Origin of the sequence: Calothrix sp. CCY 0018, from assembly GCF_963920925.1 — a bacterium.
Classification (GTDB): Bacteria; Cyanobacteriota; Cyanobacteriia; order Cyanobacteriales; family Nostocaceae; genus Rivularia.
In genome coordinates this window covers 57,672-160,850 of the sequence record NZ_CAWUDI010000013.1, presented here as the reverse complement: position 1 = coordinate 160,850, position 103,179 = coordinate 57,672, and the positions used below count along the sequence as shown (strand labels likewise).

The 103,179-nt window shown below is 38.5% G+C and carries 87 protein-coding genes and 2 pseudogenes; 43 read left to right on the top strand and 46 right to left on the bottom strand.

The window, feature by feature from the left end:
* A partial coding sequence (locus ACM03V_RS12090) for a group II intron reverse transcriptase (RefSeq protein WP_414621027.1) occupies positions 1-1,262 on the top strand: 1,262 nt, incomplete at its 5' end.
* A gap of 137 nt (positions 1,263-1,399) precedes the next feature.
* Here ACM03V_RS12090 and ACM03V_RS12085 read toward each other — a convergent pair.
* Entirely contained in the window at positions 1,400-1,711 is a 312-nt protein-coding gene (locus ACM03V_RS12085; protein WP_414621026.1) for a hypothetical protein, read from the bottom strand.
* 979 nt (positions 1,712-2,690) lie between these two features.
* Between ACM03V_RS12085 and ACM03V_RS12080 the strand changes: the two genes are divergently transcribed.
* Positions 2,691-3,533, top strand: a complete 843-nt coding sequence (locus ACM03V_RS12080; RefSeq protein ID WP_414621025.1) for a photosystem II manganese-stabilizing polypeptide — start codon at positions 2,691-2,693, stop codon at positions 3,531-3,533.
* A gap of 324 nt (positions 3,534-3,857) precedes the next feature.
* On the opposite strand, the gene ACM03V_RS12075 is transcribed toward ACM03V_RS12080, so the two are convergent.
* The gene (locus ACM03V_RS12075) at positions 3,858-4,088 is read right to left on the bottom strand and encodes a hypothetical protein (protein ID WP_414621024.1); all 231 of its coding nucleotides are present in this window, start codon (positions 4,086-4,088) and stop codon (positions 3,858-3,860) included.
* A gap of 59 nt (positions 4,089-4,147) precedes the next feature.
* On the opposite strand from ACM03V_RS12075, the gene ACM03V_RS12070 reads away from it, so the two are divergent.
* From ACM03V_RS12070 to psaI, 5 genes are all read left to right on the top strand, one after another.
* Complete coding sequence (locus ACM03V_RS12070) at positions 4,148-4,927, top strand: RNA polymerase sigma factor SigF (RefSeq protein ID WP_414621023.1); 780 nt, start codon at positions 4,148-4,150, stop codon at positions 4,925-4,927.
* A 145-nt stretch (positions 4,928-5,072) separates the two neighbouring features.
* Entirely contained in the window at positions 5,073-6,047 is a 975-nt protein-coding gene (locus tag ACM03V_RS12065; protein WP_414621022.1) for a hypothetical protein, read from the top strand.
* 3 nt (positions 6,048-6,050) lie between these two features.
* A complete protein-coding gene (locus tag ACM03V_RS12060; RefSeq protein ID WP_414621021.1) occupies positions 6,051-6,302 on the top strand; it encodes a hypothetical protein in 252 nt (83 codons plus the stop codon).
* 832 nt (positions 6,303-7,134) lie between these two features.
* A complete protein-coding gene (locus ACM03V_RS12055; protein WP_414621020.1) occupies positions 7,135-10,044 on the top strand; it encodes a hypothetical protein in 2,910 nt (969 codons plus the stop codon).
* Positions 10,045-10,239: 195 nt separating this feature from the next.
* Positions 10,240-10,350, top strand: coding sequence for a photosystem I reaction center subunit VIII (gene psaI, locus ACM03V_RS12050; RefSeq protein ID WP_193920388.1), 111 nt, complete (start codon positions 10,240-10,242; stop codon positions 10,348-10,350).
* 261 nt (positions 10,351-10,611) lie between these two features.
* On the opposite strand, the gene ACM03V_RS12045 is transcribed toward psaI, so the two are convergent.
* The 6 genes from ACM03V_RS12045 to ACM03V_RS12020 all read right to left on the bottom strand — a co-directional run bounded on the left by ACM03V_RS12045 (position 10,612) and on the right by ACM03V_RS12020 (position 12,927).
* On the bottom strand, positions 10,612-10,731 hold the full coding sequence (locus ACM03V_RS12045; protein ID WP_414621019.1) for a photosystem II reaction center protein J: 120 nt from the start codon (positions 10,729-10,731) through the stop codon (positions 10,612-10,614).
* 86 nt (positions 10,732-10,817) lie between these two features.
* Positions 10,818-10,937 carry a photosystem II reaction center protein L gene (locus ACM03V_RS12040; RefSeq protein ID WP_323239233.1) on the bottom strand — a complete coding sequence of 40 codons (120 nt, stop codon included), beginning with the start codon at positions 10,935-10,937 and terminating at the stop codon, positions 10,818-10,820.
* 9 nt (positions 10,938-10,946) lie between these two features.
* On the bottom strand, positions 10,947-11,084 hold the full coding sequence (gene psbF, locus ACM03V_RS12035) for a cytochrome b559 subunit beta (RefSeq protein WP_096658387.1): 138 nt from the start codon (positions 11,082-11,084) through the stop codon (positions 10,947-10,949).
* A 9-nt stretch (positions 11,085-11,093) separates the two neighbouring features.
* Positions 11,094-11,342: a cytochrome b559 subunit alpha gene (psbE, locus tag ACM03V_RS12030; protein WP_414621018.1), complete on the bottom strand. Its 249-nt coding sequence runs from the start codon at positions 11,340-11,342 to the stop codon at positions 11,094-11,096.
* Positions 11,343-11,470: 128 nt separating this feature from the next.
* Positions 11,471-12,481 carry a photosynthesis system II assembly factor Ycf48 gene (locus ACM03V_RS12025; protein WP_414621017.1) on the bottom strand — a complete coding sequence of 337 codons (1,011 nt, stop codon included), beginning with the start codon at positions 12,479-12,481 and terminating at the stop codon, positions 11,471-11,473.
* Between the two features lie 110 nt (positions 12,482-12,591).
* Complete coding sequence (locus ACM03V_RS12020; protein ID WP_414621016.1) at positions 12,592-12,927, bottom strand: rubredoxin; 336 nt, start codon at positions 12,925-12,927, stop codon at positions 12,592-12,594.
* Positions 12,928-13,125: 198 nt separating this feature from the next.
* Here ACM03V_RS12020 and ndhC point away from each other — a divergent pair, with 198 nt between their 5' ends.
* The 3 genes from ndhC to ACM03V_RS12005 are packed head-to-tail and all read left to right on the top strand — an operon-like array spanning position 13,126 to position 14,733.
* Positions 13,126-13,488 (top strand): photosynthetic/respiratory NAD(P)H-quinone oxidoreductase subunit C, encoded by a 363-nt coding sequence (ndhC, locus tag ACM03V_RS12015; protein WP_414621015.1) that lies wholly within the window; start codon positions 13,126-13,128, stop codon positions 13,486-13,488.
* Entirely contained in the window at positions 13,479-14,216 is a 738-nt protein-coding gene (locus tag ACM03V_RS12010) for an NADH dehydrogenase subunit K (RefSeq protein ID WP_414621014.1), read from the top strand. Before ndhC ends, ACM03V_RS12010 begins: the two co-directional genes overlap by 10 nt.
* A complete protein-coding gene (locus ACM03V_RS12005; protein ID WP_414621013.1) occupies positions 14,209-14,733 on the top strand; it encodes an NAD(P)H-quinone oxidoreductase subunit J in 525 nt (174 codons plus the stop codon). Before ACM03V_RS12010 ends, ACM03V_RS12005 begins: the two co-directional genes overlap by 8 nt.
* Positions 14,734-14,920: 187 nt before the next feature.
* On the opposite strand, the pseudogene ACM03V_RS12000 reads toward ACM03V_RS12005, so the two are convergent.
* The 3 genes and pseudogenes from ACM03V_RS12000 to ACM03V_RS11990 all read right to left on the bottom strand — a co-directional run.
* A pseudogene (locus tag ACM03V_RS12000) lies at positions 14,921-15,388 on the bottom strand (hypothetical protein); the annotation flags it as partial.
* Between the two features lie 133 nt (positions 15,389-15,521).
* Entirely contained in the window at positions 15,522-16,538 is a 1,017-nt protein-coding gene (locus ACM03V_RS11995) for a hypothetical protein (protein ID WP_414621012.1), read from the bottom strand.
* Positions 16,539-17,359: 821 nt separating this feature from the next.
* A complete protein-coding gene (locus ACM03V_RS11990) occupies positions 17,360-17,518 on the bottom strand; it encodes a hypothetical protein (RefSeq protein WP_414621011.1) in 159 nt (52 codons plus the stop codon).
* 658 nt (positions 17,519-18,176) lie between these two features.
* On the opposite strand from ACM03V_RS11990, the gene ACM03V_RS11985 reads away from it, so the two are divergent.
* The 3 genes from ACM03V_RS11985 (at position 18,177) to ACM03V_RS11975 (ending at position 22,216) form a co-directional block, all read left to right on the top strand.
* Entirely contained in the window at positions 18,177-20,501 is a 2,325-nt protein-coding gene (locus tag ACM03V_RS11985; RefSeq protein ID WP_414621010.1) for a ribonuclease R family protein, read from the top strand.
* 226 nt (positions 20,502-20,727) lie between these two features.
* Positions 20,728-21,345 carry a flavin prenyltransferase UbiX gene (locus ACM03V_RS11980; RefSeq protein WP_414621009.1) on the top strand — a complete coding sequence of 206 codons (618 nt, stop codon included), beginning with the start codon at positions 20,728-20,730 and terminating at the stop codon, positions 21,343-21,345.
* A 100-nt stretch (positions 21,346-21,445) separates the two neighbouring features.
* Positions 21,446-22,216 (top strand): LapA family protein, encoded by a 771-nt coding sequence (locus tag ACM03V_RS11975; protein WP_414621008.1) that lies wholly within the window; start codon positions 21,446-21,448, stop codon positions 22,214-22,216.
* Between the two features lie 43 nt (positions 22,217-22,259).
* Here ACM03V_RS11975 and ACM03V_RS11970 read toward each other — a convergent pair whose 3' ends face one another.
* Positions 22,260-22,454: a hypothetical protein gene (locus ACM03V_RS11970; RefSeq protein ID WP_414621007.1), complete on the bottom strand. Its 195-nt coding sequence runs from the start codon at positions 22,452-22,454 to the stop codon at positions 22,260-22,262.
* A gap of 492 nt (positions 22,455-22,946) precedes the next feature.
* On the opposite strand from ACM03V_RS11970, the gene ACM03V_RS11965 reads away from it, so the two are divergent.
* The 3 genes from ACM03V_RS11965 to argB all read left to right on the top strand — a co-directional run bounded on the left by ACM03V_RS11965 (position 22,947) and on the right by argB (position 26,395).
* Entirely contained in the window at positions 22,947-24,539 is a 1,593-nt protein-coding gene (locus ACM03V_RS11965) for an NB-ARC domain-containing protein (RefSeq protein WP_414621006.1), read from the top strand.
* Between the two features lie 53 nt (positions 24,540-24,592).
* Positions 24,593-25,147: a shikimate kinase gene (locus tag ACM03V_RS11960; RefSeq protein WP_414621005.1), complete on the top strand. Its 555-nt coding sequence runs from the start codon at positions 24,593-24,595 to the stop codon at positions 25,145-25,147.
* A 357-nt stretch (positions 25,148-25,504) separates the two neighbouring features.
* On the top strand, positions 25,505-26,395 hold the full coding sequence (gene argB, locus ACM03V_RS11955) for an acetylglutamate kinase (RefSeq protein WP_414621031.1): 891 nt from the start codon (positions 25,505-25,507) through the stop codon (positions 26,393-26,395).
* A gap of 226 nt (positions 26,396-26,621) precedes the next feature.
* On the opposite strand, the gene ACM03V_RS11950 is transcribed toward argB, so the two are convergent.
* On the bottom strand, positions 26,622-27,017 hold the full coding sequence (locus ACM03V_RS11950) for a hypothetical protein (RefSeq protein WP_414621004.1): 396 nt from the start codon (positions 27,015-27,017) through the stop codon (positions 26,622-26,624).
* Between the two features lie 187 nt (positions 27,018-27,204).
* Here ACM03V_RS11950 and ACM03V_RS11945 point away from each other — a divergent pair, with 187 nt between their 5' ends.
* From ACM03V_RS11945 to ACM03V_RS11930, 4 genes are all read left to right on the top strand, one after another.
* Positions 27,205-27,723, top strand: a complete 519-nt coding sequence (locus tag ACM03V_RS11945; protein ID WP_414621003.1) for a hypothetical protein — start codon at positions 27,205-27,207, stop codon at positions 27,721-27,723.
* Positions 27,724-27,795: 72 nt separating this feature from the next.
* Positions 27,796-28,635: a DUF3153 domain-containing protein gene (locus ACM03V_RS11940; protein WP_414621002.1), complete on the top strand. Its 840-nt coding sequence runs from the start codon at positions 27,796-27,798 to the stop codon at positions 28,633-28,635.
* Between the two features lie 276 nt (positions 28,636-28,911).
* A complete protein-coding gene (locus ACM03V_RS11935; RefSeq protein WP_414621001.1) occupies positions 28,912-30,564 on the top strand; it encodes a hypothetical protein in 1,653 nt (550 codons plus the stop codon).
* Positions 30,565-30,612: 48 nt separating this feature from the next.
* Positions 30,613-31,002, top strand: a complete 390-nt coding sequence (locus tag ACM03V_RS11930) for a hypothetical protein (RefSeq protein ID WP_414621000.1) — start codon at positions 30,613-30,615, stop codon at positions 31,000-31,002.
* A 193-nt stretch (positions 31,003-31,195) separates the two neighbouring features.
* Here ACM03V_RS11930 and pdxH read toward each other — a convergent pair whose 3' ends face one another.
* Positions 31,196-31,840, bottom strand: coding sequence for a pyridoxamine 5'-phosphate oxidase (gene pdxH, locus ACM03V_RS11925; protein WP_414620999.1), 645 nt, complete (start codon positions 31,838-31,840; stop codon positions 31,196-31,198).
* A gap of 57 nt (positions 31,841-31,897) precedes the next feature.
* On the opposite strand from pdxH, the gene ACM03V_RS11920 reads away from it, so the two are divergent.
* From ACM03V_RS11920 to ACM03V_RS11905, 4 genes are all read left to right on the top strand, one after another.
* Positions 31,898-32,953 (top strand): AI-2E family transporter, encoded by a 1,056-nt coding sequence (locus tag ACM03V_RS11920; RefSeq protein WP_414621030.1) that lies wholly within the window; start codon positions 31,898-31,900, stop codon positions 32,951-32,953.
* Positions 32,954-33,545: 592 nt separating this feature from the next.
* Positions 33,546-33,815, top strand: coding sequence for a LapA family protein (locus ACM03V_RS11915; RefSeq protein WP_414620998.1), 270 nt, complete (start codon positions 33,546-33,548; stop codon positions 33,813-33,815).
* Between the two features lie 263 nt (positions 33,816-34,078).
* On the top strand, positions 34,079-34,906 hold the full coding sequence (locus ACM03V_RS11910) for a segregation/condensation protein A (protein WP_414620997.1): 828 nt from the start codon (positions 34,079-34,081) through the stop codon (positions 34,904-34,906).
* 268 nt (positions 34,907-35,174) lie between these two features.
* Complete coding sequence (locus ACM03V_RS11905) at positions 35,175-36,344, top strand: sugar phosphate nucleotidyltransferase (RefSeq protein ID WP_414620996.1); 1,170 nt, start codon at positions 35,175-35,177, stop codon at positions 36,342-36,344.
* Positions 36,345-36,556: 212 nt separating this feature from the next.
* Here the strand turns inward: ACM03V_RS11905 and speA are convergent, their stop codons facing one another.
* Positions 36,557-38,581 (bottom strand): biosynthetic arginine decarboxylase, encoded by a 2,025-nt coding sequence (speA, locus tag ACM03V_RS11900; RefSeq protein ID WP_414620995.1) that lies wholly within the window; start codon positions 38,579-38,581, stop codon positions 36,557-36,559.
* A 384-nt stretch (positions 38,582-38,965) separates the two neighbouring features.
* Here speA and ndk point away from each other — a divergent pair, with 384 nt between their 5' ends.
* Positions 38,966-39,427: a nucleoside-diphosphate kinase gene (ndk, locus tag ACM03V_RS11895; protein WP_414620994.1), complete on the top strand. Its 462-nt coding sequence runs from the start codon at positions 38,966-38,968 to the stop codon at positions 39,425-39,427.
* A 194-nt stretch (positions 39,428-39,621) separates the two neighbouring features.
* On the opposite strand, the gene ACM03V_RS11890 is transcribed toward ndk, so the two are convergent.
* From ACM03V_RS11890 to ACM03V_RS11875, 4 genes are all read right to left on the bottom strand, one after another.
* Positions 39,622-40,317 (bottom strand): TerC family protein, encoded by a 696-nt coding sequence (locus ACM03V_RS11890; protein WP_414620993.1) that lies wholly within the window; start codon positions 40,315-40,317, stop codon positions 39,622-39,624.
* A 389-nt stretch (positions 40,318-40,706) separates the two neighbouring features.
* Entirely contained in the window at positions 40,707-41,060 is a 354-nt protein-coding gene (locus ACM03V_RS11885; protein WP_414620992.1) for a DNA methyltransferase, read from the bottom strand.
* 9 nt (positions 41,061-41,069) lie between these two features.
* Positions 41,070-41,249, bottom strand: coding sequence for a hypothetical protein (locus ACM03V_RS11880; RefSeq protein WP_414620991.1), 180 nt, complete (start codon positions 41,247-41,249; stop codon positions 41,070-41,072).
* Between the two features lie 39 nt (positions 41,250-41,288).
* Complete coding sequence (locus ACM03V_RS11875) at positions 41,289-41,678, bottom strand: 6-pyruvoyl trahydropterin synthase family protein (RefSeq protein ID WP_414620990.1); 390 nt, start codon at positions 41,676-41,678, stop codon at positions 41,289-41,291.
* A gap of 554 nt (positions 41,679-42,232) precedes the next feature.
* Here ACM03V_RS11875 and ACM03V_RS11870 point away from each other — a divergent pair.
* Positions 42,233-42,520 (top strand): Mo-dependent nitrogenase C-terminal domain-containing protein, encoded by a 288-nt coding sequence (locus ACM03V_RS11870; RefSeq protein WP_414620989.1) that lies wholly within the window; start codon positions 42,233-42,235, stop codon positions 42,518-42,520.
* Here ACM03V_RS11870 and ACM03V_RS11865 read toward each other — a convergent pair.
* Complete coding sequence (locus ACM03V_RS11865) at positions 42,517-43,785, bottom strand: ATP-binding protein (RefSeq protein ID WP_414620988.1); 1,269 nt, start codon at positions 43,783-43,785, stop codon at positions 42,517-42,519. The genes ACM03V_RS11870 and ACM03V_RS11865 overlap by 4 nt on opposite strands.
* A 251-nt stretch (positions 43,786-44,036) precedes the next feature.
* Here ACM03V_RS11865 and ACM03V_RS11860 point away from each other — a divergent pair, with 251 nt between their 5' ends.
* Positions 44,037-44,714: a response regulator transcription factor gene (locus ACM03V_RS11860; RefSeq protein ID WP_414620987.1), complete on the top strand. Its 678-nt coding sequence runs from the start codon at positions 44,037-44,039 to the stop codon at positions 44,712-44,714.
* Between the two features lie 194 nt (positions 44,715-44,908).
* Here ACM03V_RS11860 and ACM03V_RS11855 read toward each other — a convergent pair whose 3' ends face one another.
* From ACM03V_RS11855 to ACM03V_RS11825, 7 genes are all read right to left on the bottom strand, one after another.
* Entirely contained in the window at positions 44,909-45,121 is a 213-nt protein-coding gene (locus tag ACM03V_RS11855; protein WP_414620986.1) for a hypothetical protein, read from the bottom strand.
* Positions 45,122-45,343: 222 nt separating this feature from the next.
* Positions 45,344-45,574: a hypothetical protein gene (locus ACM03V_RS11850; protein ID WP_414620985.1), complete on the bottom strand. Its 231-nt coding sequence runs from the start codon at positions 45,572-45,574 to the stop codon at positions 45,344-45,346.
* Positions 45,575-46,003: 429 nt separating this feature from the next.
* Positions 46,004-46,225: a type II toxin-antitoxin system VapC family toxin gene (locus tag ACM03V_RS11845; protein WP_414620984.1), complete on the bottom strand. Its 222-nt coding sequence runs from the start codon at positions 46,223-46,225 to the stop codon at positions 46,004-46,006.
* Positions 46,222-46,449: a type II toxin-antitoxin system Phd/YefM family antitoxin gene (locus tag ACM03V_RS11840; RefSeq protein WP_414620983.1), complete on the bottom strand. Its 228-nt coding sequence runs from the start codon at positions 46,447-46,449 to the stop codon at positions 46,222-46,224. The genes ACM03V_RS11845 and ACM03V_RS11840 overlap by 4 nt, the downstream gene beginning before the upstream one ends.
* Positions 46,450-46,816: 367 nt before the next feature.
* Positions 46,817-49,501, bottom strand: a complete 2,685-nt coding sequence (locus ACM03V_RS11835; protein ID WP_414620982.1) for a type I secretion system permease/ATPase — start codon at positions 49,499-49,501, stop codon at positions 46,817-46,819.
* Entirely contained in the window at positions 49,450-50,208 is a 759-nt protein-coding gene (locus ACM03V_RS11830) for a peptidylprolyl isomerase (protein WP_414620981.1), read from the bottom strand. The genes ACM03V_RS11835 and ACM03V_RS11830 overlap by 52 nt, the downstream gene beginning before the upstream one ends.
* Before the next feature lie 211 nt (positions 50,209-50,419).
* Entirely contained in the window at positions 50,420-51,196 is a 777-nt protein-coding gene (locus ACM03V_RS11825) for a TIGR00297 family protein (RefSeq protein WP_414620980.1), read from the bottom strand.
* A 785-nt stretch (positions 51,197-51,981) separates the two neighbouring features.
* Between ACM03V_RS11825 and ACM03V_RS11820 the strand changes: the two genes are divergently transcribed.
* The 3 genes from ACM03V_RS11820 to ACM03V_RS11810 all read left to right on the top strand — a co-directional run bounded on the left by ACM03V_RS11820 (position 51,982) and on the right by ACM03V_RS11810 (position 60,579).
* On the top strand, positions 51,982-54,165 hold the full coding sequence (locus tag ACM03V_RS11820) for a S8 family serine peptidase (protein WP_414620979.1): 2,184 nt from the start codon (positions 51,982-51,984) through the stop codon (positions 54,163-54,165).
* 1,214 nt (positions 54,166-55,379) lie between these two features.
* Positions 55,380-58,379 carry a C2 family cysteine protease gene (locus ACM03V_RS11815; RefSeq protein WP_414620978.1) on the top strand — a complete coding sequence of 1,000 codons (3,000 nt, stop codon included), beginning with the start codon at positions 55,380-55,382 and terminating at the stop codon, positions 58,377-58,379.
* A gap of 700 nt (positions 58,380-59,079) precedes the next feature.
* Entirely contained in the window at positions 59,080-60,579 is a 1,500-nt protein-coding gene (locus tag ACM03V_RS11810; RefSeq protein WP_414620977.1) for a S8 family peptidase, read from the top strand.
* Positions 60,580-60,683: 104 nt separating this feature from the next.
* Here the strand turns inward: ACM03V_RS11810 and ACM03V_RS11805 are convergent, their stop codons facing one another.
* On the bottom strand, positions 60,684-61,397 hold the full coding sequence (locus ACM03V_RS11805) for a CAP domain-containing protein (protein ID WP_414620976.1): 714 nt from the start codon (positions 61,395-61,397) through the stop codon (positions 60,684-60,686).
* Between the two features lie 768 nt (positions 61,398-62,165).
* On the opposite strand from ACM03V_RS11805, the gene ACM03V_RS11800 reads away from it, so the two are divergent.
* Positions 62,166-63,158: a TIGR00341 family protein gene (locus ACM03V_RS11800; protein ID WP_414620975.1), complete on the top strand. Its 993-nt coding sequence runs from the start codon at positions 62,166-62,168 to the stop codon at positions 63,156-63,158.
* A gap of 115 nt (positions 63,159-63,273) precedes the next feature.
* Here the strand turns inward: ACM03V_RS11800 and ACM03V_RS11795 are convergent, their stop codons facing one another.
* The 3 genes from ACM03V_RS11795 to ACM03V_RS11785 form a co-directional block, all read right to left on the bottom strand.
* Positions 63,274-64,770 carry an HlyD family efflux transporter periplasmic adaptor subunit gene (locus ACM03V_RS11795; protein WP_414620974.1) on the bottom strand — a complete coding sequence of 499 codons (1,497 nt, stop codon included), beginning with the start codon at positions 64,768-64,770 and terminating at the stop codon, positions 63,274-63,276.
* Between the two features lie 455 nt (positions 64,771-65,225).
* The gene (xth, locus tag ACM03V_RS11790) at positions 65,226-66,011 is read right to left on the bottom strand and encodes an exodeoxyribonuclease III (RefSeq protein ID WP_414620973.1); all 786 of its coding nucleotides are present in this window, start codon (positions 66,009-66,011) and stop codon (positions 65,226-65,228) included.
* 82 nt (positions 66,012-66,093) lie between these two features.
* The gene (locus tag ACM03V_RS11785) at positions 66,094-68,283 is read right to left on the bottom strand and encodes a pentapeptide repeat-containing protein (protein ID WP_414620972.1); all 2,190 of its coding nucleotides are present in this window, start codon (positions 68,281-68,283) and stop codon (positions 66,094-66,096) included.
* A gap of 187 nt (positions 68,284-68,470) precedes the next feature.
* On the opposite strand from ACM03V_RS11785, the gene ACM03V_RS11780 reads away from it, so the two are divergent.
* Together ACM03V_RS11780 and ACM03V_RS11775 are read left to right on the top strand one after the other, a co-directional pair.
* Positions 68,471-68,737 carry a type II toxin-antitoxin system Phd/YefM family antitoxin gene (locus ACM03V_RS11780; protein ID WP_414620971.1) on the top strand — a complete coding sequence of 89 codons (267 nt, stop codon included), beginning with the start codon at positions 68,471-68,473 and terminating at the stop codon, positions 68,735-68,737.
* A gap of 107 nt (positions 68,738-68,844) precedes the next feature.
* Positions 68,845-69,180 carry a type II toxin-antitoxin system RelE family toxin gene (locus tag ACM03V_RS11775; RefSeq protein ID WP_414620970.1) on the top strand — a complete coding sequence of 112 codons (336 nt, stop codon included), beginning with the start codon at positions 68,845-68,847 and terminating at the stop codon, positions 69,178-69,180.
* Positions 69,181-69,200: 20 nt separating this feature from the next.
* Here the strand turns inward: ACM03V_RS11775 and ACM03V_RS11770 are convergent, their stop codons facing one another.
* A complete protein-coding gene (locus ACM03V_RS11770) occupies positions 69,201-69,584 on the bottom strand; it encodes a macro domain-containing protein (RefSeq protein ID WP_414620969.1) in 384 nt (127 codons plus the stop codon).
* Positions 69,585-70,282: 698 nt separating this feature from the next.
* Between ACM03V_RS11770 and ACM03V_RS11765 the strand changes: the two genes are divergently transcribed.
* Complete coding sequence (locus tag ACM03V_RS11765; RefSeq protein WP_414620968.1) at positions 70,283-71,014, top strand: PEP-CTERM sorting domain-containing protein; 732 nt, start codon at positions 70,283-70,285, stop codon at positions 71,012-71,014.
* Positions 71,015-71,620: 606 nt separating this feature from the next.
* Here the strand turns inward: ACM03V_RS11765 and ACM03V_RS11760 are convergent.
* Positions 71,621-72,619 (bottom strand): zinc-dependent alcohol dehydrogenase family protein, encoded by a 999-nt coding sequence (locus tag ACM03V_RS11760; RefSeq protein ID WP_414621029.1) that lies wholly within the window; start codon positions 72,617-72,619, stop codon positions 71,621-71,623.
* 734 nt (positions 72,620-73,353) lie between these two features.
* Here ACM03V_RS11760 and ACM03V_RS11755 point away from each other — a divergent pair.
* From ACM03V_RS11755 to ACM03V_RS11745, 3 genes are all read left to right on the top strand, one after another.
* Positions 73,354-74,805 carry a right-handed parallel beta-helix repeat-containing protein gene (locus tag ACM03V_RS11755; protein ID WP_414620967.1) on the top strand — a complete coding sequence of 484 codons (1,452 nt, stop codon included), beginning with the start codon at positions 73,354-73,356 and terminating at the stop codon, positions 74,803-74,805.
* 238 nt (positions 74,806-75,043) lie between these two features.
* Positions 75,044-75,703 carry a glycoside hydrolase family protein gene (locus ACM03V_RS11750; protein WP_414620966.1) on the top strand — a complete coding sequence of 220 codons (660 nt, stop codon included), beginning with the start codon at positions 75,044-75,046 and terminating at the stop codon, positions 75,701-75,703.
* An 80-nt stretch (positions 75,704-75,783) separates the two neighbouring features.
* Positions 75,784-76,248, top strand: a complete 465-nt coding sequence (locus ACM03V_RS11745; protein ID WP_414620965.1) for a lipocalin-like domain-containing protein — start codon at positions 75,784-75,786, stop codon at positions 76,246-76,248.
* 448 nt (positions 76,249-76,696) lie between these two features.
* Here the strand turns inward: ACM03V_RS11745 and arsS are convergent, their stop codons facing one another.
* The 3 genes from arsS to nagZ all read right to left on the bottom strand — a co-directional run bounded on the left by arsS (position 76,697) and on the right by nagZ (position 80,329).
* Positions 76,697-77,683 carry an arsenosugar biosynthesis radical SAM (seleno)protein ArsS gene (arsS, locus tag ACM03V_RS11740; protein WP_414620964.1) on the bottom strand — a complete coding sequence of 329 codons (987 nt, stop codon included), beginning with the start codon at positions 77,681-77,683 and terminating at the stop codon, positions 76,697-76,699.
* A 203-nt stretch (positions 77,684-77,886) separates the two neighbouring features.
* Positions 77,887-78,855: an arsenosugar biosynthesis arsenite methyltransferase ArsM gene (arsM, locus tag ACM03V_RS11735; protein WP_414620963.1), complete on the bottom strand. Its 969-nt coding sequence runs from the start codon at positions 78,853-78,855 to the stop codon at positions 77,887-77,889.
* A 406-nt stretch (positions 78,856-79,261) separates the two neighbouring features.
* Positions 79,262-80,329: a beta-N-acetylhexosaminidase gene (gene nagZ, locus ACM03V_RS11730; protein ID WP_414620962.1), complete on the bottom strand. Its 1,068-nt coding sequence runs from the start codon at positions 80,327-80,329 to the stop codon at positions 79,262-79,264.
* A 188-nt stretch (positions 80,330-80,517) separates the two neighbouring features.
* Between nagZ and ACM03V_RS11725 the strand changes: the two genes are divergently transcribed.
* Entirely contained in the window at positions 80,518-80,949 is a 432-nt protein-coding gene (locus tag ACM03V_RS11725) for a VOC family protein (RefSeq protein WP_414620961.1), read from the top strand.
* Here ACM03V_RS11725 and ACM03V_RS11720 read toward each other — a convergent pair.
* The gene (locus tag ACM03V_RS11720; protein WP_414620960.1) at positions 80,924-81,538 is read right to left on the bottom strand and encodes an esterase/lipase family protein; all 615 of its coding nucleotides are present in this window, start codon (positions 81,536-81,538) and stop codon (positions 80,924-80,926) included. The genes ACM03V_RS11725 and ACM03V_RS11720 overlap by 26 nt on opposite strands.
* Before the next feature lie 470 nt (positions 81,539-82,008).
* Here ACM03V_RS11720 and ACM03V_RS11715 point away from each other — a divergent pair, with 470 nt between their 5' ends.
* A complete protein-coding gene (locus ACM03V_RS11715; protein WP_414620959.1) occupies positions 82,009-82,593 on the top strand; it encodes a hypothetical protein in 585 nt (194 codons plus the stop codon).
* A 229-nt stretch (positions 82,594-82,822) separates the two neighbouring features.
* On the opposite strand, the gene ACM03V_RS11710 is transcribed toward ACM03V_RS11715, so the two are convergent.
* Positions 82,823-84,706 carry an ABC transporter ATP-binding protein gene (locus ACM03V_RS11710; RefSeq protein WP_414620958.1) on the bottom strand — a complete coding sequence of 628 codons (1,884 nt, stop codon included), beginning with the start codon at positions 84,704-84,706 and terminating at the stop codon, positions 82,823-82,825.
* A gap of 480 nt (positions 84,707-85,186) precedes the next feature.
* Here ACM03V_RS11710 and ACM03V_RS11705 point away from each other — a divergent pair, with 480 nt between their 5' ends.
* The 3 genes from ACM03V_RS11705 to ACM03V_RS11695 all read left to right on the top strand — a co-directional run bounded on the left by ACM03V_RS11705 (position 85,187) and on the right by ACM03V_RS11695 (position 89,308).
* On the top strand, positions 85,187-87,508 hold the full coding sequence (locus ACM03V_RS11705) for a peroxidase family protein (protein WP_414620957.1): 2,322 nt from the start codon (positions 85,187-85,189) through the stop codon (positions 87,506-87,508).
* Positions 87,509-87,606: 98 nt separating this feature from the next.
* Positions 87,607-88,443 (top strand): 2OG-Fe(II) oxygenase, encoded by an 837-nt coding sequence (locus ACM03V_RS11700; RefSeq protein ID WP_414620956.1) that lies wholly within the window; start codon positions 87,607-87,609, stop codon positions 88,441-88,443.
* Between the two features lie 331 nt (positions 88,444-88,774).
* Positions 88,775-89,308: a GNAT family N-acetyltransferase gene (locus ACM03V_RS11695; protein ID WP_414620955.1), complete on the top strand. Its 534-nt coding sequence runs from the start codon at positions 88,775-88,777 to the stop codon at positions 89,306-89,308.
* Positions 89,309-89,626: 318 nt separating this feature from the next.
* Here the strand turns inward: ACM03V_RS11695 and ACM03V_RS11690 are convergent, their stop codons facing one another.
* The 7 genes from ACM03V_RS11690 to ACM03V_RS11660 form a co-directional block, all read right to left on the bottom strand.
* Positions 89,627-91,150 (bottom strand): phytoene desaturase family protein, encoded by a 1,524-nt coding sequence (locus ACM03V_RS11690; protein ID WP_414620954.1) that lies wholly within the window; start codon positions 91,148-91,150, stop codon positions 89,627-89,629.
* Between the two features lie 217 nt (positions 91,151-91,367).
* A complete protein-coding gene (locus ACM03V_RS11685; RefSeq protein WP_414620953.1) occupies positions 91,368-92,444 on the bottom strand; it encodes a tetratricopeptide repeat protein in 1,077 nt (358 codons plus the stop codon).
* A gap of 227 nt (positions 92,445-92,671) precedes the next feature.
* Positions 92,672-93,373 carry a 16S rRNA (uracil(1498)-N(3))-methyltransferase gene (locus tag ACM03V_RS11680; protein WP_414620952.1) on the bottom strand — a complete coding sequence of 234 codons (702 nt, stop codon included), beginning with the start codon at positions 93,371-93,373 and terminating at the stop codon, positions 92,672-92,674.
* A gap of 3 nt (positions 93,374-93,376) precedes the next feature.
* Entirely contained in the window at positions 93,377-94,414 is a 1,038-nt protein-coding gene (locus tag ACM03V_RS11675) for a DUF389 domain-containing protein (protein ID WP_414620951.1), read from the bottom strand.
* 246 nt (positions 94,415-94,660) lie between these two features.
* The gene (locus ACM03V_RS11670; RefSeq protein ID WP_414620950.1) at positions 94,661-96,028 is read right to left on the bottom strand and encodes a hypothetical protein; all 1,368 of its coding nucleotides are present in this window, start codon (positions 96,026-96,028) and stop codon (positions 94,661-94,663) included.
* 386 nt (positions 96,029-96,414) lie between these two features.
* The gene (locus tag ACM03V_RS11665) at positions 96,415-96,768 is read right to left on the bottom strand and encodes a hypothetical protein (RefSeq protein ID WP_414620949.1); all 354 of its coding nucleotides are present in this window, start codon (positions 96,766-96,768) and stop codon (positions 96,415-96,417) included.
* A 10-nt stretch (positions 96,769-96,778) separates the two neighbouring features.
* Entirely contained in the window at positions 96,779-99,655 is a 2,877-nt protein-coding gene (locus ACM03V_RS11660; RefSeq protein WP_414620948.1) for a CHAT domain-containing protein, read from the bottom strand.
* Between the two features lie 231 nt (positions 99,656-99,886).
* On the opposite strand from ACM03V_RS11660, the pseudogene ACM03V_RS11655 reads away from it, so the two are divergent.
* Positions 99,887-100,718: pseudogene (locus ACM03V_RS11655) on the top strand (Rpn family recombination-promoting nuclease/putative transposase).
* A gap of 225 nt (positions 100,719-100,943) precedes the next feature.
* On the opposite strand, the gene sir reads toward ACM03V_RS11655, so the two are convergent.
* Positions 100,944-102,971: a sulfite reductase, ferredoxin dependent gene (gene sir / locus ACM03V_RS11650; protein ID WP_414620947.1), complete on the bottom strand. Its 2,028-nt coding sequence runs from the start codon at positions 102,969-102,971 to the stop codon at positions 100,944-100,946.
* Between the last annotated feature and the right edge of the window lie 208 nt (positions 102,972-103,179).

Below are 103,179 nucleotides of genomic sequence, written 5' to 3'. Positions count from 1 at the left end.
TACGTAGTATCCCCATTCCTAAAAAGGACGGAACTACCAGAATGCTGAAAATTCCCACTATGGCAGATAGAGCTTGGCAATGCCTAGCCAAATATGCCTTAGAACCCGCGCACGAAGCAACTTTCCATGCAAAGAGCTACGGCTTTCGACCAGGACGTTCGGCACATGATGCCCAAAGACAACTGTTCAACAATCTAAGCTCCAACGTTAATGGAATCAATAAACGAGTCATAGAACTCGACATTGAAAAATGCTTCGATAGGATAAGCCACACCACAATAATTGATAACCTTACAGCCCCTAAAGGCATTAAAACGGGAATATTCCGATGTCTAAAAGCAGGAATTAACCCCGAATTTCCAGAACAAGGTACACCTCAAGGTGGAGTGGTAAGCCCCCTTCTAGCTAACATCGCATTAAATGGTATTGAAAGTATTCATAGATACCACCGAAACGCAGGAGCTAGAATTACAAACGGTACTTCAATAAAAGATATCACCGAGCCATCAATCCGTTACGCGGATGACATGGTAATAATTCTCAGACCTAAAGATAATGCGAACGAAATACTTGAAAAAATCAGTCAATTCCTAGCTGATAGAGGAATGAAGGTAAGTGAGAAAAAGACAAAGATAACCGCTGCGACTTCGGGATTTGACTTTCTAGGCTGGCACTTTAAAGTACAAAGCAACGGAAAATTTAGAAGTACTCCCTCAGTGGAGAATTTCAAAAAATTCCGTGAGAAAGTTAAGAAAATCGTCAACAACTCGAATTATGGTTCTAAGGTGAAAGCCGAAAAGCTGGCACCAACAATTAGAGGGTGGAGAAACTACCATAAATTCTGCAAGATGGATGGTTCGCGATTTTCGCTATACCACACACAACACAGAACTTACAAGGTATTTAATAAAGAAACTAAACAAGACCGTTATACCTGTAAGAAATTACTTGATAAAGCGTTCCCAAAAGTTTCTTACTCCGAAAACAAACACGTCATGGTTAAAGGAAACAAATCTCCCTACGACCAAGATATAACTTACTGGAGTGAACGCAACAGTAAATTATATGACGGACATACTTCTAAAGCCCTAAAAAGGCAAAACCATTCATGTACAATATGTGATCTAAAGTTTACAAGTGAAGAACGAGTACACCTACATCACATTGATGGTAATCATAACAACTGGAAAATCAAAAATCTAGTGGTTATACACGAATCTTGCCATGATTATATTCACATGAGCAAAAGCCGTAAAGCTTAAGAATATCGGGAGCCGTGTACACGGAAACGGGTACGCACGGATCTAACTGAGAGGTGCGGGAGATAATACTCTCCATCGACTCAACCCTAAAAGCCCCAAAACTTTTTTCCCTAATACCTACTTCCTACTCCCTAACCTCAGCTATTTTCTTCGTCAATACTTTCCAAATTCTGCATCAAATTTTGAATCCTCATCCGCTCAATGTAAGGCCATCCTCCTTCTGCTTCAATGTCTTTTAAAAGCGAGTACAGTGCTTGACGATTTGATGGTAAACTTTCTTGAAAAATACCGTCTCTAATTTCTCGATGCAATTTTTCTAACTGCCTAAGCAATGCCAAAATAGCTAAAATATCTCCTTGAGAAATGGCAGAGTATTCGTGAATTGCGTCTGTAACTTCTTGCAATTTGTAAGATAATTTATCTGAATCGGGACTTTTACCGTTGCTCATAATATTAATTAGTTAATTATTTAACTGTGATACTTGGGATTAAAGACAAACCATAACTTTGGTTAACTATAGCAATGGCAAAATTAAATGCCGATTAAGAGGCTTCTTAAAAAGATTAAGCTTCAACATTTTGCACGAATTATGCCTCTGGGGACTGGAATGGAGCTTATTCTTTAAGTTAAGTTACGTTCGGGCAAAAGTTCTCTTAACATTTTTAAACATTTTCTTTGTAAAGTCATCTAAGATGAAAAAGCATAAATAGAATGTATAACTGTTACTTTGTCAACCCCTATCTCCAAAAATAATCTACATAATCCAGTTTTTTTCAATCTAATCTTTAAAATTTTTATAGGAATGTAAATATTTGTATAAAAATCGGATCGTTACATACATTTGAGAATTGAGCGGCGATCGAATGCGGGTTGCAATATATATTCTATGTGTCGGCAAGTTGTGAGAGAATGATATTGACTCAATATAAAATTTCATAACTTACGATGAATAAAGGAGAACTATAAAAAAATTTTGTCATAACATAACTATAAAAAACATTTACTTTACTTTTTGCCTGTTGGCTTAAAGTAGCTAAATGTAAATAAGAAAATTACAAATGTACTTGCGACGGCTGTTGCAGGCATCTTATCAAGATGGTGGTTGGGATGTTATATAAAAGTTAGTTGACTTTTGCCCTGAGGATTGAATATTTCAGCTTTCATCTGACTGCATTAAGTTGTTGTGCTAGATTTTTGGTTTTCAAAGTAGGGGTCAAAAATTATTTGTGACCTTACATCTTTTGATGGTTGGTGGTCTTGAAATATAGTGGATATTGCGCCGCCAATATTTTGAGATACTCAAGAATGGCAATGTATACAAGTCCGAGTACAAACTTATCGCTTTAGGAATTGAAAACGTTTAACTACGTAATCATTTTTTTTGGTTTAACAACTAAAAATATTAATTTTTGACATTGAGGTTAATCATGAAGTATCGCGCTTTAATAGCTGGATTAATGGCTGTAATGTTGGGCTTATTAACAGCTTGTAGCCAAGGTTCGGATATGGCTAGTAGTGGTGATGGTAGAGATTTACTTACCTACGAAGATATTAGAGGTACTGGTTTAGCTAATAAATGTCCTCTACTTTCCGAAACGAGTCGTGGCTCTATCCCCATCGAGCCAAACACATCTTACGAAATTAAAGAACTTTGTATCGAACCTACCGCTTATTTTGTTAAAGAAGAACCTCTTAACAAAAGACAAGAAGCTGAATTTATTGGTGCGAGACAGTTGACTCGTAAAACTTCATCTCTCGACCAAATTCAAGGTGATTTGAAAGTTAACTCAGATGGTAGCCTGACTTTTGAAGAGAAAGATGGTTTTGATTTCCAAGCTATTACCGTGCAACTACCCGGTGGGGAACAGGTTCCTTTCTTATTTACCGTGAAGAATTTGGTTGCTCAAACACAACCTAATTTAACTAGCATTAATACCTCAACAGATTTTGAAGGAGATTTTAAAGTTCCTTCTTATCGTGGTGCAACTTTCTTAGATCCTAAAGGTCGTGGTGTTGCTAGCGGTTATGATAATGCAATTGCGCTACCTTCCCAAGCAGATAGTGAAAGACTCAGACGCGCTAACATGAAGAGTGTTGAAAGTGGTAACGGTCATATTTCTTTAAATGTTGCCAAAGTAGATCGTATAAGTGGAGAAATTGCTGGTACTTTTGTCAGCGATCAACCTTCCGATACTGATTTAGGTGCTGGTGAACCTTTAGACGTAAAAGTTCGTGGTTTATTCTACGCTCGTGTGGAACCAGTGTCATAGTTTTTGAAAAAATCTAAAAAATCTGCGGTATCGCTTAGTTGCTCTTGATTAGAGAAATTGCTGGAAAATTTGATTAATATTAAGGGCTTTTAGCCCTTTTTTTTATGGATTTATAAAGTTAATTTATCGTTTATCTTCTTTCTTTGTTGTTAAATCATAGTTTTATGTAGATTTTAGATTTGTTTTTTTATTTATCTAAAACTTTTTATAGTAAGTATTTTCTCTGAAAAAATTTATTAACTAATCTACTCAATTACACTGTTGTACCTTTTACCAAAAATTTAGCCAAAACTTCAAAAAACTAAATTACGTAATAATTCGGTTTCAGGTTGCTAGTGTTTTTGTATATTTTTTTATATATAGCCCTTTAGCTACTACATAAACAAAGCTCAAAAATCGCATTAATACTACTTCATAAGTCTGCTGACTTAAAAGCCGCGTCCTTTCAATTAATCCTTTCGATCCATAGTCCGATCGCCGTCCGTTATTAAGTATCAATAACGGAGGAATATGTTCGTCTGCGTTTTCTACATCAATACGCTTTTCAAACTGCATCTCCAGATATTTACGGTTGTTCTAGTTTAAATACTTGTTTTATAAATCATCAAGGTGCTATGCCTACTACCTTACTCACTAAAGAACTTAAGCATGAAATTTGGCAGTTATTGCGAGAATATCAGCAATCTCAGTCAGCCGAAGTTCGCAATCAACTGGTAAAGCTCAATTTTGGACTTGTCAGAAAAGAAGCTTATTATTGGATAAATCAATGCCACGAAAGTTATGATGACTTACTTCAAGTAGGCTGTCTGGGCTTAATTCGTGGTATCGAAAGATTTGATATTTCCAAAGGTCATGCCTTTAGTTCCTTCGCGATTCCTTACATTCGCGGTGAAATTCAGCACTACCTCCGTGATAAAGGTGTCACTGTTAGAATTCCGAGGCGTTGGTTGGCTCTACAGCAGCAATCGGCAGGAGTTTCTCGTTCCTTGCGCGAACTTTATAATCGTCAACCGACCGACTCTGAAGTAGCCGCAGCATTGTCTATTTCACTTGAAGAATGGCAAGAAATTAAACTAGCTTGGGCAAATCGCGCTCCTTTGAGCTTAGATGTGCCTGTATACGATGGAGACGAAAGTTCGGCTAGTTTAGCAGAATTGGTTCCCGACCATAGTTACCGCAGTTTTCAGCTGGCGCAAGAAGACCAATTACGCTTACAACAAGCCTTGCTTCAGTTAGAAAACCGAACCCGTCAGGTCTTGGAATTTGTATTTCTACACGACTTAACGCAGAAGCAAGTAGCTGAAAAACTTGGTATTAGCGTAGTCACAGTTTCTCGTCGAGTCAAAAAAGGACTTAATTCCCTCAAGCATCTGATGGTAACGACAGAGGATTAATCAAAATCTATACCATGTTGTATAAAATAATCCTTGACCCGAAAAAAATTAGGTTATAACTGTATCAGATTTCACTTTTGATACAACTTAAATCAAATTGATTTCACTTATACAAATTTTCTCCTCTTAAGATTGAAAATGGCTAATGGCTAGACATTTAAAAATCACAATTGCATCTATTGCATCTATTTTAGCTTTGGCGATCGCCGGATGTTCTGGTGAAGAGGAACAACAAACTGTTGAACCGATCCCCACCGAAACGGCAGAAAACAACCAAGGCAAGACAAGCGAACAGTTTAAAAACCCCGTTGTGCCACCTAAGCAACCTACTATTGCTCGGGCACCTTCGACTTTAATTCAACCGACTAATCCTACAGAACGAGTAGGTATAGTAGCGAAAGGGCGTACAGACCCGTTTGACGAGATTATACCCCCGATCAAGTTCGCGACTAAAAAGCCTGAAGATTCTACTGCGAGTAAGCCACCAAGAGCTGTTCCGCAATTGCCTCCTTTACCGACATCTAGTAGAGGAACTGCATCAACAGGAAGACCTCCTAGGGTTGCGGTAAGACCTCGTAGAAGTGCGGTGATTTCTGCAACAGCGGGAGGAAGAAGCTCAAATAATTCTAATTTTGGCGGAACTAACAGAAGAAATCCGCAAGCAACAGGCAACAAACCTAGCTCTAACGGTAGTCGCATCGCAACGAATAACGTACCTGCTAAGATACCTGTTTTGCCGCAACAAATGCCTGGGGTAGTACCGCCACCGGAACTTGCACCTGTATTACCGCCACCACCAGAACCGAAGTTAGCTCAAGCTGTTTTAGTTTCGGGGGTAGTTCAAGTAGGCAATCGACCTCAAGCAATCATCAAAGTACCTAGCGAACCTACTAGCCGCTACGTTCAAGCGGGACAAAGATTAGCAAGCGGACTACTTGTTAAAAGAATTGAAATGAATGAAGGTTCCGAACCAATTGTTATTCTGGAACAATATGGTATTGAAGTAGCCAGGATGGTTGGAGAAGCACCTATGGGAGCAAGCCCAGATACGGCTTCAACAGAAAATCCTGTTTCGACATTACCATCGTTACCAAAATCTGCATCTGTCGGTGCTTCTTAAAATATGGAGACAAAGGAAAAGATTGTATTTGCCGGTTTACCTTTGGCAGTCTATCGCGAGATTGCGGCTCATTTAGGTTCTGTTGAGGGAATAGAAGTGGGATTAATCTCTCAAACTTCTCAAGAATTTGATTACAATCAAAGCCAAGTCGGTGGTTTATGGATTGATTACGGTTCAAACTCTAATTCGCAAACCAGGCAATGGGTGAAGCAGATTCTAGCTTATTATCAACATCGTTATGATGGTAATATATAGTTTTTAGGGTTAGATCAAAGATCAAAGCAAATTCATTTTAAACATCATAAATAAAGATGCTGAGTAGTGCGAGCCGGAAAGCTCGCTAGCTGCCATCAGAAAGCGAGACAGCGGACACTATGAATTTATTACCCATAAAAATTAGTGTGGCTAGGGATGTTCCTAAGCTTGTCAATTAATTGGAATGAATATTAATTAGGACTTACGCAACAATAATGGAAAATATATTGTTCCAAACATTTAAGATCCCCCCAACCCCCCGCTAATTTGGGGGGCTTTGCGTAAGTCCTGTTAATAATGACCTCTCTTCTTTTAAGTTGAGAGGATTTTGCATTGTTTGTATAGTTTTGTATAACCGTAATTATCACAATGCTAAACAAGTGTTATTTATTTCGCTGTTCTCTATTCCCCGTTCCCTTTGACTCGATTCAATTGTGCTGAAATTTTAATCGAATGTAAGCTGTCATACATTTCCACAGAAGCAAGATTACAGACATAGCCAAGACTGCAATAGGCGAATAAGAACACACGTCTTTTCAAGTTGAACTTATTTGTATTCGTAACGTCTGACGAAACATAACACAGATCGAAGAGAGCAAAAGAGCAGTTGAGAACGAGCTGTAATAAACTGCTAAATCGCAACTCAATATAACTTTGAACGAAATATTGCTGATTATAATGCTAATCTAATTACACTTAAAGGCAGCAGTTGCATTGTGTTTTAATCAAAACAACAATTTATGCAACCAATTACAGATTGAGTGCGGTAAACTTGCAAGCAAGACAATCCAAATAATACTACGGCTGCTATCAGTTTTAGACATCACTCACAATGGAACAGTGGCAATTTCTGATACAGAAAGAAGGCGAACGTACTTGGCATCCTCTGGAGAAGCCAAATGTAGAAATTACAGAAGGTCGGTATCGAGTAGTTGCTCGTTCTAACCGTACTAATACTGATGTGGAGGTGCGGGTAACTCATTCTTCCCCATCGGAAGTTCCACCGATACGGCGCATTCAAAAACGAATCCGGCGCGTTAATTCAGAAGGTTTAACGGCTATAATTCCCTTTACTTATCTCAAGTCGGGACTTTGGGAATTACAATGTTCTGGCGATTTAATGTCAGACCTTCTTGGTGCTTCTTGGCAATATACTGTTAATTTAGCAGTTATACCTTTTTCTATTGAGGGAAAGATAATTTCGCCAACAAAACCAAATCATAATTCCGATAAGCAATATAAAGTTGCCAGCGAGGATATACAAACAAATCAAACAAATCTAGTTAAATCAAAAATTAAAGATGCTCAATCTAACCGTTATCCAGTTTCCTCTAAGGATTTCAAGACAAACGATGCTGGATTAATATCTTCTATTTCTATAGAAACAGCTGCAAACATTGGTTCTAATAGCAGTATTACAGGTAAACTAACTTCTACTCCCCCCAATACTGGTAAAAAAGCTGTTTCGGATCAAGAGAAGGGCGAAAAACCTGCTGACAAATTACGAGAGTCGCTTAGAGCTGCTGAGGATAAACAAAAAGCTGTTACTAAAAACCGGACTCAAAAATCGACTTCAAAAGTATCAAAGGAGCAAAATAAAGTTGTTAGCGAAATTCCTACCCAGAAATTAGCAGAAAAGGCTAAAGGTTTACCCGAAATTGCTGTTAATGCTTCACCAGCCGAAAAACAAACAGCATCGATCGTTACATCAAATAAACCTGTTAATAAAAAACCATTTCCAAAATCGTTAGAAAGTAATACAGCAACATCAAATCAAAAAGACGTTAGCGAAAAAACCGTTAAAAAATCGGCACAAAAGCCAAAAAAATCAAAGAAAAAAGACGTTAACAAAAAACCACTACGCAAAGAAGTAACGGCTATCACCAAGCAAAATTCTAACCCGGTAAGAATTAAAGGTGATACAGCAGAGCAAATTTTACAAAATTTGATGGAGTTAGCTTTACCGTCTTCGGAACCTTTGCTTGCCGATGACAGTATTGAAAATGCACTTACAGCCCCACCGCTTTTACCGTTACTGATAACTTTAGATCAAGATAGTCACGTTGCAAGTTGGGGAAGCACCATTACACTTGAAGGAGTTATCCAACTCAAAGAAACAACAGATCCGCAAATTAAACAAATTACGAGCGCCGAAGTAGAAATTGAATTGCGATCGCCACAAAATTCTCAACTCTTACAATCTTTTCGGCTACCCAACCCTAATAAATCGCTACCGTTTGCGATCGCATCTTTAATTAATATTCCCGAAGAATGTCCTTCTAAGTTAATTCTCGGAGAGGTCAAGTTATATGGGGCACTTTCACAGTCGGGAGTTGTAGAGTTATTAGCCAGCCAGTCTTTTACAATTACGGCAGAAATTAAAGAATTATTGGCGATTACTGTTGCCAATCCGAAAGGTGAATTAGAAAAGTTTGCTTGCTCTACAGAAGAATATTTTGCACAAAATGCACCTCAAATCTTAGAAGAGTCTGCATCTCTGGATTTAGAACTTTTTAATTTAGTAAAAACAGTTAAACCAGAACAACAATCGGTAACACGGGTAAAATCAACCAAAAACTCTCTGCCACCGCGTATAGATCCTCGAAAGCTTCGTAGGAGAGTCGTAACGCATCCACTAAAATTGCCCAGCGTCCCCGGCTATCAAGAGAAAATAGATGAATACATCAATAACGGATACATAGAAAATTTTTCTGGTTCAGCTATTACAGGTACTAGTTTTCCTTTCTTACGAAAATCAATACCTAGCCGCTTAGTAGAAGTTGATGAAGATGTTGATCGAGATGAGGAATCAACACACACAAGCGCTACCGAAAGTCAAGAGATAGCTCAAACATCTTCCCAAATTGAGAATAGTTCTCAAGCCGAATTAGTAGTCGATGAAAAAGACGACTATATGGAGGAATTTGAAGAACCAGTTACCCCCCGCAATTCAGAATTAATTGCAGGAGAAAATCTTAATACTTCTCCTTTAATTAGACAGTGGATGCTTTCCCAAGGATATACCGTTCCCGAACCCATTGATGTAGAGTACGAAGACTACGATATTGAGGTAAGGCAACAAATTTCTTACCAAAACCCACAAGATAATAATTCGCAAGTATTACAGCCAGAAAAAGCACAAATAGATATACAAGCAGCACCATCGCCTTATATCTCGATTTCCACTTCTTCGCAATGGCAAGTCAATCAAATAACAGCACCATCAACTCAAATAGCTCAAGAAATCGTATTAGACGATACAGATATTTTTGCAGATGATATATTAAATGCGGAAAATTCCCAACCAGATGCAGCCGCAGATGATAAAACAGAAAATTCATCAAGCTCAGCACTGACAATAAGCACTCAAAAATTAGAATATTTACCGATTCCCGAACTTTACGTACAGCAAGGGGAACTTATTTCAGGTAAATCGCTTAGCGTGCGAGTGCGTCTACCAGAGGGAAATCCTCATCTTGCCGTTAAATTATGGTTGGAAGATTGTCAGACAAGGCATTTACTCGATGGTCTCCACCTATTGACTAATTTAACCCCTAACAAGAATCAACAACTAGAAATCATAACTAAACTAAACGTTCCTTTCGGTTGTTTAGAAATTCGTTTAGAAGCGGTTGCGATAAATAGAAGCACCCAACAGGAAAGTCATAAATTTACTATCCAGCGTACTGTAATACCTCCAGACTTACCGGCTGTTCAACTCGATGCAATGTTAGGAATGTGAGCGGTAATAGGTAAAGGGTTTGCTGTGCGGCTGTTAATAACCACTAACCACTAACCACTAACAACTAACAATTAACAATTAACAACTTTCATGAAAAGACGTTGTGTTACAAATATGTACAATTTTGCTTTATGACGGTGCAATTTGCAGTAAGCTCGTTTTGAATTGCAATATGATTTTTTAGGAGGTTTTACTATGGCTGCATCTTTTCTGCCATCCGTCCTCGTCCCTTTGACTGGTCTTGTTTTTCCAGCAGTAGCAATGGCATTTATGCTGTTGTACATGGAACGCGATGATATCGGTTAAATTTCGATTCAAATAAACAAGCAGGCAGGATATTCCACTTAAATACAGCTAACTCTTGTTGTATGGGCATCCTGCCCGTTTTTCCATAGAATTTTTGATCTCGTAGCTAATATAAATTATTCCCCATTCCCCATTACCTGTATTTCTTAATAACCACCAATTAAAAACCGCCCATCTGTTATAGATAGGCGGTTTTCAAATTCTAATTTCTAATCAAATCCACCGAAAAATCGGACTTTGTTTGAATGGTTCGAGATTTTCTTAAATAGAAGAACCGACTCCAGCATAGGCACCATAGAAGAAAATGCCTACAACAGTAATTACGCCCAATCCTGCGATTGTAGCGACAACCCACAAGGGAATTTTTCCGCCTCCAGACATGATATTAACTTGCCTCCTTAATCACAACATCGAGTAGCGGTAAATAAAAAATGATTAATTAATAGATTAATCGGTGTCCAGTCAACTTAGTTAAAGAAGTAACTGGAAAAAAGAATCCCTAGAACAAACACTAGTAGTAGTCCGAGAAACAAAGATGTTCTATTTAACTCTACTGGCTGATTATTGGAATTAGTATTTCTCTCCATCAAAAACTCCTAGCGTTGGATAAACTGCATCGCGGCGATCGCGCCCAAAAAGAACACGGTGGGTACTGCTAAAGTGTGAACCGCTAGCCATCTAACGGTAAAGATTGGATATTGTATCGGTTGGTTGATATTATCTGAATTTGTCATAACTTAAAACTACTTTCCAGTAAATACGTCAACTTGATTTTTAGCTTCAAAACGGTTGTTCACAAGTGGCACTTCTTGCCTTTCTTGGGTGAAATAGGTATCTGGACGAGGGGTCCCAAATGCATCGTATGCTAATCCGGTGCTAACAAACAACCAACCTGCAATAAATAATGCAGGAATGGTGATGCTGTGAATCACCCAGTAACGAATGCTAGTAATAATGTCTCCAAATGGACGTTCTCCAGTAGTTCCACTCATTTGCTTAACCTGATCATTACTTGAAGTATGTGTTTATTATCCTACAAACTTAAGAAACAGTTACAAGTTGCAACAAATTCTCATAATTAAGAATGATTATTCAATCTCAATTTCCCCTCTTATTCATCTTAAGCTTCTGAGACCTCTGATGGCGGCGCAATATCAGGCTGATACTTCAATAAAAAGCCCCGATCCCCGATAATAAATCCTTTCTCAGGAGACAAGAAAACAATTTTGTAAAAATTTGTTGCGACATCTTCTACATCCCGGTCTTTTTCCCAGGTTTCTCCGCCGTCGGTGCTGTGGAGTAAGTTAGCACTACCCCCGCTAAGCCAAACATCGGATGGAGTACGGTAGGCTAAATCGAGCAAACCCCAACTGGTTGATATTTCTGGATATTGAGCATCAAGCCATTCTTCTAAACTGTTTGGTTCGCTAAATTGTACCTGTCCACCTCTGGCTAACATCCACATTTGCCCATTTTGAGCAAAACCCATGTTTTCTACTTTGCGAGAACTATTGCGCTTGTGCTGAACCCAAGCGCTTTGTCCGGGTTCCCAAGTCGAGTAAAAGTTTCCTTTACCGGAAACAGCGATGTATCTTCCATCTTCGGAACGTTCAATATTACGTACAACGCCTACAGATTCTTCGACTTGCGCTTTCCAGTTTTTACCACCATCTTCGGTTTTATATATTGCTCCGACATCAGTAGCCATTTCAGCTTTATTTTTACCTAAAGCCACGATGTTTACAGGATTACCGGGCAATTTTTCGCTCAAAGGAATGCTCGTCCAAGTTTTGCCTTCATCGGTGGTGTGTAGCAAAATGGAAGGCTCCGCAGCTATCCACCCTTCATTGCCGTTAAAATCAATTGCGTTAAAACGGTAATTGTCATCACCTAGCTGTAAAGCAATAGGATTCCAAGATTCGCCAGCATCTTTTGTTTCCAAAAGGGTAGATTTATTCCCAACGACAAAACCATGATTGGTGTCATCGGTAAAAGCAATATCAAATAGCTTGGAATCAGTAGGTAGAGAAATTACCTCCCAAGGGTTGTAACTCATGGAAGGAACGCTACTGCAACCGAAACAGATAAGGGCGATCGCCAACAATGCTAATATTCGTCTGACAATTCTCATATTGGCAACATTTCTATCAGTTTACTTTTTGATTAATTTTCTTAATTGGTGTGTTAAAAGCTTCGGTGGCTAATGGTAGATTATGTGCCCAGCTTTACATACGTAGCTTTTTATTTTAAGCCATACAGACTGATAAAAAACAAGAAACCAAGAGCCAAAGCACCAAAAATCAAGATATTTTTTTGACCGGGGGTTAGTTTATTAACGCCAAGTCCATAGCCGAGATTTTCCGAAAAACCAGAAGCAGTCCCGGCAGGACCAACGTTTTCAAAGGCTTTCTTTTTAGCCGTGCAAACCGGACAACGCCAGGTTATAGGTAATTCTGCAAAAGCAGTACCCGCAGGGATGTTATGACTGTCATCTCCTTTTTCCGGTTCGTAGACGTAACCGCAAGCACGACATTCATAACGGTCTAGCTCAGTACTTTCAACAACTTGTTCGCTCATAACTCTCTTTAGGAACAAAGCTTAAATATACGTTAAAAATTATGACATAATTGGCGGGTATTTCTATGAAAAGCAAAAAGTAATCAAATCTTATAATGGTTCTGTTTCTTAAGTTCCAGAACCGTCAAATCGATATAATGTAAGAATGTTAAGTGAAATTACAAAGTTTCTAACGTTAATAACGGATTTGTATTTATTGTGTTTGTCCTAAGCGGTTACGAATACCTTCTAGGCTTCTTGATAGTGTGCAGCTTGGTGCCTGCACTAGCTTTGTCTGCTTCTAAACTTCTGCGTCCAAGCAGTCGCAGTCCCGAACGTCGCACCACTTACGAATCCGGCATGGAACCGATTGGTGGAGCCTGGATTCAGTTCAATATTCGCTACTATATGTTTGCGCTGGTGTTCGTGGTCTTTGATGTAGAGACTGTGTTCTTATATCCTTGGGCTGTTGCCTTCCATCGTCTGGGTTTGCTCGCATTTATTGAAGCGCTTGTTTTTATAGGAATTCTCGTAGTTGCCCTAGTGTACGCATGGCGTAAAGGAGCTTTGGAATGGTCTTAGACAATACAAAAGGCATAGAAAAAAATCAAGAACGTATTATCAATCCGATACAGCGTCCCAACGTTACTCAAGAATTATCGGAAAATGTCATTTTAACTACTGTTGATGACCTCTACAACTGGGCGCGACTTTCTAGTTTGTGGCCTTTGTTATTTGGTACTGCTTGCTGCTTTATCGAATTTGCGGCTTTAATTGGTTCTCGATTCGATTTTGACCGTTTTGGCTTAATCCCTCGTTCTAGTCCCCGTCAAGCTGATTTAATTATTACTGCGGGTACTATCACGATGAAGATGGCACCCCAATTAGTGCGTCTTTACGAACAAATGCCAGAACCCAAGTATGTAATTGCTATGGGTGCTTGCACAATTACTGGCGGTATGTTCAGCGTCGATTCTCCGACAGCAGTACGGGGAGTAGATAAGTTAATTCCGGTAGACGTTTATTTACCTGGATGTCCTCCACGTCCGGAAGCGATTATTGATGCGATTATTAAGTTGCGGAAAAAGATTGCTGATGATTCCATGCAAGAGCGCGATTTGATTAAACAAACTCATCGCTATTACAGCACCACTCACAGCATGAAGCCGGTGGAAGAAATCCTCACTGGTCAATATTTACGCTCCGAAACCCGCTCTACTCCACCAAAAGAATTAAGCGAAAGCATTGGTATGCCAATACCGCCAGCTTTATTAACTTCTAAAAATCTTGAGGAGGTAGAACGTGGCTGAAGAATCAAAACCAGTACCAGCTGAGGAACAGTCACCCGTAGAAGCGGGTAAAGTTTCCCAATGGTTAACTGAAAACGACTTTGCTCACGAGGCTTTAGAAGCAGATCATGCTGGAGTCGAAATCATTAAAGTAGAGTCAGATTTTCTGCTACCAATTTGTACTGCTTTGTATGCTTATGGGTTTAACTATCTCCAGTGTCAATGCGGCATTGATTTAGGTCCCGGAGAGCAGTTAGTTAGTATGTACCACTTGACTAAAATCAGTGATAATGCTGACAGACCCGAAGAAGTACGTGTAAAAGTATTCTTGCCCCGCGAAAATCCGACCGTACCTTCCGTGTACTGGATTTGGAAAACAGCAGATTGGCAAGAGCGCGAATCCTACGATATGTTCGGAATTAATTACGAAGGACACCCCAACTTGAAGCGAATTTTAATGCCGGAAGATTGGGTAGGTTATCCCTTGCGTAAAGATTACGTTTCGCCAGACTTTTATGAATTGCAAGACGCTTATTAAAGCAATTTGAATTTGTCAATAATTACCCCTCGGATTTGGTTCGGGGGGTGTTTTTTTTTGAGAGGGGAGATGGGGAGATGGGGAGATGGGGAGATGGGGAGATGGGGAGATGGGGAGATGGGGACAAGGAGACAAGGAGACAAGGGGACAAGGGGACAAGGATAATTTTAACCTTTAACCTTTGACCTCAAAACTCTGCCAATGGATCTATTTCTAAAAGTTCTGGCGTGGGTATGGATTCTAAATGTTGGAGAAAATCGAGTAATTCTTCTTCGGTAAGTAAAGTACGTCCTCGTTTACCGTAAGTTTCAATTAAATATTCCCTTCCTTGCTGGGGAGTCCAATCAAGACGCTGCATTTGAACGTCGGTTTGGACGATCGCCTCAGATAAATCAATTGGCTCGGTTTTTTTATTTCTTTTGGTTTTGGCTTTTACGGTTTTATTTTGATTTGGTGAATTAACTTGACTCGGAGTTGAATTATCTAATGCTTTATCTGGTGTTGGTAGATATTTAAGATATCGAAGAAAATCAAGCAATTCTTCTTTGGTAAGTAAAGCACGTCCTCGTTTACCGTAAGTTTCAATTAAAAATTCCCTTCCTTGCTGGCGAGTCCAACCCAGACGTTCGATTTCAACGTCGGTTTCAGCAATTAACTAAGATAAATCGGTAGTTTCGACCATTTCAATTTTGAATTTTAACAACGGATGTTTTTGTGCAGGGATTTTAGATTAAAGGAGGGAGAAAAGAGAGAATAAAAACTTAACTCCTAACTCCTAACTCCTAACTTTAAAACCCTGCCAACGGATCTGCTTCGGAAAGTTCTATTTGCGTGGGTATGGATTCTAAATGTTGGAGAAAATCAAGTAATTCATCTTCGGTGAGTAAAGTACGTCCTCGTTTATTGTAAGTGTTGATTAAATATTCCCTTCCTTGCTGGGGAGTCCAATTCAAACGCTCCATTTCAACGTCGGTTTTGGCAATTACGTCAGATAAATCAATGGGTTCTGTCTTCTTCTTTCTCTTAGTTGTGGTTTTTTTGGTAGTTCTTCCATTACTGCTTTTGCTTGCGGAGGTAGCTTTACTTGAAGCTGGTTCTTCTTCAGGTTCTTCCTCGGAGTCTATATCCGTATTTTCTACTGGTGCATCCAACTCTGGCTCGTCATATGTTGGCAGCGGTAATGGTTTATCAAAGTCTTGGCTGTAAATATCGCTGTCATCTTCTACCGAAAAAACCTCGGGAATGCTAGATACATCGGTCGTCTGTGTTACTTCGGCAGAGTCTATTGGTGGAGTATTTGATACAAGAGTTTCTGGTACTTCAGTAGAGTCTGCTGGTGGAGTATTTGATACGGGAGTTTCTGGTACTTCAGTAGAACTTGCGGCTGGAGCGTTTGATACAGGAGTTTCCGTTACTTCAGTAGAACTTGCTGGTGAAGCGTTTGATACGGAAGTTTCCGTTACTTCAGTAGAGTCGCTGTTAGTAGAGCGTTCGTTTACTCGGGCTTTTGCAGTAGTTAAAGAAGAACTTGAAGCTAACCCTAGACTTGAATTTGGAGATGCTGTAACTTCTTGCTGCTGTACTTCTGCTCTATGTTGTTCACCCTTCATTGCTAAAACAATTAATGCTCTAGCTCTGGATCTATCTTCTGCTTCTTCAATGGTGTCAGCGGCGGCCATCCCCGTAGCGCGGGTTACGCCTTCAATAGAGACGCTGGAACGAACGATATATTTACCGTGGTGAATCTTTAGTAATTCAGTAGTGAGGCTACCTGTAGGATACAAGCTCTGAAATTGAGCCAACATAATATTGCTACCAATTTAAGTCTGCTTTACGTGGATTAAAGGTTGCTGTTAGGATTTTTAGTTTTTATCTAAAACACAACCACAAAATTGAAAATTATTTCTGAGTTGAACGATTGAATCAAAAATTTTAAGTTACGGTCATTTTCCTTTTTAATGTATCGAAGATTGTGTATCGCAAAACTTGTTACAAGCTTTTGATGTGTTATGGTGTTTACCGAAGGTGCCTTCTAAAGCTGCAATCAATTATTTTTCTTTGCTGAAAAATAGTTAGAGGCTACACCGCAAGATAACCCTAACACAATGAGGTTACGGTAGGAGCGGTTTTTTAGATTCGAGTCAGGTTAACTGCTCCCTTTGCATAGCGGCGTAGTAAACTACATATATGACCGTATTTCTATTAACCTTTATATTGCCATCTGAATTCGGCAGTTGATTGCTAGACTTAACTTTAACTAAGCAAGTGCGTCAAAGTTACGGGCATTCTAAATGCTAGATTCGTCTGGCACATCATGGGGGCATTTGAGACAAAGGCAAGGCATTAATAGAATACGACATATACGCGAATTGTGTTAGTTTAACTTGTCCGTTGGAACAAAAATAGTGGCTTGTGTTCTTTTCTAAATTAGACAAGAATTTTTATCAAAAACCTTCTTGTGTAAAAGTTCCACTATTAAGTTCAAGCCTTCTTTCATCTTTTGGGTTAAGTGTTCCAATTGTAGGAAAAGGTATAGTCAATGAAGTGATTTTTTGGCTTAGTAGTGAGTAATTTTTAGTAGTATTGCTATCGATGCTATACTAAATACCCAAATTGCTATCCAGAACTACATTCTGGAAGTACCCTCCTTATCTACAATATAAAGTAATGGTTCCACCTCCCCAGGCGGTTTGGCTGCCAAGCTAATTGTTACCGATTCTACGTAGGGGCAGTTCGGTTTATCGGCAGTTTCTCCGAGTACATTTTCAGAGTTGAGTGGTGTCAAAGTAGCCGCACGTGTTGAACAATTGAACGCGGACTAGTTTACCGCAGAACGCTCGACGGCAAACTAGTAATTCAATTTGTTCCCATGTTGCTAATATTTAAACTTCGTTGCTAGTAATTACAACGGCGGAGTAATAATAATTTCAGGCGTGCTTTGTTAGATTGGCGATTATGTTGGCTCTTACAGGTCAAACAAACTCTCTTGTGAATTGTGTAATACCCTCTATGGGGGCGGGTAATTCGTTTCTAGATGACCGAACCAATTTTAGATTTAAAGGACACCTGCTCATGGGGAGCCAGCCTTGTAGGTTGTCATCCCGTAGTACAAGGGAGGGGACTGGCATGGTTTCCCCACTCGCTGCTGTCCGGGATTTTGGATAATAGTTTCGCACCAAGGCAATTTTGTCTGATGAAACTTGTCGCAAATGGTGATTCTAATTTCATTGGGGCTTACTAGAATCTCTTAAACCTACGGAAAATCTGGGGTTTTAATCCAAAATCTGGTGCAGGAAAGTTTACTGGGACAGAAGCCGAACTCAGCAACTTTCCGTAAACTCAAAATCCAAAATTGATTGACTTCTTTGCCTTTTGTGAGGGTACAGGCAAGAAGACTAACCAATTAAAAAAAAGATGTTTTAACCTCTATGTCGGTTCAGCGCATGGAATTTTCAATCGCTACACTCCTTGCCAATTTCACTGATGATAAATTGGTAGCTCGCAAACTTCTCGAAAAAAAACTTGGTTGTGAAGATGATGACAGTATACAAAAACTGGAAATTGCCTTAGATGTTTTAGAAAAAATCGGAATTTTGGCGAAAGAACGAGGCAAGTACCGTCGTCTTTCTGAGGATTCTTTAATTGAAGCTAAACTCCGCTGTTCTTCTAAGGGCTTTTGCTTTGCAATTCAAGATATAGAAGCTGCTGAAGATATTTATATCCGAGAAAGCCATTTAAGTAATGCTTGGAATGGCGATCGCGTTTTAGTTAGAGTTCTCAAAGAAGGTAGTCGCCGACGTTCTCCTGAAGGTGAGGTGAAGCTGGTTTTAGAACGCTCTAACCACACTTTATTAGCGCGAATTAAGCAGATAGAAGGAGGTTTCCGCGCGGTACCTTTGGACGATCGGCTGCTGTTTGAACTCAAATTACGGCAAAATGGCGTTACTTTAGACGACGCTATCGATCATCTTGCCCACGTTCAGGTGCTGCGCTATCCTTTGGCTCAGTACCCACCATTGGGTAAGGTGGTGCAAATTCTCGGTAGCGATGCGGAAGCTGCTGCTGATATTGATTTAGTTACCTGCAAACACGACCTTTCCCGTACTTTCTCGGATAATGTCGAAGATGTAGCTGCTAAATTGCCCAAAAGGATACTCAAAGCAGACCGAAAAAATCGACTTGACTTAACAGACAAGTTTACTATTTGCATTTGCGCTAACGCCGATTCTTCAAAAGTTAGAGAAAATGCTATCTCGCTGGAAGAAACTGAAGAAGGAAATTGGTTACTAGGTTTCCATATTGCTGACGTTTCTCATTACGTAAAGCCAGATGAAGCTTTGGATCGAGAAGCCTTGAAACGCGGAAGAAGCGTTTATTTAGGCAAACTTGTCTTGTCTATGTTACCCGATGCTGTAGCTGCAAGAAGTTCATTAGTTACCGGAAGCGATCGTTTGGCAATTTCTTTTCTGATTACCTTAGATGGAGAAACAGGAGTTGTTCTCGATTGGGAAATTCAGCCAAGCATAGTTAATGTTGATACGGATTTAAACCAAAAACAAGCTTTGGGAGTTCTTGCGGCTGAAACAAAAGAAGCCCCCGAAGTAGTAGAAATGCTGCAACAGTTGCAAGCCTTGGCAATAGTTCTCAAGGAGCAACGTTTAACAAGAGGTAGCTTACAGTTAAATCTGCCTATCCTACAAAACCCCTTCTTTGATGAAGGTGCAAGCGGGTGTGTTACCGAAACAGATTCGCCAGTTAGTACTTTGTTAACGGAATTAGTACTGTTAACAAATCAATTAATGGCAATTCATTTGAATGCTTTGGGTATTCCTGCTATTTGGCGAGTTCAAGGGGCACCCGATCCAGATGACGTTCAAGAAATGCTCAAACTAGCAATTAATTTGGGAGTGGAACTTGCGCTACCGGATGATATTGAGATTCAACCTTTAGATTATCAACACTTAACTAAAGTATTTGCTGAATCTGCTTCCGAACAAGTTCTGACTTATTTATTGCAAGACACCCTCAAGCCACCTACTTACACTACCAATCAAGGAGGACACTTCGGTTTAGCCTTACCAGACGGTTATCTTCACTGCACCTCTCCCCTGCGACGCTATCCCGATTTATTGATGCAAAGGGTTTATTATGCCTTAATCGAAAACGGACGCGATCGCCGCAATACTCGGATAAAGGAACGGGTGAATTTACGTTCTAGTAATAGCCACGGTGAAATCAACTGGAACGTATTACCTCCGGAGCTACAGCAAGAACTACAAACCGATCTAGCAAGGGTAATTACCCAAATTAACGATCGAGAAAAGGAAGTTCAAGAAGCTGAAGCTGATTTAGAAGGGCTTAAAAGAGCCGCTTTAATGAAGCAGCGAATTAGCGAAGTCTTCAGTGGTGTAATTACTGGCGTTCAATCATACGGATTCTTCGTAGAAATTGAGGTACCAGCACAAGAAACTGAAGAAATTAGCAACATACCTTTGCGGGTAGAAGGGCTAGTACACGTTAGCTCTCTCAAAGACGATTGGTATGAATATCGCGCTCGGCAGCAAGCATTATTCGGTCGTAAAAATCGCGCATCTTATCGACTCGGCGATCGCGTATCCGTACAGGTCAAGAGTGTCGATTATTACCGCCAGCAAATTGACTTAGTGACTGTAGGTAACGATGAAGGAGGAGGCGATCGCGATTCCGATTCTCCCGGTTACTATATGCCGCAACATTACGAGTCAGACGATTTGGAATATCAAGACTAGGGAGTAGGAAGTTAGGAGTTAGGAGTTAGGAGTTAGGAGTTAGGAATGAATTATTAATTAATTACTCTCCCCATCTCCCCCTCTCCCCCTCTCCCCATCTCCCCCTTCGGGTATCTCCTCCGGAGACGCTACGCTAACACCACTTCTCTCGTACTGCGGGAGACGACCCACGAGAGTGGCTTCACCATCTCCCCATTTCCCCCATTTCCCTTAATTCAGCAAACAAGTGTCCAATAACGCTAAGCCATTAATAATAGGTGTCTCAGGCGCATCAGGTCTTATTTACGCCGTTCGCGCTCTTAAGTTTTTGTTAGAAGCGGAATATGCTATCGAATTAGTAGCATCCAAATCCAGCTTTATGGTTTGGCAGTCGGAAAATAGTACACCTATGCCAGCGGAACCGAAGGCGCAAGAGCAATTTTGGCGAGAGCAAGCTGGAGTCAAAGCAGCGGGTAAACTGCGCTGTCATCCTTGGGCTGATGTGGGAGCGAATATTGCTAGCGGTTCTTTTCGTACTTCAGGGATGATAATTATGCCTTGCAGTATGAGTACTGTAGCTAAGTTAGCTGGTGGGTTAAGTTCGGATTTGTTAGAAAGGGCTGCCGACGTTCAACTTAAAGAAGGACGAAAGTTGATTTTGGTACCCCGCGAAACTCCTTTGAGTTTGATTCATCTGCGTAATTTAGTCAGTTTAGCCGAAGCAGGAGCCAGAATAGTTCCTGCAATTCCTGCTTGGTACCATAATCCCCAAAGTGTAGAGGATTTAGTTGATTTTGTTGTAGCTCGGAGTTTAGATCAACTTGATATTGATTGTGTCCCGATTAAACGCTGGCAAGGTCGTTAATAGAAAGTTAAGTGTAAAGTAAGAAGTAACGTTTAATTAAAGCAATAATAAATTTTTATTATTTATCCTTGATGCTTTTTCCATACTTCTTTTAATTCCTATGGCTGTAATTCGCTTGATTCTCTTAGTCGCAGTATTGGGAGGACTTATGCTATTGCTAGCGCAAAATTGGTCTCCTGCAATACCCTTAGTCTTTTTGGGCTTGCGAACCCAACCGCTTTCCTTGGCTGTGTGGATGTTATTAAGCACTGCTGCTGGTGCGTTGACTTCTTTATTAATGAGCAGCTTGGTTAAATTATCAAGCCGTGGTACAAGACAACAGCGTCAAACGTCATCATACGAGCCATTCGATTCACCCCGCGTGAATAAAAGAACTCCACAGGAAAAAGCTTCCAAGGAAAAAGCCTTCAAGGAAGAACAATTCAAAGAGAGAATATCTACTCCCCCACCAGCTTCACCACAATCATCAGATCAGTTTGAGGATTCTGATGATGATGATTGGGATTTAGATAGAAATGTTAACGATGATTGGGATTCTCAAGAAAGAGAATATGTTGAAGAAAAAGAATATATTACATCTAATTCTCGTTCTAGCTATACAAAAATTCAAGATGATAGGGATTATGAAGATTTTGAAGAGCCAGAAAATGATTATGACTCGGCTGATTCTTCTTATTCTTATGAAAAAAGTGATTTAAAAGATTCTAGGGCAGAAAAAACGGAAGTATATGATGCCGATTATCGGGTGATTGTGCCACCTCCGACTCAATCAACAGTTTCAGGCACTTCAGATAAATCGAACGACAAGGGGAATGATGACGATTGGGATTTTTTGGAAGAAGATTTTTCAGAAGATAAACCGCAGCGTTAACGAATAAATAATAAATACTTTTATCAATATTCGCCGCTTGATTCTACTTAATCCCACAGCGTTCGCGGGATTCTTGTTTGACTCTACCATTCATCGCTGCTTCTTGGAGAACCACGAAAGCGCTAAAATCTTCCCACTCATAATGGGTTGTTAACAATCGGCGCAGCTGATTTTCTGCCTCTACACTTAAATAACCAGTTGCTAAAGCGTTCTGAACTACATCACGAATTCTAGTCATTATTTAAAACCTCTGCTCTACTACATTTGTTTATACGAGCTTTCTTAGATAAAATATGCACTCGTCAAAAGTTTTGCGAATACTGGCATAAATAAAACAATTTTTCTGAGACAATAGAAAATCCTTCTCATTTAAAACTCCATAAAATGCTAACCGTAAAGTTGATGATTGTGTAAATAATTATTACCAATCTGATTTTTAAGCAAAATGTATGGTAAAAGACAAAGCGTTAAGTTAAAGTAAAATTACTACTTTTTAACCTGCTTTACTAGACCCTGCATTATTGACTTATATTGATTGAATAAAGTTTCAACGATTTTTTATTAAGTTTCCGTTAAGTTCAAAGATAGCGAAGTTGATACTAAAAAGTCACCTAACGACCGTTAGTAAATTCGTTATAAATTCATTGTTATTTATTATTGCTTTAAAGAAAAATACTTAGAAACTGGTTAAGATAAGCTCTATTCGAGTTTAAATAAATCAGTAAAAATAATGAGTCCAAGTAGTCGTCGAAAGATAGAAGAGGAATTTAGTGAAGCTAAAAATAATTGGGACTTAGAAAAGTTGTATATTGATTTGGCATCTGGGAAAGGAAAAGCTTTAACTCCTGTAGAAAAAAAATTCCTTCGAGGTTTGCTATGCGGTTTTAGTCCGGCGGAAATTGCCAGCAAAGTTTATAAAACTCGTAGTAGCAGCACTGTTAGGGTTTATCTTTCTAATGGATTATATAAATATATAGAAGAATTGTTAAGCAAGCAAGCCTCGGACTCGGTTAAGGTAAAAAACTGGAGTCGGGTAACTCAATTGCTGGAAAAAGCGGGTTACAAGAAAGCTTGGCTGCAAATCGAAGTCGCGACTCACAACACAACTACTAGTAGAAATATTGCAGCAGGAATAGCCAATATCGCATCTAATTCCATGCAAGATTGGGGAGAAGCTATAGATGCAAGCATTTTTTACGGAAGAGCGAGTGAGTTAACTCAAGTAAAAAAATGGATTTTGCAAGAGCAAGTGCGTTTGGTAGTACTTTTAGGCATGGGTGGGATTGGTAAAACTACTTTTTCGGTAAAGTTAGCTTCCCAAGTTACAGATAATTTCGATTTTATTATCTGGCGATCTTTACGTTTTGCTCCATCTCCACAGGTAATTTTTGAGCAACTTTTAGAAGTTTTATCCCCACAAACCCTGACAAAGGGACAAAGTATTTCTACTAGTATTTCTCAACTGGTAAGCTGTTTACGCTCTTCTCGAACTTTGATTGTTTTAGACCATATAGATTCAATTTTATACAGTTTTAATAACGTAAATACTGAAGATTATTCAGGGGTATTATCAAGCAATAGCACTATAACTGGTAATTTCAATATAGATATGCCGATCTTTCAATATCTTCCCGGTTATGAAGCCTTTGGGGAGTTTATTCAACGCTTGGGAGAATCTCAGCATCAAAGTTGTTTGCTGTTAACGAGTAGAGAGAAACCCCAAGAAATTGCTGCTCTCGAAGGAGAAAATTTACCCGTTCGCTCCTTAAAACTAACGGGATTAAACAAGCTAGAAACCTCTTCTATACTTGAATCAAAAGGATTTGCGGACTTAAAAGAAGAAGAATCCGAACACATAATGCAGCGCTACGCGGGAAATCCTTTATTTATCAAATTAGTTGCTACAGCTATTGTGGAATTATTTGCTGGAAATATAGAAGAATTTCTGCAACAGGAGACAGTTGTTTTTGGACATATTCGCGCTTTGTTAGACGAGCAATTTAACCGCTTATCTATTTTAGAAAAGCAAATTATGTACTTGCTAGCTCTCAATGATGATTTTGACTTACAGAAATTGCAAAAAGAACTAGTATTGAGAGTAACAGGGCGATTAACCCTCGAAGCCGTCGAATTATTACAAAGGCGATCGCTAATCGATCGAGTACCTGAAGGTTTTTCGCTAACGCCGGTATTACGTGAATATTTGATTGAAAAGCTGATTGAGGAAAATTTGAAATTTAGCCAAGATGAAGCGAGTTCGCTATTGTTTGCTCACAGCATTTTTGAAAAGCAGTTGAAAAACCATCTGAAAGTCAATCGCTAAATGCTTAACTTTAAAGTAGAGTGAGAATTAGAAAAAAGAAGACTTACAAGAGCGTGAACAACTTATTACAAGGGATTAACCTCTACTTAATCGGGATGATGGGTGCTGGTAAAACTACTGTGGGGCGTTTACTAGCAAGCGAACTTGGATATGGGTTTGTAGATACCGATGAAGTCATCGCTGCATCTGCGAAAAAAAGTATCAATCAAATATTTGCTCAAGAGGGAGAAACTGAATTTCGCCAACTAGAAAGTGATGTTCTCTCCCAAGTTAGCGCTTATACAAAGTTAACTGTAGCAACTGGCGGCGGGATTATATTAAAGCGGAAAAACTGGAGTTATCTGCATCACGGTTTAATTGTCTGGTTGGATGCAACACCGGAGTTATTATATAACCGCTTAAAAGAAGATACTACAAGACCGTTATTACAAGATAGTAATCCTTTATTAAAAATAGGCAATCTTATAAAAGAACGAGAATCACTTTATGCTTTAGCCGATTTACGAATAACTCTTCAAGAAGGGGAAACCCCCGAAGAAATTTCCAAGCGAGTACTTGCACAGATTCCCAGCGTTTTGAAAAATCCGGGAATAAGAAACCGGGAGTAGCGAGTAGGAATTGTATTTTGTCGGTTGGCTTCATGGCGCACCAAGAAGTATGGTTTTTCAGAAATAATTAATCGCGATCGCCATAACCCAACATTGTATTCTCTGTATTTTGTAATATAACTAGGGAAAGGCAAAAAAATGATCATGTTGGGTTACGACACTTGGGATATATATTCTCGTGATAAGTGCAATTTGCTTTATGTCCTCCGGACACGCTGAGCCGCACGCTCCGCGTGAACGCTAACGTGTCTAACCCAACCTACAAATTGTTACTTCCCGAATCAGGACTATTGTATAGCAACACCAAATTCTTTTAAACTATCATGATTCGCATTTGACAATAAAATGTTGCTTATGATGGTTAACGATACTGAGTATATTCAACAGGATGCAGCTAGTCGGGTAAAGGTGTTGAGTGAAGCACTACCTTATATACAAAAATTTGCAGGTAGAACCGTAGTAGTCAAATATGGTGGTGCCGCGATGAAGGATAGCAGCCTCAAGGATAAAGTTATCCGCGATGTTGTTTTCTTATCTTGTGTCGGCTTACGACCGATTTTAGTACATGGTGGTGGCCCAGAAATTAATACTTGGCTTGGTAAAATAGGAATCGAACCGCAGTTTAAAGATGGTTTGCGCGTGACCGATGCTGCGACAATGGATGTGGTAGAAATGGTATTGGTTGGTCGAGTGAATAAAGAAATAGTTGCCAAAATCAACCAAGCCGGTGGAAAAGCAGTAGGTTTATGCGGTAAGGATGGTAACTTAATTACAGCTCGTCACCAAGGTCAAGATGATATTGGTTTTGTGGGAGAAGTTAGTTCTGTAAATACCGAAATTCTAGGAACTTTGGTCGAAAGTGGTTATATTCCGGTAGTTTCTAGCGTCGCTGCCGATGAAACGGGGCAAGCTTATAACATTAATGCCGATACAGTAGCTGGAGAGATTGCTGCTGCATTAGGTGCAGAAAAGTTAATTTTGCTTACCGATACACGGGGTATTTTAGAAAATTATCAAGATCCTTCTACTTTGATTGCCAAAGTAGATATTACAGAAGCTCGCGGCTTGATTTCAAAAGGTATTGTTGCTGGAGGTATGATACCAAAAGTCACCTGTTGCGTGCGTTCGCTGGCTCAGGGAGTACGTGCGGCGCATATTATTGATGGTCGCATTCCCCATGCTCTTTTGCTAGAAATCTTTACCGATGGTGGTATCGGCACAATGATTCTTGGCTCTCAGTTTGGGTAAGTGTTGCGATTGGGGTTTTGTAGGTTGGGTTAGACACGAGCAGGCAATTTGAAATTAAAACGAAAATTAATGTTAATCGTTTCGTAACCCAACATCAGTATTGTAGAGAAGTAATAATATTTCTTGTTAAACAACGAAGTTGGGTTACGGCGGAATTGAATCTTCTGAGTTTATGCTCTAAATAGTTACCCGCCTAACCCAACCTACTAGCTTTATTATTCCCAATTTACCAAGGGGAATTAATCAAAATCCGCGAAGCTGGCTGATGATAACCTCGTCGCCGCGAGTTGCGATAACGTCTTTGGTTTCGGGGACTTTTGATAATTGTCGGGTTAACTAAAACTGGATTAATAAATGTAGAGTTATAAATTGTTCTCGATCTCCGGGGTTTGGAAAAATAACTTTGTGTAGGTATATGTCCCGTCGCCGGATTCACGGGTATGGGTGTGGGAATGGGACTTCCATAAATAAAATTACCTACAGTCGGATTATGTCCTCTGTAGTAGGGAGTACTGTCATTAATGATGATTACAGACTGAGCGGAGGCTGGTGCAGCTACAGCACCTATTAAAGCAGCAACTCCAACCGCAAAATACGGTTGCAAATTTGTATTCTTAAACATAATAATTGTCCTAATTAAGCACCGAGGGCTATAAGATCGGTGAATCTACCTAATATTTATATTTTAAATAGATTTTAGATAGATTTTAGAGTTTTTCTCAAAGAAAATACTTACCTTTACAAAATATTCTTAAAAAGTTGCATTAAAACGGCAAAATAAAGGCTGATGGTTATTTATATTTTTCAACGTGAGTTCTGAAAGTTTAGAAATTGCTAAACAGCGCTACCGTAATGGTAAAGCTGCTTTTGAAAATGGTAAATATCGCCAAGCTGTTGAGGAGTTGAAAAAGGCTTGTGCTTTATTGGAGCGCAATACTCGACTTGGTGGTGAGGTGCAAATTTGGTTAGCAACAGCTTATGAAGCGTCTGGGCAAAATCGAGAAGCCATAGAGCTTTGCGAGTTGCTTAAGCGTCATCCTTACCCAGAAACCAGTAAAGATGCCAAGCGATTGCAATATATTTTTAAAGCACCTAAATTGGAACGTCCGAAAGAGTGGATGACTGAAATACCCGATTTAGCAACGTTGTCCGATAAAAGTAAAATTCGTGTGGCTGCGTCTCGTAAAAAATCTCCCGCAGTTAAAGAAGTCGAGGAAGTAGAGTTTATCGATCTTAGTCAGGTAAACACTCAAGACAATCGCTTTATCTGGCTGGCTTTAATTGTTATTGCTGTGACTTTGGGTAGCTTATTTTGGTTAAGTTTTTAAACAATTATCCGAAGCGGTGCCACGAACAAGAACAAAATCTGAAAATCGATAAACTAATTAAACTCTGTAATTATGTCACAATTTCGCTATCAAAGAAATTCTTCCCGTATTTCGACGCGATTAGTTAAAAGCCTTTTTAAACGAATACGGCTTGTATGTATTTTATTGTTAGCATCTCTGTTACTTTCTGGGTGTGTGGATTACGATTTAGGAGTAAATTTCAACAATGCTAATTACGGTAAATTCGTACAGCATATTAAATTGGCAGAGAAACTAACAAGTTTTAGCGGCGATGCCGTTTATGAATGGTTGGATAGCATTGAAAGACGCGCTCGCGAACTAAACGGAACAGCAAAAAGAATTTCTCCCGAAGAAGTAATTGTAACTATTCCTTTCAGCAATGGTAGGGAACTGCAAAGAAAATACAACACATTTTTTAACTCCAGAAATGATTCTAAATCTAGCTCTAAAAAAGCGGAATCGGAATCAGAGCTACCGAAAATAGAATCAAATTTAGTTTTAAAGCAGAGTAATTTTTTACTGTTAGTACGGAACCAGTTAATTTACGATTTAGACTTGCGTTCTTTGGGTTTAATTTCCAGTAAAGGTAACGCTTTAACTAACACTGGCTCAATTATTGATTTGGAGTTCAATTTGAACACTCCTTGGGGAGCTTCGGGCATTGAAGAAACTGAAGATGCGATCGAACCGCTGAAAAACAACAAGCAGCTTTCATGGAAACTCAAATCCGGACAGCTAAATCACCTTGAAGCGGTTTTCTGGCTTCCCAGCCCAGTTGGAATTGGTACTTTGTTAATTGTTCTATTCGTTGGATTAGGATTTTTCCTCAGATACAGCTTTATGCCAGATCCAAAGATTCAATTTTCACCAGTTAACAGCGAGCAGTGTTAGCGAAGCGTGTCCCGAAAGGGACATACAGTTAGGAGTTAGGAGTTACGAGTTAGGAGTTGTTAAGGTTAAAGGTTAAAAGTTCAAATTCCCCTTGTCCCCCCCTCCGGGTTGCGCCACTTGCTACAAGTCGGGGAACCCGCCCAACGCAGTGGCTTACCATCGCCCCATCTCCCCTTCCCCTCCTGTTGCCAATTCCAAAAATCCGTGTTAAGAATACGTAATTTATGATACGCAGAAAATATCTGCTGTCACAAAAACCATTAAATTGCAGCGGTTGTGAAAAAAAGGCTTGTATTAGTATTTACCTTTGTAGCGATTAACTTTGGTTCGGGATGCTCTCAAGCACCGATATCGGGTTCTACGAAAACTGAGACACCGATCGTTGTTGCTGCATCGGAGTTAGAAGAAAAAGAAAAACCAAACACTTCTTTGGAGCAAGTTCTAGAAAACCTGGAGAAAGTAGATAAAAGCTTTAACAGAACCGTTTTCTTTCTGGCAAAAGTAATCATAATTTTACTGAGTCTTGCCGTTATCCAGCGAATTATAATTTTAGTTGCTTCCCGTTCATCCCAACTAATTGTAGATAATTTTACAAACGCTTCTGGTGCGGAAGGGATGGAGTTTGTTTTACCAGGTTTGAGTCAGTTGGGACGAGAAAGATTGGTTCGGGAAATGAAGGGAGTTCACCAACGTCTCAAAGAACATATTAATGTTAATGGGCTGCGAACTTATCGTCATCCAGACAAGTTACCTCTACCTCAAACAACTCCGGATGAAAGACTGTCTAATTTAGTCGCTTCGTTAAACGAGTTTACACCGGATCAAATCGACCCTTTAGTAAGTTTGCTCAAAATTATTTTCCCCCCTTATGGAACCAAAGTAACTAGTATCTTGCAAAGTCAAGGTGAAGATTACAACAGACTGGGAATAACTTTTGAAGTTACGGATATTCAGGGAAATGGTGCTTCTAAGCTTTACACTATTTGGGAAGAAAATAAAACAGAAAGTGTAACTGACACGGTAATTGAAACAGTAGCGAAAACAGCATCTAAAACGGCATCTAAACCTGTAGCTGATGAAGAATTTGAGTTACCAATTATTGAGACATATCCCGAATTAAAAGACCGTTTCAGGTTGTTATTAAAACCTGCTACTCGGTGGTTGGCGGTGGAACTTTCAAAACGAGAAATGCTAGCTAACGTGCCTTGGTACTATCTAGGCAATTGGTGTGAAAGATATCAATCGCAAATACATAACTTTTTCGGTGTAATTAATTATGCCAGCGCTCCAACTCATGGCAGCTTTTTTTACCAATTAGCGATTGAAGATTTGCAAGCAGCTGTAGAATTAGACCCTAACTGGTATCAGCCTTATGAAAATTTAGGCGATACTTACAGCACTCAAGGAAGAGAGTTTCAGGAAAATAAAAGAATAAATCTTCAGCGACAAGCGATTTTGCAATACGAAAAAGCACTCGTGAGATGTGAAGATGAAACTGTAAGACGGAGAATTAAAGTTGGTAAAGCAATGGCGCAATTACTAACAAAAGATCGAACTCTCGTCGAAGAAGCTCAAACAGAAATACAGCTATTAGAGAAACAGTGGAATGCGGAATCCGATTTAAGTTCGCGATTTTTGTACAATTTGGCTTCGTGGTATGCAATTTTTAGCGCCCAAAATAACGGTGACGAGCAAACAAAGCAAAAAGCCCGTCAGTACTTAATTTACGCCTTACTTAGAGATGGCGATCGCAATCTTTGGGATTGGGCAAGTAGAGATCCAGATTTCCAAGGAGTGCGTGAAAGATTTACTGATTTGCAATATGTACTGATGAAGAAATTAGATAAGATTCACGAATTGCCTGAAATGACGGGGGAAAGATTTGTTAAACACGTCGGAGAAATCCTTAAGGAAATGAACTGGATTTAATTGCCTTCCTTGAATCAAATATAGAATTAAATATAGGAACGAATCGCGATGTCTGAGAAAAAAGGCAAAAAATTGCCAATCAAAATCAAAACTTTGAGCAAGAAATCTCAAGAAGAAGAACATATTCAAGCTAGCAAAACTGATACTTCAGAAAACAGTACCGAAGAAGATTTGAGTCAAAATTGCAAAGCTGAAATTACCAAGAAAAACAGTAAAATTCGTACAACTATAATTACAGCCGAAATTCCTTCTACCTCTCCGAAAATTGTTGGACAAATACCACCGTGGGACGATGACGAAGATTCTCAGCAAGAGGATAAATCAAAGCCTCCAACAATTACGGCAGAAATACCATCTGAGGAGGAAAAATTCGATTTGACACCGAGAGTAACAGGAGAAATTCCTCCTTGGGATGATGAGGAAGAAATCAAGCCATAATTATGAATTATGAATTGCTCAGATAAGTTTATAAAGGCACGGCGAATGTCGTGTCTTTTGTTTTGGGGGATTGGTTTTAGGTTAGAAATAAATTTTGAGAAGTCCGATATAATAATTTACTATTAACCCACGGAGGTGGGTTTCGCCTTGCGTAGCAGCGGTTTCAACCGCCAGTTTTACCAACACCCAATCTTTAAGGCGACAACCGCTCAATCTTCCAACTACCATCTTCCATTCTTGTATAAATTAAACGGTCGTGAAGACGGCTCGAACGCCCTTGCCAAAATTCAATTTCTGCCGGTATAACTCGAATTCCACCCCAATGAGACGGACGAGGTATTTCTCGATCTTGATATTTTTCTTTTAATTCTTCTAAATGTTGCTCAAGTACTTCTCGATTTTCGATAACTTCACTTTGATTTGATGCCCAAGCACCCAAACGACTGCTCAAAGGACGACTGTAAAAATATTTATCTGACTCACTGTCTGAGACTTTTTCTACTCGTCCGCAAATTCTTACTTGACGCTGCAATTCTGCCCACCAAAACACCAAAGCAGCTTGAGGATTTTCCGCTAACTCTTGTGCTTTATCGCTATTGTAGTTGGTATAAAAGACAAAACCGCGTGCGTCAAAATCTTTTAATAACACCATTCTCGCCGACGGTTTACCTTCTGGTGTGGTAGTCGCCACCATCATGGCGTTTGGTTCTAGGATATCGGCACTCAATGCTTGATCGAACCATTCTTTGAATTGTGCAAAAGGATTAGAATCGATCTCGGCTTCACTTAAGCCCTGCAAGGTATAATCTTGACGAAGTTCAGCTATATTTTTATCCATTACAATTGTTTGATTGCAAAATATAGAAATACTACAAAATAAAAAAAATATATGCGGATGCGCCGTTGGGCTTCCCTAAAAAACTTATTAGTATATGGTTTGAGCGCCCCAATTATAGCTCTTAATGTGGGACTGCTCTCTGTAATTTTTCATTACTTTCGGCATCCACTTACTATTTTAAGTATTGCAGCAATCCTAGCTTTTTTGCTTAATTATCCAGTTCGATTTTTAGAACGCGCCCGTATTTCCCGTGAATGGGCGGTAACTATAGTTTTATTATTGACTTTAACGCTGCTGATTTTGATCGGTGTTACCCTCGTACCCCTTGTCATTAATCAAACTATCCAACTCACCGATAAAATCCCCGATTGGTTAAACAGCTTCCAAAGCCAGTTAGAACAACTTGAAACAATAGCCAAAAAACGAAGCTTACCACTAATAAACTTAAAAATATTAGCCAACCAAACTAATGCCAGCATCGAAAACTTGCTCAAGGAATTACCGCTTGGTGCTGTGGGATTTGCGGGAACCCTGGTATCAACCTTAGTCAATACTATCTTAGTTATAGTGCTGGCTTTTTATATGCTTTTATATGGCGATCGCGTTTGGTATGGCTTGGTAAATCTCTTACCTGAAAAAATCCGACTTCCTTTAAGTAAATCTTTACAGTTGAATTTCCACTACTTTTTTCTCAGCCAATTTTTACTAGCACTGTTCATGGTGGCAAGTCTTACACCAATTTTTTTAGTTATCGGAATTCCATTTGCTTTTTTATTTGCTGTAGTCATAGGGATATCCCAACTTATCCCCTTTATTGGAGCTAGTTTAGGTATTGGCTTCGTTACTATATTGCTGCTGCTGCAAAATTGGTGGCTAGCAACTCAACTAGCATTCTTCTCAATATTGATGCAGCAAATCAAAGATAATTTGATAGCCCCAAAATTGCTAGGAAACTTTATCGGACTTAATCCCATCTGGATTTTCGTGGTGATTTTAGTCGGCTTCGAGATTGCAGGATTACTAGGAACTTTAGTTGCCATTCCCATCGCCGGAACTGTTAAAGGTACCTTCGACGCTATTCAAAAGCAGGGAGCAGTGAACAGTGAACAGTGAACAGTGAACAGTTATCAACGATCAATTATCTCAGTGTATTTCAAAATAGTAGTGCGAGCATCTTGCTCGCTTGCGATTATTCGCTGGGCAAGATGCATAATCTGACGGACACACTCAGTTAACGCACTTCTTATAATTTCACGCCCTTCCTAATTCCTAACTCCCTACTCCTAACTCATAACTCCTAACTTATTCCCGATTAGTAGTCTTTAATACTGGTTATAGAAAAAAATTTTAAGTAGTCTATAGAGGGATAGATAAATGCCAATGAAAAATATATCGTTTAGCGGAATGCTAGGGCAGAAAAGTTAGGGAAAAGTTAATTAAAAATTATGTCTTTAGCTTTTGTGTAGCTATTTTTACCTTACTTCAGTATAAAGACGAAAATTAAAATGTTATTTTTTTTCTGAGTAAAGGTATAAAAATATCGTGATATACTTTTTTGGTGAATTTTATTCTTATACTTTATTGGTCGTATGCGTGTAACGAATTATATCAAGGTTGCACAACTAATATTTACCACTCATGGCGGGTATTGATTGGAAAGACCTGGTAAAAAATAGCAACAATTAATTACTTAACTAGATATCCAATGAGACAAGTAAATTTTGCGATAATTTTTATTTTTTGTTTAGCTTTCGCTTTATTCAGTATAGAAAACACAGAATTAGGAACTATTCATCTAATTCCAGGTATGGAAGTACAAGCACCAATTTCAGTTGAGTTGCTTATAGCATTAGGTAGTGGTGGGATTTTAGCTTGGTTCCCACCGCGTTTGGACTCACTTAGAAAGACTATTATGGTCTGGTCAAAAAGTTCGTCAAAAGAACGTTCAAATTCAACAATTAGAATCTCTTATTGAAGAGTACCAAGCCCAAATTCAATCCTTACAACCTTCTTTACCAACAGCTAGCGATTCAGCTAACGCTTGATGGGGAGGTGGGGAGGTGGGGAGATGGGGAGATGGGGGGACAAGGGGACAAGGGGACAAGGGAATAAGGGGATAATTTTTAACTCCTAACTCCTAATTCCTAACTCTGAACTCCTAACCTTTAACCTTTAACCTTTAACCTTTAACCTTTGACCTGCAATTCTGCCCTTTCACAAAAATTTTAGTACTTGTCGATGGATGCTTCTGAGCTTTTAGAAACGATCGCACAACTTATTCATCAAGCCGAACAAGGAGAAATCGATCCTTGGGATGTGCAGGTAGTTGAGGTGATAGACCGTTATATAGAACTCATGGCACCTGAGAAAAGGAGGAAGAGGTATGAATCAGATTTATCTCAGTCAGGACAAGCATTTTTATCGGCTTCAATGCTGGTTTTATTCAAAGCCAACACTTTGATGGAATTGCAATCGGCAGAAGATGAACTAGATGCTTCTTTAGAAGATCAGTTTCTGCTTGATGGTGAAAATGGCTTGAATGAGCGTATAGCTAGGCTGCCTTTGGAGAAACAGTTGCGGCGAAGACGTTCGGCAATGCCTCCACCCGCTCGTCGGGTAAGTTTACAAGAGTTAATAGACCAGTTGCAGGTAATGGCTAACCAACTGCAACTGGTACAAAAAACTAGACCTTTGGCGAAAAAACGCCAGCCCGGTATTAGAACTTTAAAGGCAGCGTTAGAATTAGCACATCAAGAAAATCTCACAGAGGTTGCTGGAGAATTAGAAAAAGTTTTGCAGACTAAAACTGCCGAGCTGCATCTAGGAGAAAGCTGGCTGAATTTGGAACAGTTGGTAGAGTGGTGGTCGCAAACTCAGTCAATATCGGATTTGGGGAAAGATCATTCTCATGGTGAAAATTCTCATACAGTAAGCGTATTCTGGGCATTACTGTTGCTCTCGGCTCAGTCGAAAGTAGAGTTGTATCAAGAAGATTTCTATCAGGAAATAAAAATTCGCTTGCTTGCAGAATGCAATAGTAATCCTATGTCTCAAGCAGCAAGTTAATTTTTTTGAGTACCGATAACAGATATGGCTTTTTAAAGTCGTTCTGGTTTTGGAGAAAGCTTTGATGCGAGCTTTGAGTTGGATACTCAAATGTGAGTAAACTGGAATATTGGCAATTTCAGATAGTTTTATCTGCCAATACCCATTATATGAATGCATTATAAGGGCATTATCCGTGCTTTTAGGGATGACTTCATACAAATAAAAACAGATGATGAAGTATCACTTAATCTATGTAAACTGGCTTGTGGTTGAGGACTAAGTATTTATGAAAGCAATGATTTTGGCTGCGGGTAAAGGTACTCGCGTTCGTCCGATTACCTACACAACTCCCAAACCGATGATTCCCATCCTGCAAAAGCCAGTGATGGAATTTTTGCTTGAACTATTACGGCAGCATGGCTTCGACCAAATTATGGTCAACGTTAGTCATTTAGCTGAGGAAATCGAAAGTTATTTCCGTGACGGTCAGCGATTTGGTGTAGAAATTGGTTATTCTTTTGAAGGTAGTATTGATAATAACGGTAAATTAGTCGGAAAAGCCATCGGTTCTGCTGGCGGAATGCGAAAAATTCAGGACTTTAAAACGTTTTTCGACGATACTTTTATTGTAATGTGCGGCGATGCTTTGATTGACCTGGATTTAACCGCAGCAGTGAAATGGCATAGAGAAAAAGGTTCTATCGCCACAATCGTCACTAAAACTGTACCTCGGGAAGAAGTTTCTAGTTACGGTATTGTTGTTACTGATGATGATGGCCGTATTAAGGAATTCCAAGAAAAACCAACTGTTGAGGAAGCTAAAAGTACTAATATCAGCACTGGTATTTACATTTTTGAACCAGAGATATTTGAACATATTCCTTCTGGAGTTGAGTATGACATCGGTGGCGACTTATTCCCTAAGCTTGTGGAAATGGGTGCGCCATTCTACGCTCAAGCAATGGACTTTGAGTGGGTAGATATTGGTAAAGTTCCTGATTATTGGCGAGCAATTCGCGGTGTACTTTCAGGAGAAATTAAAAACGTACAAATCCCCGGTAATCAAGTCAAAGAAGGAATTTACACTGGTTTAAACGTTTCCGTAAATTGGGACAAAGTAGATATTACTGGCCCAGTTTACATTGGTGCAATGACCAAAATAGAAGATGGAGCTAAAATAGTTGGTCCAGTTTATATTGGCCCTTCTTGCTGCGTATGTAGCGGTGCTACCGTAGAAAACAGCGTGATTTTTGAATATTCTCGGCTTGGCCCTGGAGTCATGTTAGTTGATAAGCTGGTTTATGGTCGTTACTGCGTCGATAAAACTGGAGCATCAATTGATGTTCAAGCAGCTTCTTTGGATTGGTTGATTACCGATGCTCGTCAAGCACCACCTGCTCACAACCCCGCAGAACGTCAAGCGATCGCCGAGTTATTAGAGACAAAACCTAGCTGAGCGGGAATTACAATATAAAACTTAGTAAAACCTGGTTTCTTGTTTTTAGAGAAGCCGGGTTTTATTTTTGGGAATGGGTACAAGTCCAACACACTCGAAACCTCACCCCGTCCTGCGGACACCCCTCTCCTTGTCAAGGAGAGGGGAAGGATTTGGACACCCCTCTCCAAAATAGCGGAGAGGGGAAGGGGGTGAGGTTCCGAGGTATTGATTCAAGAAGAAAGATAAGTATACCGACTCAAACTTTGTTCGTAAGTTTGCAATAGTCGCTGGGATTGGGCGATGGTGATCTGGTTTGCTTCTAAGGCTTGTTCGCAACGCTGACGAATTCTTTCTATCATGTCTTCGGCATCGTACTGTACGTAACCTACGACTTCGCTCATCGTATCGCCTTTAACTACGTGCTTAATTTGATAACCTTTGGGTGTAAGCTCAATATGAACTGTATTCGTATCGCCGAAGAGGTTATGTAAGTTACCCATGATTTCTTGGTAAGCCCCATTAAGAAACATTCCTAAGTAATAGGCTTCTCCCGGTTTAAAAGTATGCAGTTCCAAAACAGATTTAACGTCTCGCGAGTCGATAAAGCTATCAATTTTTCCGTCGCTGTCGCAGGTTAAGTCAGCTAAAATACCGCGCCGCGTGGGTTCTTCATCCAAACGGTGTATGGGCATAATCGGGAATAACTGATCGATCGCCCAACAGTCGGGTGCCGATTGAAATACAGAAAGATTTATGTAATAGATAGAAGACATAATTATTTCTAGATCTTCCATATCGTCGGGTACGTATTCTTGCTGTTTAGTGATGTTAAGAATTTTATAGCAGCAAGCCCAGTATAATTGTTCGGCTTTGGCTCGTTCCCTCAAAGATAGAATTCCTAAATTGAAACGACTAATGGCTTCTTCTTTAAACTGAACTGCATCGTGATAAAACTCTTGATAATTCTCTTCGTTGATAGATTGGAAGGTTTCCCACAAATAGGAAATAATGTGAGATTCACCTTCTTGAACGGGTTCGGGTGGTTCTAATGGTACTTCGCTAGTACTGAGAACATCAAAAATTAGTACCGATTGATGGGAAGCAATAGCTCGTCCGCTTTCGCTGATAAGTGTTGGTACGGGAATATCTTGTTCTCTACAAGCATCTTTTAACTCTGCCACAATGTCGTTGGCATAGTTTTGCATATTGTAGTTTTTAGAAGCGTAGAAATTGGTTTGAGAACCGTCATAATCAACCCCCAACCCGCCACCGACATCAAGATATTTCATATTTGCCCCCAAGGAAACTAACTCCACATAAATGCGGCTTGCTTCCTGGATAGCATCTTTAATTACATTAATAGCCGAGATTTGCGAGCCGACATGGAAATGCAAAAGCTGTAAAGAATCCAACAAATCGGCATCTCGTAACTTATCAACACCGCGAATGATTTCGGGAATATTCAAACCGAACTTAGCGCGATCGCCACTTGAAGTTCCCCAACGTCCCATTCCTTGAGTGCTAAGTTTGGCGCGAATTCCCAAGATTGGTTTAATTTCTAATTGGCGGCTAACTTCAATAACTAAATCAACTTCTTCTATTTGCTCTAAAACTAAAATTGGGGTTTGCCCTAGTCTTTGAGCTAACATCGCAGTCTCAATATATTCACGGTCTTTATAACCGTTACAAATTAACAAAGCTCCCGCAGTATCTAACAACGCCAAAGCAATCATTAATTCCGGCTTAGAACCTGCTTCCAAGCCAAACTGATTGGGTTTACCAAACCGGACTAAATCTTCAATAAAATGCCTTTGCTGATTGCATTTTACGGGAAATACACCTTGATAAACGCCAGAATAATTATAGCGAGCTATAGCTTTAGCGAAACAAGCATTAAGGCGCTCGATTCTGTCTTCTAAAATATCAGAAAAGCGAATTAATAGAGGTAAACCCAAATTACGCTGTTTAAGGGCTTTAACCAATTCATACAAATCCAGAGAACCACCACGTTCGCCTTTTGGAGAAACCGTAACATGACCTGCCGCGTTTATGGAAAAATAAGGCTGTCCCCAACCTTCAATGCGGTACAGTGCTTCACTTTCTTCGATCGTCCAATGACTTCGGGGCGAATCCGATTTCGTACTAGGTGGCAAAAGTTTCTGAATTTTTTTATTGTTACTGAATTTAGCTTTAGCTTTTTTTCCATTCAATGAGAAATTTCCTATTCCAGATGTAGCACCAGACTCAACACCCATTTACTAGTCACCTTCCTACTTTCACCCACGATACAATTTAACGCATTCCTGTTTAAGTGGGAATATACGTAAGGTATAAATTTTTGGGGATTGGAGAGAGGGGGATGGGGTGATGGGGGGATGGGGTAATGGGGAGATGGGGTGATCGCACAGCCACTAAGAAGGCGCGGGTTCCCAAGGTAGCGCGTTGCGGAGGTTTCCTCCGTTGTAGCCACTGCCGCCGCGTTGAGAGAAGTGGCGCAACCCGTAGGGGGGACAAGGGGAGATTAATTCTTAAAGATTTCTACAATGCCCCATGCCCAATCCCCAATTCCCTATTGACAAAAAGCGAATCGCGACGGACAAATAACAAGTGATAGATTAATTAATTTATAGGAGATAGTGATGGAGCGCACATTTTTAGCCATTAAGCCTGATGGCGTACAGCGTGGGTTAGCTGGTGAAATCATTCGCCGCTACGAAACCAAGGGCTTTACTTTAGTTGGTTTGAAATTCATGAAAGTCAGCCGGGAATTAGCTGAATCCCATTACGACGTTCACAAAGAAAGACCGTTTTTTGCTGGCTTAGTAGAATTTATTACTTCTGGCCCTGTTGTCGCGATGGTTTGGGAAGGTGAAGGTGTTGTTGCTGCTGCGAGAAAGATGATTGGTGCAACCAACCCCCTAACAGCAGAACCCGGAACTATCCGTGGTGATTTTGGAGTTGATATTGGTCGTAATATTATCCACGGTTCCGATGCTATCGAAACCGCACAAAGAGAAATTTCTTTATGGTTCAGCAATGATGAATTAGTCAGCTGGCAGCCAGAAGTTATGCCTTGGTTGAATGAGAAATTTTCTAAATAATTAACAACTAAGATTTTCTGGAGATGGGGAGATGGGGAGATGGGGAGATGGGGAGATGGGGAGATGGGGAAGACAAGGGGACAAGGAGAAAAATAACTAACTTCCAATTTCCAATTACCAATTACCAATTACCAATTACCAATGCCCCATGCCCCATGCCCAATTCCCTACTCCTAACAACTAACAACTAACAACTAATTTGTGTTTTCGCTTTCTTCTGTCCGCTTGGAAAATCCCCAGGCTAAAATTATTGCGATGGCAGTGACTATTACCCACTGAGGGGGAACTAAAGCTTCGTTGACTACTCTCAATAATAAACGCAAGCCTACGAATGCGACGGTAATATAGCCTGCATCTTCGAGGTAGACAAATTCATCCAACCAACGAATAAATAAACCTGCCATAAATCTTAGGGTAATAATACCAATGGTGGTTCCCGTTATTACCAACCATTTCGTATCGGAAACGGCGATCGCAGTGGTTACGCTATCCAAGGAAAAAGCTAAATCGGTAAAGGCAATTACGGGTATTACTTGCCATAGCGATGCATAGCGGGCAGTATGTTCGCTACCTTCTTCGTCTTCATCGGTAGTGAAGTGTTGAAATACCAACCATAGTAGATAAGCTGCGCCGATTAACTCGAACTGCCAGTATTTTTGTACCCAAGTAGCCGTTAAAAGCAAAGTAATTCGCAGCACGTAGGCAACGACTAAACCGAAGTTAAGCGCTTGACGTTCGAGTTCTTTGTCTTCAAGCCCTTGAGCAATGGCAGCGAGGGCGATCGCGTTATCTGCCGATAGAATGGCTTCTAAAAAAATTAGAATAAGTAGGACTATAGTTGCTTCAATACTGAAATTATATTGAAGATAATCAAAAATTCGCTCTAGCATTAGGGATTTCTCAAACAGCGCAATTAAAAGTTACCAGGTATTGAAAGTTTATTATCGCTTTTTGTAATAAAAAGCTACTCTACTTAAAGCTTAACCTCCAAAAGCAACTTTATAAATATCAAAGTTTGCTCTATTAGGTATGGTTTTCCTACCGTAAAATCCGATTGACAATTAGAAGCGTAGTTAGTAAAGGTTATCTAATGCAAGGATAATTAACGATTGCTACAGCTTAGATGGTTATTAAACTTAATTATTATTAATCCAATAGGACATATTTTTTTGAAAGTAAATACGCAAGCCTTTGTAATTAAGGTATAAAATTAAATAGTTAAATTAGTTATTTTAAATAAAGCTGCTTGGCTGATGTTACCGAAAAATGGGTTAAATATTTACAAGGTTATTTGGAAACAGTTAATAATCGGTAAATATAAGTTTGCTTTTATCAAAACTTGTATTGGTGTATAGACTTTATTAAAAACTGCCGGTTCTCCTTTCGTATAATAAAGTAAACCATAATGAGCGGGAGACATTCGCTTACCTCTGGGAAAAGCTTTCGGCATTCTACAAGCAATCCAGTGACGAAAAAACATACCTTTTTGGTTGAGATATGCACCATATTCAATGCACCATTTAAGTAAGTTAAAAACGAATAAACTAGCTCCTGGTTTTAGTATGCGAACGCTTTCATTTAACCAGTTTTTTGACCATGTAAGATATTCGTTATCTTTGAGATTATCGCTCACACCTTTACCCTAATTTTTACCAAGATTAAAAGGTGGATCTGCGAATAGAATATCTATGCTTTCATCGGGAATAGAAGATAAAAAATCTAGGCAATCTCCTTGGTAGAGAGTACCGTAATTACTTTGATAAACTTCAATTAAATTATTATTTTTAGCGGTTGTCGGGGAGATAAGCTGGAAAGGTGGCATTGGATATTTTTCTTATTTACTGTTTTCACTATAAACCCCTCAATCATCCTCATACTCAGCCCAAGAATTAGCCGTCTCCGATACCGCAACTTTTATTTTTACCCCTTCTGGTAATTTCTTCTTGGTTTCGTCGTATATATATTTAGCAATCATTTCTGCCGTAGTTTCATATTCGGGAGGCATCACTTCATTAAGAACACAATGATCTAATCCTCCTTTTGTCACATCTTTTTTTGCCCAACGTAAGCTTCTAAAGTCGGCAACCATCACCGGATGAGGACAAAATTCTGAAGAGTGTAGTTTACTGCTAATTGCTTCTATTTTCACTGTATAACTATGCCCGTGCATCCTACCGCAAGGGCCATCATAATCTTTGATGTAATGGGCGCTATCAAAGGTAAATTCGGTAACAAGTTTCCACTTGGGCATCTTTAAGTATCGCTTCGTTGCTGGTTATTAGGTGATATTCGGCAAACAGCCATGTGTCTACGCTGTTATCTTATCTTATCGATGCTTTTGTAGTTCGGGGAATAGGGAACTCTTAACAGGGAATGGGGAATAAGTAATTATCAGTTCTTAGTTTTTCAAGAGCTAAAATTATTATGCAATTCTATATTTTTGATACAAATTGAAATACGGGGAGACGTTGCAGTGCAACGTCTCTACATTATTGGTATGTATCATCTTTGATTGAAACGGCTTTACAACTCATATAAATTTGATAGATAAATTCATAAATATCTAAATAACTATTTATTCGTCAACTAAATAAACTTATGAATTATATAGAATTCATTCTTCAAAATACGTTAATTGTTTGACATTTATTTTCTCGTTGAAATATCCGGAACCCTCAAATAGCTGTATGTAGTTATAGGTGTTCGTTGGAATGTTATGCATAACTGATTAAATCCGCACCTATTTATATATAGAAAAGGATTTAAAGTTCCTGGCTCTACTATTAAATAATAGAAGTAAAAATCATGACAAGCTTTACTCAAAACAATTCTCAATCCGATTTTCTTTCTCCTATTCGTCAATGGCTGGATTCTCAAGAAATTCGCAATCCTAAATTAGCTCATTCTCTGTGCAAACTTATTCCCGCACAGTGTCCTTTTGAACGCGATATCATAGTTTTTGGACGCAAATTATTTCACATTCCTCCAATGTGTAAGTTAAATCCTCTTTACGAGCAAGTTGTGACTTTACGCTTTAAAGCTTTGTGCTATCTTGCTGATGAATGTGGTGAAGATATTACCGCTTATTGCTAAGAACAAATTGGTAATTTTACGCTTATTGTTGTTCCTATTTCTGCGTTGGATTCGATCGACAATTCACCATTATGAGATTCTACTATGCGTTTAACTATTGCCAGCCCCAATCCAGTTCCAGAGGATTTTGTCGAATAAAAAGGCTGAGTTAATTTCGGTAAAACCTCTGGCGGTATGGGTTCTCCACCGTTGCAAATGTTAATTGATATATACTCTTTTTGTTCATTAGAATTATTTTCAAATTTTTCGATCTTTTCAAGGTGAATTTTAACGGTTTCTCCTACGCTTATAGCTTCACAAGCGTTACGAACAAGATTAATTATAATTTGTTTGAGCTTATCTTGATCTCCCATTACTTTTAACTGAGTTGATGGGGGATAATATTCTATCTGACGTTGAGTTGCTGCTGGAATCATTCGCAGCGATTCCAACATTTCGGCAATAAATTTGTTTATATCGATTGCTTGTAAATCTAGTTTTTGAGGTTTTGCATACAGCAAGATTTCTTTTAACAATCTTTCTAATCTATCTGCTTCTTCTAATGCTAAAGATACTCGCATTTGAGAAGGTTCGGATTTATCTGTTTTCTTAAAGTAAGTCAAACCCATTTTCATGGTAGTGAAAGGGTTGCGAATTTCATGAATAATACCCGAAGCAAATTCCCCAATCGCTGCCAAACGTTCTTTTTCAATAAGTGAGGCTTGTGCTGCTTTTAATTCCTGCGTTCTTTTCGCAACTTCCGCTTCTAATATTTCATTAAATTTACATTGCTGCTGATAAAGTTGATAATTATCAATTGCAGTTGCTGCTCTTTCGGCAAATAATTCGACAATAGCAAGTTCTTCTGAATTATATTTGCGCGGTTGCTGATGAAACGAACAAATTGTACCGATTACTTCTCCTTGAGAAGTGCGTAAAGGAACTCCTAAATAAGAACGATATCCTTCCGGTACTGCACCATGTTCGGTGCAAGTTTTGGTATCATCAACTGTAAGACTTTTTCCTGTTTTTACTACCGTTCCAGTTACTACACCATGCAAAGAATAAGTAGTATCATAATCATCTAGTTCTACGCTGCTAGCAAGAATCTTATCGAAATCCCCCAGACAAAGAGTAACTACAGACCAATCAATCGTAATTAGCTTACTAACACCTATCGCAATTTCTCGTAAAAATTTGTTTAGCTCTCCATTGCGATAACTAAGAGACGATAAAACTTCTAAAGTTCGCTGTTTCTGCTGCGAAGCTTGAGATTCTATTAACATATATTTTCCTTAATTCTTTATTTAAATAGTATTATTAATTTTTTTGAATTTTATAATACTTTCTTGATGAAAACTAGTATTTTTATGCTCTGTTTCGATACTTTTTCCCATAAAATAAATATAAATAATATACAATATTTTTCCTAAAATAAAAGCGAACTTATTGTAACATCAATTATCAAAATGATTCATGATATATACATAGAATCAACAGGTCGGACAATTTTATATATTTAGAATAATTTACTTTTATGACAGCGCACATTTTACTAGTTGAAGACGAAGTTAAATTAGCAAAATTTGTAGAATTAGAGTTAGGTTTTGAAGGTTATCAGGTTAGCGTTGCTAACGATGGATTAACTGGATTGACTATGGCACGGGAATCTCAGCCAGATTTAATCCTTTTAGACTGGATGCTACCCGGAATGACTGGCTTAGAAATTTGCAGGAGATTGCGAAGCACCGGGGATAAAGTGCCGATAATTTTGTTAACTGCTAAAGACGAAGTTAGCGATCGCGTTGCTGGTTTGGATGCGGGTGCGGATGATTATGTAGTAAAACCGTTCAGTGTAGAAGAGCTATTGGCAAGAGTACGGGCACGCATTCGCAGTAAATCCAACGAAGATAGCGAAGATAATTTAGAATTTGAAGATTTAAAATTAAACCGCAGTACTCGGGAAGTTTACCGAGATAGACGATTAATTGAATTGACAGCCAAAGAATTTGACTTACTCGAATATTTACTCAGACATCCCCGACAAGTCATAACCAGAGACAAAATCCTCGAAGAAGTCTGGGGTTACGATTTCATGGGAGATTCCAACATTATTGAAGTTTACGTGCGTTATTTGCGGTTGAAATTGGAAGCGAATGATGAGAAGCGATTGATTAAAACGGTGCGGGGGGTTGGGTATGTATTAAGGGAGTGAGTATAATTCGTAATTCGTAATATGTCACTATGTCCTATCGGACACGCTGAACCGCACTATGCCCTTCGGGCACACTTCGTGAACGTGAACGCTAACGTGCCACGCAAGCTACGTAATTCGTAATTAATGCCCCATAAATAAAATTTAGGGGCTTCGCCTATGTCTAATCCACGGATTTATCCGTGGGCTATGACCTAGCGGTCACCATAAGCTAACAAACCGATAAAATTTACTCGGTCATAATCATCATCCAAAGCAGCCAAAATACCGTTAATCTGCCACTGTTGCGGTTTCGGCTTTAGTGCTTCTTTGGCATTTATCCAAGGGAAGCAGACAAAAAAGATTAGCAGAAACGTTAAAGGGAAAAGTATAAAAGGTTGTTTAATTAAGCGCTGATATTTAACCATAACTGGGAAATAATACAAGATAATTGGATTCCCGAAGGTGTAGTTTTTTTATTCAACCGTAAAGATAAATTCAAGTACAATGCTAAAAAAATACAATTATTTAAGTATTATTTCGGATGTTTTAAATGTTTTGTTTAGGAAGAGTATTTCTCCTTATTTCTTTCCTCTGCGCTCTCCGCGTCTCTGCGGTTTTTTAATCAGTAATTTTCTCTAACAAACGAATTAATTCGCTTCATTCTCAGTATCTAAATTACAATAATTTTCTTCCATTCGAGCATAATCTTCACGACGCTCTTGCTCGATATATTCCATCATCTCATCAAATTGCGGGTCATCTTTATATTTACCAGCAAATTTCATCCAAGGATGTTCTTTTTTCGGTGGTTCAATTTCTAAAGAAACGATTTCAGCATTAGCCAAACGCTGAGTCAGAAGTTGAGTTAGATTTTTCAATGCTTCTTCTTTAGTCGCACCAATTGCTTGACAATCTGGTAAACCTAATACTGTTGCGCTAACGCTACCATCTGCTTATTCAATTAGTACATCATAATTTAATTTAGGTGATGTTTTTGGGGTGGTTGATAATGTAGTCATTTGTTCATGTTTTTAATTCTTATTTCTTATTTTAAAAGGTGATAGCTCCATTGATGCAGAACACAGTCAAGACATAATCTACAATAAAAGCTACGAAAAAATAGGAAAGTATTTCACAACAATTCACCACAACAACTCTACAAAATAATTCCCGAATGCTGCATCCTTTGATACTAAAGTCATCCCTTCTACCAAACTTTGTGCAATTATCAGTCTATCAAAAGGGTCTTTATGATGAAAAGGTAAGTTTACTAACTCGTCTAAATGCTCCGGTAATATTTCCAGTATTTATATTGCATTTCCATAAACTTCTCGTTCCACAATTTTTGTAAATTCAAGTCCCAGCTTCAGTTTTCCAATGCTAATTTTAATAGATATTTCCCAAAGAGTTGCAATGCTGATAAATCGCTGATTATTTGTATTTTCAATCGCGTTTCTAGCTGTACTGCTCAAATTCAGATTTCCACCAATGAACCATAAAAATGTATGAGTATCAAGAAGCAATTTCATGGAGCATATTCCTTGAAATCTTCCAACGGCTCATCAAAATCATCCGACATTTCAATTAAACCCTTTGCGCTACCAAATTTAGGATATGGCTTTTCTGCTTCAACTGGCACAATTTGAAACGATGTTCCATCATTGCGGAATATAATCACTTCTTTGCCACTTGCGGCTTCTTCGATTAATTCCGCAAGTTGAGTTTGAGCATCTTTTAAATTAACCTTATGCATTGCTGTTTTTTATATTGATTTCAATTAATAATATACTATTGTCATAATTATTGGACTGCGTTGATATCCGCCTGGGACTGCAAGTCCCAGTCTAAAAGCATAAGTCCTATAAATAGGACTGGTAAATGAATTGATTAAAAAAAATAACATTAATTAACTTATTAGCCCGTGCAGACGGGCTTCGTAAATGTAGCCCCACCCTTCGAGGGTGCGGGCGATTTTTCTTGGAGGTGGTCGTTTTTTCCCCAATTCAATGGTGCGTAACGGCATTTTCCTTCTTTAAAGTTTCTATCAATAAATATTCAAGCCGTTACACACCCTACAAAATTCTTAACCACTAACAACTAACAACTAACCACTAACTCCCTTAAACGTTCATCTGCTGCTTTTGATAAAGGGAATAATACAATCCTTTTTTCTGCAACAATTCATCATGGGTTCCTCTTTCAACAATAATTCCTTTTTCCATTACCAAAATCATGTCGGCGCGTTTCAATGGTGCAAAACGATGCGCGATTAAAAATACCGTTTTTCCTTGGGTGCTATTTTGTAAGTTTTGCAATACCTGCTGCTCGGTTTCGCTATCTAAGGCGCTTGTTGCTTCGTCCAAAATTAATATTGGTGCTTGTAAAAGGAATAACCGGGCTAAAGCAACCCGCTGTCTTTGCCCGCCGGATAATGCGGTACCTCTTTCGCCGACGTTGTTTTCGTAGCCTTGAGGTAGATCGCTGATGAAGTCGTGAGCTACTGCCATTCTGGCGGCTTGTACTACTTGTTCGGCGGTGATTTCGGGGTTTCCTAAAGTTATATTTTCTAGGATGCTGCCGTTAAACAAAAAGTCTTCTTGTAAAACTACGCCTATTTGCTGCCGCAAGGAAGCTAAATCAACGCCTTTAAGCTCGAATCCATCTATTAAAATGCGCCCGGATTCGATTTGATAAAGTCTTTGCAATAGTTTTGAAAGCGTACTTTTACCGGAACCGCTGCGTCCGACTATACCGACAAACTGACCGGGTTCTACGTGAAAGGAAATCCCTTTGAGAACTGGTTCGGTATTGGCTTTGTAACGGAAGAATACTTGATCGAATGTGACTTCACCTTCGAGGGATGGTAGTACTAATCCGGTTCCTGGTTCTGCTTCGGGGTTGACGTTAAGAATGTCGCCGATTCTATCTACCGATAACAGTACTTGCTGTAAATTTTGCCACAGTTGAACTAATCTTAATAAAGGCCCGGTAACTCTTCCGGAAAGCATTTGAAAAGCTACCAATTGCCCTACGGTAAAGTTACCATCAATAACCAATTTGGCTCCAAACCAAAGTATTAACAGACTGGAGAATTTGGTCAGAAAGTCGCCGATGTTACTGCTGATATTGGAAGTTGTGGAAGCTTTGAAACCAGTACGAATAAAGCGAGCAAATAAACCTTCCCATCTATCCCTGGTTGCAGGTTCGGCAGCATGTGCTTTTACCGAATGAATTCCCGTAATTGTTTCTACGAGGAATGATTGACTGTCAGCGCTACGGTTGAATGTTTCGTTCAGCCATTTACGCAAAATTGGTGTTGCTGTCAGGGTTAAGATGGCAAATAATGGTAGTACTGCCAACGCTACGAAGGTAAGGGTACTGCTGTAGTAAAACATTAGTACTAGGTAAACGACAGCAAAAATACTGTCAAGAACTACAGTTAATGCCGTACCCGTAAGGAACTGACGGATTTGTTCTAATTCTTGAACCCTTGCTACCGTATCTCCTACCCGTCGCGACTCGAAATAAGATAAAGGCAAGCGCATCAAGTGACGAAATAACTGCGCTGATAAACTTAAATCCAAACGACGGGCTGTATGGGTGAAAATAAATAAACGTAGAATCCCCAACAACGACTCAAATACCGCTACTAATAAAAGTGCGATCGCCATTACGTCGAGAGTAGCCAAACTCTCTTGCACCATGACTTTATCGATGATGACTTGGGTAATTAGTGGTGTGGTTAATCCCAGCAGCTGTAAGGTGAAGGATGCCAGCAGTACTTCTGTAAGTAAACCTTTGTATTGCCAAACTGCGGGTAAAAACCAACTTAAGTTAAACCTTTCTTGTTTTTGGGTTTGTTCTACTTGCCATAAATAACCATTCCAAAAGCTTTCCAGTTGTTCACGGGATACGCTTTCGCAAGCAAAATCGGGGTTTTGCGGATTAGCAACAATTAAGTTATTGCCTTTACGTGCATAAGCAACCACCCAATTAGCTTGTTCCGAATTACCCCATAACAATAAAGCTGGAAAAGAAAGTTTTTGTAAATCATCCCAATCAACCTGCAACCTCCGCAGCACCAAACCCAGCTTCTCGGCAGCTTCCACAACATTTTTCGGACGTTGCGATCGCACTTGACGCTGTACCCATTCCAACTTCACCGAAATTTCCCAATACTGCGCCACCATCGTTAAGCAAGCAGCAGCACTGTTCGCACTGGAGACGAAGGGATAGCCGGATGTGATGGGATGGGGAAGAGAGAGGGGGGGAGGGGAAGATGGGGAGATGGGGGGATGGGGGGAATTTGTTTCTACATTCTCGCCTTGTCCCCTTGTCTCCTTGTCCCCTTGTCTCCTTGTCCCCTTGTCTCCTTGCCAAAACTCTTCAATCTGCGGGGTTGATAATTCTGCCCATAAATCTGTACTGGTACGCAGCACTAAAACTTCTTTACTAGCTGCTACAGCTTTACATTCTGTGGGATAATTATTTAAGTTGCCGAACCATTGTCCTGGTTCTAAGGCGGCTATTGGTTTACCAATACCTTCTTCGCGAAGACGAACTTTACCTGAAACGATCAGAAATTGATAACCAACTACTTCTTGCGACCAAATTTTCTCTCCTAAACGAAAATCAAGAATGTCCGATTGTTGCAACAAGGTTTTCTGCTCGTCACTCAGCCAGCATAAAGGTGGTTGGTTCCAAGCTGGGGAAGCTAAAACCGTGGCTTGTAATGATTGATTATTTGAAACATTTATTTTACTTGTAGTTTGACTGTCAGCTTTTGAATTTTCTCTGCTAGCCATTTCTCAAACAGTTCATTTTGTAGTGCTTGCTTAAGTTGAGTATCTTCTAACGATGCTGGTAGGAGCTGTTCGACGCGAAACAATCCATAACGTTCTTCTAGTTCTACAGGGCCTAAAATATCCCCAGGAGTAGCTACATCTACAGCTGCTCGAAGTCTATCCGGCATTGTTCCGCGACTCACTGGCCCCATCATGCCGTTGACAATCTTGTCATCAGAAAGGGAATATTCCCTAGCTAGCTGCTCGAAACCAGTTCCTTCTTCGATTTGGGTGTGTAACTCCTCAGCTAACTCTCGATTATCAACAATAATCCGAGAAAGTACCACCCGATCCAAAAAAATCTTTCTTTCAATAAAGTATTCTGCAAGTTTTGGTTCTGCCACTAAACTTTTAAGTTTCTCTAACTTAAACCCAAAAGCAACTGTTGAGTGAAACGTCCCATAGTCGGTACCGCTATTGTTTAACCAATCCTGAAACTTCTGTTGCTCGCTCAGCCCATTCTTGAGCCGAAAATCAATAATTGCTTGTTCGGTTAAGGCGGGAGAAAGTTCAATTTCTTCTCTTGCGGCAATTTCTTGTTCGATTACATCCTGACGTAGAATATCCCGAATAAACTGACCTAATTTTCCACTAATTTGTAAGTATTGTACTGCCTGCTTTACCGAAATTGATCGGTCATCAACAGTTAAAAACGATAAAGATTCCATAAAGTTAATACGAACGAAAATACCTTAAAAAATATACAGCGAAAAAATAAAAATCAATCGCATTCAACTGACACGAGCGGAAGGATACTGCTACGAAGAATGAAAAGTTGTCTTACAGCAATAGCGCAACAAATCTTGATAAATGCTGCGTATAAATAATTGTAGAGTTACCGATTTTCTAACAACTTTTTATGTAAGAAAACATTATATTTTAAATATTTGCCCGAATCCAGGCAAACAGCATCGCAGTAGCAGCTCCTATAAAGGTATTGAGAACGTTAACTAATTCATTAGTTAACCATTGCCATCGGGATTGCAAAGTAGCTCCAATCACGCTTTCTAAATTAGTGGCAATAAATGCTGCCAATACACACCATATAATACCCCACACATCAATTAAACCAACTCCCCAGCCAAGCATTGCCAGCACCACGGAAGCGACGATTCCGGCAAGGGTTCCTTCAAGGCTGACAGCACCTTCGGTTCCTCTGGGCACTGGCTGCAAAGTAGTAATCAAAAAAGTTCTTTTACCGTAAGCTTTACCAACTTCACTAGCACAAGTATCCGAAAGTTTAGTGCAAAAACTCGCGACGTAACCCAAGATTAGTAACGAACTGAGAAAAACCGTTTCGCTTGTTCCCCACAAATTAATAATTCCTATCCCCACAGCGCATAAAGCTGCGGTAAAAGCCGAACCCCAAACGTTTTCTGGGCCTCTTGCACCGGAACGCTTTTCGGCAATTCCTTCAGCTTCTTTTTGTGCCATGCCGATGCGGGTAACAGCAGAACCAACTATAAAATAAGCGCAAACTACTGCGTATCCGCTCCAGCCAAGCGTTCCCCAAATCAAAACACCGAGCAACCAGGCATTAAGTATTCCAGCAGGAGTAAGCAGTTTTTTTGGCACCAGCCAAACTATACCTAAAAGTACGGCGTTCAATCCCACTGCTACGAGCCAGGGATTAAAAAAATCGTATGAAGACAGCATCAGTTATTTTCTACTAATGTTTATTTAACATCATTAAGTATTGCAATTAACCGTACATACGCCAAGTTACAATATCAACCTCTTTTTACTCTATTCCCCATTCCTTCTCTGTTTCCTACTTTCTACTGCCTGCTTTCTACTCCTTCCTCACAATTACGATTTACAAAACTTTTGCCATGTCAAGAGTAAATTTTACATTTAACTAAAAATATTTATGCCTATTTATGCATTGCCTGATTAAAAATTCATAAATATAGTTCTTTTACTCCGAAATCAGGGTAAAAAAGCAATTTTTATATTTAACTAGATTATTTTTTTGGATTTATTTCGATTAAATTTTACTTTAATTAATCCAGCAAATAACAGCATACATACACATAAATCTATTATATTAACAGATTAAATAAATATTTATCTTTCGAGGGAGCAACAAATCGCAGCGTATTATCGAACACAATAGAGGTAATAATTAAGTAAAAGACCAAATTATACATAAAGATATTTTGCACTAGCTTCGATATAAGGTATAATTCATCTCTACCATTTATGCATAGGTTCTAATTTTATCGATATCTAAAAATAAGCAATAAATAACTTTGAGTAACGAAAATACTTAACAGTAAAATAAGTCTATAATTTTTATTGCAAAAAGAAAAATCTGAGTATTTTCTCTAGATAGACAATTTTGTTAATTAAAAGTTTTCATAAAGGTTAAGTAAATTTATTATAGTTTTGAGGTTAGAGTAGACACATAGTCTCTTTTTTTACATAAAAAAAGAGTAATTATGGATATTGAACGAATAAATACCGTTTCTTCGGATTTGATAAATATGCCAGAAACTTTCCCAATAAAACTTTTAGATTCAGCAAGTCAGCTACGTATTAATACTACTATTCAAACAATTACTGATACGGTAAACAGTTTTGAAGCAAATGATTTATATCGTTTCAGTTTGAAAGGACGTAGCAGTTTTAATCTTACCCTTGATGGGTTAAGTGCAGATGCAGACGTAAAGCTGATTCAAGATAAAAATGCTAATGGAAAATTCGATAAAGGCGAAACAATCGCTGATTCCAATAATGGAGGTAAACTCGCTGAGTCTATTCACACGGATTTAGCCGCTGGAACTTATTATGTTGAAGTTTATCCTTACGGCAATATAGAAACTGATTATCGTTTAAGTGTTTCAGCAGTGCCCTTTGACAGTGCGGGAAATACTTTTGATAATGCTCGTGAAGTTGCTGTCGATTCCCTTTCCAAAAGTATTAGCGATTGGGTAGGCAAACTAGATTCCGACGACTATTACAGGTTTAATCTTGCTGGTACCAGTGACTTTAAAGTTGTAGTTGACGGTTTGAGTGCTGATGCCGATTTGTGGTTGCTGTCGAGTCAAGGAAATATTCTGAGAAGTTCGGTTAATATTGGTACTGCTTTGGAGGAAATTACTCAAACTTTAGAAGCTGGAACTTATTACGTAAAGGTGAATTCCTTCAGCAACAGCGAGACTTTTTACAATCTCGATTTAAGTGCATTACTATCAAAAACAACTGTAAACGAAGGCGATAAGCAAAGCTTGATGCCGGAGGCATTACGCCAGCCGAATCCTACTTCTATTGCTAATGAAGCAGTATCCGCATCTCAAGTAATATCTTCGCCGATTCCGACTTCAGCTACCATACCTCAAAGTGCAGATGGTATTCGCAACCAAGCAGGAACTTTAAGAGCCGATACCTTTACATTCGAGTCTGGTTACAGTCGGACAATTTTTTCGGGTAACGGTAATGTTGATTATGGTAGTGGAGCGCGGGATTTCATCGATCTATCCCTATTTGCTTCAACTTCGGCAGCCTTTAATTATGCAACCGATCCGAATGGAGGTATCGCTTACAATTCCGGGAATGGCAACCGAATATTTGATGCATTAACGCTTGGTGATGGCAGTGAGATTTTATTTGAAGGTATTGAAGCAATAAAATTTGCCGATACTACGATCAATTTATCAGTAACTCCTAACGATCCTGAATTTAGCAAGCAGTGGAATTTGCACGGAATGGGCGTTCATAATGCATGGCGCTTTACTACAGGTACCGATAATGTGATGATTGGTATCCAAGATACGGGTTTGGGAACTGATAGTAAAGGAAACATTCATCCAGATTTACGTAAAGCTGATTTTATCGGTAAAAACTATCTCGATGAGTGGGGTGATTTTTCTCACGGAACTTTAGTTCAAGGAAGTATTGCAGCTAAAAGCAATAACAAAAAAGGAGGAGCAGGTATCAACTGGAACTCCGATTTAATGCTCGTCGATGTTGTTGGGGAAGATGCTTTAGATTACAACTTGGCGACAGCAACGCAAGCCATGATAGACAAAGCCAACGCTCAAGGTAAACGTCTGGTAGTTAATCTCAGCTTAGCTGGTGGTTATTCAGTAGAATTTGAACAACTTATTGCAGACAACCAGGATAAAGCTTTATTTGTAATTGCTTCTGGTAATGACAATAGCAATAGTATTGTCAATCCCGCAGATTTAGCGTTGAAGTACAGTAATGTGGTGGCTGTGGGTTCTTCTTGGGGAACTCAAGATTGGTATGGCAATGCTAAAACACCAGGTGAAAGGGTTTCTTATGATAATTGGTGGGGTTCAAATTACGGTGATGGTTTAACCGTAACTGCTCCATCTGAGTTTCTTGCCACCAGTGCAGATCGTAATGATTCAGGTCAATTTGTTTTTGGCTACAACGACAAATTTAATGGAACTTCAGCTTCTACAGCAAACGTTTCCGGAGTTGCGTCATTAGTATGGAGCGTTAATTCGGCTTTAAGTGCCGGACAAATAAAAGCAATTATTTCCGAAACTGCTTACGATTTAGGTGATAAAGGCTATGACGCATTTTACGGTAACGGGTTTATCAATGCCGATGCGGCGGTACGAAGGGCTTTGGCTATTGCACGAGGTTTTGCATAGGTACACCGATCAATCTAAAACAAGCTAAATTATCAAGATTCTTTTTTCAAATAAAGGTGTAGCATCTATATTTATTTTTGATTATTAAAAGCTATTAGTTCCACCGCTCCACCACTCCACCGTTTGCAATTAGATGGGGATTTAAACCCAGAATAGCTGAAAGCTAAAAGCTAAAAGCTAAAAGCTAAATAACTAATAATTGGCATTTGGTGAAGAAGAATTCAGTATATTCTCGATTACCAAATGCCTTTTTTTATTGTAATCATCTCTTCACTAATACAGTGCGGCTTGATTAAATTTGAATAGGGCATAAGAAATATGCAATTATCACGAATAATGTAAAGCGAAGGTAAGGAAAAGCTTTTAATTAGACATCTCCGGAAAACATTTAGGTAGTTTAATTTTGTACGCATACCTAACCCCCCTGCCCCCCTTCCCAAAAGGGGGAAGTGGGGTTTTAAAGCCTCTCTCCTCTATGCCGCAAGCGGCACGCTTACGCTAACGGGGAGAGGTTTGTATACAGTTCTTTTTCATTTCCGGAGATGTCTATTATATTGTTCTTCTTCATCTCTTATTTATCTAATCCCGATCGGCGACTTATTCACATCGTCAAATACCAGATAAAATAATTATTTATCCGATTATTTCCGGATTTATTTGATTTTTCCTTGAATATAGTAAATTTTTTGATCTGACACTTATTTGCCAAGCAAAAATTTGAAAAGGGAAGTATTGAATTTATCTATGCCCACCTAAGTACTAAAGTTGTACTACTAAATATAGATAACGGTCAATAGATTTTTATTGATCTATATTGTATTTTTTGCTACTAGAATAATAATTATGGAGCAAAAGTTAATTCTCTTAAAACCTTACTGATAAAGAGTTTAAGCTTTAGTCTTGATGCAGCAAAAAGATATCAAGCAACTTTGAAATAACTTTATATAACGTCGAATGAATACTGAATATATTCAAATCAATTAAGAGTGTTTGTATCCTTCATTTAAAAAAAATTGATATTTAAGTAATATATCCGGTTATTTTTTATTTTGATTAATACGTAATTTTTCCCTAGCTGTTTAGAAATGTAAATAGCACTATAGAAGTTCCTATTTAAAAGACAAGGAATTTACAAAGCAATATAAAGTCCTTACCTTGCCTGTTTCTATGCAAGGCGTTGTTTATAAACTCTATTAAAAAAAACAGCTATTATTATGTCAATGGATAATGCGGGGAACTTGTTCGGTTCCTCAACATCTTTAGATATTACCCAAACATGGCAAATAATCGAAGATACAGTAAGTTTGAATAATACTGACGATTACTATAGTTTCACTAATAGCAGTCGCAGTAATTTTAGTCTTGCATTAAACGAACTATCAGCTAACGTCGATGTTCTACTACTAGATGATAATGGTTCAGTAATTGCAAACTCATCTGCCGAAGGTATCGAGAATGAAAATATTAATAAAACTTTAGGTATAGGTACGTACCATATTCAGGTGCATCAAGTGGATGATGCTATTACCTCTTACAACTTGGCAGTTAAAAATAACTATATACCTCAAGAGTTTCAATTCAATACAGAGCTAATTGAAGGTGGCATTAAGCTTACAGATACCAAGATTTTTGATGCAGATGGTGCTGGTGATATTAAAAAAGTTGATTTTTGGCTAAAAAAACAGGGCAGTTACTGGAGAAAGCTGGATACGGTATCTGAATTTAGCAGCAACAGCGATGGTTCAATTGGTTTTGACTACGATATCAGCAATCTTGAAGAAGGTAAATACTATATATGGGGTAGAGCAACCGATAATTCCGCCGCTAGAAGCAATGGTTGGGGACAAGCTATTGACGTAGAAAAGATTGTTAATCCCGAACTTGAGAATGTAGCACCTACAAAGCTAGATTTTACAATCGAAGCTAAGAGTGGAGGAATTGAGCTAAAGAATGCAAACGTATATGATGCAAACGGTATAGATGACTTAACAAGAGTTGATTTTCAGCTTAAGCAAGAGAATGGTGAATGGATTGATATTCAAGACGCTCTCGATTTTGCTGACAATGGAGATGGGGAGTTCGGTTTTGAATACAGCATTAATAGTTTAGAGCAAGGTAATTATGAACTGAAAGCAACAGCTTACGATAAAGCTGGTGCTGCTAGTGAAACTTTAAAAAGTTATTTCCGAGTTAAGAATACTGCGCCTTCCGATTTACGCTTTGAAGTCGAAGTTGTTGAACGTGGTGTTCGTCTTAAAAAGACTAGAGTATTAGATGCTAATGGTGCAACCGATCTCAGCAGAGTGGATTTTTGGTTGAAAAAACAGGGTGAAAATTGGCAAAATATTGAGGATGCTGTTGAATTTCGCAGAAATGAAGATGGTTCTATAGGCTTTGATTACAGCATTGAGTCCCTTGAGCAAGGTGATTATATATTGTGGGCAAGAACTCGCGATAAAGCAGATAGTTACAGTAATAGCTGGCAGCAGTCTTTTAACATCGGTAATGCAGCGCCCAGTCAACTCGACTTCAACTTCAAGCAAATAGATGGAGGAGTTGAGCTAAATAATACAAGAGTATTTGATGCAGATGGCATGGATGACTTAGAAAGAATCGAGTTTGAGCTTAAGCAAGAAGATGGCGAATGGATTGAGATTCAAGATGCTCTCAATTTTAATCAAAACCAGGATGGTTCCATTAGTTTTGACTACAGTATAAATAGCTTGCAGCAAGGAGATTATCAACTAAAAGCAACAGCTTACGATAAAGGCGGTGCTTCTGGAGATGCCTTAACAACTTTCTTCAACGTTAAAAATGTTAAACCTTCAGATTTGCAATTCGACATCGAAGCTATTGAAGGTGGTGTTCGCGTTACTAATGGCAAAGTGTTTGATGCTAACGGTATGGATGATTTAACCAGAGTTGATTTTTGGTTGAAGAAAGACGATAGAAGCTGGGAAAATATTGCTGATGCTGTGGAGTTCCGTAAGAATACAGATGGTTCATTCAGCTTTGATTACACTATTGATTCTTTAGAAGCTGGTGATTACGTGTTGTGGGCTAGAACTCGCGATCGAGCAGATAGTTACAGCAATAGTTGGGAAAAATCTTTCCAAATTGTCGATCGCACTCCCATACCGCAACCCGAACAAAACTGGTTCGATCAAAATATTCAAGATACAAGCATACGTGCATTAAGTAAGTCGTTATTTTTAGATGGAAATTTAGATCGTAATGACATGATTGCTATACTTCGGGATGCAAAGGATAACGGTGCTGTAGATTCTACTGAGATTACAGACTTACGCACCATAGTTGATAATGCTTCTGATTTAGGAATGGCCGATTATATAAGAGTGTTATCAAGCAAGGTTGTTTACGGTGACACTGCAAATAAATCGGGTAATTTGCAGGATGGAAGCAGCGACGTTCAACTAGACAAGTTAATAAACAAGTGGTTTTTAGGAAGCGAGCGTGCCCAGACTTCTCACACTTATCAATATGCAGAAGGTTTTCTGTACCAAAATGGAATCAGTCATGATGACATTAGACAAGGCTATATCAATAACTGTTTCTTCTTAGCTGGTTTAGGTGCAACTGTCGTACAGTCACCGGAAATTATTCAAAATATGTTTATCGATAATGGAGATGGCACTTTTACGGTTCGCTTCTACAATAAGGGAGTTGCCGATTATGTAACTGTAGACAGATACTTACCTACTAATAATATTGGTAACTTCGTATATGCAAATGCAGGCGATCGCCATGACAATGTTAACAATGAATTATGGGTAGCACTTGCTGAAAAAGCTTATGCTCAACTTAATGAATCAGGTTGGATTAATCAAGATAATACCAATTCATACAACGGTATTGGTAATGCTGGATATTTGAGCGACGCATTCAAGCATATTACTGGAAAAAGATCGTCTTTAGGTAAAATTTTGAACTTTGATCTGGTAGTTAAAGGTTTTAATTCTGGTGAAATTATCGGGTTTGGTTCAAAATCTAGCGGTACTACATCAAATATTGTCAATTCTCATGCTTACGCTTTAGTAGATTACAATAATGATACTCAAAAATTCACTTTATTGAATCCTTGGAGTACCGATAATAATGCTTTAAAATCTAGAACTCTAGAATTAAGTTGGGGTGAAGTTAGTAGTAACTTTAGCTATTGGGATTCTACCATTACTAATGTAGTTTCTACTTAAAAAATAGGTAGTAGAGGTTCGTAGTGAGCCTTAGAGAGTGTAAGAATGCGTCAATAACTATCTGGGAACCTCTCTCCAAACCTCTCTCCTAGAAGGAGAGAGGCTTATTACCCCCATTCCCTCATAGGGAAGGGGGGCAGGGGGGTTAGGTTTCCGAGGTGCCTGAAGTAAAACTGAATACTTTTCCGCCCATCCTCTTAGCTCGACTTTATCCAAAATTAAGAACTTGGTTCTCTTGATACGGCAAAATCCTAGCTTTTTGGCAAAGACTTTTTCCATCTTTGTGATTCTCGGTAAAATCGAAAAAGTAAAACTACTGTTCCACAAAGCTTTTAGCATCAGCTTGAGCGTTACTAAAAAATGGATAAAGTCGAGCTTAGATGAAGCAAAGCGATAAATCGCTTACTACGAACCTTTTTTAATAAATAAACATATTGAAAAAAATAAAACGTTTATCACATACATTTTTATACTTTAAACTTGTTGTAATTAAATCTTTTTTTCTTATTAACTGTCGATCAATATCAATAAACACCTACTAAATAAAGTTATTGTAAAATAATTGGCAAATTTAATTTTTATTTCATAGTAAATATATTGAAACAGAAATTTTTTGCAGCTTTATATCTGAATTATTTGAGATTTTTCACGATTGATGCTGCCATCAAAATATATATTTATCTATTTGAGGTATAAGTTTATGCACGCTAATTTTAGTGATAGTAATTTGTTTCCTGAAAAAAAAAATCGTATCACTGCTATCACCTCGATAGATGAATTAAATGATAATTTAAACCTAAATGATTTTAGTCTTTTGAATCGTAGTAGTTTTGATTCTTATACTGATAATTTAATTGTGAGTACGGCTGAATCATCTATACAACCTAATCTGAATAACTCCGACATCACCATCACAGACAGCAAAATTCAATTATCTCCCCAGAAGAATAATTTGAATAATAATTTCCGCAAAACTAGTTTTCATGCCTCTGATAGTCAGGCATACAGTTCTAATAATGGCTATGGTTTAGCAAATGCAGCGGAAGCAGTAGCTGAAGTTATTGGAGAAGACACTTTTGATGATGTTCCCGATACAGGAGGCAATAATTGGGGTGCTGATGCTGTAAATGCCCCAGAAGTATGGGCAAAAGGATACACGGGTGAGGGTGTGGTAGTTGCGGTGTTAGATACTGGTGTCGATCGCAATCATGACGATTTAAAAAATAATATTTGGACTAATAGCGGCGAGATTGCTGATAACGGTAGGGATGATGATGGGAATGGATATATAGATGATTTCTATGGCTGGAACTTTGATGGTAATAATAACAGTACTTTAGATGTAGATGGGCACGGTACCCACGTTTCTGGTACTATCGCCGGAGAAAATAATGGTTTTGGTGTAACTGGTATTGCTTACGATGCTCAAATAATGCCAGTCAAAGTTTTAGATGATTTTGGCTCTGGCTCTAACACTGCGGTTGCTGACGGTATTTACTATGCTGTGGATAATGGAGCAGATGTAATCAACCTTTCACTCGGTGGTTCTTTACCTACTTTTGAGGTAGAAGAAGCGGTAAAATATGCCAGCGAACAGGGAGTTACTGTAGTGATGGCAGCAGGAAATAGTGGCGGGCAAATGCCTCTATATCCGGCTCGTTATGCGGATCGATATGGAATTGCTGTAGGAGCTATAGATGAAGATAAAAGTCTGGCTAATTTTTCTAACCGTGCGGGTTCCGAAGAGTTGACATATGTTACCGCTCCAGGAGTAGATATTTACTCTACACTTCCAGATAATAAATATGATTCTTATAGCGGTACATCTATGGCAACTCCTCACATTGCGGGAGTGGTGGCTTTAATGTTAAGTGCAAATCCGAGCCTTGATAATAACCAAATACGACAGATTCTTGAGGAAACATCGGGTGATGATAGTCCAGATATGCCTTTATTGCCGGATTTTGGCGATTTTTTCCCCGGTTTAAGTTTAATTTCAAATTTATCCCGCGAAAACTTTGAATATAGTTCTGGTAGTAAATATATAACTCGAAGTTTTACAGACATTAACAAGTCTGCAAATGCTTTTTTTGAACGGCAGTTTTTTACCTATGAGCAAAATACTTTGTTGAGTCAAAATAATCGGATATTTAGTACTAATGTTGAAAGTATGCTTGAAGAAGATGAAATTTTGGTTTAGAGGATGAGGGGTAAGGGAAGGTTTGTAGTAGCGCTTCAGCGCATCCGAGTTCCAGATGCGCTGAAGCGCTACTACGAACCTTTTTACCTATTTCCTACATAAACTTATAATTCTTCATAATCACCAGCGTAATTAATCACACACATTACTTTATAAACGGAGTGGTTCCCGAAAGCGACTCCAGCAATATTGTATTCTGGGTTAAACGTAGTCTTCCTATGTCCGCGATCGGGTACACCGTCATCAATAATTAGCTGCATAACAATATCTTGGGCAGTGCTGTAACCGTAAGCGATGTTTTCTCCAGCAATGTGTCCCCATTTGCCATGCCGATTAACGCGGGTAAAAGGGTCGCTTTTATCGCTGCCATAATGACCGTATCCCCCCGTACTACCTTGGTCATTTACATGGTCCCTAGCCCCTAAAGACATTCCTCTGGATGGACGTAATGAGTTAACACGACTTTGTGAAGAAAGAAAGGCAATTGCTTCATCAACTACTGCAACTCCTTCTCTAGTCATCATATATTTGCGCTTACCAATTTTGACCTTATTTCCTCGGAAGCGTTTTTTATACTTTTTCAGAATTGGGATATATGACTGAGGATTTTCCCGCACTTTATTCATTTCCATAATTACCTCTTTTTCTAATTGCGAGAGGTAGCTGGCTCGTGCTAATAAAGTTGGACTAGATTTTTTGACCAAAGTAACTTTATATTCATCTGATAACTCTGCCCAAGAGGGATTAATTTGAAAAAATTTACAGCAAGAGGCTATTAATAAAGATGTTGGCAAAGTAACCCATAGAGATAATCGCATATATATATATACCTTTTTGTTAAAATCTCAGTATTAAATAAATAGGTTGGTGTTGAAAATTGTAATCATGACAGGGGAGCAATATAGCTGTATTTATTTCTGTCTACTTACTTAGCAACAATGAAATGCTGCTCTTAAGCCAGGTTTTTATTAAGCTAAATTTGGATAATAAAATGATAATTAAAAGCTATTAGCTATTAGCTATTAACTATTAGTTGGCAATTTGATAGACGGCGGGGCGTATTAAACCCGCTTTGAGCTAAAAGCTAAAAGCTGGATAAACTATTCCATGTATATGAATTTTATCTAAACATTCTTGGTTTTAGAAACATTTGAGTACGTCCGGAAAAAAGATTTATTTCTTATATATATTTTGTAACTTTGATGAATAGATATTTACAAGGGTGACTTTGCTGAGAATAGAATGAAGTTATTCTGACTGAATCAAGCAACTTGGAAAAAAAAGGGTTAGTTGGCTGCTGACCGCCGTGAATGGTCGGTGCTTCTAGCTCCACCGCTCCACCGCTGGCAATTGGATGGGGAAACCCCAGACGCAAAGTCTGCCACGGGGAGTATCCCCGTGGCGAGCTTTGCGGCTTGCACGCCAATTGACGGCGGGGCGTATTAAACCCGCTTTGAACTAAAAACTGAATAAAAAGGAACAAATTGAACGATCAACCAGCAGCGTAATAAATCAAACAACCTTTTCCTATTAGAATCGGCTACGCTAAATAATTAGCACTCTTTCAATCCCACAAAACGCCGCACATGAATCTACGCTTAGTTGAGGTTTATCTACCACAGGAAAAAGGTGAACTATTTGAAGAAATAATTGCAGAATACACCTATGCAGGAATTTGGTCGAAAAAATTAGAAAATAATCAACTGGAATTTAAAATATTACTTTCGTCTGGGCAAGTAGAGCTGCTAGTTGATTGTGTGGTTGGGCAGTTTAAGAATGTAGAAGATTTTCGTTTATTGCTATTGCCAGTAGAAGCTTCTTTACCTCGACTTGAATCATCTGAGAAAAATGGTTTACCAGAAGCACCAACTCGGATTAACCGCGAAGAAATTTACACTAATGTAGCAACAAGCGTTCATTTCTCGTGGACGCAGATTTCCTTATTATTATTATCTTCGAGTATTGCTGCTGTTGGTTTAGTACGCGGTAGTGAAGTGGTGATAATTGGTGCAATGGTAATAGCACCGTTACTAAAGCCGAATATGGCATTAGCGGTAGCTACTATTTTAGGAGATTTATCCTTAGCTTTAAAAACTATAAGAGTTGGAATAATCGGAATTTTAGTACCGATTGCCTTTTCAATTTTAATCGGTTTGCTGATTCCCGTCAGTCCAGACTTACCAGAAATAGCCATCCGAACCAAATTAACTTTACCCGATATTGTTGTTGCCCTTGCTTCCGGTGCTGCTGCTGCTATTTCCTTAACTGCTGGCGAAATCAGTTCAATCGTGGGAGTAATGGTTTCAGTTGCTTTACTACCACCCTTAGTCACCTGGGGAATGTTAATGGGTTCGGGTGAATGGGAACCCGCATTAGGCGCAATGCTGCTAGTTACAGCCAATATTGCCAGTTTAAACTTAGCGGCGATCGCCACTCTTATACTTCAAGATGTACGCCCAACTGGTTGGCTACAAAGCATCCAAGCCAAAAAGCTGACTAAAATCGCAACTGGATCTTGGATATTGCTTTTAGCAGGGTTGATAGGTGTAATTTTTGTTCTTAAATATAAAGGAGCTTGACAGGGATAGAGTTAGAAGCCATAGGATTTTAGATTTTGGATGTTGGATTTTGGATTGAAAGTTAGGAGTTAGGAGTGAATTAAGCAACTAACAACTAACGACTAACCACTAACTACTATCTAACAGAAAATGCTTCGCTAAAACGTCGGGTAACTGGCTCAACTAAGAATGTCAAAATTGATTTTTTACGAGTAACCATTTCAGCATTCGCTGTCATTCCTGGTGTAAATCCTACTTCTTTGCCACGTACCATGACGGTATTTTTATCTAATTTTATTGTGGTAGGAAATACTAATCCTAATTCTTCATCTACTACTGCATTAGGACTGACGCTCGCTACTTCGCCGGTAATGGCACCAAATTCTTGGAAAGGAAAGGTTGCTAATTTGACTTTTGCTTTCATTCCCTTATTAATAAAACCAATATCGCGGTTAACAACTTTGACTTCTAATAATAATTCTTCTCCTTTGGGTACGATTGAGAGCAACTGTTCTCCTGATTGTACGGGACCTTTTGTAGCTTTGACATCGTAAACTACGCCGCTAACGGGAGCTTTAATAGTTTCTAATTGCTGCTGTTTTTGGGCTTGCTCTAATTGACCTGAAATATTAGTCAATTCTTCTTTTCGCTTGTTGATTTGAGTTAATATTTCACTTTGACGTTCCGAAGCTAAGCGCTGCGCTTGACTTTGTGCTGCTTCAAAGGCTGCTTGTGCTTGACTAATTTCTTGTGTTTGTGCGGCTAAGTCTTTTTCTAAAGATGTAACTTTGTCTATGCTTTCAGTTACTTTAGTTTTAGCATTAATTATTTGATCCGCAGCCCTGGTAATTTCAGCGTTAGCACGGTTGAGTCTATCTTGTGCATCTAAATAATCGAGTCGCGGTACGGCACCTTGAGTAGTTAAACCGCGTAAACTTTTTTCCCTTTTCTTCGCTAAGGCTACACTTTCTTCAACTTTACTGCTAAGTTCTTCAGAATTTGTCTTATTAGCCCTAGCATTATTTAAACCGATTTTGGCGTTAGCCAGGTTTTCCTGCAAACGAGTTAAACGCACTTTTGCTTGTTCTACAATTGCTCCTTGACGATTTGCTTCGGCTTCCGCAGCGGCTTGACGTGCTTGATAGTCTTGTAAGCGAGACTGTAAAAGCTCATCCTGCAATTGATTACCCGCTTTTTTAACACCAGTACGTTCGGCATCCAAGCGACGCAAATCTTCTCGAATTAAATTAGCACTTTTCGCTAAACGAGCAACATCCGCTTGCTGCAAATCTGGATCGCGTTGAATTAATACTTCGCCTTTCTCAACTGCATCGCCTTCCTTAACTTTGACTCCCACAATTGAGCCATTACCCAAAGATGTTACAGGTCGAATTTGTGTCGCAGCAACGATTTTTCCCGGTGCAGTCGCCACTTCATCTATTTTCGAGAAATGCGCCCAAGTAATCGAACCAAACACAATCGCGGTAATCGTTCCCGCTAACAATCTTGTATAAAGCGGAGGTAATTCCTGTACGGCTTTACCCAACTCATAAGATAACTGTTCGTCAGGTTTAGCAAATTCCTGTTTTGTTCTACGTGCTTGAGATGCATCAGCAACTAAAGAATATTTCATAATTGGTAATTGGTAATTGGTAATGGGTAATGGGTAATTGGTATTTGTTTTAACTGCTCGATCTTAGAGGATGTAAGAATGCGTCAATAACTATACTCGGAACCTCTCTCCAAACCTCTCTCCTAGAAGGAGAGAGGCTTATTACCCCCATTCCCTCATAGGGAAGGGGGGCAGGGGGGTTAGGTTTTCGAGGTGCCCGAAGTAAAACATAATACTTTTCAAACAACCTCTTAATAACTAGCAACTAGTAACTAATAATTAACAACTAATATCTAAGGTTTTAGCTTCTTTATTTGTACAGAAAAATCAATTTTCTAGCAAAGTGTGGAAAGTACCCAATCCTTTTTGTGCTGCGAATTGGGCATCGGGCATCGGGCATCGGGCATTGGGAATAGTGAGGAGTTAAGAGTAGTTAATTAATTATTCATCCCCTTGTCCCCTTTTCCCCCCATCTCTTAAATCTCCACCGTCACAGGGGTATGATCGCTGGGTTGAGTTAATTTTCTGGGTTCGATGTCGATGGTGCAGCTTTTTGCGCGTTCGTATAAGTCGGGTGTGAGATAATGATGATCGATGCGCCAGCCACGGTTACGAGGAAATCCGGCTGCACGATAATCCCACCAACTGTAATGTCCGCCTTCTAACGTAAATTTACGAAATGCATCTGCGAATCCTAATTTTAAAACATTTTCTCGTAAAGCTTGTCTTTCTTCATCGGATGACATGATATGAGTTGCTGGTTTAGCTTTTTCGTGAATATCTTTGTCTTCTAAAGCTATATTAAAATCTCCGCACACGCATATATTAGGTCTAGAATTCAATTGTTTCTGTAAATAATCTGCTAATATTTTTAACCACTGCAATTTATATTCATATTTTTCGCTACCTATTGAAGAACCGTTGGGTACGTAAAGATTGATGATTCTAATACCATCAAAGACACCCGAAATCACTCGCTTTTGTTCGTCCCATTTCGCATCTACATCCGGCAAAATCGACGTAAAACCAACTGAAACATCTTCTAAAGGTTGACGGCTGACTATAGCCACACCATTGTATGATTTTTGTCCGGAAGTATAAAGATGATAGCCTAATTCTTCAAAAGCTTCTCGCGGAAAAAGTTCATCTACAACCTTAGTTTCTTGCAAACAAAGCACATCAACACCGCTTTCTTTTAACCAATTAATAGCGTGTTCTAAACGAGTTCTAATTGAATTGACATTCCAAGTAGCGATTTTCATAAATTAGTTGTTAGTTGTTAGTTGATAGTTGTTAATAATATTTTCTACCCCCTCTTCCCCCTCTCCCATACCCAATTTTTAATTACTTCAGATAAATCAATAAGTTCAATCCGGGAATGGTGCGGGAAAGCGTCCATAAAACTAAAGTGATGTAAAGTATACCCAAGCTCCATTGATACCATGCCAAAGTACTGATAATTCCGGGGAGGTGTTCGTCTCGCAAACGCACATCGTTAAAGCCTAATTTTAAAAGATTATTTAAACTAAAGTCATAATAATTTAACCAGTTCCAGCGACGATTCCACAATAAAGGTAAATAACGCTCGCGAAATAATTCATACCTTGGTATTACGGGTAAACGCCCAATTAATAACCGTAATTGTCGTAAAGTACCATCTTCTGTAAAGTATGATGTTTCCATTAAATCGTGATATCTTCCTTTTTGGTAAAGTCGGAATAATAAAAAACTCGGCAAAGGTACAATAATAACTGCCATGCAAGCTAAAGTTAATAATGGTTGTGGTGTATTGCGAAAGATGGCGATTAAACCACACAATGTGCTGAGAAGAAAACTTCCTAGCATCCAACTAGTTTCGTAAGCTGTAGGAATTATAGGTAAGGGATGAATTCGGCGAAATCTATCAACTAACCAAAATAGTAAACTAAAAAACGCGATCGCAATTATTCCTACGCCAAAAACTAAGTAAAAATTGGTACCGTATCCCGACAGTAATAGTAATAAACTTAACCCCAACCATCTCCATGTATGAAGCAACCATTTAGCTGGGGTAAGAGTTTCGCCAACTACGAAGCGTGAAGCAAGCTGTGTAAATGTTTCTTCGTCGATATCGGCTAATGTTAGTAATTCACTTTTTATTTGAAACGGTTGATTTTGACGACGTTTAATTATCGCTTCTGCTTGAATTTTAGAAAAACCCAAATTTATTAAACGTTTTTGAGAAGCATTATTAATATTCGCATCAACCAAACGACGAGTTAAATTTTTTAGAGATAAACGCTGTTTGCTATACTCCAACTCGTTAGCATCGGGAATTTGCTGCAACTGGCGAAAATTTTGAATCAAATTACGCAATACATTTTGATTTCCCGACAATCTTGGTACTCGCAACATCGCGCCAATTTCACCGGGATTACCCAAAATTTTAGCTTTATCAGAATTAAAAATTAAACTTGGTACGTTGAGATAAGCACCTTTAGCAAAAACAGCGTCGCTAAAATCAGCTTGACTGAGAATACTGGCACCACGCATATTTACGGGTAAATTAAACTGTGCCTCTCGGAAGATGACAGATTGTGCAAAGCTAGTTTCTTTTAAAAATAAAAAATCTTGAAAATTAGCTTTAGTAAACTGAATTTGTTCGAGAAAACGTGTTTTAGAAAAATTTGTCGTACCTTCCAAACGCGCACGACTGAAATTAGCTATATCTTGAAAAGTCGCATTAGAAAAATTGGCGGAATCTTCAAAAGTTGTATTTTTAAACTCGGTATTTTCCTTAAATTGAGTTTCCTTAAAATTGGCTTCATCAAAGAAAACACTTCCACTAAAATCAACATCACGGCGAAAATTTGCACTTGCAAAACTAACTCGACGGCCAAACCTTGATTCTGTCAATTTCGCAGTATCATTTAAAAAAGCTCCTTCCGCTTCCACAGGTTGGAGAAAAAACGTATTGTTAAATTCCAACTTACCCTTAAAACGAGTTTGTTTAAAAATTAACGAACCGCGAAACACCGAAATTTGCGCCGAAGTCGTCGAATTTTTTCCTAATAAAGAACGACAATCCTTAGAATTGGGAACAGAATAAGCCAGCGACTGCAAACAAACTTCACGCAAACGTTCGAGTTGACTTTGTTCGGTTTCAGTAAAAATTGGTGCAATACCTTGAGCATACAAAGGAGTTCTTAAACCCAAATCGCTACCAATAAAATCGCCATTAATTATAGAATCGCTTAAATCTAATCCTACAGGTTTTGCACCATTTTTTTGCAATATATCCTGCAACAACTTATAAAAATTATCGCGAAATTCTTTATTTTCTGGCTGTAAATTTATTTCCATCTCCCGTAAATCAACCGTGAGACTGCCTTGATTTACGATAGGTGAACTAATCCTTTCTTGTAATAATTCTAAAGTTAAAATAGTCCGTTGTGGTTGAAGCTCCGCAGCCCAAACAGGTTGGATAGATATTAATAATAAGAATAGCGTGCAGATGTAAAATAATTTGATAATTGGTAATTGGTAATTGGGCATTGGGCATAGGGGATTGGGCATTGGGAATTAATATACATTGTTTTCTCCCCCCTCTTCCCCCTCCCTGTCTTCACCGATAATATTTAATGTGACAAACTACTGCCTTCCCAAATCAAAAGCTGTCTGGAAGCTGCAACAAAACAATCTACAGTACAATAAATGTACATTATTATGTACGCTCTATAATATGCCTAAGTATCTAACTATTACAGAAGCTAGACAGCAATTATTAAATTTGCCTGACGAATTAAAAGACGATGCAGTAATTATTACTAAGCATGGTAAGCCAGTAATGGCAGCACTTAGCTTTGAGAAATTTGAATCTATGATGGAAACTTTAGCTATTCTTTCCGATAAAAAATTTAGCAAGCAGTTGCATGAAAGTATCCAGCAGGCTGAAAGAGGAGAAACTATTACCTGGGAGGAAGCAAAAGCTAAACTTGGGCTTGAGTAAATCCAGCAGGTAAATTTCGTACTTCCCGATACTACTTCTAAAAGTGTACATTGAAGTGTACATTTTTAGTTGTAAAGTGCTTGAATTTTAGGGGAAGTTTAAATAAGTTGGACTCAGATACAAATCAGCCCGCTAATACCGAATATGAAATTCAACTGACACCGTTAGCATTAGAAATGCTAGGCGGTATTCAAGATAAACGTCATCAAAAAGGCTTGAGTCAACGCATAAATAAGTTAAAGACAGATCCACTTCTTCAAGGTAAAGCTTTAGTCGATAATCTTTTAGGTTATCGCAGCCTTCGAGCAGTAGGTCAACGCTACAGAATTATTTACAAAGTTGAACTTGAGAAAATTATCGTTTTAATTGTAGGAGTAGGATTACGTAAAGAAGGTGATAAAAACGATATTTATACGCTGATGGAGAAATTTTTGGAGGAATGAACAACCGTATTTCTTCCAAGTCAGCCTTCCCAAATTAAAAGCTGTCTGGAAGCCGCAACAAAACAATTAAGATGCTTTGGTGGATAAAGAAAATGATCGTAAGCGATCGCCATTTGTCTGGCAGCTTCATCATAATCAACTCTACCGATTCCCGTACCCAAACCGGGGCAAGCAACAGTGTTAATTTGATGTTGAGAATATTGGTTGTGACGACGCACGGCTAAAAGCATAGCCCACATAGCCACATAAGGAACATCTGTCCCCGCAATAGACATGGGAACTCGCATGGTAGGTGTATGTGCGAGAAACGGATGTTTACAATTACCCGTTTCCACAATTATTGATGTTCCTACAGATTGCTCTCCTAAATAATCCGTCAAAATGCGCTGCTGTACTTTTTCCATCAACGGATTAAGTAAGTTGGGGGTTTTTGGTTGTAAGCGTAACCCACCCTACAATAATTAACCCACGGAGGTGGGTTTTGCCTGTGTAGCCGTGCTAGCGAAGCGTGCCCGGAGGGCATATTCAATCGCCAGATATTTATAACAAGCTTCCAATTACTTCGTTAAATCAAGATGGTGCGTTACGGCATTAACGAACATATCTATTTCCCCGCCGTTACACACCCGAAAAAATACCAACCTACGCAGGTGGGTTTTGCCTGTGTAGCCGTGATTTGAATCGCCAGATATTTATAACAAGCTCCCAATTACTTAGCTAAATCAAGATGGTGCGTTACGGCTTTAACTAAGATATCTACTTCCCCTCAATCATTTCGTCGCCGCAGGGCACCCGACAAAATACTCATTAAACCAATTACTAATTACCAATTACTTCCAAATCAGTATTTTTACTTGTACTTTTTGATTATTTGATTATTTTATATATACTTTTCGGATCGTATTTGTTAATTGTAAAATTAACTAAATCTCTTACATCCCAAGCTTTTCATCCATATTGATATTTTTTTCAAAATTCTTCTTCATACAAATTTTATATGAATTTACCATAAAGTATAAAAAAAAACTTTGAATTAAATCTTTCTTATGCTTTTATCAAGAGGTGTTCGATGAAAACCTCCGATTGATTGGATAATTTTTTTATGATTTCAAAACTAACAACTTTACTTAAGTCTGTCGCTCTGATTCCTGTTGTCACCGTGATATTTTCTGGAAGCGCTCAAGCTGCATTGTTTGGTGGTACGGTTAAAGGTGGGTTGTTTCGTCCAGAAGAGACTGCAATGAGTATTGATACTCCTATAATAGAACCTGCAATGAGTATTAGTTTTCTTAGTGAGGAGGTAACAACTATTGATACTCCTATAATAGAACCTGCAATGAGTATTAGTTTTCCTAATGGGGAGACAACTATTGAGACTCCTATAATAGAACCTGTGACTCGTGTAATTAGCGATGAGGTTGAATTTGGAGAAACTACGGATTTTACTGTTAATACTCTTGACGTTAAGGATACTTCTTTTGAAATCGTTAGTGCCATTCTCCCTGGAGATTTTTCCCTATCAACAGTAATTCAACCCGCAATTTGGAGGTTGTCCGAATTTGATTTCGATATTGCTGGTGTTCCGGGAAGAATTACAGGCGTGAATCAGGTTTCTGGTGATTTAGATGGAATTAACAATATTTCTTTTACCGACAACTCGATTAGCGTTGAATTGTCTAATATTAACCGATTTGGAGATCAGAATTATAAATTTAACGTCGCAACCGAACCCGTTCCAGAAACCGTTCCAGAACCTATGACTATTTTCGGAACTGGCGCTGCTTTAGGTTTTGGCGTTTTGCTCAAGAAGAAGAAAGGCGCAAAATCGGCTTAGGTTGACGAAGCTTATTTCCCTAAGATAATTTCTCAGGGATGCATTGGTGCTTCTACCATTTCTTTCAAAATTTTTTCTATAGGTAATCCTAATTATTTAGTTGAATTAAGATAGTGCATTACGGCTTTAACTAACATATCTGTTTCCCTTCAACCATTACGTTGCCGCAGGGCACCCGAAAAAATACCAACCCACGCAGGTGGGTTTCGCCTGTGTAGCCGTGTTAGCGAAGCGTGCCCGGAGGGCATATTCAATCGCCAGGTATTTATAACAAGCTTCCAATTACTTCGTTAAATCAAGATGGTGCGTTACGGCATTAACTAACATATCTATTTCCCCGCCGTTACACACCCGAAAAAATACCAACCCACGCAGGTGGGTTTCGCCTGTGTAGCCGTGTTAGCGAAGCGTGCCCGGAGGGCATATTCAATCGCCAGGTATTTATAACAAGCTTCCAAGTACTTCGCTAAACCAAGACGGTGCGTTACGGCATTAACTAACATATCTATTTCCCCGCAAGCATTTCTTCGCCGTAACACACCCTACAAAATACTCATCAACCAATGCCCAATTCCCAATGCCCTATGCCCAATCCCCAATTACCAATTACCCAATACCAATTACCAATTTCCCAATCATCGAACCCGCTTCCAACAATTCATGAGCCTTCCCAACTTCTGCCAAACCAAATGTCCGATTTACGCAAACTTTCAATTTACCTTCATCCATCCAGTTGCCGCATTCTGCTAAAATCTTGCCATGATGTACCTGCGCTTCCACCATTCCCTGCAACATCGGCGTTAACATCAATTCCAAACCTATTCTCAAATTACGCTGTCTCGCTACTTTCCAATTTGTTTTGTCGCTTGGTTGCAAAATCGTGACGATATCGCCGTAAATCCGTATCGCTGCAAATGTTTTCTCAAATGTCTCGCCACCGACGGTATCAAATGCTAAATCTACACCTTCTCCGTTTGTCCAATCTAAAACCGCTTTGACAAAATCATTCTCTTGATAATTAATCGCATAATCTGCCCCCAGTTGCTTGACAAAATCGGCTTTCTCCTGAGTACTTACCGTAGTGCAAACATCGGCACCTTTAAGCTTAGCTAATTGAATTGCGACGTGTCCGACACCACCCGCACCTGCATGAATTAATACTTTTTCTCCCGGTGACAAACGTCCGCGTTCGTATAAAGCTTCCCATGCGGTAATTAATACCAAAGGTGCAGCAGCAGCTTCTACAAAGGAGACAGATTTAGGTTTCGCAGCTACAAATCGTTCATCTACAGTTGTGAATTCTGCGTAATTACCTTGATGTCCACCTATTCCACCGTTGCAAAAATATACTTCGTCTCCTACCCGAAACCGTTTTACTTCACTTCCTACGGCTTCTACAATTCCCGCACCATCACAGCCTAAAATTGCAGGCAGTTTATCTGGGTAAAAAGTACCGCGTTTGCGAAGTTTTGTATCGATGGGGTTAACACCAGCAGCTTTTAAACGTACCAAAAGTTCTGTATTTTGAAGAGGAAGCGGGTTTGCAATTTCTCGCAGTTGCAATACTTCTGGGCTTCCGGGTGCTGTCATTAACACTGCTTTCATGGCTTTTCCTTCGATGCACGCTTCACAAATTACTTTAGCGTAAAGGGGAGCCAATTTGATTTTATATTAGGACTTACGCAAAGCCCCCCAAATTAGCGGGGGGTTGGGGGGATCTTAGAGTTTGGAATGCCTACTTTTTGGTTGCGATTGCGTAAGTCCTGTATATTTTGTATTTTATCTAAATCGCAACATTTATTAATACTCTTAGTTAATCCAAAATAGTTTAATTCGTAAGTTTATATTAGACACAAATGAAATAAGAAGCCAATTCAAATAGTGCAATATTTTTCTATTACAAAAGATATACGTCCTCAGATATATGCTCTTATCTTTTAGGGAGTATTATTTTTCTGTTAACTAAATAAAAACCAATTTTTAATATTTCTATAAATAAAAGATAATATTTAGTTGTCAGTATTGAATTAACTTGAGCTAAGTAAAAATTATTAACTTAAAGGTTGTGTCAATTAAAGCCTATATTTATACATTATAGCATTGAATTAACCTTATTAGGCTTTTATCTTATTAGATAATTTAGCACGGTTTTCGTCAATATTTTGTATCAATGGCTGCACTTATTTCACATTGCCTAAATAACTTTTCCTTTTTTGCAATCAACAAGTATATCAGCGAATCGAGAAATTAGTAGCTGAAGAGTTGCTGCAATTTTGGAGTGACTATTTAAACTTAACTCGTGTTACTAAATCAATTAAATCCAGGGAAGACTTAATATCATGGCTACAGCTACCAACGACATGAATGTAACTGATAATAAAGTTGAAAATGAAGACATGAATACATCTAATCAAACAGATGATATTAAAGGAAATGGACTTGAAATTACTTCAGATACCGATTTAGACAGCGAATCCTTCAGCAACTTTGCAGGAGATGGTATTGCTGTTCTCGATGGTGTTAATGTCGGGCTTGAACAAGTAGAATCTACCAGCAATGGTGATGATGGTTTTGAGATTCGCGGTACTGTTAACGGTGCTTCATTAACAGCGAACGAATCATCTTTCAACCTCAACGGTGACGATGGTATAGATGTTTTTGGTGAAAACAGTACTGTCGATTTATTTCGTGTAGAAGCAAGCTTCAATGAAGCAGGTGGCTTGGGTGTTGACGGTTTAAACAACACCTTTAACATCGACACCAGCGAATTTGAATCAAACAACGATGGCTTAGTAATTCCTCGCACTGGTGTAGGCAATAATTTCGATATTACAAACTCCGCATTTTTTGATAATAAAGATGATGGAATAGATATCTTTGGTAATGACAACACTTTTACTTTAGATAGAGCCTCTTCAACTGGTAACGTTGAGGATGGTGTAGAGATTGATGGAAGCAATAATAAAGTTACTGGCAGCAACAGCAACTTTTCTAATAATGGTGGAGATGGGTTCGGTGATGATATTACCGCTAGTGGTAATGAAATCACTTTAACTGCAACCACATTCCGCGATAACGGCGATGATGGTTTTGATATCGAGGGTTCTGAAAATACCATCACTTTAAATAATGTATCCTCGGATGGTAATGCTGAAGAGGGTTTCGAGATTGATGGAACCAATAACACAGTTACCATTCAAGATAGAAGTGTTTTCGGCGGAAATAAAGAAGATGGTTTTGATGTAGACTTCCGGGGTACGGAAAATACTATCGAAGTTATCGAAAGTGCATTCCGTAACAACGGTGATGATGGATTTGATGTCTTTGGTGAAAACAACACTGTTACTTGGAACGATGTCGAAACTTTCGACAACGCAGAGCAAGGCTTTGAAGTTGATGGTGATGCTAACACTATCACTATCCAAGATAGTTTCATGGTAGATAATGGTTCTAGTGGTTTCTCGTTTGACTACACCGGGGAAAACAACAACCTAACTATCAATGATTCTAAAATTTTCCGCAATGCTGAAGATGGTATTGAAATTCTTGGTAAGGGAAACACTGTAGGGTTATTCGGTACAGAGATTTTCAATAATGGTGAGTGGGGAATAGAAGTTGCTGGTGATGATAATCGCATCGAAATCGGCGAAGGTACTACCTTCGAGGGTAACGAAAGTGGTGCAATCATAATCACTGGTACTGGTAACACTTTCGATATACTTAGCAGTACAGGCTTGACTGCTGATGATATTGTTAATGAAGGCAGCAACAACACTATCAATTTTGTTTAATTACTGTCGATCGCTTTAGCAAAATAAATCGCAAAAGCTAATTATTTAGAAAATGGAGAAAGCTTTACTTACTAAAGTAAAGATGCTTTCTCCTTTTTTGAATACATATTTTTTATTCTCTACAAAAATCTAAACGAGCAGTAATTAAGAAACCGGGTTTTTCAAAAAAAGCCGGTTTCTTGTAATATCTAATTATAATTATTTAATTTTGTTCTGTACCTACTCCCTATTCTTATAAATGACTAACCTTACTCCTTACACTATAAAACCTGGCGACACCCTAAGCGCGATCGCCCTAGATCATTTAGGTAGCGCTAACCGCTGGAAAGAGATAATGAAAGGGACGGGAAAATGCTTTACGGAAGATGAAGCGCGATGCTTAAAAATCGGTCAAATTGTTTATTTACCATCAGAAAATATTAATATTCAGGCTAATTCCGATAATAAGAAAATCAGCGATAATGGTTTAAAGTTCATTGCCGAACACGAAGGAATGATTTTACATTTATATAACGATCCAGCCAATCATGCCACAATTGGTGTAGGACATTTGGTACATCACGGCCCAATATGTGGCAACGAACCGGAAGAATTTAAACATGGAATTACGAAAGAAAGAGCAATGGAGATTTTACAGAGTGATGTAATTACAGCCGAAAATACAGTTCATAAATTAGTCAAAGTACCCTTAAATCAAAATCAATTTGATGCGCTTGTGAGTTTTGTATTTAATATTGGAGAAACCCAATTTACATCATCGACATTATTAGCTAAATTAAACGATCAAGATTATCAAGCTGTACCAAGTGAATTAAATCGTTGGGTTCATGGTGAAGGCAAAAAATTACCTGGTTTAATTAATCGTCGTCGGAATGAAGGGAATTTGTTTGAGAAATAAAAGCTCTTAGTAAAAGTTTTAACTCTGATAATATGGAGGATTAAAATCCTTACTACAAACCCTAAAAGTTAATACAATAGATGTCAAACCTTTCTCAAAATAATCCCTTACTAGGAACTTGGAAACTCATATCAATAACAGCTATATTCCCCGACGGAAATATAGATAACGAAACATTCGGGGCTAACCCGATTGGCTACATCACCTATACCATCGAAGGTAAAATGATGGTGATTTTCTCAAAAGGCGATCGCACACTATTAAGCGGTAATTCAGCTTCACCTCTTACCACCGCCATACATAAAGTACCAGTTGAGGAAAGAGCAGAAGCATTTGCTACTTTTAATTCATACGCTGGAAGTTATACCTTGGACGGTAACAAAGTAATTCATCATGTTGAAATCGCATCAATTCCCAATCGTATAGGTAAGAGTTTAACTAGGACTTTTGTATTAAATGGGAATCGAGTTACCTTGAAAACTCCACCGACTAAAAGCGATGATACACCTAAAATTTTTGAATTGACTTGGGAACGGATAGAGTAGCGATAAAACCAATAAAAAACCGCAAAACATAAGGTTTCACGGGTTTTGAATGTAATGTGAGAAACTTAACGTTAAGATTATTATAATCAGCAAATAGCTGGATAAATGCTGACGTATCAATTTTTGAAACAGTAATAATTATTTGATAGTCATCTATTTTAAGCGACGAGCTTATGTATGATTTATTTATTATTAATGACCATAAAAATAAAAAAAGAAAACCGTGGGGTATTTCAGGGAGGTCCACGGCTTTGAATATGGTGTAAGGAGACTTGCTTATTTGATAGCTATTGTATAATTTTCAAGCAGCAATAGTTCGCTGGTAACAATTTTGGTAACGAGGTGATTTTTTTGGAGAATTATGTAAAAAGGCTCGTAGTTGCGCTTCAGCGCCTCTTAGCCGGAAGCGCAACTACAAACCTTTATATATTCATCCAAACTTGATTTTTTAAAGCAAAGCCCCACCACAACTAGAGCCGCTACCAGCAGTACAACCGTAACAATAGCTAGCAGTCTGCACTTCATTAATTAAATTCAAATCACCAACTTCGAGCAGCTTGGCAACTGTAATATCTTCACCGTCGCGAGTTTTCGCTGGTATATTCATCATCTGGTTAAAGTCGCAATCGTAAACGTTACCAAGATAATCTATAGAAAGTTCATCGCGACACATCAGGTTTTCAACAGTGACGGGGTTGAAATTCGATTCGAGAAAATGTAGGTAAGGTTTGTATAGCTTTGTTCTTTCTAAATGAAACTTAGTTCTACCCACTGGTAAATTAGTGATGGCAAATAAGTTATTGAATACAATACCGAAGTTATCTTGCAAGAACTTTTTGTAATCCTGTTCTAACTTGACTTGATTGGGAGTTAAATTAAAATTTTCGTTTGTAGGTAATTGTGGATTATAAACCAAATCCAAAATTAAATCTGATTTTTTAGCGTAACCTAACTTATTTAACCATTGCAGCGCTTTTACCGAAGCATCAAAAACACCATCACCGCGCATTTTATCGACATTATCGGCTAAATAACAGGGTAAAGAAGCAACAACTCTTACTTTATGTTTAACAAAATATTCCGGAATATCGCCAAATCCATCTTGAAAATAAATCGTTAAATTAGAGCGAACAATTACCTGCTTATTATTCTTCCTTGCAGCTTCCACAATTGGCTTAAAACCATAATTCATTTCCGGTGCGCCACCAGTTAAGTCTACAATTTTAACTTCCGGAAATCTTTCAATTACTTCAATTAACTGCTCGCAAACTTCCGCCGAAAGTTCCTCAGTTCTTTTCGGCCCCGCATCCACATGACAGTGACTGCAAGCAAGATTACAACGCTTACCTAAATTAATTTGTAAAACATTGATTTCTTTCTTTGTTAAAGTCGAATTAAGTTTACGTTTGAAAGGAGTTACTGTAGTTTGAATCATAGATGAGTTGGGGAATTGGTAATTAACTGTATAAAGGTTTGTAGTTGCGCTGTACTCGCTTCTTATCCGGAGGCGAGTACAGCGCAACTACGAGCCGATGAAATTCTTTTATTTATAAAACGTAGCCAGGGAGCAAGATGCTCCCACTACAATTAATTCTATAATTCCTAACTCCTAACTGTTCACTGCTCACTGTTAACTGATTAACAGCATCCGCCGCCGTCATAATACCAAGTTGAATCGGTGACAATGACTTTTTCTGGTAAAGCAGCCGCTAAATTTCTGGCAGTTTTATCGCATACTGCGGCTGGAATTCCTCGCTGCAAAATGTGACCGTTGTTGTCATCAAAAAATGGTTCTGAACCTGCATAAATAGCTGTTTTACCAGTAAATACGCAAGCTCCATCTTCTGGAATTGGTACTTTGAAAGCTACTGAATCAAGACTTTCTAAAAGTAGGTTTTCTTCTAGATTATAAGTTGTCGCTTCTAACAATCTATAAGGACGACGAGCGCGGATTTCAACTTGCCCAAAACCAACATTTATAATGCGTTGAACGTATTCTTCATATGTTAACGCACCCGACAAACACATTGCTCTCAATCGATCATCTTTTTTTAAATGTTCCGGTATTGAACGAGTTGCAATTGGGTCACTCATTTGCAAGCGTCCGCCGGGTTTTAATACGCGATATGCTTCTTTTAAAGCACGAGTTAAATCTTCGGGTTCAAAGATATTAAAAAGGCAGTTTTGAGCAACAATATCAACGGAACTATCAGCAACTGGGATATTAAAAGCATCGCCTTCGCGAACTTCTACAAAGCTAGGATCGAACCAAGGATTATCTTTAACTGCAACTTCTAAATTATTTTTTGCAGCTTGACGCATATCTGCAACTGGATCTACCGCGATTACAGCACCAGCACGACGGGAAAAGTAAGCAAATTGCAAAGCTTCTAAACCACCACCAACGCCTATATATAATACTGTAGGTTCGTTAGTAAGCTCGTTTGCGTGAACTGTAGTTCCACAACCGTAGTTCATTTCCTGCATTTTCAGAGGAATATGCAACCCCGGTAACTGCATTGGGGTACTTTGCACGCAACATAATCCTATTTCGGGAGTTTGGGCTACGTCGCTGTAAAATTTGGCTGCTGTTTCTAAATAAGTCATTTGATTTTAGATTTTGGATTTTAACAACGGATGCGTTTCTTGTGGATTTTGGATTGTTCTTGGAAGAAGCTGTATAAATAGTAATATTAATAATTTGTTGTCGGACAACTTTTAATTAGAAGCCCATTAATTAGATGCCCATTAATTTAAAAAAGCGGTGGCAGGTAAACAGCCACCCCACTATTGATTCTACAAGGCTGACAAAAATCTGGTAGCAGATTTAATGTTCTATATATTTATATAAATATGATTTAGATGAAGTTAGATGAGTTTTTGCTGAGAGAATGCTTGGATAATGGTAAATTTTTTAGGGAGTAGGGAGTAGAAAAGTTTGTAGTAAGAGTTTTAATTCTTATATCGAGGTAACAAATCATTACTACAAACCAATCGCAATTAATGGAAGGCTTTATTTATCAAAACTACAGGCGATCGCCAATTCTGCGTGTTGCAATAATATATCTTTATCCAGCATTTCAAGCGAATATTGCGGTGTTTGGCTCAATAATTTCTCAATTCTCCCGTTTGCTGCTGCTACAACCGATTCATCAAGACTACCGTTCTCTAAGGACTTTTTAAAATCTTCAGCAATAAAATAAATTCGTTCGGTGGATGATGAAGGCAAATTACCGCACATCAAGAATATATCGCAGCCTGCATTTAACGTATTTGCTACGGTGCCGCTTTGACTATACATATCCGCAACGGCTTTCATATCTAAGTCATCGGATACCACAACTCCTTCAAAACCAAGTTCTTTTCTTAATATTTGGCTCAAAATTGGTTGAGAAAAAGTAGCGGGTTTATCTCCTCCGATTTCAGGGAAGAGAATATGGGCTGTCATAATTAAAGGGATTTTTTCAGCAATTAAGGTTTTGAAAGGTATCAATTCTCGCTTTTCTATTGCTTCTTTAGTTAAATTTAGTATCGGTAATGCTAAGTGGGAATCGGTGTTAGTATCTCCGTGTCCGGGGAAATGTTTGGCACAAGCGATAATTCCCGATTCTTTTAATCCAAGGAAGTATTCGCGGGCATATTCGGCGGCTGTTTCTGGTGTTGTATCGAAGGAACGAGGCCCGATTATCGGATTGTTGGAGTTAGAAAATATATCCGCAACGGGTGCCCAAGATACGTTAATTCCCAAGGATTTTAACTCAGTTGCCATCGCCGCAGCTACTTCCCGCGCTCGTTTGCGACACACGTAACTATAGGGAAATCGCGTAATTGGTAAAGGTGGACGAATTACCCTTCCCCCTTCATGATCGATAGAGATAAACATCGATTCGCGTTCCGTATATTCTCGTATTTCCTCGCTAAGTTTTTTGAAAGTTTGCAACCACGATTCATAAGGTTCGCCATCGCGGAAGTTTTTACCAAAAAAGCAAACTCCTACGGGTTTTATACTACTTAAAATTCTTTTATCTTCATCGGTTAACGCAGTACCCGAAACACCGACAATTAAATGATTTCCGAACATATTTCAATTAACAATTATCAATTATCAAATAATACGGTTATTAGTTAACGGTTAATAGATGGTTATTATACGATTTCTGATACTGTTGAAGAGGAGGAGACAAGGTGGGGAGAAATATTTGTAGTGGGAGCATCTTGCTCCCCAGCTGTTACCTACGCCCAATGCCCCATGCCCAATTACCAATTCTCATGAATAAAGTAATTTTTCATATGGCATTCCCCGTCACCGATATTGCTCAAACTAAAGCATATTATGTCGGTGGTTTGGGATGCACCCCCGGTAGAGAAAATCGCAATGCTTTGATTCTCAATCTTTACGGGCATCAGTTAGTCGCACACGTCACCAAGGAACCACTTACATTACAAAAAGGTATTTATCCCAGACATTTCGGTTTGGTTTTCACTCAAGAAGCTGACTGGGAAGATTTACTGACAAAAGCACAACAGCGAAATTTACCTTTTCGAGAATCAGCTAAAAACCGTTTTATAAATACTCCCCTCGAACATCGCACTTTTTTTCTCGAAGACCCATTTTACAACTTGATGGAGTATAAATATTACTGCTATCCTGAAGCAATTTTTGGTAGCGCGGAATTTACACAGATTGGCGATCGCACTTAATTGGTGCCGATAATGCTGTTGCGATCGCGTTCAAACTTTTTTCATCGGTAAGCATCCAAGCATGAACTAAAACTGGCACGGTAAAGTTATCTCCTACGGGCATTCTAGAACTACTTGCCGGGACAATCATCATGTCGAAAGGTGTCCAAATCGAAGTAAAATTGATTTGCGATAGCATTTGAGCATCGCTGTTTAAATCTTTGAGAAAATTACTCGACGGACGCATTTGTACGCAACCCAACCCTTGATTAAAGTAAGCTATCTGCGTACCGTGACTCGGTGATGAAAGGGTTATAAATCTTTGCACCTGGTTGATTCCACCTAGTCGCTGGACGTAATAACGACTGACGATTCCCCCCATACTGAAGCCAACCAAATCAAAAGCTTGTTCTTTACCAAAAGCCGCTTCAACTTTGCGAGCAACCTGTTGTGCTAAATCATCCAATCCCTTACTACCGTCATTAGGAGCTAAATCCAAATCGTAAACCTCTAAACCGCGCTCCTTCAGAAAAGGAATCATTTTACGAAATACCTTCCCAGTATCCCAAATACCGTGAACTAACAATACTGGATTGCGCTGCTGATTCATTTATTACATAGGATTAAGTTTAATTTATCAAATGTAACGTATTGGGCATTGGAGAGGGGAGAGGGAGACAAGGGGATAAGGGGAAATATAATTTTTAGCTACTAACCACTAACAACTAACAACTAACAACTAACAACTAACAACTAATTTGTAAACTTTTGTTAAATCATCTTTCACAGTCTTGCTCTAAGTTACAAGAAAATCTAATAATTGATATAAGTCTCGATTGTCTTCAATCGCTTGAAGTATAAGACATTTAGCGTTTGTAAACAGTAGAATTAATCCAAGAATATTACTTAGACTTATGACAGGTACTAAAATAAGGCCGAAAGTAGGTGGGATAAGATAACTAAGTATTTTTGAACGTGATTTACGAAAATACATAATTATTAATTATGTCAAAATTCAGGTATAAAAGACAAAAGAAATCAACACGTTTCGTTTTATCAAAACGTTAATCTGAGGGGATTATGAAATTTATTTCTGGACTTTTCGGTGGAAGCAAGAAAGATGGTGGGTTCTTTTTACAATTAAAAGATGAACCCGATGAGCCAATGCCAAAGGCTGATTCTAAGCCAGTTGAAGCATCCAATAATGGTAAAAAACCAGCAGATGCTAAAGCTCAAACAGATAAGACGGCAAAACCAGCAAATGCTACAGCTCAAACAAATACTAAGCTGAAGTCAAAGGATACAGCCAAGGTTACAATTGAAGATAATCGGAAAAAAGAAGTTGCATCCGATAAAGTCAAGGTAAAGGATAAAGATAATAATGTAAAAGACGTTGCATCCGATAAAGTTCAAGAAGTGGATGTGGAAATGGTGCAAACGGCTAAAGGTGTAGAAGCTAAAGCTGTTACCGTAGAGAAGAAAGAAGCTCAAAAGAAAGCTGCGAAGAAAGCTGTTAAGACAGATAAACCTGAAGACGACAAAGAAACTCTTTTTGCACCTAAATATCTCATACCCAAAAATGATGGAATGCGCCGTCGCCCTGGTGCGAATATGAATTCATTTTTAGATATGGCTAGCAAGGTTAAGGCTCCCATTAAAAAATAATTCGTAATTTTGTTTTTTTGCTTAAAATAAAAGGCAAAAATAGATTTATTACAAAATTAATACAATCACAAATCCTGGTTTCTTAAAGGAGCCGGGATTTTACTTTTATACTAAGTAACCGTGTAAATTAATTTAACATTTTGTTTAGGTAGGGAACACTATACAATGAACAATGAACAATTATCAATTACCATTCGTTGATAATTGATAATTGATAATTGATAATTGATTACTGATTGAACATTTGTAAGTTGTGTAATGTTGCGTATAATCCACCTTGTTCAATTAGTTCTTCGTGGGTACCTTGTTCGATTAATTCACCGCGTTTGAGTACGAAAATGCGGTTGACGTTGCGAATTGTGGATAAACGGTGAGCGATGATAATTGCTGTACGTTGAGCTAAAAGTTGGTTTAAAGCTTTTTGAATTAAGGCTTCTGTGGCTACATCTAAGTTAGCGGTTGCTTCGTCTAATACTAATATTTGTGGGTTACGAATGGCAGCCCGTGCAAAGGCTAAAAGCTGTTTTTCACCGCTGGAAATATTTGTTCCTCTTTCCCGAAGTTGGGAGTTATAACCTTGTGGTAATCTTTCGATAAATTCTTCTACATTTGTCGCGCGCGCTGCTTGTTGGATTTCTTCAAAGGTGTAGTTGTCACCTAATGTAATGTTGCTTTTGACATCACCAGCAAACAAAAATCCTTCTTGTAAAATTACGGCTAAATACCTTCTTAATTCGGCTTGGGGTATTTCTTTAATATCTATACCGTCTACTAAAATTCTTCCTTTGCTGGGTTCGTAAAGACGACACAATAAACGAATTATCGTACTTTTACCGGCTCCCGTGGGGCCAACCAAAGCGATTTTTTCTCCAGGATTTATGGTAAAATCCAAATTCTTGATGACGTAATCATCATCTTTGTAAGCAAACCAAACTTGTTCAAAACGGATTTCTCCTAGTTTTGAAGGGTCAATTTTATCATCAATATTTTCTAAATTTTCGACTATTTCCTCGATATATCCGAATTCAAATTTATTTGTCAGCGAATATCTGGGATTTACTTTATCCCTTATTTCTATAGGCTCATCTAAAATATCAGAAACTCGTTCGATGGCAGTAAAACCTGTTTGAATGATGGTAAATTTTTCTGCGAATTGTCGTAAGGGATCGAATAATCTTTGAGCGTAAAGTATGAAAGTCGCTAATATCCCAACTGTTAACTGCTCTCCTAAAATTAACCAGCCACCAATCAACAATACCCCGGCGATCGCTACTAAAGCAATCCATTCTAAAGTTGCTGAAACTGCGGAATCGTGGAAAATTGTTACATCTACTTCTTTGACGTAACGGTTATTGGTTTTTTCAAATAGTTGAGCGTTGAATTTTTCCCTACGGAATAGCTGTACTACGTTGATTCCGGTAATGTTTTCCTGTAACTGGGAATTAAGTACGGAAAGTTCTTCTCTAACTTTATAATTAGCTTTACGAAACTGCTGTTGAAAGAAGGTAATTAAGGCGGATACGGGGAAAAGCAATAACAGCAGCAGTAATGCTAGTTGCCATTGGGTGTAAAACATAAAGCCGATAATTACCAATGTGGAAAATATATCAGCAAATATACCCACTGCACCCGTTGCAAATACATCTCCTAAAACTTCTACGTCGGATGTCAATCTGGTAATTAATTTACCGACGGGGGTTTTATCAAAGAAGCGTACTGCTAAAGATGTAACGTGTTGAAATAAATCTTTGCGAATATCGGCAGTAATTTTTTGTCCGACTTTCTGAACTAAATATCCTTGAAAGCCAGTTAACAAAAGCTTAATAACAACCGTAATTAAGAAGATTATTTGCAGAATCAATAATCCTTGTTGGAGATTACCGATCAGAAAATCGTAGGTGTTGGGTTCTTTACGAATAAGGGAAATTACCTGTCCAACTATTAAAGGCTGTACGGCATTTGCTACTGCTACTGGTATTAGCAATAACATTGAAGTTGCCAGAAGCTTTTTATAGCTGCGAGCGTAGGGTACTAAACGCAAAAATAATCGCCAATCGGTTTTGCGATCGCTGTTTTGCTTATAAGATTTCTTTAGAGGTTTGGAGATGCTCATAGTAAATGCATTATATTAATTTTTGATGAAAAAAAAGCCGTCTTTTTGATTGATGTTTGCACTCATTATGCTTGACTATATCTGCAATTGGGAGGAAGACATCTATTGTTAAATTTGATTTTTGTTTATGAGATTTGAAATAAATCTACGGTTACGTTTAAATTTGACAGCAGTGTGAAATCAAATACATTTTTCATAAAATGCGATTCTGGGTGTAAGAGGGCTATTGCAAGGGTTTGAGATTGTTGCACTTCCTTATTTTCAACAATTGCCGGAGTAAACATCATATCACTTGAAACTCCTGTAATATTCGGGTTTGGTCGCTATTAGCCTTTATGAAAATTTTATCAAGTTCGGGAACAATAAGCGATTTTTATACTACCCATATCCATGATAATTTGATTTTCAAGTATTCGCAGATACACTAATCGAGAAAAAAGTTTCTTACAATTTGTATATAAAGTTACAAAGTGTGGCGATATGTCAATTCTTGACAGAAATCCCTATAAAGGCAAAAGGCTAGATTCGATTCGTAAGATTAATGGTTCCGGTAATAATTTAGAGAAGCCGCGATTGGGGGCTAATGGTACAGCTTTTATTCGTCTTGGTACTTTTGAGTATGAGGATAAAGTTGCTTCTCCTGCGGGGGTTGCAAGCGATGCTGAGGGCAATCCTTTAATTGGTGTTGATGGTAATGCTGTAAGTCGTCAACCAATTCCGATTTTTAGTGAAGCGGAAACAAAAAGTTTAACTAAGTCGGGTTTGGAGGTTGTTAAAAATAAGGATGGTTTAAGTAATAATGCTCATGCGCCCTTTGTATTACTCGATCCTTTAGACCGCCCTAGTGCCAGGGTAATAAGTAATGCAACCTCTAAATTAGATAAAGGTGAAACCGATCCCAGCCCCAATGGTTTAACTGCGATAAATTGGGCTTTCGGGCAGTTAATTAACCACGATCTTAACTTGGCAAGGTTAAGTACGGATAATTTCAACATCGATATTCCTGAAAATGATTCTAACTTTACACCGGATATTTCCCCAACTCCGACAATTAACAGGCAGAAAGATGAGGGATTAGAGTTTGAGTTTCCCAGAAATGCTTTTAAATCGGGTACGGGAGTTATCGAAAATGGTAAATCGAAACCTGGAAAAGTACCCAACGATTTAACTCACTGGCTGGATTTATCTGTTGTTTACGGCTCCGATGAGGAATTAGCGAAATCTCTTCGTAGTAGTAAGGGAGGTAAGCTAAAAGTTTTTTCTGAAGAGACTGAATCAACCAAGGATGATTTACTTCCGGCAGATACCCAGAAGGTAATGAGAGGGGGATTTTTTCAGGGTGTAGGATTCTTAGCTGGAGATGAAAGAGTTAGCGAGCAAGATGCTTTAGCTGCACAGCATACTTTATGGGTGAGGAATCACAATCGTATTGCCGAGGATTTATCTGCATTTCATCCTAAATGGGATGATAAACAGATATTTGAAAGAGCTAGGAAGATTAATATTGCTCAATATCAACAGGTGGTTACATATGAGTGGTTGCCCCAGCAGATAGGGGATATTAGTAAATATAAGGGTTACGATGCAAAAGAGACTCCCCAAATATCCGATGAATTTAACGCTGCTGGTTTCCGTTTTGGACACTCTCAAACGGGTAATAAAATAGAGACTGTTAATAGCGATGGTAAAGCGACAACTTTACCGTTGTTAACCACATTTGGAGCGCCAAATATTACCGAGGGTAAAGATGTAGATGGAATTCTGCGGGGTAGCACGGTAACTCTAGATGAAGATGTCGATACGAATATAGTCTTCGATTTACGCAACGCTTTATTTCCTCCTGCTGGTGTAGGTTTTGATTTGTATTCGGCAAATATTCAACGGGGAAGAGAGCGTGGTTTAGCCGATTACAATCAGGTACGAGATGATTTCGGTTTGCCTCGTGTGAAGAGTTTTGATGAGTTAACTTCCGATAAGGAATTAGCTAAAACTTTGAAAGATTTGTACGGCACTGTAGAAGACGTTGATTTGTTGATAGGCTTATTTGCCGAAGATGCTGTAGCACCCTCTGGAGCCGGAGAAACAACTAAAGCCATAGTCGGAGAGCAATTTGAGCGGCTGAGAGATGCCGATAGATTTTGGTTTGAAAATAAGATTAAAGATGGTGGTTTCTTTACCAACAAGGAAATAAAGGAGATAAAAGAGACTTCTTATGCCGACATCATCAAGTCGAATACTGAAATCGATCAACTTCAGGAAAACGTCTTCTTAAAAGTTTCCGAAAATAACCCCTTAAGTAAAGATAATCTGCTTAGCGATGGATTATTGGATTTACAAGGTGACGACGGCAAAGCCAAAATTACCGTCACCGAAAAATCGTCTTTCGATAACACCGTTGGATTCTATGCCATCAAAGATGAGAAAGGAACAGTTGTAGATAAAGTAACGGGTGAAAGTCTCACACCAGAAGATGGAGAAGATTATATCAAAAGCGCGATCGCATCGAGTGTAGCAGATTTTCAAATTAAAGATAATTCCAAAAGAGAAAAATTCGATGTGGATTTACCAGATAACAGTCTTCTGGCTCCCTATGTAATCCAAGATGGGAATATTCAAGACTTTGAAAACGGCGAAGCTGAAGCATTATTATCCTTCGGTGCTGCTAACAGTAATGATTCCAATCGCATTGTCGAAGTAGGTAGTGGAGATACGAGTTTGTTTAAATTCGATTTTGGGGATTTGACAGATGCAAATTCTACCAACGACAACAGCATGACGATGAAAGTCGAATTCCACCGGTAATGGGTAATTGGTAATTGGTAATTGGGGATTTTCACGTTTATAAAATTGCTTCTACCAACTAACAACTAACCACTAACAACTTACAAAGGAACAATTGTATGCAATCGACTCAACAGCAACAAAAAACCTTGGTAAAAATTTCTCAAAGTTTGGTAATTACAGATTTGCTGGATTTATTAGCAGGAAAAATACTTGCTTTACGAATTCCCAGCTACTATCACCACGAACAAGCCGAGAAAATTAGTGAAGAATTAATCGAGCAAGACAGCTTAGAAAGATATCATCGAGCGCCAGATGTGGGAGTGCAAAGAACTGGAATTACCTTTTTTGAAACCAACGGTAACGTAAAAATGCTCGAACGTTATTACCAACAAGCTCCAACCTGTAATCGAAACATCCGCTGTATTTGTTCTCCTTTTCTTTCACCCATCGACAAATTAAGATTAGATTTAGGAGATATGTGGTTAGCAGGTGCTTGCATCGAAAACATCCACAATCGCACTATGTTAGCGGGAATTGGTAGAGTATTTGAAGATGATTTTGAACTTCCACCCCATCAAGATATTCTCGCAAGAGACGTAAAAGACGCTCCCATTTATCCTACCTATCTTTTCTCCAACTTAGCAACTCAATTAAGCGCTAATATCTACTTACGTACCCCTAAATTTGGCGGAGAATTAGAAATCTGGAATGTCAAACCCTCAAGCACCAAACAACCAGAAATTCACGACAAAGAATATAAATACGAAGGAATCATCGATCGCCGAATTTTACCCGCAGCAACAGCAGTAATTAAACCCCAAATAGGAGAACTAATCTTATTTGATTCTACAAGAGTTCATGCAGTACGAGCTTCCCACGGTGGCCCCAGAGTTTCCATGTCAATGTTTATTGGTTATCGCAACCAAGAACAACCTTTAACTTATTGGAGCTAAAACGATTTTGGATTTTAGATTTTGGATTGGGTAATTGGTAATTGGTAATTGGTAATGGGGCATTGGGAATGGGGTATTGGTAATTGGTAATGGGCATTAGGAATTATTAGGAATTAGGAGTTATTTTCTTGTCCCCTTGTCCCCTTGTCCCTCCCTTCGGGTTCGGCAGTTCGCTCAACGGAGGGAACCTCCGCACGCGACTGCTCTCACCATCTCCCCATCTCCCCCTCTCCCCTTGTCCCCATCCCCCACAACCCTCTTCCCAAAATACCGGACAAGGTTTAATTTACGTGAAACTTGTAACTGGATAAAAGGATAATTTGAGTAAATTATGGCAGAAATTGAAACTGCGAGACTGCGACTCAGACCTTATACTTTGGATGATTTGGATAGATTATCTGTAATTTTGAGCAATCCAGAGGTAATGAAGTATTCACCTAGAGGAGCAATACCAAAAGGCAAGGAAAAACAAGTTACCGGGGAAATTCTCAAATATTTCATTGAACATTGGGAAAAATACGGTTTCGGTGTCTGGGCTGCTATCGATAAAGCCAGTAGAAAACTAATCGGGCATTGCGGACTTAATTGTTTACCTAATACCCCCGATATCGAAGTTATTTACCGTTTTGACCAAAGTTACTGGAATCAAGGTATTGCCACCGAAGCCACTAAAGCCTGCTTGCAGTACGGTTTTGAAACTGTCAAACTTTACAAAATTATCGCGATCGCATCCCCCAAACATATCGCTTCTCGCAGAGTTATGGAGAAAGCTGGTTTAAAGTACGAGAAAGACGCTCATTTCTACAAAATAAACGTGGTTTACTACTCCATCCACCGCGATAATTGGCAACCCGATTATTTTTAATTTTTAATTAAAAATTAAAAATTGGGCATTGGTAATTAATGGAGACGTGATGTATTACGTCTCTACATTTTTTTCAACTATTTATAATTAGGAATCATCAATAATAAATTTATTTATTTTGTTCGTAGTAGCGCTTCAGCGCATCCGAATTCCGGAATATGAGGTGCTAAAGCGCTACTACGAACAAAAAGTATTAATTACAACTTAAGCGTTGAATAAAACTGCAATATATTATCTATAATTATACTGAAAATGCTTGGATAAAGTATAAAAATACAACTATCAAATCTAGCTAATTAACAATTCTCTTCCCTCTCTTCAAATAACTTCTTCCAACATTTTTAAATGCTTCCCAACAGGTGCCAAAGTGTTAGCCGCAATCATCCCGGAAGCCGCGACTGCTGGTAAAGCAATACCGGGAAATGTCGAATCACCGCAACACATTAACCCTTTTAAAGGAGTATTTGATCCGGGAAATAAACCGGAACCCGCACGAATTGCTGGCCCGTAAGAACCACGATTTCTTCTCAAATAACGTTCGTGAGTTAAGGGTGTACCAATTAATGTGACTTCAGTGCGATCGCGAATATCTGGAATCACTTTTTCTAAGGCTTCCCACATGATTTCAGCACGTTTTTGTTTCTGCTCTAAATACTCTTTACTATTTCGATCCATTCCCTGCCATAAATCATAAGGCTCGCTTCCAGGAGTGTAAACGTGGATCGAATGTTTTCCCGGTGGTGCTAAAGAAGAATCCATTACTGAAGGAATTGATATCAAAACTAAATTCTGAGGAGCGGTTATTCCTAATTCCCAATCCTTAACAAAAATATAATGACATTGCAAATCCGAACGAATATTAGAAGCATCAATTCCTAAATGTAAATGCATAAAACTTTCACATTCGGGTGTAGCTTGTCGTTGTTCAAAAAACTGTTGCGGTACCGAATCTTTCGGAATTAATTTCAAAGTATCCCACACAGAAGCATTTGAGATTACCGTATTTGCTCTTAATTCCTTCCCACCGCGCAACTTTACGCCGACAGCGCGATTATTTTCAACAATTATTTCTTCAACATGACTTCTTAAAAGCAATTTGCCATCATGTTTCTCAAATCCCCTTACCAAAGCATCAACTAAAGCACCGCTACCACCCACCGGATAATCCAACTTTACGCCCCTTCGATACCAATCAGCGAACATAAACGCAACTTCCGCAGCAGAAGTACCACTAGCAGGCAATCCCGAAAGCAGAAAACACAACATATTTAACCAGTTGCGGATAAATGGATCTGTTACCACTCGATCCATAATCGAACTGAATGGCCCCGTTAATTTAGTAACGTTGAAAAAATGCTTTACTAAACTAGGAGCAAATTTACCCACTGTCTTCACAGCACCCAAATCAAAACGTAAAGCAGCAGAAGGAATCGCTACAGCAGCATCCGCATAAGGAGCCATAACTCGCTGCAACTCCCGCCATTCCTTAACAGCTTTTTCCCCACGCAATCGTAAAAGTACTTCACAAAACTGCTCCGCACCCACCGCCACTTTTAAATCTCCTTCAGGAAGAAAACAACCCCAAGTATCGTAAGTTGCCCATTCGCAATCTTCCCCTATTCCATCTAATACCTGTCGTAACGGATTATTTGAAGGGCTATAAGATAAACCAGAATAAAGCGAAGGACCAGAATCGAATTTATATCCTTTATAGTTAAAAGAATGTGCGGCACCTCCAGCAATAGAATGACTTTCACAAACCGTCACCTTAAAGCCATATCTCGCCAATAATCCCGCACAGCTTAAACCCCCGATTCCGCTTCCGATTATTATTACTTCCATTATTCGATTTTAGATTTTAGATTTTGACAACGGATGCGTTTCTTTTAGATTTTGGATTGAATTTACGGTTATCAAGAAATTATAGATTGAGTAGGTTGGGTTAGTAACCCAACACAATAATCAAAAATAATCACGACAATGTTGGGTTACGGTGCTATTTATAATTCCTTTAAAATCATAATTACCCTGGCACCTAAGCCAACCTACAATCTACAATTTATTCCCTATTCCCTTTCACAAAAATCAAACTGCTATATAAACCAAATGCTTTATCCCAACTACTCTTTTCTCTACGAAATATCTGTATGTGGGATTCAATTTGATGTAAAACGTCGGTTTGATCGAGCATTGTTTCTGCGAAGGGGGTAAAATCAGACCAAATTTTTACTTGTGGTAACTTAGTTTTGAGATAGTTGAGTAAATTATTCCAGTTGATTCTAATTGTGTTTTGAGAAGTTTGAGGGGATACTGCAACTCCTTTATTAAACTTATAACCGTTATCGTAAATTCTTAGAATACAGTTTCTAACGGGTATATGTAAATCGCAAAAATGAAAGTAATCTTGAGTTTGAGTTTTGCGCTGTAATTTACCCCGCGCATTCAAATCGACAACTTCTTCAAAAATCGGTAATAATCCTTGAACTTGCGCTGTTACTTCCGACCATTCAAATACTAAAGAACCTAATTGCTTATCTTGATTTTCGCATACGACGGTAACTTTAGTTGCAAACTCTTTGAAATAATGAACTTGAAAAACTTCTATTTCATTAACTTTAGTTAATGGTGTCCAAAAGCAGGGAATACCGGAATTAGATAACTGCTCTCCATAAAATTTTAATTCTCCCAAAGCACCGCTACGATATAACCGCCAACCGCGACTGGGTAACGATAATCTAGCGCTATAAGCATCTACCCCTAGAATGCTTGCTAATTTTTGTGCTGCTTCTTGTTTTAATTCTGAGGCAATTGGTTCTAAAATTAATACAGCAGTTTCTTGATTTTCGGGGTTTGATTTAGTTTGAGCGATTACCTGTTGTCGAAGTTGTGTTTTTGCTTGCTCTAATCGCTGTAAACCAAGACGTGCTTGAGTGATTATTTTGTTATTATTACTATCGCGCAATAGTTGACGATAAACTTTTTCAGCTTTTTCATGTTTCCCCGATACCTCATGCAGTTTCCCCACATAAAGCTGTACTTGATGATTATCTGGAGACTCTTTTAATAGCTGTTTTAATAAGTTAGCTGCTGTACGATAATCTTTTTTTTCAAATGCAGATGCAACTTTGTCAATCATACTATTTTGGATTTATTAAATTGATTTTTAACGAAATAGTGAAAACCTCTCTCCAAACCTCTCTCCTATCAGGAGAGAGGCTTAAAAAGTACTTGGAAGGTTGTTCGTTTTTTCTTATTCCCCATTCCCTCGTAGGGAAGGGGGTTAGGGGGTTAGGTTTCCGAGATCGCGATTTACCCGGAAATAATGCCTAATGCCCCATGCCCAATTCCCAATTCCCAATTCCTTTATACTTCACTTACCCCAGAAATTAGGGACATTACTACAATCGGTGCTGTAACTGCTCGGAGGATGCGACGACCTAATGAAGCGGTTTTGAAACCATTTTGTAGCGCGATTTCAATTTCTTTTTCCGTCCATCCACCTTCCGCACCCGTAGCAATTACGACTTGTTGATGATCTTGATTTTGCAAGCAGTGGAGTAAATGAGGGGAATCTCCACGAGCTACACAGATGTATTTTTCAAAGTTAGTAAATGATACAACGCTTTTACTAAAAGCAACTGGTTCTAATATTTGGGGTATTTTAGTTCTTTCTGATTGCTCTGCGGCTTCTCTAGCTATTCTGTGCCAACGTTCGAGTTTTTGGTAACTGGGTTTTAATAGAGTGCGATCGCTAATTACTGGTGCAATACAGGTAACACCCAATTCCGTACAACAACGGACTACATCATCAAAGCCGTTTCCTTTGGGTAAGGCAACCATTAAGGTAACTGCTACTGATAATTCTGTTTCTACTGTTAATTGATGCAATATTAATGCATTTGTATTATCAAGTTGAGATAACCACCATTTACCGATTCCATCCATTGCAATAAATTTATCGCCTTTTTGCAACCGCAATACTCTATATAAATAATGCTGTTGTTCTGAAGTGAGGGTTATTTGTTTATCTTGAGTTTGATTGGGGGTTATGGTAATGCGTTGCACGATCTAATTAGCAGTATATTGCTGAGTGGGAATAACTTTTACGTTTAAAGTTAGGGGCTTTTTCAAATCGTCTTCTAAGATTTGTTGAACTAACTGTATCTGTTGTTGTGTAAAGGAATTAAAGGGAGCGGCTATTTCCATCTCAACAATCAGCTTTTCTCCATCTTGTTCTACTTTAATTCTTCTGATATCCGAACGTGAAAAAGTATCTGTTTTACTAAAAAGTAAATACTCAACATTACGACGAGTATGTTCCTTAACTAAAAACGTTTCTAAGGATAAACCCAATGGTAAACCAAGTATAATCAGCGAGAAAACCGATATTACTAAACCATGACGGGCTTTTTCAAAAGAACCGTAATTGTGAGCTAAAAATACCAGCGAACCACTAAATATAATACCAGCTAAGTTGGCAAGAAACAAAAGTCCCGAACCTGCTGCAACCGAATTTGAACCCATCCCTATACCAATTCCCAGCACACTCAACGGTGGAACCAAAGCTACAGAAATGGCTACTCCCGGTAAAGCATTGGCAATACTGCGTCTAGTTAACGCAAAACCACCAGCCCCACCTGCTGCTAATGCTACCCCTAAATCTAATAGCGTAGGGCTAGTACGTCCCATAATTTCGGAACCAAAAGTCCTGATACCAACCAACTTAGCAATAACGATCGAAATAACAACTGTCAGCAATACACCTTTAAATAACGTAAAACCCGAACGCTTTAACAAACGCTGGTTTCCCGATACAATGCTGTAGGCGATCGCAATTATCGGACCCATCAAAGGAGCAATAATCATCGCACCAATTATAGTGGCTGCACTATTTGCTAATAATCCAAAAGTTGAGATAACTCCCGATAAAGCCAGCAAAGTATAGAAAGTCAACGAAGGTACAGCACCCCTCCATAACTTGCGGTTCATACCCGCTATAGGCATCGGTTTTTCTGCTAACCAGTGCCAATCACCGCTATTGCTGTTCCACAATTCGGTTAACTTAAGCTTACCCCAACGACCAAAACTTTTAAGAAATAACAGCATCTTAATTTCACCATTGGTGTAACACAAAAGTATATTTTATTGTAATCAAGGTTAATAAAAATATAAGCTGAACTTGAGATGGAGTTAATTTTCAGTTATGGATCAATTATTCAGTCTTTTGATAGGGGTTTTGAGTAAAAAACCTTAATTGCTTAGTAAAGAGAGAAAATTTATGATTTGATTTTATTTTGATTTCAAGACAGAAATTTAGACTTAACGACAATGATGCCAGATGTGAAATCAATCCTACTTTCGTTTAGCTATTAGCCAACCGATTAAGCAGAAGAATAAAGTTGCTGCAATACTGATAAATAAAGAAGCGTAAAACGGATGTAGTGGTTTATTAAAAGATAAAGAAAATTCTACAGGTTGTTTAATTTTATCAATATGCTGCACAACCACACCAGAAACAATTGCACCACCACCGAAGCCGATACCGAGTATATTTATGGTGTTTTCTAAAGAGCGATCGCGCTTGGTTTGTTCGATTTCGACGATACCGCGAATTGACTCAATTAGTTGCTCAAAAAGGGTTTGACCAGGTGTAAGATAAGCTAAGTCTATATTAATTTGTTCTATAAAAGTATCTTCAGCTAACTCCATAAAGCTTGATAAAAATTCTAAATCATCTTGATTAGAGATTGCTTTGATTTTCTCAAGATATAATTTATAGTTTTTTACATTAGTTGTAATAGTATTTCTTTGTAATTCCAAATCTCTTAAATAGCGAGCATAGTTAAACGAAATTTCGGGTATTTCATTCAGCCATCGATTAAATTCTTTCAGTTTATCATCAACAGATTTATCTTTGACTTGATTAAATTGATTAAATTGATTTACTTTATCTTCTAATTTACTGTATTCCTTCCTAGCTTGTTGATAACACCAACGAGATTCCGAACGAGCATAAATAATTTTACTACGAGAATTCAAAAGGTCAATTAAAGGATAATAATATTCTCCAGCTTCTTCTAAATCGGTAGTTTGTTGATTTGTGTTTAACCAAATTAAAATATGACACTGTTGTTCGGAAGAATCAGCATTGTTATTATATTCAAATATCGGACTATTTAATAATTTTCCTTTTCCCTGACATGAAAGGTTTAATTTATTGAATTCAGCTTCTGATATTAAAGCTTTGATACAATGCTCGGCAAAAATCTTGTCATCATAAATATTTCCGATAGGTTGAGCGAAGAAAACTAAAGTTTGTCCGAGAGAAGCATTTATATTACCTGGAAGTAAGCAATTATCTTGATTTAATCCTTTTAAATTTGTAAGTTGTACTTTTGAATGTGGATAGCGGAAAGTTAAATCGAGAGCATAGGTATCGTGAATTAGTAAACGCTTAATTTCTCCGCTTAAATGAAGATTATTATTATGCTTAATAGCCGTAAAATTTATAATTTTATCATTTGATAATTTTTGATTTTCAGATATTGATAAATTTTCTAGTTTCGGAATACTTAATTTTTTTCCAATTCCCTGACATTTACGCCATAACTGGTTGGCATTATCTACGACTTGTTCGGGATTTTGAGCAAGATTTTGACGTAGATGAAAAGCGTAGAGCGTTAGTTTGGGATACGCTACCTTTGCTGTTGAATAATCCATTTTAAAATGATTATAGATTTGATAAAATTCCCATTTATTTTGTGTCAGTTTACATTAAAGCTTAGGAATAAATTCCCACCGCGAATATTCAAAGTCAGACATATTGCGCCATTCTCAGTTAGCTTTCACAACCGCCTGGGAATTTATTCCAAGGCTCAAAAACAAAGTCTGATAAATCAGACTGAGTAAAGACTTTAGTGCGTTTTAACGTACTTTGTATATTAGCCTTGAGATTTATTTCAAGGCGGTAATTAGGGCTTAACGAGAACGGTGCAAGATGTGAAATAAATCAGATTTCGTAAGAATTTGAGTGCGTTTTAACGTACTTTGTATATTAGCCTTGAGATTTATTTCAAGGCGGAAAAGTGGGTTATTATATTTACAAATCAACCTCTGCTATTCTTTTTATTCTTATCCTTAGCCTTGGCAGAACTTTGTTGAATAGCATTAAGTAAAGTCTTTTTATCCGGCTGATATTCAGGAATATTAGAATTAGCTTTCACGCTACCAGGGCTTCTTTCATTTCTAGATGAAGATTTATTTAAAATATTTAATTGAGCATCAAGAATTTTATAATGTTTCTGATACCAAGTAGCAACAGCAGTTGATAGTTGCTCGGCATCATCAGGTATATTACTAATAAACTCTTTTAAATTGACAAGATTTTCTTGAGAAAATAAAGCAGGTTGAGTTTTTAGTAAATCGATAAAAGCGTCTAAATTTTGTTCTGCAAATGACATAATATAACTCCTAATTACCAACAGCAGTAAATGCAGCCCAATAGAAAGGTGATTGAAAAGGTTTACTGTTTGCCTCTATTTGCTTGAAGAATACCATTAACTGTACTTGTTGTAGCGGATTATTTAATTGTAAATTGCTCGTCCATTCCTGTAAATCTTCCTTAGTTGCTTCTCTCAGCCAAGTTTGAGCTTGATTTAAGGCAACTGGTACAGAAATATCTTTTATATTCTTTAGATTTTGAATAAACTTAATCATCAAAAAAGACGTTGATAAATCGTTTACCGTCCATAAACTACTTACCACGCTAGAGCTTCCAGCATATAAGAAACCGCTGGGTAAACCAATGTATTCATCGCTGGTATTTTGGAAATCAATTAAACCAGTTTCGCAAGCAGAAAGCACGACGAGACGACATTGGTTGAGGTTGAAATCTCGTTCAAATAAGTTACCTAAAGTCAAGCATTTATTCAAATTTAATTCATCCTTTTCAACTGCACCTGCTAAGAGTAAACAAGAATCTTGAGGAGAATTCAAGTTAAAGGTGCCGTGACATGAAAAGTGAAGATAATTCGTCTGTTGAATTTGGGATGAAGCTTGAGATAAAGCGGTTTGAGTCGCTTGTTTTTTAGATAAAATTTCTTTGTTAGTGAATAGTGATGAAATAACTTCTACTTCAAAATCGGTGTAGTCTAAGTCTTCTGTAGGGTTTTGGATAGCGAATAGGGATTTAAAATCATTTCGTTGTCGTAAATTTACTTGTTGTAGAAGCTGACAACTGGGAGCATAACTTATGCCGTTTGGAAATTTATCGCATAAGAAACTACCATCTGATAAAGGTAGTGCGTGAAGTGGGAATAGGTGTAGGTAGCGATGGGGAATGAGAATCAGGTGAGAGCAATTTTGTGGAATTAGCTGGAGAATCTCTTCTATATTTAATATTTCTGCAAGTTGAGTGAGTCTAGAAGGGAGATTATTTATCCATTCGTCGTAATTATTGTAATAGGCATTTAAATATTTATTATTCCAATCTATAAAAGCTTTTAAATTATCAGTAGATGTAGATGAGTTCAATCTTTGAAGATTATTAGAGGTAATAATAAAAGTCTCTAAGCTTGTATTGGTAATATACCATTCAATAACTGCTGTATTTTGATTTAAAGTTGATTGGAATTTTTCAAAACTAAAACCCGAACCAACAGGTAAATATTTATCTTCTAAACTCTTTTTCTGTTGTCGTAATTTCTGAAGGTGTTGGGCTAAAGCTTTAGGATTTTCTGCTGTACTATTTTGGATTTGATACTGTCCCTTTGTTATTTCTTCTCGGAGTTGCTCTAGTTGAGTAACTACGTTTGGGGGAAAGATCGCTTTGCGATCGCGATCGAGGATAAGTTCGACTAGGTTACGGGTTTTACTACGTTCGATATACTCTAGCGCTAGGGTTTCTTCTTTCAAATGCAAACAAACTTCTATCACGTTGCGATAAAGCCGATTCCAGTTTTCCGCTTGCTTACGTTTGTTTTCTTCACCAGAAATAATTTCACCTCGTAATAATTCTACGGTAGCGATGGCTGATTTATAGGTACTGTAAGCAGAATTCAAGCTACCTGTATTTTTGTAAAGCATTCCCAGGTTGTTTAAAGTTTCCGCATTTTTCTGAGGGAAAGCTTGCTGAGTTCTAACTTGCAGAGCAGCATTGTAAGAGCGAATGGCATTTTCAATATTTTCAGCTTTATCATCTTTGATTCTGTCTCTGTAAGCATTAGCTAAATTATTTTGCGTCTGTGCCCAATCATATAGGAAAGCTTGCTGAGTTCTAACTTGCAGAGCAGCATTGTAAGAGCGAATGGCATTTTCAATATTTTCAGCTTTATCACCTTTGATTCTGTCGCTGTAAGCATTGGCTAAATTATTTTGCGTCATTGCCCAATCTTGGGGGAAAGCTTGCTGAGTGTAAACTAGCAATGCAGCTTGATAGCAGAAAATGGCATTTTCAATGTTTTCGGCTTTATCACCTTTGATTCTCTCCCAGTAAGCATTGGCTAAATTATTTTGCGTCATTGCCCAATCTTGGGGGAAAGCTTGCTGAGTGTAAACTAGCAATGCAGCTTGATAGCAGAAAATGGCATTTTCAATGTTTTCGGCTTTATCACCTTTGATTCTCTCCCAGTAAGCATTGGCTAAATTATTTTGCGTCATTGCCCATTGTTGGGGGAAAGCTTGCTGAGTGTAAACTAGCAATGCAGTATTGTAGAATTGAATCGCTTTTTCAATGTTTTCGGCTTTGTCACCTTTGATTCTGACGCTGTAAGCATTGGCTAAATTATTTTGCGTCGCAGCCCATTTTTGGGGGAAAGCTTGCTGAGTGTAAACTAGCAATGCAGCATTGTAGAATTGAATCGCTTTTTCAGTGTTTTCGGCTTTGTCACCTTTGATTCTGGCGCTGTAAGCAATAGCTAAATTATTTTGCGTCGCAGCCCAATCTTGGGGGAAAGCTTGCTGGGTAAATATATTTAGAACAGTTTCATAACTAGCAATAGCAATTTCCATATTGCTAGCTTTATTACCCAAAGGAAACTGCTGAATCAAATTACCAAAATTAACAATAACTGCTGCAATATATTCAGCTTTCTCGGCTTCTGCTTCCTCAAAATAACTTGTTGCCCAAAACCGCAATATTTCAGCCAAAATACCATTGAATTTATCTGTATTTGCAGCAAATAGCGGGTAAACAACTTCCGCATCACCGTTGCTTTCTGAGATTGCGTTGAATATTTCTATAAAAAAAAACTGCACATAAGTTTGAAAATCTTCCTCGCTTAATTCTTCTATCTGCGCTTGCGAGGAGGATTCAACATTAATGTAAGCATCTTGACGCTGTTCGTTCATCAGCAACCCGTAAATAGAGATGACAAAAATACTATGGAAATGATTCAGTAATATTGCTGACAATTCCGGAAAATTACTGAGAAGTAAGTAATGATGCTTTCAATAAGATGGTGCGTGACGACAAATCAAATTAGTGCGTATATTTGATATCGTCTAATGTCGTCACACACCTTACAAAATTACAAAACATGAAATATTAATAATTGTCCATTGATAATTGTTAACTAACTCTTGGCTTACGACAACACCTGCAAATACCTCGCCGAAACCTACCCCGCAGAGTTCGCAAACTGGCTACTCTCCACCGATACCACAAATATCAAAGTACTCAAAACCGAACTCAACCTCGAACCAATTCGCGCTGATTCCGTTACATTCCTGAAAAATGCCAACCAAATTTTACACATAGAATTTCAAACTCAACCAAAATCAACACCACCTCTCGACTTCCGAATGCTCAATTACTACATTACTATTGAAGCAAATATATTGGTGTGACATCGAGCAAGTAATAATTTTCCTTCAACCCAGCAACTCGGAAATGGTTTTCAAGACAGAATACCTAGATAAAAACACCCGTCATAAGTACAGAGTGATTCGCTTATGGGAACAAGATTCCGCACCTTTATTAAATAACCCAGCGCTTCTACCATTAGCAGCACTAGCAAAAAGCAATTCACCCGAAAGCTTATTACAGCAAGTTGCAAATCAGGTAGATATGATTGAAGAAAGCGAAGCACAAAAAAATATATCAGCCTGCACTCAAATCCTAGCCGGATTACGATTTGACAGAAATTTAATCAATCAACTATTTCGAGAGGAAATTATGCAAGAATCAGTGATTTATCAGGATATTATCCTCCTAGGAGAGCAACGGGGAAAGCAAAAAGAAGCTCTGCAACTAATCATGCGTTTACTTAACCGTCGCATTGGTAACGTGAATTCAGAAACCCAACAGCGAATCAATGCTTTATCTACAACTCAATTAGAAGATTTAGGAGAAGCACTGTTAGATTTTTCCAACCAAAATGATTTAACCACCTGGCTCGATAGCAATTCCTAACAAATAACTCATGTAGAGACGTAGCAATGCTACGTCTCCTAAATCTAGGTTGTGACAACAAATAAACGTAAAACCTAAATTAGCCCACGCAGGTGGGCTTTGTTTCTGTAGCCCCACTCTTCCAGAGTGAGGGCGATTAATTGGCTCGAAAATAATTAATCATTGTTCGTAGTAGCGCTGTACTCGCATCCTAATCCGGATGTGCTAAAGCACTACTACGAACCTTTACTCTGCTTCCAAATAAGCCTTTATCGCTTCATTCACCATATCTGTCATCGGTTTACCCTGACTTTCGGATGCTTCCTTGAGTTTGCTATAAACATCATCTTTGACGGTAACTCGATGTCTCAACTTCTTAGCAGTTGTAGTATTATCGATCGCTACTACTTGACGATCGCTTTCTTCTGTAACTGCTGCTGTTGTAGAATCCGCCATCGTTTCTACTAAGCCATCGGCATCGTCAGAGACTCCGGGAGCAACTTTTTTGGTTTCGTATTTGGCTGCATATTCGCGAATTGCGTCAAATCCAACTCGGTTACAAAAATCACCAAAACTCTCTTCTGTTTCCTTACTTTCTTTAAAGTAGACAAACATCGGCTCTAACTGGGTTTCCAAATCGTTCTGGTGCAGTCTTTCCATGTAAGGTAATGCTAAACGAGTTTGATTTGGCGAACCTCCTAGCCATAATTGATACGCATCGGGAGCGCTACCCACAAAACCCATTTCTGCCATGTAGGGGCGAGCGCAACCGTTAGGACATCCGGTCATCCTTACCACAAAATGCTCTTTTTGTAAACCTACTTGATTTAAAAGTGTGCGAATCCGGTCTAAAATGCCGGGTATGACTCGTTCCGATTCGGCGATCGCCAGTCCGCAGGTAGGAAGTGCGGGACAAGCCATTGCATAGCGCACCAATGGTTCAATTTTATCTGGGTCGCTATTTATACCGTGTTTTTGCAGTATTTCTTCGATGGCTGCTTTCTTATCGGGTTCGATGTCGCAAAAAACCAGGTTGTGATTAGCGGTAAGACGAACATCTAAGTTAAACTGTTCGACGATTTTCCGGAGTGCAGTTTTGAGTTGAAAAGAACCTTCATCTTTAACTCTGCCGTTTTCGATGGAAATTCCTAAAAATAGTTTTCCATCTCCTTGCTCGTTCCAACCGAGATAGTCTTGATACTTAAATTCGGGTAATTCTCTGAAAGGTTCTAAAGATTTACCAAAATATTCCTCAACCTGGGAACGGAATTTTTCTACACCCCAATCGTTGATTAAGTATTTTAAACGAGCGTGTCTTCTTTGAGAGCGATCGCCATAATCTCTTTGAGTGGCGACAATGGCTTTAACTAATTCGTAAACGTCTTCTTTAGAGACATAACAAATCTCATCAGCCTTTCTAGCAAAGGTTTCTTCTTTATTATGAGTTCTTCCCAAACCACCGCCAGAAAAGACGTTGAATCCTAACAACTCGGAATTTTCGTCAGTAATTACCACTAACGATAAATCTTGAGTATAAAGGTCAATACTATTATCACCCGGTACCGTGACGCTAATTTTAAACTTGCGCGGCATATAGTGAGTACCGTAGATCGGTTCTTCGGGATTATCGTGAAAAACGGTTCCCGTACCGTTGCGCTGACGTGCGGCTTTTACCTCCGGACTTTCTTCAGCGCTGATAGCCTTTTCACCATCGAGCCAAATTTCATAATAAGCGCCAGTTTGCGGCGTGAGTAAATCGGCAATTTTATCGGCGTACTCAACGGCGTATTGATATTCTGGTTTATTTTTATAAGGAGCGGCAGGTGCCATAACATTGCGATTCAAGTCTCCACAGGCACCCAAAGTAGAACCCATGTTTTTCACAATCGCCGCAATACTTGACTTGAGATTTTTCTTTAAAATTCCATGCAGCTGAAAACCTTGACGGGTAGTTATCCGCATCGTGTGGTTTCCATACTCATTACTAAGATTATCTAAAGCTAAATACAACTGCGGTGGAACAAAACCCCCCGGATTCCGGGTTCGCAGCATCATTTGATAATCTTTTTCTTGTCCCCTGACGCGATTATCGCGATTATCTTGCTGATAAGAACCGTGAAACTTGAGAATTTGTATCGCTTCTTCACTAAAGTGAGTTGTATCTTCTAGAATCTCAGTTGCTACAGGCTCGCGTAAAAAATTACTGCGTTCCTTAAGTCCTTCAAGTTTAGAAGGTTTACGGTTTGTGTTTTCGGGAGGAGCGGACTTAACCATTGCAGTGGTATTGTGTTCTCGTAGTGACTACCTACATCGCCGAAGCACGACTTTTACAGTATTTCAATTACCAATCAGTTTTAATAATATCGACTAAAATAACACCTTCATATGCAGGATTTTGGATTTTGCGGAAAGTTGGGGGTGTAGATTTTCTTCCCCTCAAACTTTCCAAGACAGAATTTTAGATTTTAGATTAAACCTCTTG

Bases quoted from the DNA above. Each gene is read 5' to 3' on its own strand.
- ACM03V_RS11950 (WP_414621004.1), bottom strand. From the start codon at position 27,017: ATGTTTAAGAATACAAATTTGCAACCGTATTTTGCGGTTGGAGTTGCT.
- ACM03V_RS11970 (WP_414621007.1), bottom strand. From the start codon at position 22,454: ATGACTAGAATTCGTGATGTAGTTCAGAACGCTTTAGCAACTGGTTAT.
- ACM03V_RS11865 (WP_414620988.1), bottom strand. From the start codon at position 43,785: ATGTTAATAGAATCTCAAGCTTCGCAGCAGAAACAGCGAACTTTAGAA.
- ACM03V_RS11690 (WP_414620954.1), bottom strand. From the start codon at position 91,150: ATGGAAGTAATAATAATCGGAAGCGGAATCGGGGGTTTAAGCTGTGCG.
- ACM03V_RS12065 (WP_414621022.1), top strand. From the start codon at position 5,073: ATGGCTAGACATTTAAAAATCACAATTGCATCTATTGCATCTATTTTA.
- ACM03V_RS12025 (WP_414621017.1), bottom strand. From the start codon at position 12,481: ATGAGAATTGTCAGACGAATATTAGCATTGTTGGCGATCGCCCTTATC.
- ACM03V_RS11725 (WP_414620961.1), top strand. From the start codon at position 80,518: ATGAATAAAGTAATTTTTCATATGGCATTCCCCGTCACCGATATTGCT.
- ACM03V_RS12085 (WP_414621026.1), bottom strand. From the start codon at position 1,711: ATGAGCAACGGTAAAAGTCCCGATTCAGATAAATTATCTTACAAATTG.
- ACM03V_RS12060 (WP_414621021.1), top strand. From the start codon at position 6,051: ATGGAGACAAAGGAAAAGATTGTATTTGCCGGTTTACCTTTGGCAGTC.
- ACM03V_RS11675 (WP_414620951.1), bottom strand. From the start codon at position 94,414: ATGCTGTTATTTCTTAAAAGTTTTGGTCGTTGGGGTAAGCTTAAGTTA.
- ACM03V_RS11940 (WP_414621002.1), top strand. From the start codon at position 27,796: ATGTCACAATTTCGCTATCAAAGAAATTCTTCCCGTATTTCGACGCGA.
- ACM03V_RS11890 (WP_414620993.1), bottom strand. From the start codon at position 40,317: ATGCTAGAGCGAATTTTTGATTATCTTCAATATAATTTCAGTATTGAA.
- ACM03V_RS11975 (WP_414621008.1), top strand. From the start codon at position 21,446: ATGGCTGTAATTCGCTTGATTCTCTTAGTCGCAGTATTGGGAGGACTT.
- pdxH (WP_414620999.1), bottom strand. From the start codon at position 31,840: ATGGATAAAAATATAGCTGAACTTCGTCAAGATTATACCTTGCAGGGC.
- ACM03V_RS11700 (WP_414620956.1), top strand. From the start codon at position 87,607: ATGCAATCGACTCAACAGCAACAAAAAACCTTGGTAAAAATTTCTCAA.
- ACM03V_RS12045 (WP_414621019.1), bottom strand. From the start codon at position 10,731: ATGTCTGGAGGCGGAAAAATTCCCTTGTGGGTTGTCGCTACAATCGCA.
- ACM03V_RS11705 (WP_414620957.1), top strand. From the start codon at position 85,187: ATGTCAATTCTTGACAGAAATCCCTATAAAGGCAAAAGGCTAGATTCG.
- ACM03V_RS11875 (WP_414620990.1), bottom strand. From the start codon at position 41,678: ATGCCCAAGTGGAAACTTGTTACCGAATTTACCTTTGATAGCGCCCAT.
- ACM03V_RS11965 (WP_414621006.1), top strand. From the start codon at position 22,947: ATGAGTCCAAGTAGTCGTCGAAAGATAGAAGAGGAATTTAGTGAAGCT.
- ACM03V_RS11920 (WP_414621030.1), top strand. From the start codon at position 31,898: ATGCGCCGTTGGGCTTCCCTAAAAAACTTATTAGTATATGGTTTGAGC.
- ACM03V_RS12080 (WP_414621025.1), top strand. From the start codon at position 2,691: ATGAAGTATCGCGCTTTAATAGCTGGATTAATGGCTGTAATGTTGGGC.
- ACM03V_RS11685 (WP_414620953.1), bottom strand. From the start codon at position 92,444: ATGATTGACAAAGTTGCATCTGCATTTGAAAAAAAAGATTATCGTACA.
- ACM03V_RS11795 (WP_414620974.1), bottom strand. From the start codon at position 64,770: ATGAAATATTCTTTAGTTGCTGATGCATCTCAAGCACGTAGAACAAAA.
- xth (WP_414620973.1), bottom strand. From the start codon at position 66,011: ATGAAAATCGCTACTTGGAATGTCAATTCAATTAGAACTCGTTTAGAA.
- psbE (WP_414621018.1), bottom strand. From the start codon at position 11,342: ATGAGTGGAACTACTGGAGAACGTCCATTTGGAGACATTATTACTAGC.
- ACM03V_RS11670 (WP_414620950.1), bottom strand. From the start codon at position 96,028: ATGGATTATTCAACAGCAAAGGTAGCGTATCCCAAACTAACGCTCTAC.
- ACM03V_RS11785 (WP_414620972.1), bottom strand. From the start codon at position 68,283: ATGCCCAATTACCAATTACCAATTATCAAATTATTTTACATCTGCACG.
- ACM03V_RS11995 (WP_414621012.1), bottom strand. From the start codon at position 16,538: ATGTTGGCTCAATTTCAGAGCTTGTATCCTACAGGTAGCCTCACTACT.
- ACM03V_RS11915 (WP_414620998.1), top strand. From the start codon at position 33,546: ATGAGACAAGTAAATTTTGCGATAATTTTTATTTTTTGTTTAGCTTTC.
- ACM03V_RS12020 (WP_414621016.1), bottom strand. From the start codon at position 12,927: ATGAGCGAACAAGTTGTTGAAAGTACTGAGCTAGACCGTTATGAATGT.
- ACM03V_RS11880 (WP_414620991.1), bottom strand. From the start codon at position 41,249: ATGCCACCTTTCCAGCTTATCTCCCCGACAACCGCTAAAAATAATAAT.
- ACM03V_RS11810 (WP_414620977.1), top strand. From the start codon at position 59,080: ATGCACGCTAATTTTAGTGATAGTAATTTGTTTCCTGAAAAAAAAAAT.
- ACM03V_RS11845 (WP_414620984.1), bottom strand. From the start codon at position 46,225: ATGAAATTGCTTCTTGATACTCATACATTTTTATGGTTCATTGGTGGA.
- ndk (WP_414620994.1), top strand. From the start codon at position 38,966: ATGGAGCGCACATTTTTAGCCATTAAGCCTGATGGCGTACAGCGTGGG.
- ACM03V_RS11660 (WP_414620948.1), bottom strand. From the start codon at position 99,655: ATGAACGAACAGCGTCAAGATGCTTACATTAATGTTGAATCCTCCTCG.
- speA (WP_414620995.1), bottom strand. From the start codon at position 38,581: ATGGGTGTTGAGTCTGGTGCTACATCTGGAATAGGAAATTTCTCATTG.
- ACM03V_RS11780 (WP_414620971.1), top strand. From the start codon at position 68,471: ATGCCTAAGTATCTAACTATTACAGAAGCTAGACAGCAATTATTAAAT.
- ACM03V_RS11765 (WP_414620968.1), top strand. From the start codon at position 70,283: ATGATTTCAAAACTAACAACTTTACTTAAGTCTGTCGCTCTGATTCCT.
- ACM03V_RS12040 (WP_323239233.1), bottom strand. From the start codon at position 10,937: ATGGAGAGAAATACTAATTCCAATAATCAGCCAGTAGAGTTAAATAGA.
- ACM03V_RS11760 (WP_414621029.1), bottom strand. From the start codon at position 72,619: ATGAAAGCAGTGTTAATGACAGCACCCGGAAGCCCAGAAGTATTGCAA.
- ACM03V_RS11830 (WP_414620981.1), bottom strand. From the start codon at position 50,208: ATGGAATCTTTATCGTTTTTAACTGTTGATGACCGATCAATTTCGGTA.
- ACM03V_RS11800 (WP_414620975.1), top strand. From the start codon at position 62,166: ATGAATCTACGCTTAGTTGAGGTTTATCTACCACAGGAAAAAGGTGAA.
- ACM03V_RS12075 (WP_414621024.1), bottom strand. From the start codon at position 4,088: ATGCAGTTTGAAAAGCGTATTGATGTAGAAAACGCAGACGAACATATT.
- ACM03V_RS11855 (WP_414620986.1), bottom strand. From the start codon at position 45,121: ATGGTTAAATATCAGCGCTTAATTAAACAACCTTTTATACTTTTCCCT.
- ACM03V_RS12070 (WP_414621023.1), top strand. From the start codon at position 4,148: ATGCCTACTACCTTACTCACTAAAGAACTTAAGCATGAAATTTGGCAG.
- psaI (WP_193920388.1), top strand. From the start codon at position 10,240: ATGGCTGCATCTTTTCTGCCATCCGTCCTCGTCCCTTTGACTGGTCTT.
- ACM03V_RS12055 (WP_414621020.1), top strand. From the start codon at position 7,135: ATGGAACAGTGGCAATTTCTGATACAGAAAGAAGGCGAACGTACTTGG.
- ACM03V_RS11910 (WP_414620997.1), top strand. From the start codon at position 34,079: ATGGATGCTTCTGAGCTTTTAGAAACGATCGCACAACTTATTCATCAA.
- ACM03V_RS11710 (WP_414620958.1), bottom strand. From the start codon at position 84,706: ATGAGCATCTCCAAACCTCTAAAGAAATCTTATAAGCAAAACAGCGAT.
- psbF (WP_096658387.1), bottom strand. From the start codon at position 11,084: ATGACAAATTCAGATAATATCAACCAACCGATACAATATCCAATCTTT.
- ACM03V_RS11860 (WP_414620987.1), top strand. From the start codon at position 44,037: ATGACAGCGCACATTTTACTAGTTGAAGACGAAGTTAAATTAGCAAAA.
- ACM03V_RS11715 (WP_414620959.1), top strand. From the start codon at position 82,009: ATGAAATTTATTTCTGGACTTTTCGGTGGAAGCAAGAAAGATGGTGGG.
- ACM03V_RS11745 (WP_414620965.1), top strand. From the start codon at position 75,784: ATGTCAAACCTTTCTCAAAATAATCCCTTACTAGGAACTTGGAAACTC.
- ACM03V_RS11835 (WP_414620982.1), bottom strand. From the start codon at position 49,501: ATGGCTAGCAGAGAAAATTCAAAAGCTGACAGTCAAACTACAAGTAAA.
- ACM03V_RS12010 (WP_414621014.1), top strand. From the start codon at position 13,479: ATGGTCTTAGACAATACAAAAGGCATAGAAAAAAATCAAGAACGTATT.
- ACM03V_RS11770 (WP_414620969.1), bottom strand. From the start codon at position 69,584: ATGGAAAAAGTACAGCAGCGCATTTTGACGGATTATTTAGGAGAGCAA.
- ACM03V_RS11825 (WP_414620980.1), bottom strand. From the start codon at position 51,196: ATGCTGTCTTCATACGATTTTTTTAATCCCTGGCTCGTAGCAGTGGGA.
- arsS (WP_414620964.1), bottom strand. From the start codon at position 77,683: ATGATTCAAACTACAGTAACTCCTTTCAAACGTAAACTTAATTCGACT.
- ACM03V_RS11870 (WP_414620989.1), top strand. From the start codon at position 42,233: ATGACAAGCTTTACTCAAAACAATTCTCAATCCGATTTTCTTTCTCCT.
- sir (WP_414620947.1), bottom strand. From the start codon at position 102,971: ATGGTTAAGTCCGCTCCTCCCGAAAACACAAACCGTAAACCTTCTAAA.
- ACM03V_RS11665 (WP_414620949.1), bottom strand. From the start codon at position 96,768: ATGTCATTTGCAGAACAAAATTTAGACGCTTTTATCGATTTACTAAAA.
- ACM03V_RS11720 (WP_414620960.1), bottom strand. From the start codon at position 81,538: ATGAATCAGCAGCGCAATCCAGTATTGTTAGTTCACGGTATTTGGGAT.
- ACM03V_RS11695 (WP_414620955.1), top strand. From the start codon at position 88,775: ATGGCAGAAATTGAAACTGCGAGACTGCGACTCAGACCTTATACTTTG.
- ACM03V_RS11820 (WP_414620979.1), top strand. From the start codon at position 51,982: ATGGATATTGAACGAATAAATACCGTTTCTTCGGATTTGATAAATATG.
- ACM03V_RS11750 (WP_414620966.1), top strand. From the start codon at position 75,044: ATGACTAACCTTACTCCTTACACTATAAAACCTGGCGACACCCTAAGC.
- ACM03V_RS11930 (WP_414621000.1), top strand. From the start codon at position 30,613: ATGTCTGAGAAAAAAGGCAAAAAATTGCCAATCAAAATCAAAACTTTG.
- ACM03V_RS11815 (WP_414620978.1), top strand. From the start codon at position 55,380: ATGTCAATGGATAATGCGGGGAACTTGTTCGGTTCCTCAACATCTTTA.
- argB (WP_414621031.1), top strand. From the start codon at position 25,505: ATGGTTAACGATACTGAGTATATTCAACAGGATGCAGCTAGTCGGGTA.
- arsM (WP_414620963.1), bottom strand. From the start codon at position 78,855: ATGACTTATTTAGAAACAGCAGCCAAATTTTACAGCGACGTAGCCCAA.
- ACM03V_RS11905 (WP_414620996.1), top strand. From the start codon at position 35,175: ATGAAAGCAATGATTTTGGCTGCGGGTAAAGGTACTCGCGTTCGTCCG.
- ACM03V_RS11755 (WP_414620967.1), top strand. From the start codon at position 73,354: ATGGCTACAGCTACCAACGACATGAATGTAACTGATAATAAAGTTGAA.
- ACM03V_RS11805 (WP_414620976.1), bottom strand. From the start codon at position 61,397: ATGCGATTATCTCTATGGGTTACTTTGCCAACATCTTTATTAATAGCC.
- ACM03V_RS11985 (WP_414621010.1), top strand. From the start codon at position 18,177: ATGGAATTTTCAATCGCTACACTCCTTGCCAATTTCACTGATGATAAA.
- ACM03V_RS11840 (WP_414620983.1), bottom strand. From the start codon at position 46,449: ATGCATAAGGTTAATTTAAAAGATGCTCAAACTCAACTTGCGGAATTA.
- nagZ (WP_414620962.1), bottom strand. From the start codon at position 80,329: ATGTTCGGAAATCATTTAATTGTCGGTGTTTCGGGTACTGCGTTAACC.